The sequence below is a fragment of the Blautia luti genome (genome assembly GCF_013304735.1).
Classification (GTDB): domain Bacteria; phylum Bacillota; class Clostridia; order Lachnospirales; family Lachnospiraceae; genus Blautia_A.
Genome location: NZ_JAAITI010000012.1, coordinates 1 through 102,776 on the forward strand (window position 1 = coordinate 1; position 102,776 = coordinate 102,776).

Consider the following 102,776-nt stretch of genomic DNA (forward strand, 5'->3'; position numbering starts at 1 on the left):
TAGTTTCAGATTAAAATTCATAAAGTCACCTCTGCATTAGTCCTGATAAACATCCGTTAAAGATAGTGAAATCAAGAAATGAATAACTATTTGTCCATATTATAACACAAGCTGGCAGAAAATCAATGAAAAAGAGTACAAAAAAGAACCTAAAACACATGAAGTGCTATTGACATTAGCAGTAACTGGGGATATAATGGCATTAAATCGAAATAGGTACAAAAATGTATACCTACAAAACTTTTGATTGTTGAACCTTGAAAATTGAATGAGCTGTATGGGTGCCTTTCGGGGCTTAAAGGTAACACAGGATTCCATCGCTGTATCAGAGAGTAGTATGTGGAAACCGAAGATACTCCGGCAACGGCTGGTATGCTTGAGAAGAAGCTGCCAGTATTCAGAAAGATTTCTGATAGAGGTCAATTGTAACGTTGACACCGCCATATACAAATGGAAGCCAACACGCCGAACGGAATGGAAAATCATTGTAAGAAGTCTAAACAAAAAGTAGAGTGTACTGACAACGGGCATAACCGCTGTCTGGGAGGTGATGCAGAAGAATACGGAGGAAAGGAGGTATGTGCATCATGAGAAAAACAACAGAGTATAAGGCTGAAAACCGTCTGACGGTAGATATTGAAGGATTAATGGCAATGTTATCCTGCGGAGAAGTAACTGCAAAGAAAATTGCAGACTATGCAGAAGCAAGAGTGATTGTTGGAAGACGTGTTCTTTATAACGTGGATAAGATAAAAAAATATATTGATGCAATGGCAGTGTAATGAAAGATGAGAGGATAAAATACAACAACTTTCCTTCGGAATGAAAAGTGAAAAATATTCCTATAAAAAAGGCAAATAAAAATTAGCATTTTGCAGGAATTTACCCTTGGAAATTATAAAATATTATGTTAATCTGTGAGCAGATATCAGGCAGTAAATGACTGATACCGACAGGACAAAAATCATTCCGAATAACGAAAAATGAAGTGAAAGGAATGATTGATATGGCAAGAAAAGATAATAAAGGCAGAAATTTAAAAACAGGTGAATACCAGCGCCCGGATGGACGTTATGAGTATCGTTACAAGGATGAAATTACCGGAAAGCGTAATTCGGTTTATGCAGCTGATCTGGTGAGTCTGCGAGAAATGGAAAAGAAGATCAATAAGGATATGGATGATCTGCTTATTACAGACGCATCAGTCAAGAAGCTGACTGTAAATACGTTGTTTGAGCGATACATGGCAACAAAGAATATCAAGGAAAGAACGAAAAAGAATTATATCCGTATGTGGGACTACCGGATACGAAATACTTTAGGAAATATTCGTGTTGTAGATTTTAAGACATCTCACGTAAGGACGTTCTTTTCCTCATTGTCAGATGAAGGACTGGCACACAGTACGATCAAAGGTCTTTATGGTTTATTGAATCCCAGTTTTGAACTGGCAGTGGAAGACGGGATTATCCGTAAGAATCCGGTAACTGGAACACTTGGAGATTATGGGGCTCCGGCAAAGGAGAAAGAAGCACTGACACTGGAACAGCAGGAAAAACTCCTGAAGTTTGTTGAACAGAGTAATGTGTATAAGCCTCATCTTCCAATGATGCAGGTTATGTTTGGAGCTTGCCTGAGAGTGAGTGAGACTATCGGCTTAACCTGGTCAGATGTGGATATGAAGAACAGGGAGATTCATGTAGGTGGACAGCTTGTGTATTATGAAGGTGATGAAGGATATTGTTTCCATGATTCAGAAACCAAAACGGATGCAGGAATCAGAGACATTCCTATGACACAGATGGTATATGATGCGTTCCGTAAGCAGAGAGAACTGAATCTGATGCTTGGTTTGCAGAGTAATGTGGAGATCGGTGGACGTAGTGGATTCATCTTCAATACAAAGCATGGGCGTCCGATCATGCCGGCGGGAGTGAACAGCTTTCTGAAAAATATTGTCAATGCCTATAATAAGAAAGAAAGCAAACTGGCAGAAGAAGAGAAGAGAGAGCCGGAGCTGATGCCTCCTATTTCATCGCATACCCTTCGTCATACGGGATGTACCAGACTGGGTGAGAATAACGTCAATCCCAAAGTTATGCAGTATGTGATGGGCCATTCAGATGCACAGATTACAATGAATGTCTATAATCATATTGCAGAAAAGTCTCATGTGGAGAACGAGATGTCCAAAATGAACCTGCCAGAAACCGTACCTGCTGTGGTATAAACCATAAGTCGTTGTCGTAAAATGTGGTAAGAAAATCAGACGAATATATTTTTCCAAGAATTTGTCGTAAAAATGTGGTCAAATCAAGAAAATCGAGTGCGAAAGCAAGTGAAAAATCCCTGTGAAGCCCGTAAAATCAAGGCTACACAAAATCTTCACAAAATAATTAGCACTCACCTCTTGACAGTGCTAACAAATAGTGTTATATTTCTCCTAGAACAAGAAAAAACCACAGCATTTCCGATATGAGAGTATTGGAAGTGCTTTTCATAGAATAGGAGGAAAGCCTATGAATATCAGTAAATTTACACAGAAATCCATGCAGGCTGTCCAGGATCTTGAGAAGGTTGCTTATGAATATGGCAATCAGGAGATCGAGGAGGAACACCTTCTGTATGCTTTGCTGACACAGGAGGACAGCCTGATTCTCAAACTGATCGAGAAGATGGAGATCCAGAAGGAATATTTTATTGACACAGTGAAGAAAGCATTGGATGCTAAGGTTAAAGTTTCCGGTGGACAGCTTCACTTTGGTCAGTATCTGAACAAAGCGCTGGTCAGTGCTGAGGATGAAGCGAAGGCTATGGGAGATGAGTATGTCTCTGTTGAGCATCTGTTTCTTTCCATGCTGAGTAATCCAAGCCCGAGCATGAAGAAGATATTCAATGAGTTTGGAATCACCAGAGAGCGTTTTCTCCAGGCATTGTCTACAGTCAGAGGAAACCAGAGAGTTGTCAGTGACAACCCGGAGGCAACTTATGATACGCTGAATAAATACGGCGAGGATCTTGTGGAGAAAGCTAAGAATCAGAAGCTGGACCCGGTGATCGGCCGTGATGCGGAGATCCGGAATATTATCCGTATCCTTTCCCGTAAGACCAAGAACAATCCGGTTCTCATCGGTGAGCCTGGTGTTGGTAAAACAGCAGCCATCGAGGGACTGGCACAGCGTATTGTAGCCGGAGATGTACCGGAAGGCCTGAAGAACAAGAAGATTTTTGCTCTGGATATGGGCGCACTGGTTGCAGGTGCCAAGTACCGTGGTGAGTTTGAGGAACGTCTGAAAGCAGTACTTGAGGAAGTGAAGAAGAGCGAAGGACAGATCATTCTGTTCATCGATGAGCTTCATCTGATCGTCGGTGCCGGTAAGACAGATGGTGCCATGGATGCAGGAAATATGCTGAAGCCTATGCTTGCCAGAGGTGAGCTGCACTGTATCGGTGCCACAACTCTGGATGAGTACCGTCAGTATATTGAAAAAGATGCGGCACTTGCCCGTCGTTTCCAGCCGGTTATGGTAGATGAGCCGACCGTAGAAGATACCATTTCTATCCTTCGTGGATTGAAAGAGAGATATGAAGTATTCCACGGCGTTAAAATCACAGACAGCGCCCTGGTTGCAGCTGCCACACTTTCACACAGATACATTACAGACCGTTTTCTTCCGGATAAAGCCATCGACCTTGTTGATGAGGCATGTGCGCTGATCAAGACAGAACTGGATTCCATGCCGACAGAGCTGGATGAGCAGAGACGTAAGATCATGCAGCTGGAGATCGAGGAATCTGCCCTGAAAAAAGAGACAGATAACTTAAGCAAAGAGCGTCTGGCAGAACTGCAGAAGGAACTGGCAGAAATGAGAGATGCTTTTAATACCCAGAAAGCACAGTGGGACAATGAAAAACATTCCGTAGAGAAGCTTCAGAAATTACGTGAGCAGATCGAGGATATCAATAAACAGATCCAGAAGGCGAAACAGAACTACGATCTGGAGAAAGCAGCAGAGCTGCAGTACGGCGAGCTGCCGAAGCTTCAGCAGCAGCTGGAGATTGAGGAGAAACAGGTTAAAGAGAGTGACAGAAGCCTGGTACATGAGGCTGTTACAGATGATGAGATCGCCCGTATCATTTCCAGATGGACCGGTATTCCGGTAACCAAGCTGACGGAAGGTGAGAGAACCAAACTTCTCGGTCTTGAAGATGAGCTTCATAAACGTGTAGTAGGACAGGATGAAGGTGTACGACTTGTAACAGATGCGATCCTCCGTTCCAAAGCAGGAATCAAAGATCCGACCAAGCCCATCGGTTCCTTCCTGTTCCTTGGACCAACCGGTGTTGGTAAAACAGAGCTTGCCAAAACTCTGGCTGCCACACTGTTTGATGATGAGCAGAATATGGTACGTATCGATATGAGTGAGTACATGGAGAAATATTCCGTGTCCCGTCTGATCGGAGCGCCTCCAGGATATGTCGGATATGAGGAAGGCGGTCAGCTGACAGAGGCTGTTCGAAGAAAACCGTACAGTGTTGTTCTTTTCGATGAGATCGAGAAGGCTCACCCGGATGTATTCAATGTGCTTCTGCAGGTACTGGATGATGGACGTATCACAGATTCTCAGGGACGTACTGTTGACTTCAAGAATACCATTCTGATCATGACTTCCAACATTGGTTCTCCGTATCTTCTTGACGGTATCGACGAGAAAGGAGATATCAAACCGGAAGCACAGGAGCAGGTTATGGGAGATCTCCGTGGACATTTCCGTCCGGAGTTTCTGAACCGTCTGGATGAGATCATCATGTTCAAGCCACTGACCAAGAATAACATTGGCAAGATCGTTGATCTGATGGTAAAGGAACTCAGTGACCGTCTGGCTGACCAGGAACTTTCCCTGGAGCTTACAGATGCTGCCAAACAGATGGTAGTGGACAATGGTTATGATCCGGTTTACGGTGCGCGTCCGCTGAAACGTTATCTCCAGAATTATGTGGAGACACTGACAGCTAAGAAGATCCTTTCCGGTGATGTACATGCCGGAGATACCATTGTGCTGGATGTGAAAGACGGAGAGTTTACTGTCAGCACAAAATAAAAATAACTCCATAAAATTAAGATAGATTGACCGTGAAAAGAACTGTCGGTTCTGATGAAAAATCCGTTTCAGGATGAAGATCAGGATCGGGCAGTTCTTTTTTTATGTAAAAATGGATAGTAATGGATGTAAAATGCCTGAAAATTAGGATGTAGTCTGAATGAGTACGATTTCACAAAATCCTGAAAAACTCTGAAAAAGAGGCAGATTTTACATGAAAAATCCTGGAAAACAGTTCCGAACAGTCTGAAAACTGATAACGATTTCTGAATCCTTTATTGAGGAAAAATATATGGGAAACTATAATCGGAGACAGATCAGAGAAAAGGATGTGAAAAGCAATGAAGAAGAATTACATGAAAGTTTCAGTGTTTTCCGTAGCAGCAGTACTGGGAGTGTGGATTGTGGGAAGTGCGCTGAACTGTTTTAATCCTACTTTTATTCCATCGGTAAAAGATGTGCTGGATGCTTTCCGAAATCTGTGGGAAAACGGCTATAAAGGCTATCCCCTTATGTACCATATAGCTGCAAGCATGAGACGACTTGGAATTGCGATGCTGCTGGTGTTTATCGTAGGAACAGCTCTTGGGATCGCATGTGGAATGAACCGTAAGATCCTGGCAGCGGTAGATCCTTTTATCCAGTTTTACCGGGCACTGCCGCCGTTGGCTTATAATACGCTGATCGTACTTTGGATGGGAATCGGCGATGGGTCAAAGATCATGCTTCTGTTTCTCAGCGGATTTGCTCCATTATTTATTCAGATCGTGTTTGGAGTTCAGAAGGTGCCGCAGGACCGGATCAATGGAGCAAGATCCCTGGGAGCAGGAAATTTCGTGATCTTCCGGGATGTGATCCTTCCATCCGTTCTGCCGGATATCCTTACCGGACTTCGTACAGCTGTTGGTGTTTCCTATGCAACGCTGGTGGCAGCGGAAATGATCGCATCTGCATCTGGACTTGCGTGGATGGTGCTGGATGCCAGCAAATATATCCAGTACGCAACGGTCTATGCAGGGATTTTTATTATGGGAGGAATTGCACTGCTGATTGACGGCGGACTCAAGCTTCTGATTCGAAAAGCAATGCCGTGGCAGGAAACAATATAAAGACAAAGGAGAAAAAATATGAAAATAAAAAGAATTTTAACTGCGACGGCAGCTGCAGCACTGGTTATAACATCTGTGTTTGCGGGAGGAAATTTCAAAGAAGTACAGGCAAAAGATAATGATACACCGAAAAAGATTACATTAGGATACTGGGAATCACCAAATGGAGAGCTGCTTACAAAAGAATCAGGTGGAACACTATCTGGAAATTGTAGAACTTACAGAGGCAAAAGATAAGCTTCCTCACCAGCTCTCAGGTGGTATGCAGCAGAGAGCTGCCATTGCAAGAACGCTGGCAACAGAGCCGGAGTTTGTTTTGCTGGATGAGCCGTTCAGTGCCCTTGATGCGCTGACAAGGGAAAAAATGCAGGAGCATATACGGAAAATATGGGAGGAAACAGGAAGCACGTTTCTGTTTATCACCCATGATGTGGATGAGGCATTGCTGCTCGGAAAGCGCCTGGTCGTAATGCAGGGAAATCCGGGACGGATCGTTTCAGATTATAAAAATCCTTTGAACAAATATGAAAATATAGATTATGAGCAGTTGAGACAGACAAAGGAATACTGGAAGATTCGCCAGAAGCTGATCGGACAGATCCAGAATGACGAAGAGAAAAAAGCAGAAAAACTGATTCAATTCGGCTAGAAAGAAGGCATAAAAATGAGCAGGGATAAAAAGGTACTGGTGCTTGGAATCGACGGAATGGATTCCAGGATCACAAAGAAATTTCTGGATGAGGGAAAACTTCCAAATATAAAAAAATACCTTGAGAGGGGAGCTGCAAGAACAGGACTGGATATGCTGGGAGCAATCCCGACGATCACTCCGCCCTGCTGGACAACACTAGCAACCGGAGCTTATCCGGGAACCCACGGAATCACCTGTTACTGGAGACAGTCTCCGGATTCTCTGGATGCTGTAGTCTATAATATGGACTCCAGATTCTGCAAGGCAGAGCAACTGTGGAATGTAACTGCGAAAGAAGGAAAAAGACACTGGTATGGCACTGGCCGGGTTCTTCATGGCCGCCGTCCCTGAAAAGTGAAAATCTCCATGTGGTAGATGGAACCCAGCCAGGTTCCGTAAATATGGGAATTGCCCAGATGGACTGGGAGAAGGTGGTGATCGCATCTACAAGAATAAAAAAAGCGGAGTATCTTCCAAAGGTGGAGCGAAAACAGGGCGTTGGATGTGTGATCGATGATCTTTCCGCACTGCAGGCCGGTGATGAAGACGATGAGATGATGGAACTGTGGTGGGGCGATGAAGCACGGGAAGGAAAAGAAATCCGTACATATGTCCATGACCTGGATGATACGGAGATGATGATCGGGGCAAAGGTTGCCTATGATATGGTATCTTCGCCTGTTGTACCGGCAGAAGGGTGGAAGCAGGCACCTGAGAATGCGTTGGAATTTACAGTTCTTCTCTGCAAGGGAGAAATAAAAAGACCGGCGCTGATCCTGAAAGGAGAAGCCGGAATATATGACAGAGTGCAGATCTACGAGAGCAAAGCAACAGAAAGATTTCTTGTGGAACTGAAGGCCGGAGAAATGAAGAGTGGGATCGTGGACGATGCGGTAAAGAATGGAAGAACAAAAAAAGCCTGCCGTTCCTGGAAACTTCTTACACTTACTCCGGATGGAGCCAGGGTAAAACTGTGGGTCAGCAATGCACTGGATGTGGAAAATGATACGTTATGGCAGCCCAAAAGTCTGTACAAAAATGTGACAGAGAATGTTGGACCGGTACCGCCGGTCAGCCTGATCGGTGGCGAGGATGAAGAACTGGCGGAAGAAATCTTTCTGCCCTCCTGGGAAATTTATAATAAGTGGCAGGCAGACAGCTTAAAGTATCTGATCGACAGGGAGGATTATAAGATTATTTTTTCCCATCTTCATAATGTGGATTGTGCTGGACATCAGTTCTGGCATCTGGCAAAAACTCTGGAACCATGGAAACATACTGATGAAAAGTTCTATCAGAAACTGATCGAGAAAGTTTATGAACAGACAGATGAGTATCTGGGGGAATTTTATGAATATCTGGACAATGGCTGGGATATTTTTATTGTGTCGGATCATGGACTTCTGGTGGGCGAGAATGTTCCACCGATCCTGGGTGAATATGGAGGACTGAATCTGGGGGTAATGGAAGAGCTTGGATATACTGTGAGAAAGAAGGATGCGGACGGAAATCCGGTGGATGAGATCGACTGGGAGAAGACCAGAGCGATTCAGATACGAAGCAATTATATTTATATCAATCTGAAAGGAAGAGATAAATACGGAATTGTAGAGGAGAAGGACAAGTATGATCTGGAGGAACAGATCATTTCGGATCTCTATTCTTACAGGGATCAGGCAACTGGAAAGCGTGTGGTGGGAATTGCCATGCGAAATAAGGACAGTGTTGTGCTGGGACTTGGCGGTGCAGAGTGCGGCGATATTGTTTTTACGATCAATGAAGGTTTTAACCGGCTTCATGGAGATGGATTATCGACTGCCGAAGGATATGCACAGACGTCAGTTACTCCTGTTTTTCTGGCAGCAGGGGAGGATATTAAAGAAGGAACGATCACGGACAGAGTGATCCGGCAGGTAGATGTGGCGCCTACCATTGCGGAAATCCTCGGAGTGCGAAAGCCCGAACAGTGAGAGGGCGCGCCAGTTTATCAAATATTAAAGAAATAAAAGATCCTGAAGAGATTTTTCGTCCTGGCTCTTGACAAAAGGAAAATTTGGTAAGATAGTAAATCTGATACTTCATAAATGGCGGCTTTCAGGCTGTCAGAAAATAATAAAATGATTTATAAATATCAGATAAAAAGGATGGAAACAGATTATGATACCAAAGGACCCGGTAATGCTTTTAAGTTACGTAAATACACAGCTGAGGGATTTTTACAGATCCCTGGACGCTTTCTGCGAGGACAGAGGGCTTGACAGAAAAGAACTGGAAGATAAGCTCGATATGATCGATTATGCTTATGATCCGGCTGTGAATCAGTTTGTATAAAAAATCAGGAACAGGAAAAGGTGACGATGATATTAGAAGAAGTTTTTCAGAAGATAACAGAGATATGCAGGAGAAATGGAGCTTCAAGGGTAATTCTTTTCGGTTCCAGAGCTAAGGGGACTGCGAGGGATAGAAGTGATATAGATATTGCTGTATGCGGGGTTTCTGATATGGAAAAACTTCAGGAAGAGATCGAGGATATCCCGACTTTATATACGATAGATCTGGTAGATCTGGACACCTGTGAAAATCAGTTGCTGTTGGAGGATATAGAGCAGTATGGACGAAAAATTTACGAAGAGGTATGAATCCTTTAAAAATTCTCTTGCTTCATTAACTGAGGCGAGACAACGTGATATGGAAGATTCCTTTGTATTAAGTGGTACAAGTGCGAAATTCAGCATTACCTTTGATCTTGCCTGGAAAGTAATGAAAGATATTCTGGTTCAGTATTATGCGATCACCGGTTTTGTTGCAGGATCACCAAGAGAAGTTTTGAGAGAGTCGTTTAAGGCAGAGCTGATCCAGGGCGATGAATGGATGGATATGCTGAAAGTCCGTAATCAGCTGGCACATGATTATGACGGAGTTATTGTGAAAAAATACTGTCATATCATAGTTGACGAATACATTGGAAAATTTGAAGAATTTCAGAGAAAAGTGGATTCATTGTTTTACAATATATAGAGAACAGAAAGAAGCACCCGTTTCGGATAGTACAATTCCGAAGCGGGTATTTTTATGCGAAAAATAGGAAAAACAGAAGAAAATAAATTAGCTTGGCAAATCAATTGACAGATTTTAATTGGTGATAAAAGAAACTATAAATCTTAAAAAAGTGTAAAATTCACAAAAACCAGTTGCATTTTTTGTGCAGATATATATTATATATAGTTAGCCGACTAATCAAAAAAGATACTTCTGCCTGAAAGATAAGAAATAAAAAGCAGAAGTTCTGATGGAGGAAGGGAGTGACAGAGTGTTTTGTGAGGAGGACGATGAGAAAGAGAAGCAGAGCAGTTTTTTATCTCTGTTTATGAAGGTGGACCGTCACTTTATGACGAAATGTTTTGGACAGATGCAGGAACTTGGCATTTATCCGGGACAGATCCCGGTTCTGGGACTTGTTGCCAAGAAGGATGGCTTAAGTCAGAGGGAGCTGGCAAAGATCCTGCATATCAAGCCGCCTACGGTAAATGTATCGATACAGAGACTGGAGAAAGCAGGTTTTCTTTATAAGAAACCGGATGAAAAGGACCAGCGTGTGACCAGGATCTACATGACAGAAAAGGGAAAGGAAATCAAGGCAAAAGCACTGGAACGGATCCATAAAAATGAGGCTGTGATGATGGAAGGCTTCAGTGAGGCGGAACAGTGCCTGCTTCGGAGATTTCTGGAGCAGATCCTTGTAAATATCGAAAAGATCCAGCCGGAGGAAGCCATAGAAAAGCTTCAGCTGGAGGACATGACAGAAAGGAAGGAACAGAAACGTGATTAAACTGATGAAATATCTGAAACGATCTGCAGGTTACATCGTACTCATCATTGCGCTTCTTTTTCTTCAGGCATACTGTGATCTGTCTCTGCCGAATTACACATCAAATATCATTAATGTGGGAATTCAGCAGAACGGTATTGAAGACAGTGTTCCTGAGAAGATCAGAAAGACGTCCATGGACAGTCTGAAGCTGTTTATGGAAGAGGATGATGCGAAAACTGTGGATGGATTTTATGAGGAAGAGGGAGATGATCTGGTATTAAAGGATAAAATCTCCAAAGAAGACAGAGAAGAACTCAACGATATCTTCGGCAAACCGATGGTGATTGTTTCTACTCTGACGTCCGACAGTGAGGAATCAAAGGCAGCTCTTGCAAAAATGGGAATCCCGGAAGGGACTGATCCACTGGCGGCTCTTTCTCAGATGCCTGCAGAGGCTCTGGCTGCTGTGAAGGAGCAGGTCGGAGAAAAGATCGACAAGATGCAGGAATCCATCATCACACAGGCAGGTGTTTCCTATGTTCGTGCAGAATATGAAGCTATGGGTGAAGATGTGGATGCCATACAGATGGATTACATGAAAGCAACAGGTATCCGCATGGTGCTGATGGCACTGGTCACTATGATGGCTGCAGTATGTGTGGTATTTCTTTCGTCCAGAGTTGCTGCATCTATGGGACATGATCTCCGTGGACTGGTTTATAACAAAGTCATAGGTTTTTCCAGCAGAGAGTACCATAAGTTTTCAACAGCATCCCTGATCACACGATGCACGAACGATATCCAGCAGATCCAGCAGGTAATGGCTATGATGTTCCGTATCGTGCTTTACGCGCCGATCCTTGGAATCGGTGGTGTGATCCGCGTGCTTCAGAGAGATTCCTCCATGACATGGATCCTTGGGGTGGCCATTGTACTGATCATGGCATTTATGGCAATGCTGTTCAGGATCGCAATGCCGAAATTTACAGCCCTGCAGACCATGGTAGATAAGCTGAACCTGGTAACAAGAGAAATCCTTACCGGTATTCCGGTTATCCGTGCATTCAGCCGTGAAAAACATGAGGAGGAGCGTTTTGAGGATGCAAATATCACTCTGACGAAGACAAACCTCTTTGTAAACCGTTGTATGACATTTATGATGCCGGTGATGATGCTGATCATGAACGCAGTTTCCGTACTAACCATCTACAGCGGTTCTTATGCGGTAGACAGCGGAAGCATGCAGGTTGGTGATGTAATGGCGTTTATCCAGTATGCAATGCAGATCATCATGTCATTTTTGATGATCACAGCCATGTCCATTATGCTTCCAAGAGCAAATGTATCTGCACGTCGTATCAATGAGGTGCTGGAAACAGAAGTAAGTGTTCATGATCCGGAGAATCCGGTACAGCCTTCTGAGAATGTGAAAGGTACAGTGGAATTCGATCATGTAAGTTTTGCTTATCCGGAAGCAGGAGAGAATGTTATTACAGATATTTCCTTTAAGGCAGAACGTGGCGAGACCGTGGCAATCATCGGAAGCACCGGAAGCGGTAAGAGTACGCTGATCAACCTGATTCCACGTTTCTATGATGCAACAGAAGGATCTGTAAAAGTAGACGGTGTGGATGTCCGGGAAATGACACAGAAAGATGTCCGTGACAGGATCGGATATGTTCCGCAGAAGGGCGTGCTTTTCTCAGGAACCATTGATTCCAATATCCGCTACGGTAAGACAGAAATCTCAGAAGACGCGGTGAAAAAAGCAGCAGAGGTTGCACAGGCTACGGAGTTTATCGACACAAAACCGGAGGGCTATGGATCTCCGATCGCACAGGGCGGAAGCAATGTTTCCGGTGGTCAGAAGCAGAGACTTTCCATTGCCAGAGCTATCGCAAAAGATCCGGAGATCTTTATCTTTGATGACAGCTTTTCCGCACTGGATTTCAAAACAGACAGTACACTTCGGAAAGCGCTGAAAGAACATACAAAAGAAGCAACAACCATTATCGTGGCACAGCGTATCAGTACGATCTTAAATGCAGATAAGATCCTTGTACTGGACGATGGACATATGGCAGGGATCGGAAGCCATAAGGAGCTGATGAAATCCTGCGAGGTATATCGCCAGATTGCTATGAGTCAGTTATCAGAGGAGGAATTGGCATGAGTCAGCAGAGAAGAAGAGGCCCGATGGGCGGACACGGAATGCAGCCAACAGAGAAGGCCAAGGACTTCAAAGGCTCCATGAAAAAGCTCTTTGGCTATATGGGCAGATATAAATTCCGTTTTATCCTGATGTTTATCTTTGCAGTGGCAGGAACTGCTTTTAATATTGCAGGTCCGAAGATCCTTGGAAAAGCCACTACAGAGCTGTATAAAGGCCTGGTTGCCAAGGTAAATGGTACAGGCGGAATTGATTTTGACAAGATCGGAATGATCCTTCTGTGGACGTTGGGATTGTATGTGGCAAGTGCATGCTTTTCCCTGATCCAGGGTTTTGTCATGACGGGGATTTCCAATGATGTCACGTACAATCTCCGAAAAGATATCTCAAAGAAGATCAACCGTCTGCCAATGAATTATTTCGAGAGCCGGACAAACGGTGAGATCCTTTCCAGGGTGACAAACGATGTGGATACCCTGCAGATGAGTATCAACCAGAGTATGACCCAGCTGATCACATCCGTAACCACATTGATCGGTGTATTTATCATGATGCTTTCCATCAATGTGTGGATGACTCTGGCAGCACTTCTGATCCTGCCGATTTCCATGTTTATCATCAACAAGGTGATGAAACATTCACAGAAATATTTCCAGGCACAGCAGGAGTATCTTGGAAAAGTAAACGGCCAGGTAGAGGAGAACTTCGGTGGTCATGATGTAGTAAGAGTGTTCAATAAAGAACAGGACGTGCTCAAAGAATTTGAGCGTGATAATCAGAAGCTTTATGAGTCTGCATGGAAATCCCAGTTCTTTTCCGGAATGATGATGCCGATCATGCAGTTTGTAGGAAACCTTGGCTATGTGATGGTGGCACTTCTTGGAGGCGTTTTTGCCATCAGGGGAACCATTGAGGTTGGAGATATTCAGTCCTTTTTCCAGTACATCCGTAACTTTACACAGCCGATCCAGCAGATCGCACAGGTTACAAACCTTCTGCAGTCTTCCGCGGCAGCTTCTGAGCGGGTATTTGAATTTCTTGAGGAGCCGGAGGAAGAACTTCAGCCGGAGAATCCGGATTCTATTGAGGGACTGGAAGGAAATGTACAGTTTGAGCATGTAAAATTCGGCTACAACCCGGATAAGATCATTGTAAATGATTTTTCCGCGGATGTGCATGACGGTCAGAAGATCGCTATCGTAGGACCGACCGGTGCCGGAAAGACAACCATGGTCAAACTTCTGATGCGTTTCTATGATGTAAACGGCGGAAGTATCAAGGTTGACGGTCATGATGTCCGTAATTTCAACCGCAGTAATCTCCGTGAGATGTTTGGAATGGTGCTGCAGGATACCTGGCTGTTCTCCGGAACCATTATGGAAAATATCCGTTACGGAAGACTGGATGCAACCGATGAAGAGGTGATCGCAGCTGCAAAAGCGGCTCATATCCACAACTTTATCATGCAGCAGCCTGGCGGCTATCAGATGGTTCTGGATGAGGAGACCAGCAACGTTTCCCAGGGCCAGAAGCAGCTGCTCACCATTGCAAGGGCGATCCTGGCGGACAATAAGATCCTGATCCTGGATGAGGCCACATCTTCCGTAGATACCAGAACCGAGATGCAGATCCAGAAGGCCATGGATAACCTGATGAAGGGCAGAACCAGCTTTGTCATTGCCCACAGACTTTCCACCATTAAGGATGCTGATCTGATCCTGGTTATGAAAGACGGAGATATTATTGAACAGGGCAATCATGAAGAACTGCTGGCACGAAAAGGATTTTATGCGGATCTTTATAACAGTCAGTTCGAGAAAAAAGAGGCACAGGCATAAGCTGATAGAAAGACAAAGTGTTATTATATAAAAAAAGAGCGAAGCGGATTCCGAACGTCCGCTTCGCTTTTTTACTCTATACATCCGTTCCGCTTTCAGGTATAATTCTGTAGTAAGGACTCTGAAACAGGGCTTTCAAAAAAGGCTCCGGAGTATCTATAAAAAATGAAAGAAACGGGAGGATTTACCATGATCATAACAACAACACCATCGGTAGAGGGAAGAGCAATCCGTGAATATAAAGGAATCGCATTTGGAGAAGTGATCACAGGAGTGAATGTTATCAAGGACCTTGGCGCAGGTCTTCGGAATTTTTTCGGCGGAAGAAGTGCCGGATATGAGGAAGAGCTTCAGAAAGCCAGAGAAGAGGCACTGAAAGAGCTGGAGCAGCGCGCGGCAGCAATGGGAGCCAACGCAGTGATCGGTGTGGATATCGATTATGAGGTGCTTGGCGCAGACAATGGCATGCTGATGGTTACAGCAAGCGGAACAGCGGTAGTGGTGGATTAAGGCGTATGGCAGCAGTAAAAAACGGACGGGAATATCTTACACATGTGACAGAAACTCTGCGTCACCGGATCACTCAGCTGAATGATTCCATAGAAGCAGGTCAGAAAGAAATCGAAGGGATGCACGAGTACTACTGGGAAAACTACACAGAGATGGATCAGTACGGCTATGAGAACTTTGATAACCAGCAGGCACTTCTCCATGAGATCAATGCAAGCAATGAGAAGATCGAGCTGCGCCGCAGGTTCCGGAAAATGATGGATTCTCCATTTTTTGGAAGAGTAGATTTCTGTTATGAGGGCGACTATGAGCCCGAGATCTTTTATATCGGAATTGCAAACCTTGCGGAGGAAAACGGTGGCCTTCCACTGATCTATGACTGGAGAGCACCGGTGTCCGGACTGTTCTATGATTTTGACAAAGGGCCGGCATCCTATCAGGCACCTCTGGGGGAAATCCATGGAGACATTGCTGCCAAGTGGCAGTATAAGATCCGTGGTGGAAAAATGATCTATGAGTTTGAAAGTGATGTGAAGATCGATGATGAGATCCTGAAGGCAGAGCTTGGAAGTAACGGAGATGTACAGCTGAAAAACATTATCCGCACCATTCAGAAAGAGCAGAATGCCATTATCCGAAACACTTCGGACCGGATCATGGTGATCCAGGGAGCTGCAGGAAGCGGCAAGACATCCATCGCCCTGCACAGGATCGCCTATCTTCTCTATCATGACAGGAAAAATCTGAAATCTTCTTCTGTGCTGGTGCTTTCACCCAACGGAGTGTTCTCGGATTATATTTCCCATATTCTGCCGGAGCTTGGAGAAGAGAATATCCGGGAGATGAGCTTTGATCTTTTTGCCTATAAGAGACTGAAAAATACAGTGTCAGACTGCGAAGACCGCTATGATCTGATCGAGCGACAGATCGCAGGATCGTGCGATGAGAAACTTCTGAAGGAAAAACAGTCCCGGGATTTTCTGGACCGCATGGAAGGGTATCTGGTAGAACTGGAAGACAGCCTTATGAATTTCCGGGATGTGGAACATCGTGGTGTAGTCAAAAAAGAACAGGAGATCATCGAGCTCTTTTACTTTAAATTTATGGATATCCCGCTGCTTTCCAGAATGGATGCAGTGGCGGAGTATTTCATTGATGAGGTGGAAACGCTGAAGGGATTTGACCTTCCGGAGGAAGAGCGGGAGGCAGTGAAGAGCCGTTTTTACCGGATGTACGAGACGAGAGACCTTTATGTTCTGTACAACCGTTTCCTGAGACAGGAAGGATTTCCGGCGCTTCCACAGGTACAGTATGAAAAGAGAAAGCTTCGTTATGAGGATGTGTATCCGATCCTGTATCTGAAATACCGGTTGGAAACCCAGCAGGAGGACAGTGGTGTCCGTCACCTGATCGTAGATGAGATGCAGGATTATTCCAGGATCCAGTATCTGATCATCCAGAAGCTTTTTAAATGTAAGATGACGATCCTTGGAGACCGGGAGCAGACCATGGACGGGGATCAGCAGGATGTACTCACATTCCTTCCGAAGATCTTTGGAAAAGATATCCGCAGGATCGTGATGAACAAGAGCTACCGTAACACTATTGAGATCGCTTCTTATGCAAATCAGCTTGCCGGGATCACAGAAGTGGAACTGTTTGAGCGTCATGGAAAACCGGTGGAGGAAAAAGAATTTCCGGGGCTTATCGAGGCATTGGAGCGCGTGGTGAAGGAACTGAAACTGGAGAAGCAGGCAGTGACGGAAGCTGAAGCAGACAGAATGGAAATGGCAGATATGGAGACAGCCGGTGCGGAAGGCCAGGAAGAATTTTCTTACGAGACAGCAGCGGTGATAACGAGAACTGCAGATGAGGCAAGAGAAGCATACTATATCCTTCAGAAAAAACTGGAAGCAGAAGGATTTGATACAAAGGAGCGGCTGTCCCTGCTTCACAGAGACAGTACAAACTTCAAAAAAGGTCTTACGGTTACCACCTTTTATATGGCAAAAGGACTGGAATTTGACCAGGTATTTTCGGTATTTCCGGGGGCAGACCGAAGTCCCATCGTGCAGAGAGCAAGGTATATTGCGGCAACCAGAGCGCTTCATGAATTGTATATGTATGAAATAACAGAATAGAAAGTAACAGAAAACGCTGTAAAGGGAAATCGTGGTGCAAGAGTCCTTTTACAGCGTTTTTTTGATGATTTTTTTGATAAAGAATCAAAAGATATAATAGAGCTGTTTTATTTCATGTTTTCACAGAAGATCTCTTCCATAGATCCGGTAAGTGCAACACCCAGTTTTCGTAAGGTTCCGTCCAGAGCATGGAAAACTTCACGTACATTGTAGAAAGTTGCATTGTTTCCCATGTGGCCGATGCGGATGACCTTGCCTGCGAGAACGTCGAAAGAACCTGCAAGCATGATGTTGTAGTCTTTTTTGACTCCGTCCAGGATCGCAGCGGCTGTGGTGCATTCCGGAACTTCAAAAACAGTTACAGTGCTGGAATAGCCGCTGTGGAGATACAGCTTAAGTCCGGCTCCTGTAATGGCCTTTCGGGAGGCTGCGGCGATTTTGGCATGGCGTGTAAGGATCCCGGGATCATCGGCAATGTTGTCAATAGCAGCCCGCAGGCCATAGATATCGCTGATCGGCATGGTATATGGAAACCATTTTTCTTCATAATAATGTGCAAAGGTTGTGAGATTTGCGTAGAAAGAAGCAATGGGTGTCTTTCTTTCAGTCATTGCCTTCTTTGCATCGCTGCTGACTACAACAAAGGTAAGTCCCGGAGGTGCGGATACCACTTTCTGTGATCCGCCGCACATGATATCAATCTGACATGCATCAATGTTCAGTGGTTCGCCGAAAGAAGCAGAGACAGAATCTACAACGGTAAGGATTCCATATTTTTTAAGAAGGGGACAGATGGCAGCGACATCGTTGAGCATACCACTTGGAGTATCGCCGTGAACTACGGTTGCATATTTGTAGTCATGGTTATCTGCAAGAAAATCTTCCAGTTCCTTCACATCGAGGGTATTCCGGTAATCTCGGGTATAAAGTTCCGGTTTGCCTCCGTACATGGAAACAAAATCGGCAAAGCCTTTTCCATAGATACCATTGTCGAGAACGAGAACCTTATCTCCAGGCTCAGTCATGGAAGCGATGGCAGCCTCCAGACCAAGAATACCCTCACCACTTAAGATGAGGGTTTCATTGGAGGTGTGGAGAAGAGAACTGATCTTCTCGCAGGTTTCTTTATAAAATTCGACAAAATCTTCGTCCAGATCCGGGTTGGTGCATTCCAGGCTTCTTGCCAGACGGACGTTTTCTGCGACCTGTGTAGGTCCTGGTGTCATGATCTTATACATAAACTCACCTCTTGTTTTCTTTGGTTATTTATTTTTTTAATCCGGTTTTTTTTGCTGCAAGGTTTAATGGTGTGATCACTACGAGAACGATAACTGCTGCAACTCCGATCTGTACCAGGTTTCCAGGAATGGAAGATACCGGTGCCAGCGGGTTTCCATAGATGATAACTTCTGCGATGTAGTAGCCGACAACCTTGATCGCGCAGGCTGCGGCGATGGCGATCACATACCATTTCATGTTCTGATGTTTGTGGTCTTCTGTGATCTTACCTACGGTGAATCCCATAATGCCTACAATGATAAGAGTAAATGGTGCCCAAAGTGTCCAACCGGAGAGAAGGTCGAACAAGCCCATTCCGATTCCGCCTGCGATGGCTCCGGTTTTCTTTCCAAATAAAATGGCACCGATGAAGAGCGGTACATTTCCAAGGTGGATCAGTCCGCCGTTGGCTGCAATTGGAAGCTTGACATTAATAAATGCTGTGAAGATATAAGTCAGTGCAACAAATACGGCTGTGATGGTGAGAAACTGAACAGATGAAAGCTCCTGATCAGTTCCCTGAGATGTCTGAACTGCTTTTTCCATAGTTATGAATCCTTTCCCGAAAACATCTTTATATAGATGTCCTCTTTTCATATGTTTTTGGTTGGATATACTTTACAACATGAGTGTATACGAATAAAGATACAATTATCGAAAAAAAAAGAGGGACAGATTAAAAGAAAACAGAAATTCCGTATCGGAGACGTAAAACCGGAAATACAGAATCTGATATGGAATGGAATAAGATAGGCACATCTGGGGAGATTATAATATAGGAAAAAGTCTGTACGGAACAGGATATTTGTTTACGGGATATTCATAAAGTACAGGGAGAAATCAATTGACAAAGTTGTAATAAAATCGTAAAATGTAGCAAAGAGTGTGTTCAGGAGTGAATATTCCGGACACACTTTGTGACTGATGATGATTATGAGGAGGATACTATGAAGAATAAAAAATTTATCGCACTTTTAGCTATGACTGTTGCTCTCTCTGGTGTCATGACTGCATGTAGTTTCGGAGGTGGAAAAGAGGACAGCGTGGTTGTGGAGTCTACTCCTACTCCTACACCTGCGAAGAAAGCGACAGCTACACAAACTGTTGCGGCAGATGCACAGAACACAACCTACACATCCAAGGATAAATCCGTAGCGATTAAGCTTCCGGATGCAACCTGGGCTAATAAATCCGATGAGACAGATATGTTAAGCTTTGAGTCTCCGGATCAGGGTAAGATTCTGATCCTTCACGGTTCTGGTGCAGATCTGGAGTCTGCGGTAATCCCGAATTCACAGGATATGGCCGTTTCCATGACACAGGCAGAGAACATGGTCAATGGAACTGATTTTGAGATCCAGGATTATAAGTCAGACCAGAAAGATGGAATCAATATCTATTCCTACACCGTAAAATACAAAGATACAACCAAGAGTGATGGTTATGTATATGCCATCAATAAATATTTTGTAAATGACAGCGAGTACTACAGCATTGTGGCTTCTGTTAAAACAGAGGATGCTCTGAAGAAGGTACAGGAGTCTGTGGACAGCTTTGCAATCCTCGGAGATTCCACGCTGAAGAGTGCGGCAAGTGGTTCCGCAGCCAAGACTGCAGGTACAGGCGATGCAGCAGCTTCTTCTGACGGAAGTGCATCTTCTGATGGTACTGCAGCAGATGGAACTTCTTCTGACGGAACAGCAGCTTCCGATGCAAGCACCTCTTCTGATGGAAGTGCAGCAGCGGACGGATCATCCACAGATGGAAGCGGCACAGCAGATGGAACAACGTCTGACGGTTCTTCTGACGGAAGTACATCTTCCGATGGAAGTTCTTCAGGGGCTATCGTAAATGGTGGATTTACAGATGAGCAGCTCAGCAACACCGATGAGACAAGAACTATTTACAGAAACTCCGATGGTAAACCACGTGTTATCGTTCCGGACGGAAACGGTGCATGGATGGATAACGAAGGAAACCGTTTCACCTTCTCTTCTCAGTATGACTGTGATGTATATGAAGAGGATGGAACAAGTTTCTACTGGCATGGAGAGGCAGCAGATGTATACTATATGCCTGTACAGTAAAGCCTGAATCAGTCCCAATAGTATTCGGTTAAATAAGAGTTCCGGGATCACAGCTTATGTGGCTGCGGTCCCGGATTTTTTGTACCATATTATGTCAGAGGCGTATACTTATGCAGGAAGACATGATATAATGTGAACGCTGCGGGCGATGAAACGCCCGGAAAATATTTGGAGGTTTTTATGGAAGCATACAGCGATTTTGCCAGAGTTTATGATATCTTCATGGACAATGTGGAATATGAAAAATGGGCGGAATATCTGATCGGAAGCCTTAAGGAATACGGAATTGAAGAGGGGATCGTGCTGGAACTTGGCTGCGGGACCGGAGTGATGACGGAACTTCTGGCAGAGTCCGGTTATGATATGATCGGCGTGGATAATTCCGAGGAAATGCTGGGCGAGGCCATGGAAAAAAGGGCAGAGTCCGGCCATGAGATCCTTTACCTGGAGCAGGATATGCGGGAGTTTGAACTTTATGGAACAGTACGTGCTATCGTTAGCGTCTGTGACTGTATGAATTATATTACAGAGGAAGAAGATCTGCTTACCGTATTTAAGCTGGTGAATAATTATCTTGATCCGGATGGAATTTTTATATTTGATATGAACACCCCGTATAAATACCGGGAAATGCTTGGAAATACTACCATTGCGGAGAACCGGGAAGAGGGAAGCTTTATCTGGGAAAATGAATTTGACGAGGAGACAGGGATCAACGTTTATGACCTGACTCTGTTTCTTCCAAGAGAAGACGGTCTTTATGAGAGAGACGAGGAGATTCATTACCAGAAGGCCTACGAGCCGGAAAAAATCCGGGAACTGCTTGAAAAGGCGGGACTGATTCCGCTGGCAGTTTATGATGCATACACCAAGGATGCACCGAAGCCAGACAGTGGAAGGCTGACTTTTGTGGCAAGAGAACATGGCAAGGGAATTTCGGCAGAAGAGAAATAAAGGAGGAAATTTTTTTATATGAGTGATTATATTGTAAGAGCAACAGCGGCAAACAGCCAGATCCGTGCATTTGCGGCTGTGACAACAGATATGGTGGAGACAGCGAGACAGAATCATAATACCAGCCCGGTGGCAACAGCGGCACTGGGACGTCTCCTTACCGGCGGAGCCATGATGGGAGCGATGATGAAAGGGGAAAAAGATCTTCTTACACTTCGTATCCACGCAGGCGGACCGCTGCAGGGGATTACGGTAACTGCAGATTCTCACGGAAATGTAAAAGGTTATGTAGGAAATCCGGATGTATGTATTCCAGCAAACAGCAAAGGCAAACTGGATGTTGCGGGAGCTGTGGGTGTAGGTTTTATGGATGTGATCAAAGATATGGGACTGAAAGAGCCGTATGTGGGTCAGGTTGCACTTCAGACTAGTGAGATTGCGGAAGACCTTACCTATTATTTTGCCACCAGTGAGCAGGTTCCGTCTGCAGTAGGACTGGGTGTGCTGATGAATAAGGATAATACGGTCCGTCAGGCCGGCGGCTTTATTGTGCAGCTGATGCCGTTTGCAGAGGAAGAAGTGATCGCAAAGCTTGAGGAAAACGTATCAAAGATCGATTCTGTTACCAGCCTTTTGGAGCAGGGCCATACACCGGAAAGTCTTCTTGAGAAAGTACTGGAAGGTTTTGACATCGAGATCAATGATACACTGCCCACACAGTTCCACTGCAACTGTTGCAGAGAACGTGTGGAAAAGGCGCTGATCAGCATTGGAAGAAAAGAGCTCAACGAGATGATCCAGGAAGGCAAGGACATTGAGATGAACTGTCATTTCTGCAATAAAAATTATAATTTTACAGTGGAAGATCTTAAGAGAATCATAAGAGAGTGCAAGCGATAAGCCGCAGGAGGAAGAAAAAATGAAGCATGGTTTTATCAAGGTGGCAGCAGCAACGCCGAGAGTTACCGTTGCAGACTGCAAGGCAAACGGGGAGGAGATCCTGAAAGCCATTCACGAAATGGAAAAAGAGCATGTCAAGCTGATGGTATTTCCGGAATTCTGTATCACAGGATATACCTGCCACGATCTTTTTCTCCAGAGATGTCTTCTGGACAGCGCGTGGGATGAACTTCTGCATATTGCAGACGAGACAAAAGAGACGGATGCCCTGATCTTTGTGGGACTTCCGCTGCGTCACAGAGGCAAGCTTTATAATGTGGCAGCTGCCCTGAATCATGGCCGTATCGTGGGCTTTGTGCCGAAGACCCATATTCCTAATTATAACGAGTTTTATGAGCAGAGACAGTTTGCCGGTGCAGAGGAAGAAGATGTGGAATTTGTGGACTTCCTGAAGGGCGTGAAAAATGAGGAAGATGAATTCTGGGATGAGATTCCTTTTGGAACAGACCTGATCTTTGAGTGTGAGGAATTTCCGGAATTCACTGTTGCGGCAGAGCTTTGTGAGGATCTCTGGGTTCCGGCACCGCCAAGTATCCGTCATGCCATCAACGGCGCCCATATTATCGTCAATCTTTCTGCCAGCGATGAGATGGTAGGGAAAGATTCTTACCGGAGAACTCTGGTAAGCGGGCAGTCTGCACGGCTGATCTGCGGATATATTTATGCAAGCGCAGGAGAGGGCGAGTCCACCCAGGATCTTGTGTTTGGCGGACAGAATATGATCGCGGAAAATGGCTCCATGCTTGCGGAAAGCAGACGTTTTGAAAATGGTATCATCTACAGTGAGATCGATGTACAGAGACTGGCCGATGAGAGAAGAAGAATGTCCACGTATCCGGCGGTTTCCACCTGCAGCCATACAAGAGTTGGTTTTTCCGTAGAAGAGGAAGAAACCGAACTTACCAGAACGTATCCCCAGTATCCATTCGTTCCGTCTGTGAAGGAAGAACGTGATGAGCGTTGCGAGGAAATCCTGAATATTCAGGCCATGGGACTTAAGAAACGTATGGAACATATCCACAGCAAGAGTGCGGTGGTAGGGCTTTCCGGCGGACTGGATTCTACCCTGGCGCTTCTTGTAATGGCCCGTGCTTTTGACCGGATGGGAATGCCGAGAGAGCAGATCCACTGTGTGACCATGCCATGCTTTGGAACAACAGACAGAACCTATCAGAATGCATGTAAGTTAAGTTGCTGCCTTGGTGCAAAACTTACTGAGGTGAATATTAAAGAGGCGGTAAATGTACACTTCCGGGATATCGGACATGATCCGGACATCCACGATGTGACTTATGAGAACAGTCAGGCACGTGAGCGTACCCAGATCCTGATGGATACGGCAAACAAGGAAGGTGGAGTTCTTGTGGGAACGGGAGATCTTTCCGAGCTGGCTCTGGGGTGGGCAACCTACAATGGTGATCACATGTCCATGTATGGTGTGAATGCTTCTGTCCCGAAAACACTGGTACGTCATCTGGTACGTTATTATGCGGATACCTGCGGGGATGAGGAACTGAAAGAGGTTCTTCTGGATATCCTGGATACTCCGGTCAGCCCGGAGCTTCTGCCACCAAAAGATGGTAAAATCGCTCAGAAGACCGAGGATCTGGTAGGACCTTATGAGCTTCATGATTTTTATCTGTATTATATGCTGCGTGCAGGATTTACACCGGATAAAATTTATCGGCTTGCCTGCCTGACTTTTGAGGGAATTTATGATAAAGAGACGATACTGAAATGGCTGAAAACCTTCTACCGGAGATTTTTTGCCCAGCAGTTTAAGCGTTCCTGCCTGCCGGATGGTCCGAAGGTAGGTAGTGTGGCGCTTTCTCCAAGAGGAGACTTAAGAATGCCAAGTGATGCCAGTGCAAGAATCTGGCAGGATGTGTTGGAGAAGATTGAAATCTGAAAGTAAAAAGAAAAGCGGAGAGCTTAGGTGTTCTCCGCTTTTTTTACTGCGTCTGTGATGGCTGAAAGGAGTACCTGGGAGGTGTATTTCCGGTCTCCTGCATACTGAATGTCCTCCAGGGACTGGCTGGAATAGATCTGGCTTGCCAGAGAATCCAGAACCGGCTCCATGAGAGGGTAAGAAGCTTTTGTGGTTTCGCTTAAGTTTACCAGACGGATGGCTTTGATCTTGTCGGCGTTTACGGTGACTTCCACATCGAAGGTATTGTCATTAAGGGTGATGGAAGAGGTATATACGCCCGGTTTGTAGCGGGATTTTTCGCTGGCTGTATCACTGGCAGTTTTTCCGGGACCGAACATGAAGAAAAGGATAACAGCCAGAACAACAGCCAGAGCCAGAAAGACGGCTGTGTAGATGATCTCTTTCATATGTAGGACGATGATCCTGGTTTTGGAACTCATGGCGCACGCCTCCCGAAGCTTTTTATATAGTTTATTAAAGAGATGGAGAAATTATGCCAGAGCTCCCGTTCTATAGGAACAGGATTTGTGGTATGATAGGGGTACTTTAGACGGATCAGGAGGAAACAGATGTCTTTACAGTTTATTATAGGAAGTTCCGGAAGCGGAAAATCCTGTTATGCATATCAGAATATCATAGAACAGGCCGGACTGCATCCAGAGAAGCTTTTCTTTGTGATCGTGCCGGAACAGTTTACCATGCAGACCCAGAAGACGCTGGTGGAGATGAGTCCGGGAAAAGGAATCCTGAATATTGATATTTTAAGTTTTGAGCGTCTGGCATATCGCGTGCTGGAGGAAGTTGGTGGAGACAGCCGTACGCTTCTGGAAGAAACAGGTAAGAGTATGGTGCTCCAGAAGATGGTCCAGCAGCATGGAAAGGAGCTTTCCTACCTGGGAGGCCAGATGCGTAAGGCGGGATATCTGGATGAAGTGAAGTCCATTTTGTCGGAGTTTATGCAGTACGATATCCGGGACAGTGAGATCCAGGAGATGATCGAGGATTCCAGTGACAGAGCATTGCTTCAGATGAAACTGAAAGATGTATCTGTTCTTTATCAGGCTTTTATCGGGTATCTGAAAGATCATTATATGACAGGTGAAGAAGTGATGGACGCTCTGGAAAAAGCCCTTCCTTTTTCAAAAAAGATGAAAAACAGTGTTCTTCTTTTGGATGGATACACCGGTTTTACGCCCATTCAGATGCGGGTGGTGGGAGAGCTGCTTGCTGTCTGTGAAAAAGTGATGGTGACGGTGACTATGGATGCAACCGAGAATTTAAGCACCAGAGGGAAGCCCTATCAGCTTTTTTATATGAGCCGTCAGATGATCCACGGACTTTCGGAACTGACTAGGGATATTGAGGAATCGATCCTTTTGAAAGATGTGAGAAAATCCCGGTTTTCCCAGGCACCGGCTCTTCATTTTCTGGAAAAAAATATCTTCCGTTACCGGAAAAACGTATATAAAAAGAAGCAGGATGAGATCTGTATGTTTTCCGCAACGAGTCCTCTGAAAGAGATGGAAGAAACTGCCCGGCGGATTGCCAGACTTGTCCGTGAAAAAGACTGCCGTTACGGTGAGATCGCGGTGATCACCGGTAACCTGGAGGAGTACGGAAATCTTGCGAAGCAGGTGTTTACAGCAGCCGGGATCCCGTATTTCATTGATGAGAAACATACGGTTCTGATGAATCCTTTTGTGGAATATTTCCGTGCGGCACTTGAGATGGCAGTGCAGGATTTTTCCTATGAGAGTGTATTCCGTTATCTCCGGTGCGGGATGTCCTGCGTGACCAGGGAGGAAGCAGATCTTCTGGAGAATTATGTGCTGGCTCTTGGCATCCGTGGATTTAAGAAATGGGATGAAGTATGGGTGCGTATTTACCGGGGGATGCCGCCGGAGAGCATTCAGAGGCTTAATGAGATCCGGGAGCGGTTTGCGGATGAGACCAGGGAGCTGGCGTTAAGTTTTAAAGGCGGGAAGAAGACGGTACGGGAATACTGTACCATTCTCTATGAGTTTGCCCTGAAGAGCCAGGTGCAGCAGAAACTGAAACATCAGGAACTGAAATTTAAGGAACAGGGCGACAAGGCCATGGAGAAGGAGTATGCTCAGATATACGGGATCGTTATGGAACTTCTGGACAACATGGTGGAGATCCTGGGTGAGGAGACAGTGAGCCGCCAGGATTTCCGGCAGCTTCTGGAGACCGGTCTTAATCAGGCCAAAGTAGCATTGATTCCTCCAAGTATGGATCAGGTACTTGTGGGAGATATGGAGAGAACCAGGCTGAAAGATATCCGTGCACTGTTTTTTGTTGGAGTCAATGAGGGGAATATCCCCAAGAATACTTCCGGTGGGGGAATTTTGACTGAGCTTGACCGGGAATTTTTTCAGGATCAGGGGATACAGCTGGCACCTGGTCCGAAAGAGCTGATGAATACGCAGAGATTTTATCTCTATCTGAATATGACCAAGCCGAGAGAACTTCTCTGCCTTTCTTTCTGTCAGTCGGACAGTCAGGGAAAGGCTTTAAGCCCGGCATTTCTGATTAATAATATCCGGGAAATGTTTCCGGAAATGGAGATCCGGCAGTGTGGGGAAGCGCAGGACTCCATGGAGCTTCTGGAACTTCCGGGAATCAGTCTGGATTATCTGCTGAAAGGTCTTGCGGGAGAATCGTATCGGGATGATGCAGTGTTCCAGGAACTGTACAGCTGGTACCTTCAGAGTCCGGAATATAGGACACTTGTGAAACGGCTGACAGAAGTATCTTTTTCGGAACGTCCGTCGGATATGATCGGAAAAACGGTGGCAGGAATTCTTTACGGGGAAGTTTCTCCGTACAGTGCTACCAGGCTGGAGCGGTTTGCGGCCTGTGCCTTTGCACATTTCCTGCAGTATGGCTTGAAAGTGACAGAACGGGCGGAATATGAATTCCGTGCTATGGATATGGGAAATGTGATGCACATGGCACTGGAAAAATTTGCGGCGGAAGTCCGAAAAGAGGGACTGGACTGGGCGGATCTTACAGAGGAAGAAAGAAACCGTATCATAGATGACTGTCTGGATCAGGTTTCCGCAGATTACGGAAATACAGTTCTCAAAAGCAGTGCAAGGAATGAATATATGATCGAGCGGACCAGACGGATCTTAAGGCGTACGGTGTGGGCACTGCAGGAACAGCTGAAACATGGAGAATTCCGGCCGGAAGGTTTTGAGGTGAAATTTGAAGGTGGCCGGATCGATCGTGTGGATATTATGGAAGAACCGGAGAACAACCGGGTCTATGTAAAAGTTATTGATTACAAGACCGGAAATACTTCCTTTGATATGCTGGCGCTGTATCATGGCTTGCAGCTGCAGCTGATGATCTATCTGGATGGTGCACTGAAGGTGGAACAGAGAAAGTATCCGGACCGGGAAATTGTTCCTGCGGGAATTTTTTATTATAATGTGAAGGATCCCATGATCCAGGAGAAGATCCATGCGGACGTAGAGAGGGTCCAGGATCAGATGCTGAAAAAACTGAAAATGAACGGTCTGGTCCAGGCGGATGATGATGTAAGCATAAAGATTGATGAAACTCTTGCATCCATACCAGTGTCCAGAAATAAGGACGGAAGTTTCAGCAGGCGGTCTTCGGTGGCATCCAGGCAGCAGTTTGATGCGCTGGGAGAATATGTGCGCCGTAAGATCTGCGATATCCGGGAATCGATCTTGGACGGAAATGCGGCAGTGGCACCTTATGAGCTTGGAAAAAAGAATGCCTGCACTTACTGTCCGTACAGTACGGTCTGCGGATTTGACAGAAAGATACCGGGATATGAGTTTCACAGATTGCCGTCGTTCACAGAAAGTGACCTGTGGAAAAAAATCATGAAGGAGGACGAATAAATGGCTGTGAAATGGACGGAAGAACAGGAAAAAGTCATTACGCTCCGGGACAGGAATATTCTGGTCAGTGCGGCGGCCGGTTCCGGTAAAACCGCAGTGCTGGTACAGAGGATCTTAAGTAAGATCATGGATCCTGTGAAACCGGTGGATATTGACCGCCTTCTGATCATGACTTTTACAAGAGCGGCAGCAGGAGAGATGAGAGAACGTATTGAACGTGCCCTGGATCAGGCACTGGCCGAAGATCCGGATAATGAGCATCTACAGAGACAGATGACACTGATCCATACTGCACAGATCACGACCATTGACGGATTCTGCTCCTATGTGATCCGGAATTATTTTCATCTGATCGGACTGGACCCGGGTTACAGGACAGCAGATGAAGGAGAACTGAAGCTTTTGCAGGAAGACGTGCTCAAGGAGCTTTTTGAAGATTATTATGCAGAGGGCGATGAGGATTTTACCACTTTTGTGGAATGCTATGCGGCAGGGAAATCCGATGAAAGCCTGAAAGAGCATGTTCTGGATTTGTATGATGCGTCCATTAGTAATCCCTGGCCCGAAGAGTGGCTGGATGGCTGTGTGGAGAATTACTGCCTGGACCCGGAAAAAGGAATTGTGGAAACAAAGTGGTACCAGTCTCTGTGGGAAATTGTGGACAGTGCGCTGAAGGAAGCAGAAGAACTGAACCGGAGTGCCATGGAGATCTGTGGAGAAAGTGAGGGACCGGAACTGTATCTGGATGCCCTGCAGAAAGATCTTGTGCTGATCCGGCAGTTGCAGGAACTGTCCGATAAACAGGACTATGATCAGATGGTACAGACTCTGCAGAATCTTTCATTTGCAAGGCTTTCCACAAAAAAGATGGAAGGGGTATCCGGCCAGCTGAAAAGTCTGGTAAAAGATATCCGGGAAGATGCAAAGGATATCCTGAAAGATCTGGGAAGCCGGTATTTTCAGTGCAGTCTTGAGGAACTGACGGAGCTGACGCTGGCATCTGCAGGACCATTAAAGATGCTGGTAAAACTCACCAAAGATTTTGCACAGCGTTTCAGTGACAAGAAGAGGGAAAAAAATGTCCTGGATTTCTCAGACATGGAACATTTTGCCCTGGAGATCCTTCTGAAAAAAGAAGGAGATATCTGTACGCCAAGCCAGGCAGCAAGGGAACTTTCCGAGAAATACGATGAGGTTCTTCTGGATGAATATCAGGACAGCAACCTGGTTCAGGAAATTCTGATGCAGAATGTTTCCGGCTGGGTGAATGACCGTAAAAATATCTTTATGGTAGGAGATGTGAAGCAAAGTATTTACCGGTTCCGACTGGCTCGTCCGGAGCTGTTTATGGAGAAGTACAAAAGCTATTCTCTGACAGACAGCCTGGAGCAGAGGATCGATCTTCACAAAAATTTCCGAAGCAGACCGGAGGTTCTGGAAAGTGTCAACTTTATTTTCCGCCAGATCATGGGTGCGGATCTGGGTGGAATTGATTATGATGAGGCGGCAGCTCTGTATCCGGGAGCCACTTTTTCAGAGGGACAGGATAGCGAATTCGTAAAGACTGAGGTTCTTCTTGTGGAAAAAGACGGGGAGATCCTGGAGGATTCCGATGTGGACGCACCGGAAAATGAAAGGGAGCTGGAGGCTCTGGCCATTGCAGGAAAAATCCGTTCCATGGTGGGACATGACCTTGTGCTTGACAAGGAAACCGGGGAGTACCGTCCTGTACGGTATGGAGATATTGTGATCCTGCTCCGCTCTGCCACCGGATGGGCAGAGACTTTTGGGGAAGTGCTGGCTGCAAGAGGGATTCCGTCCTATACGGCGTCCCGAACCGGATATTTTTCCACAACAGAGGTTGTTACACTTCTGAATTATCTCCGGGTGCTGGATAATCCTCTTCAGGATATTCCTCTGACCGGTGTGCTTCGTTCTCCCATTGTGGGATGCACCACAGAGGAGCTGGCAGAGCTTCGGATCGCATATCCGGAGGGAATGATCTGTGAATGTGTGCGGGCATTTGTGGAGGATTATCGGGAACACCGGATTTTTGAGGAGAAGAAAAAAACTCTGGGAGAGAAACTATCCCGTTTTTGGGACACAATGAACGGACTCCGGGATATGGCTGCATATACGCCGGTTCACCAGCTGATCCTGGAAGTGTTGGAACGTACCGGATATGGAAACCATGCAAAGGCTATGCCAGATGGCGCACAGAGAAGTGCAAACCTGAACATGCTGGTGGAAAAAGCCATGGAATACGAGAAGACAAGTTATCGTGGTCTGTTTAATTTTGTACGGTATATCCAGAAGCTGCAGCAGTATCAGGTGGATTACGGAGAGGTGAACCTTTCCGGGGCAGGAGAAAGTGCTGTGCAGATCATGACCATTCATAAGAGCAAGGGTCTGGAGTTTCCTGTTGTGTTTGCGGCAGGAATGGGGAAAAGGTTTAATTTCCGGGATATGAATGCAAGTATTCTGATCCATCCGGATCTTGGCATCGGTGCGGACGCCATACTGCCGGAAAAGAGGATCATCGCATCATCCCTGTGCAAACAGATCATCCGCCGGGAACTTCTTAAAGAAAGTCTGGGGGAGGAACTCCGTGTGCTGTATGTAGCACTTACCAGAGCAAAAGAAAAACTGATTCTCTGTGGAACAGTGGGAGATCTGGAACAAAAATTGACATCACTGTCCGTATTAAGGGACAGTAAAGAAGAGCTGCTTTCTCTGGGACTGCGTATGCGTGGAAAAACTTACTGGGATTATGTACTTCCATCTCTTGCAAGGCACAGGTGTATGTCGTCACTTTTCCATGAATATGGAATATTTATGAACCGGATGAATCCACTGTATGGGGATCCTTCGGAATTTGTGGTGACGAAGATCACAGCACAGGATCTTACAGAAAATGAGATTGTGGAACAGGCAGAGCGGGAAATGAAGAAAGAAACTCTGGAAAACTGGAATCCGGGCAGAGTTTTTGACAGTGAGATCCGGGAAGAGATCGAGAGACGGTTTTCTTTCATATATCCATATCAATATCTGGAAGATCTTCCTGTGAAAGTCAGTGTATCAGAACTGAAAAAGAGAAGTTACCACAGTGAACAGGATCTTGAAGAGACGGTGGATTATGAGACGGAAGAAGAAATTCAGCCGATAGTTCCTCGGTTTATCGAGGAGAAAAAAGAGAAAGGTTATACAGGAGCACTTCGCGGAACGGCTTATCATCGGGTGATGGAGTGCCTGGATTACGGACATGCCGGAAGCCAGGAGGAAATCCGCAGTCAGCTGAGAGAATGGGGTGATAATAAGAAGATGGAAAGAAAAGAGGCTGAGTCTGTCCGGGTAAGAGACATCTGGAACTTTGGGGAATCATCTCTCGGCCAGAGGATGAAAGCGGCTTCAGAGAAGAAGCTGCTGTTTAGGGAGCAGCCCTTTGTGATCGCAAGAAAAGCTTCGGAGCTGGAACCGGAGTGGCAGTGTGAGGAAGATGTTCTGGTGCAGGGAATCATTGATGCGTATTTTATAGAGGCGGAAGAAATCGTTCTGGTGGACTATAAAACGGACTTTGTGAAACGTGGAGAAGAACAGAAACTGATCGACCGTTATCGTGTTCAGCTGGAAGATTATGCCCAGGCGCTAGAGCGGATGACAGGCCGGAAAGTGAAGGAACGGTATATTTATTCGTTTACGCTGGGAAAAGAAATTCTGTTGTGAGAAATATTGTTGTGAAAAATAAAAGTCAGAGACCGAATACTTACTTTGCAGAAAGGTTCGGTCTCTGACTGGCAAATGCGATATTATATTGATGTGGGGAAATATCCTGCGGCGGAGCGCTTATACTCTCCAGCCCGCAGGATATTTGTTTTTCAGGATTCCGTTTACAAGTTTTCCGAATCCGAGAGGATAACCGTCCACGCAGAGAAGATGCCAGCCTTTTTTGTGAGCGGCCTCTTCCGGCTCGATCATAAGAGTTTCGCCTTTCAGATAACGGGTAAGCCGCTCATCAGAAACTGGCAGAGAGATAACGGCTTCCACATCTCCTTTATGAAGAGCCAGCGCCAGTGGCTGAGACGGCTCAAATCGGTTTTTCTTCAGATCACCCAGATAGAGACCGTTTCGAAGGAAGGAGATCCCCCGGAGATCCAGCGGGAAAGGCAGCTGATAGTACACTTTATCTTTGCGGACTTCCACACGGTTCCAGTCAAATTCCTGGCCGCCAATGGTTTTCAGGCCGATCTCAGAGAAAAATTCCTCCAGCCATTTCCGGGTGTTTTTGTCCGGCCCTTTTGCGGAGAAACGGAAAACAGGTGGAAGAGAATCGCCTTTTTTGTGGAACAGGGCGAGAAAATGACCTTCGCCATCCATTTTGTGTGGAAAGATTCGGACGCATTTTTGAAGTTCTTCCGGATCAAATGTATTTAAGTTTAATGCGATTTCGGAATCGGAAGTGTCTGCTGTACTGGCATATTCCGGGCGACCCTGAGAGAATCCTTCGTATCCTGACATTTCCATAAGTTCCATATCCGGACGCTCACGGAGAAGATAGGCTACAACTTCTTCATCTTCGCAGGGAGAGAAGGTACAGGTGGAGTAAAGCATCATTCCACCTGGACGGAGCATATCGGCAGCTTTTAAGATCAGGTCTTTCTGGATATCGGAAAGTTCTGCGGATTTTCCCGGGGTCCAGTCACGGGCAAGTGCTTCCTCTTTTCGGAACATGCCTTCCCCGGAGCATGGGGCGTCCAGAAGGATCTTATTAAAGAAAGCCGGGAAACGCTGGGCAAGTTTTGCCGGTTTTTCGTCTGTGACGAGCATATTTTTCATGCCAAAAAGTTCCAGATTCCGAAGAAGGGCTCTGGCTCTGGAAGTGCTGATATCATTGGCAAGAAGAAAGCCGGTATCATTTAAGGCAGCCCCAAGGGCAGTTGCTTTTCCACCGGGAGCCGCACAGAGATCCAGGACAAAATCTCCCGGTTCGATGGCAAGTCTGGAAGCCGGTGCCATGGCACTTGGTTCCTGAAGATAATAAAGTCCTGCCTGGTAGTAAGGGCATCGGGCGGGGCGGCTTTCCTCATCGTAGAAGTATCCGGTATTGATCCACGGGATCGGACGGATTGGGAAAGGGGAAAGTTCCTGAAAGTCCTGGCAGGAGAGCTTTGCGGTGTTTACACGGAGACCGTAGGTGCGGGGATTTTCGTAGCTTTCAAGGAAAGCGTCATAATCATCTCCAAGCATTTCTTTCATACGCTCCAGAAAAGGAAGCGGTAATGTCTGTATTTTATCTGAATCTGTCATAATTTCCTCCATAATATCAATCTCAAACTGCTGAAAATATTATAAAGGATGAAAGGATTTTTCTAAATACTATTGACAAAACTATATTATACGATATATAGTATTATTCACAGAACAATATTACATGGCTTATCATGTGAATGAAAAACGCCATCGCGTTTCATGAGCATGTAGTAAGGTGGAAGTTGAATGTCCATTTTACAGGTCATAGAGAGGTGAGCAGATGGTATTTAATACAGGAGCAGCCCTCCTGGATGCGATTGTCCTGGCTGTTATTTCCAGAGAGAAGGACGGTACCTACGGGTATAAGATCACCCAGGATGTGCGAAGTGTTCTGGAAGTTTCAGAATCCACGCTGTATCCGGTTCTTCGAAGGCTTCAGAAGGATGAATGCCTGGAAGCCTACAATATGGAATATGCAGGCAGAAACCGGAAATATTACAAGCTGACAGATAAGGGCGCAGCGCAGCTGAATCTTTACAGAAGTGAATGGGAGATCTATTCATCCAAGATTACCAGGATGTTTGAGGAGGGAGTATAATTATGAACAGAAAGCAGTTTATGGAACAGCTTGAACGGCTGCTTTCCGATATTTCAGAGGCGGAGAGACAGGAGGCACTGGAATATTATGAAGGATATTTTGATGATGCAGGTCCGGAGAATGAAGGAGAAGTGATCCGGGAACTGGGAAATCCGGGGAAGGTTGCCGCGATCATCAAGGCAGATCTTCAGGAGAACAGTGAAGATTACGGGGAATACACAGAGAACGGATATCAGGACACCCGTGTGAAAGAGAACGGGGAGATGCCAGATCAGTACACAGAAATAACAGTACGCGGAGATGGACAGGAAGAAGAGCCTCATGATACAGGAAGTGCCGAAAACCGCAGGAAAAGTCGGGCCCAGCGTGGCTATCATGCAGAGAAGAAGCAGAATAAGGCAGGGATCATCCTTGCGCTGATCGTTCTTGTTTTTGCGGCTCCTTTGATTAAAGGATTGTTTGGCGGAGCACTGGGGATTCTGGTGACACTGGCGTTACTGCCCTTCCTGCTGACATTTTTTGCGGGAGCGGGATCGATCATTCTTGTAATCGGTGCAGTTGCGTGTATTGCTGTTGGAATTGCCATGGTGGTATCTCTTCCGTCGGCCGGGATCCTGACTATCGGTATCGGATTTCTGATGATGGCACTTGGACTTTTGTTACTGGCACTGACGGTGTGGTTCACAGGTAAGATACTGCCGGCGATCCTGCGGAAATTTACAGGATTCTGCAGTAATCTCCTGAATGGAAGAAAGGCGGAAAAAGTATGAAACGTTTTCTGAAAGTAATCCTGATCCTTGCGGCAGTATTCGGTGCGGCGGGTTTGGGACTTACTGCAGGCGGAGCTGCCATGGGAGCGACCATGGGGGATGTGAGTGTGCTGGATCATGGGATCACGCAGGTGCTTCGTGTGCTGGATCATGAAGACAGTTGGGAAGTGGAAGACTCTGAAGAAGATATGGATGAGCTGGAGGATGATTTTCAGGCAGCTGCAGAGAGCGCGGTAACTGAGAAGGGCGTCCTGGTAGGCAGTGCAGACAGTTCCGCATATACGAAGGTATATGAGGCTTCGGCTGTGTCAGACCTTTCCTGTGACCTGAGATACGAAAAACTGGTTTTGAAAACATGGAATGAGGACAAAGTTCAGGTGAAAGTTACAGGGAGGGACCACAATCGTGTTAAGATCAGCAATGACAACGGCAGTCTGAGAATTGCAAGCAATCAAAAAGTGAGAAACCGTTCCGTAGAAATTTTTTGCCCGGAAAACTTAAGCTTTCAGAAGATAAAACTTCAGATGGGAGCAGGAACCATCGAACTGGATGGTGATTTTAAAGCGGGTCAGATGGAAGTAAATGTGGGGGCCGGAACCATTGAAAATTCCGGCAGTCTGAATATAAAAGAAGCAGATTTTACAGTCGGAGTGGGAACTGCCGACATCAGTGAACTTCAGGTGGAGAATTTAAAAGGAAGCTGTGGTATGGGAGATATGGAGCTTACACTTACAGGAAAAGCTGCTGATTATAATTATGAACTGAAATGCGGTCTTGGAAATCTGGAACTGGATGATTCGATGGAAACGTCTATCACTTCCGGAAATAAACAGATCACAAATGAAGCTGCCGTAAAAAATATAAAACTGGATTGCGGAATGGGAAACGTTCAGGTTGAATTTGAAGAAGATTAAAGGAGGAAGCATTGTGAGCAACAAAAAACTTTATAAATCATCAGTAAACCGTATGTTATGTGGTGTCTGCGGCGGAATCGCGGAATACTTTGATATCGATCCGACTCTTGTCCGGCTGGTATGGGTGATCATCACGCTGATGGGTGGAGCCGGAATCCTGGCGTATATCATTGCGGCCATCATTATCCCGGATTAAAGCTGACAGCATCCGTAAAGGACGGACATATTTTTCAGAATGCATAATTTCTCCGGAAATTGTTCATACTCCATAAAAAAGATGAGGAGTGTGGAAGATGAACAGGGAGAAAGAAGTAAAGGCATACCTGGAGGGGAAACTTTCCCAGGCAGAAAAACTGAAATACGAGATTGCCGATGAGATGGGAGTCCTGGATAAAGTGATCAAAGACGGGTGGAAAAGCCTCTCTGCAAAAGAAACCGGACGGATCGGTGGTCTTATGACAAAAAAGAAGAAACATAAAAAGTAAAATGCAGCCTGAAGGAACGCGGTGAAATGCCGCCGGAAAAATCCTTCAGGCTGTATTGAATTATAAGAAAATTTTTTGAAAAAAGAATTTTTTTTTGACGGTTCAGGGTGGACTGACCAGTGGAAAAGAGCTATACTGTTGGAATAACAGAGGAGGTATAAAAATGGGTGAAAAAATCAATAACATTCTGAAGGGTGAGATCATCTCTTCCGTATTTTATATACTTCTGGGACTTTGCCTGATCCTGATCCCCACACAGACGGTGGATGTGATCTGTAAAGTGGTATTCGGGCTGATCCTCATCGGAGTTGGCATTTATCATATCTATATTTACATACGTGGAAAAGCAACTGCTACGATCATGGATCTTTTAAGCGGTGTAGTTGTTTTCGTGCTGGGCGTGTTCCTTTTTATGACACCTTCCATCGTGATCAAGCTGCTTCCATGGATGCTCAGTGCATTTGTACTGGTTGACAGTCTGTGGAAATTTAAAGGTGCTTTTCTTCTGAAAAAAGGTGGACGCGGTGCATGGAGTGTGCTTCTGATCGGCAGTCTTGTTTTTATTGCACTTGGAATTGTGATGTTGTTTGGAAGATTTCCAAAGATCATGACGCTGTTGATCTTTTCCGGTTGGGTGCTGGTGTGTGACGGAGCTGCGGATATCATATTTTTTATTATTATGAAGCTGGGACTTCGAAAAATCGCGAAAAAAGCGGAGGCAGAGAAGGAAGAGGCTGGTTCAGATGCTGTAAATGAAACAGCAGATATGGATATGCCAGATGATACAAAACCGCAGGATGAAAATGAGCTAAATGAGTTGCAGAGTGGGAGTGGAACAGAATATCCAACAGACAATGTGGCCGAGAGTACACCGGTTGAAGCAATGGAAACGGAACCGGAGAAAAAGTCCAGACGTGGAATCTTCCGAAAAAAAGAGAAGGATCAGGAGGAAGAGAGTAAACCTGTAACAGAAACTACAGAAGAAACTACAACGGCTATGACGGCACAGGATACAGACGGATATTCTACGGACAGAAAAGAGACAGAAGAGTCCGCAAAACCGGAAGAAGAACAGAAGCAGGAGAATTCCCGCTGGGAAAAAGAACCGGAGAATGTAGAAATGAAACTCTGGGATGTGGGCAAAGACCAGGCGGAGACCGGCAGCCTGAAGGATCTTCTGGACGGTTCCGATGAAGACCTGGAAGAGTGGAAGGACTGACACCTCTCTTGCATCATCTGCCATTCCGTGGTAAGATGTGCACATGAAAAATACAGATAAAAATATTAAGATACTGATGATGGATTTTTCCGGAATATATGAGGATCAGCAGTTCTGGAGGGGAAAAGAAGCAGCCCGGGTGGAGGCCAGGGACATTCCCGGAACTAACTGCTACTGCGATGAGGATGCGATGAATGCCATTCGCAGCCGCATTGCCCCTTATTCTTCCGGAGAGATCCATTTTATTGATTCCGGAAACTATCACTATATGACAAGGATCTGGCTGGAAAAGATCCCGGAGCCTTTTGAACTTCTTGTATTTGACAATCATACAGATATGCAGCCGCCTGCTTTTGGCGGCCTGCTTTCCTGCGGAGGATGGATTTATGATTCCATTATGGAACTTCCTCTGCTTAAAAAGGTGATCCTGATCGGCCCGGATGAGGAGGCTTTTTCCAGAGTGGAACCGGAGCTTAGGGAAAAGGTGGAGTTTTTGAGCAGGGAGAAACTTCTGGAAATGGAAGATGTGGAAGTGTGTGCATTTGTAAAAGAACAGGTGGGAGAATATCCGTTATATATTTCCATAGACAAAGATGTGCTCTGCGAGACGGATGCAGACACAAACTGGAGCCAGGGTGATATGCGGTTAAGTACCATGATGAAATGTCTGGGTGCTGTTAGAGAGAAATGTGTAGAAGAAAGTCTCAGGATCCTGGGCGTGGATATCTGTGGGGAATGTGATGCCAAAGAGCCAGGAAACAGTGCTTTGAATGACAGGGCCAATGCTGCGCTGCTGGAATTTTTTACATCCACAGATGTGGGTGAGGATATTGAGGAAAACAAAAACGGGACATCAGGAGGAAACCGATGAAAAATGAACTTCTTACCATCGGGCCATTTACGGTATACGGGTATGGCCTGATGATCGCCATTGGAATTGTGGCAGGTTGTCTGACTGCAGAGTACAGAGCCAGAAAACAGGGACTTGACAGTGAACAGATCTTTCCGATGGTCCTGTGGTGCCTGGTGGGTGGATTTCTTTGTGCAAAACTTCTCTTCTGGATTACAGAGTGGAAATCAATCATTCAGGATCCGGGATTTATGATGGAAACGTTAAGTTCCGGTTTTGTGGTGTTTGGAGGAATCATCGGCGGGATACTGACAGGATTTTTGTACTGCAGGATCAGAAAACTTGTATTTTTTAAATATGCGGATGTGATCCTGCCATCTGTGGCACTGGCCCAGGGATTTGGACGGATCGGATGTTTTCTGGCGGGCTGTTGTTATGGAAAAGAGACAGAGAGAGTTTTTTCTGTGATATTTCAGAATTCAGAATATGCGCCCAATCACGTGGCACTGATCCCGACGCAGCTGTATTCCAGCGGACTGGATTTTCTGCATTTTCTTTTGCTGTTGCTGATCGCGCGGAATAAAAAAGCAGATGGCCAGGTGACTGCCTGCTATCTGATCTTTTACAGCATTGGACGCTTTGTGATCGAGTTTTTTCGTGGAGATATTATCCGGGGAAGTGTGGGGATTTTGTCAACTTCCCAGTTTATCAGTATTTTTACCGGGATTGCTGGGATTGTGCTGTTGATACTGGTGATGAAAAGAAAGAATCAGACAGCGTAGGACAGTAGTGTCATAAGGACAGGTTTTCTTTGCATACATCTATGAAAAAGACGAAAGCAGGCCTGCCATGCTCAGAAAAGAAGATTTTGAACCAAATATGAAAACAGAGGATAAGATCCCCGGAGCGCAGTCGGAAAATCCGGCACAGAGTCAGCGCTTCGGGGATTTTATCGTGAAATATATGCAGAATGTAAAGGACACCATGGAACTTTTTTCGGGGACATCTTTTCAGGCAATCAATGAGATTTTCGGGGTTCTCTATGTTCCGCTGGAAAGTATGGGAGAACTTGAGGTCACGGGAACATCCTATAATTCGATCCCGAAATGTTACACGTATATGGACATGGAGGCAGCAGGGGCATCGGGGATCACCAGGCTGCATGACCATCCGTATCTCAAACTTCGGGGAAAGGGGACGGCGGTGGCAGTAATCGACTCGGGGATTGATTATCAGAATGCCGTGTTTCGAAATGCAGGCGGTTCCAGGATCGCTTATTTATGGGATCAGTCGCTGGAAGATGGGACTGATATAGCAGGTACAGAAGTTCCCTATGGCAGGTTATTCCGTAAAAATGATATCGACCAGGCACTGGCTTTTGAGGATCCGTTTTCTGTTGTGCCATCCCGTGATACCAATGGACATGGCACGGCACTTGCCGGCATTGCGGCAGGAAATATGGTCCCGGGAGAAAATTTTACCGGAGCGGCGCCGGAAGCGACATTGATCATCATCAAGGTAAAACCGGCAAAACAATACCTCCGGAATTTTTATCTCTACCCTCCGGATGCAGAAGTCTTTCAGGAAAATGACGTGATGATGGCCATCGCTTATGCGATTTCCTGGGCGAAAAAACTGGAGATGCCACTTTCTATCTGCCTGGGAATCGGAAGCAGCCAGGGTGCTCATCTGGGAACCAATGCGTTAAGCCAGTATGTGGACTATGTGGCAAATTTTTCCCAGGTATCCGTATCTGTGGCAGCAGGAAACGAAGGAAATACAAGAAACCACAGCACGGGGATTTTTTCTCAGGAAAGGGAGCAGATCGTGACAGAGCTCCGTGTGGCAGAAAGGGAGCAGGGATTTACCATGGAATTCTGGGGAGAGCCACCGGAGATCTACGGGCTTTCCATCCAGTCACCCACCGGTGAGATATTGGAAGTCAGCAGTTCCATCGGTTCCAGAACTCAGGAGCTTTCTTTTGTCTTTGTGGAAACAAAGGTGTATGTGAATTATATCCTGATTGAGCGGCAGACCGGATATTCGCTGGTGTATATCCGATTTTTCCATCCGGCGTCCGGCATCTGGAAAATTTTCACCCAGGCAAGAAACAGACAGAACGTACAGTTCCACATGTGGCTTCCTGTGGAAGGGCTGATCTCCCAGGATACCTATTTTCTGGAACCCTCTCCCTACACCACGGTGACAGCGCCGGGAGATGCCAGGAACAGCATCACGGCAACCGCCTACCAGCACCGTGACGGAAGCATCTATATTGCAGCAGGCAGAGGCTATACACCAGATGGTATGATAACCCCACATCTGGCAGCACCTGGCGTTAACGTAAAAGTACCACTGGTACGAGGAGATTTTGGAACCCGCTCCGGAACCAGTATCTCCGCCGCACAGACCGCTGGTATCGCGGCACTTCTGTTTGAATGGGCGATCATACGAGATAACCAGCCGTTTTTTACCGGGAGCAGCGTGAAATATTATCTGCAGAGAGGCGCAAGAAGAGAAGAAAACATGCAGTACCCAAACCCGGAGTGGGGGTATGGGAAGGTGGATCTGTATCATACCTTTGAACTGCTGACGTGAGATGATGCGAGCTGGAAAAAATATGAAAAGCAGAAACAGATCATTTCCTTTGGAAAGAGTAGATGCATAGATATTACATTTGGAAAAATAATAAAAGGATACGAAAGTACTAATTTTGGAAAAAATATTCATATAGATAATTCACTTTGTATCGTGTACTATAAATATATGGAAAAATCATATAATGACACAACAGGGAGGAATTTTACTTATGGAGCTTTCAACTTTGGTAAAAATGTCAAACACTTACGGAAGTAATCCGGCTTATGTTCTGGCAGGAGGCGGTAATACTTCTGTAAAAGACGATACAACATTGTATGTAAAGGGATCTGGTACACAGCTTGCTACCATTAAGGCAGAGGAATTTGTCAAAATGGACAGAGCCCGTCTGAATGAGATCATGAAAACGGAATATCCGGCAGATGATGTGAAGCGTGAATCTGCATATCTTGCAGATGTAATGGCGGCAGTGACCGATGAGGATAAAACCAAACGTCCCAGCGTGGAAGCGCTGCTCCACAATCTGTTTGCCTATACGTATGTCCTGCATGTTCATCCGACACTTATCAATGGACTGACCTGCGGAAAGGGCGCAAAGGCTCTCTGCAAAGAGCTTCTTGGAAAAGACGTACTCTGGATCGATATCTGCAAACCGGGATACACACTTGCCCGTATCTGCTTCGAGAAAATGAATGCCTATAAAGAAGAAACAGGAAAAGACGTGCAGGTCCTTCTGCTTCAAAATCACGGAATTTTTGTTGCGGCTGATACTGTAGAGGAAATCGGCGTTTTATTTGATGGTGTGATCGGAAAGCTGGAAAAGCAGGTAAAGAGAACTGCGGATGTAAGTGATGCAGTTACACCTGAAAAAGAGCAGGCAGCACAGAAGCTTTCCAGTCTGCTCGGACATGCGGTTGAGGTCGTACCGGCTGCGGAGGCTGATGATTTTGTAAAAGATAAAACTGCTGCGGCACCTCTTCTGAAGCCGTTTACTCCGGATCATATCGTATACTGCGGACCTTATCCGTTATTTGTGGAAAATATTGATGAGGCGAAAAATGCGCTGGATGCATTTATGACAGAGCATGATAAAGAGCCAAGACTGATCCTGGTACAGGGCGTTGGCGCATTTATCATGGAAGATGACAAAGGAAAGGCAGCAAAGGCACAGCTTCTGGTAAAGGATGCGATCAAGCTTGCGGTGTATGCGGAGAGCTTTGGCGGCCCGCTGCAGATGACCGATGAGATCACATATTTTATTACACACTGGGAAGCAGAAGCATACCGCAGTAAGAAATAAAAAAGAAAAATATATAGAGAAATAAAGAAAATGCATCGGGAACTATCAGGAAATTCCCGGTGCATTTTTTTGTCAAATGACGGATAAATAGTTACTCAGGACAGAGTTACGCAGCAAATGTGGATATTTTTATCCGCATTACTACAAATCTTATTTCCGATACACGAATGCCGGCAGTCCGTCCTCGCCAACCGGAACATTTACAGTTCCCTGGATCAGCGGGCGGGCATAGCGGATAAAGTCTTCGGTGACATCGGAGCCGTCTTCTGTGATCCATTCCACAGGGACAGTCTTTTCTTCGTTGCAGATAGCGTTGACATCCTCCAGTGTGCATTTCATGGAGTACGGGGAATCACTCTGACGTTTAAATGCAATCATCTTTCCGGTTTCACCGTTCAGGGCAGCCTGTACACCAAATTCACCGGCGAGAATTGCCTCCTGCTGGTCTGTCTCGGAGAGCATGGATGCAGAGCAGCGCTGGCTTACGTTGAGTTCTACAGAGCGGGCTTTGACACCAAGGCGGCTGCGTACAAGATTCTCAAGGTATTTACCGCAGCCTGCAAGCATCTTGTGGCCGAAAGCGTCGGTACCGGCAGCACTGTCGTATTCGCAGATGAAAGTGCCGTCTTTATCATGAATGCCCTCGGATACACAGACGACAACGTTGCAGTTTTTCTCAAAGGCAGCATTAACTTTCTGGAGAAATTCCTCTACATCGAAATCCGTTTCCGGAAGATAAATGAGAAGTGGATTGTCTCCGGTGTATTTCCGTGCAAGGGCAGCGGCTCCGGTGAGCCAGCCAGCGTGACGTCCCATGATCTCGATGATGGTGGCAGATTTTTTCTCATAGACACAGGCGTCCAGGGTGATCTCACGGACAGTGGAAGCCACGTAACGGGCAGCGCTTCCGAAGCCTGGGGTATGGTCCGTATTTACAAGGTCATTATCAATGGTCTTCGGCTCGCCGAGGATACGGATGTCGCTGCCGATCTTTTCGGCATAGCGGGAAAGCTTGCTGACGGTATCCATGGAATCATTTCCTCCGATATAAAAGAACCAGCCGATGTTCATCTCCTCGAATTTCCGGAACAGCTTCGGATAAACCGGATCTTCCAGAGATTCCGGAAGTTTGTAACGGCAGGAGCCAAGATAGGCGCCAGGTGTCCAGGTAAGAGCGCGAAGCTGTTCGCCCGGAAGTGCTTCCTGAAAATCAAGGACTGTTCCGTTTAAAAATCCCTCAATACCGTTGACCATGCCATAAACGTGGTCGATCTCTTCTGTATGTTTAAGTGCTTCAGATACCACACCGTAAAGACTGCTGTTGATCGCTGCGGTCGGTCCGCCGGACTGTCCTGCGATAAGGTTCTTTTTTGACATTCTGATACCTCCTGGGTGTTGTTTTTTTATATTGTAACAGAAATAGGAGAAGATAACATCTAAAAAAATCACCTTTTTTATAAAAAAATTACTCTATACAAATAGTTATATCATAGTAAAATAGTAGTATAGATAGAGAAAAGAGGTGAAAAAACGATGACAGTAAAAAAAGTACAGTTTGAGAGCATGGATGAAGTAAACCGTTTTCTTGATGTGACGGAGCATTTTCCGTTTGCAGTGGATCTGAAAAGGGGAAGCAGAACAGTAAATGGCAAATCCATTCTTGGAGTTGCATCCATTGGCCTTGGCAGAGAGACGGACTTTTGTGCACATGTGCCGGAGCTTGCGCCGGAGATCACATCCAGTCTTGGTTTTTGCATGAGGTAGGTTTAAGAGGGGAAAAAATAAATAATGGTTGATCGATGGTGAATGAGGATATCGTAAGGTCGCAGAGGCGATGATCGATATCCTCATTTTTTTATATATGACAAATGTAACTATTTAGAAAAAAATCTAAATACTTATTGACTGGGAAAAATGGAAATGATATATTCTATTTAGAAATATTTCTAAATACTATACGAAAGGGGGAAGATATACACGATGGCGTTTGCGGAAACCTTCAAGGCACTTTCGGATCCTGTGCGGAGAGAAATCCTGCAGCTTCTGAAAAACGGGAAAATGTCAGCCGGAGAGATCGGAGGACATTTTGACATGACAGGTGCAACTATATCCTATCATCTGAAAATTCTGAAGAAAGCAGATCTTGTGTGGGAGACGAAGGTGAAGAATTTCGTGTATTATGAACTGAATACCACAGTTGTGGAGGAACTGCTTCTGTGGCTTAGTGATCTGAAAGGGGGAAAGAATGATGAAAGGTGAAGAAAGAAAAGAATTTCTGAAGGAATATAAAATGTCTCTGATCTCCGGGAGTATCCTTACGATCTCGCCGTCACTGGCAGGGATCCTGCTGTGGAACCGTCTGCCGGAGAAGATCGCAACACATTTTGATCAGCACAATCTGGCCAACGGCTGGAGCAGCAAGCCGATGGCCGTTTTCGGAATTCCGTTTCTGCTTTTGCTGATCCATCTGTTTTGCGTGTTTTTTACAGCCAATGATCCAAAGAGAAAAAATATCAACAGGCGTATCTTTACCATGACCCTGTGGCTGGTTCCTGTGGTGTCTGTGATCACCTGCATGTCGATCTATGGTCTTGCTCTGGGTATGGACATTGATATCGGTGTGATCGTGAATATCATGGTGGGGATCATGTTTATCATCCTCGGAAATTACGTTCATAAGGTGAAACAGAATTATACAGTGGGAATGAAGCTTCCCTGGACCTTGAACAGCGAGGAGAACTGGAACCGTACCAACCGTATGACAGGCTGGATACTGATCCTGTCAGGGCTGCTTTTTCTTATGAATTCCCTGCTCCTGAAAACGGAAATTGTTTTTGCGGTAATTTTGCTGGTCATCCTTGTGCCAATGATCTATTCATTTATTCTTTATAAAAAGGGAATCTGAGAAAATAATTTCGGACCGTCACTGTCAGAAAAAAGGCAGTGGCGGCTTCTTTTTTATCAAAAAATAATGTTCAAACAAAGCGGTACGTGATATGATAATGTCATACAAAAGCATTTCCTCGAACACTATAAACAGACAGCAGACAGGAGGGATCATTATGACAGAATTAAGCCGTTTTCAAAAAGATGTGGAAGTTGCTGCCACTGCTCTTGAAATGCGGGCGGAGAACGAGGATGCCAAAGAAGAGGCCATTCATCTTTACCGGAAATTCGGAAGTACCAAACAGGAGCCGCTGCGGCTGGCAGTTGCCCTGCGGGGATATTTTCTGGAGGAAGGTGTGGAGGAAGAGGAACGCGCGCATTATGGAGCATATCTTAAGAAAAGGATCCGTCCGGCTGTGGAACGCCTGATTCTGGAAGATGACTGGGAAAAGATCGAGAAGCTTTATGAGAACGAATGGTTTGGGGAACAGGAGCTGGAGGTGTTCCTGAAACTGGCTGAAGAGTGGAGGAGACCTGCAGCGCTGATGGGACTTCTCCATTTGAAAAAAGCAAATTATGGATTTAAAGAGAAGAAATTCGAGCTGTGATTTTTTCAGGAAATCGGGAATGGAGGCGGATTCGGTGGAACGGAGGCAGGAAGAGCTTGGAATACATATCCTGGAAAATATAAGGAACGAACTGTACTACTATTTTCCATATCTGGACGGTGCTTTTGCCTGCATTTCCGGGAAGGGCTCAGAGCAGACCGGAACTATTGGAACAGATGGAGCTTTTTTTCTTTTTTCCCCGGAATATCTTCTGAAGCTTTATGTAAAAAAGCCGGAGGCAGTGCGAAGAGGTTATCTGCATATGCTGCTGCACTGTCTGTATCTGCACCTTTTTCGGGAGGATCAGGAGGACAGACGCTTATGGAACCTGGCCTGTGATATTGCGGTGGAACAGATCATTTCCAGGGAAAAGATCCCGATTCTGGAGACAGGCGGCGATGCGAAAAAAATCCGTGAAAAGGTTTTTCATATTCTGGGAGACAGGTCGGATTCCGCAGAAAAGATATGCCGGAAGCTGAAGGAACAGGCTTTTCCGTTTCACCTGGAAGAACTGGAGGAAGCCTTTCATTTTGATGACCACACCCTGTGGGACACCTGCACAGGAGAAAAAGGAAAAAGAACAAAGGAAAAATGGAACAAGCTTCTTTCCTATACTGCCGCAAACCGTCAGGATCACCGGAAACGGCGGGGAAGTCAGAAAGGGGACCAGAAGGAAGAGGCAGGAACGGTAAGATCCGGAAGGTACGATTACAAAAAGTTTCTCCGTCAGTTTTCTGTGCTGCGGGAAGAGGTGGAGCTGGATACGGAAAGCTTTGATTATATTTTTTATAATTACGGGATGGAGCATTATGGAAATCTTCCGCTGATCGAGCCGCTGGAATATAAGGAAGTGAACCGTCTGGAGGAGCTGGTGATCGCCATTGATACTTCCGGCTCCTGCGATGGAGAGACTGTGCGGAGATTTCTTGGAGAAACGTATTCCATTCTCAGTGAAAAAGAGAATTTTTTCCATAAAATGAAGGTGTACCTGATCCAGTGTGATTGCTGTATCCAGGATGTTAAGGTGATCCATTCCGAGGAAGAATGGAAGGAATACAGCAAAAATATCACCATACAGGGCCGGGGAGGAACGGATTTCCGGCCGGTGTTCCGGTATGTGAAGGAGCAGCAGGAGAAAAAAGAAATCCGCAGTCTTAAAGCTCTGATCTATTTTACAGACGGGGATGGGATATATCCCGGAAGCAAACCGGATTATGAAACGGCCTTTGTGTTTTTACATAAAACAGAAAAAATGGAGCTTGTTCCGCCCTGGGCGATCCGGCTTGTGGCAGAACAGGAAGGAGTGCGTTACAGAACATGAACATAAAAGAGGCAAAAGAAGAGATCAAACATACCTTACTGGCTTACAACCGGAAGGATGCAGCCGGGCGCTATACATTTCCCAAACTCCGGCAGCGTCCCATCCTGCTTATGGGGCCTCCCGGAATCGGGAAAACAGCGATCATGGAGCAGGTGGCAGAGGAATGTAATGTAGGTCTGGTAGCCTATACCATTACCCATCATACAAGACAGAGCGCGGTAGGACTGCCAAGGATCGTGACCCGGTGCTACAACGGAAAAGAGGTCAGCATCACAGAGTATACCTTAAGCGAGATCATTGCTTCTGTGTATGATTGTATGGAACGTACCGGAAAGAAGGAGGGAATCCTGTTTATCGATGAGATCAACTGTGTCTCCGAGACACTTGCGCCTACCATGCTGCAGTTCCTTCAGAACAAGACCTTCGGAAGCCACAGTGTGCCGGAAGGATGGCTGATTGCGGCAGCAGGAAATCCTCCGGAATATAATAAATCGGTCCGGGAGTTTGATATTGTAACACTGGACCGTGTGCGGAGGATGGATATCGAGGCAGATCTTGAGGTGTGGATGGAGTATGCCTGGAAAAAGGAGATCCACGGATCAATCCTGGCTTATCTCGGCATGAAAAAGGATCATTTTTATTCTGTGGAGAATACAGTGGACGGGAAATTCTTCGTGACAGCAAGAGGCTGGGAAGACCTGTCTGAGATCCTGAAGGCTTATGAGGAGCTGGGCGTGGAGATCACAGAGAATCTGGTCGGGGAGTATTTATGCAGAGAGGAGATCGCAAGAAGCTTTTTTGCCAGCTATCAGCTGTATCGGAAGTACGGAGAGGACTATGGCCTGGAACGTCTGCTTTCCGGAGAGATGCCGGAGGAGGAACAGCAGAAAAAGGTAAAAATGGCGAAGGAAGCTTCCTTTGAGGAACGCTTCCTTGTGACAGGGCTTCTGCTTGACGGTCTGAACGGAGGTTTTCTGACCTATGAGAAGATGGATGGTGAGACAGGTGCTGTTTATCAGGAACTTCTGCATCTGAAAGCTTTTCTTCAGGATAAAAAGGACATGACAGCGCTGGATGAATTTACAGATATGAAGAAGAAAAGTCTGGCTGTCCGTCTGGAGGCGGAGCTTCTTACCGCAGATCAGCAGACTACGGAAGAGCTTGTGATCCGCACTCTGGAGGAATTCAGCCTTACTATCCGAAAGGAGCATATTACAGAAACAGAGGCTGGCTTTGAACGGATCCGGCAGCTGTTTACGGAAATGGCGGAGAAGAGAAAGGCCTGTGCGAAAAAGATCAGCGGGGAGCTGGAACAGGCATTTACATTTATGAAGGAATGCTTCGGGGACGGACAGGAAACGGTGCTTTTTGTCACCGGATTGACCAGGAACAGCCATGCGGCGGCCTTTATCCGGGAGTATGGCTGTGATCCTTATTTTGCCTGTAGTGAGAAGCTTCTTTACTGGAAGCAGGAGAAAAAGCTTCAGGAGGAATGTGCATCGCTATTAGAAATATGAATGATCCCTTAACGAATACTTATGACTGAAAGGGGCCTGACATCTTGACAGGAGGGCTTGTGAGGTGATACGGTAACGGTGTCGAAAACAAAAATCAAATAACCGAATGATGAGGTGTGAGAACATGCAGGAATTAAAACCAATCAAAGAAGGTAAAGTACGTGAGATCTATGACAATGGAGACAGTCTGATCATGGTTGCAACAGACCGTATCAGCTGCTTTGACGTAATTCTGAATAACGAAGTTACAAAGAAAGGTGCTGTACTGACCCAGATGTCCAAATTCTGGTTTGACATGACTGAGGACATTCTTCCGAACCACATGATCTCTGTAGATACCAAGGATATGCCGGAGTTTTTCCAGCAGGAGAAATTCGAAGGAAAATCCATGATGTGCCGTAAACTGAACATGCTGCCGATCGAGTGTATCGTACGTGGATACATCACAGGAAGCGGCTGGGCAAGCTACAAGGAGAACGGCACTGTATGCGGCATCAAGCTTCCAGAGGGACTGAAGGAATCCGACAAGCTGCCTGAGCCGATCTACACACCATCTACCAAGGCTGAGATCGGTGATCACGATGAGAATATTTCCTTTGAGCAGAGTATCGATCATCTTGAGAAATACTTCCCGGGAAAAGGACGCGAGTATGCAGAAAAGCTTCGTGACAACACCATTGCTCTTTACAAAAAATGTGCAGAGTATGCACTCAGCAAGGGAATCATCATTGCAGATACAAAATTTGAGTTTGGTCTTGATGAGGACGGAAACATGGTCATCGGTGATGAGATGCTGACACCGGACAGCTCCCGTTTCTGGCCGGCAGAAGGCTATGAACCAGGACATGGTCAGCCATCCTTTGACAAACAGTTTGCACGTGACTGGCTGAAAGCCAATCCGGACAACGACTGGACACTTCCGCAGGAGATCGTTGACAAGACTATTGAGAAATATCTCCAGGCATACAAAATGCTTACAGGAAAAGAACTGGCCTGAAAAATAACAGCAGCTCTGAAATAGAATATATCTTACAAGCCGCTTCGGATGCCCATTCCGAGGCGGTTTTCTTTCTATATAAAATTATGATAAAAACAAAACGGTTGCAAGAAAACAGAGGGGTATTTATAATAAATACAGAAACCAGGCAATCCTGACAGATCAAAGGAGAGTGATTATGAGCAGGAAAGACAAGGAAAAGAAGAAGAAAAAAACAACAGGAGATTATATTCTCACTTTTGTACTGATCGTGGCAATCTGCGTATTCTGCTATGCAGCTTTTAACCTGTATCATATTTATACAGAATATAAAAAAGGCACAGATGAGTATAACAGTATCTCGGAAATGGCAGTAACAGAGCGTGATCCGGATGATACCGAAGATCTGGGACAGCCGGAGAACCAGCCGACAGCTCCCATAAGCATTGATTTTGCATCGCTTAAGAGTATTAATGATGATGTAATTGGCTGGATTTACATGGAAGCACTGCCGCAGATCAGTTATCCGGTGGTACAGGGAGAAGATAACAATACGTATCTGCATCAGACATATGAGAAAAATTATAATTTTGCAGGAACCATCTTTATTGATTATGAAAATAAAAGAGATTTCAGTGACTGCAATACGCTGGTGTATGGCCATAATATGAAAAATGGTTCCATGTTTGGAATGCTGAAGAAATACAGAGCTGATGAGACGCTTTACAATACCAGTAAATATTTCTGGATTCTCACTCCGGAGAAGAATTACCGATATGAGATTATTGCGGCATATACCACTTCTGTAAACAGTGAGACGTATACGTTGTTTAAAGGGCCTGGCAGCGAATTTCTGGAGTATGAGAAAAAGATGTTTCAGAATTCCGAGATCCAAACAGATGCCAGTGCAGAAGATGCAGATGTGAAGGACAAAATTGTTACATTGTCCACCTGTACCGGAAACCAGGCAACCCGTTTTGTAGTACAGGGGAAACGGGTGAACGCAGTGGATCCGCAGTAGATTTTTTTTGCACAACAAAAATAAACGGGAGGAAGAACGATATGGGAAATGAAATCGAAACATTACAGAAAATCATTGATGAGAGTGATAATATCGTGTTTTTTGGTGGAGCGGGAGTTTCCACAGAAAGCGGGATCCCGGATTTTCGAAGCCAGGACGGGCTGTATAACCAGAAATATGATTACCCGCCGGAGACGATCTTAAGCCATACGTTTTTTATGCACAGACCTGAAGAATTTTTTAAATTTTACAGAGATAAGATGCTTTGCGATACTGCAAAACCCAATGCGGCACATCTGAAACTGGCAGAGATGGAGCAGGCAGGAAAGCTGAAAGCGGTGATCACTCAGAATATTGACAATCTTCATCAGATGGCAGGAAGCAAAAAAGTTCTGGAACTTCACGGAAGTGTTTACCGCAATCATTGTATGAAGTGTGGGAAATTCTATGATTTTAAGTATATGAAGGAGTCAGAAGGAGTTCCGAAATGTACCTGTGGTGGTATGATCAAACCGGATGTGGTTCTCTATGAGGAAGGTCTGGATGACTATACGATCCAGGAATCTGTAAGAGCAATTTCAGAGGCGGAGGTTCTGATCATCGGAGGAACATCCCTGGCTGTGTATCCGGCAGCAGGTCTGATCGATTATTTCAGGGGAAATCATCTGGTGGTGATCAACAAGGCGCCGACACCGAGAGACAAATATGCGGATCTTCTTATTAAAGAACCGATCGGAAAGGTGTTCTCTCAGATACGGATCTGATAAACTGCATAGCAGTTATCCGGTGCAGGGCTACGTAGTGAATGCGGATATTTTTATCCGTTTGACTAAAATATCCGGAAAAAAGAAAAATGAGGAGTATCAAATGGGATTAAATTATGAAGTAGGAGATATTGTCACACTGAAGAAGGCGCACCCCTGTGGCAGCAAAGAATGGGAGATCCTTCGTGTAGGAGCGGATTTTCGTCTGAAATGCATGGGCTGCGGACATCAGATCATGGTGGCACGCAAGCTTGTGGAGAAAAATACACGAGATTTGAAAAAATTCGAAAAAAATTAAATTTATGCTTTACATCACGGGAAAGATATGCTAGAATCAACAATCGTGATATATTTCATATCCTTGCTCTTTGACAGGCAAAGGGCCAAAAGACCATAAGGAGGTTAAGACAAGCATGAACAAGTACGAGTTAGCATTAGTTGTGAGCGCTAAGCTTGAGGACGAAGCACGTGACGCTGTAGTTGAGAAAGCAAAAAGCTATATTACACGTTACAACGGCGTGATCACAGAAGTTGAAGAATGGGGTAAGAAGAAATTAGCTTACGAGATTCAGAAAATGCATGAAGGCTTCTACTATTTTATTCAGTTTGAAGCAGATTCTCAGTGCCCAGCGGAGATCGAGAGACATGTCCGCATCATGGACAATGTATTAAGATACCTGGTTGTCAAGAAAGAGGCATAATTTTTGCAGCGGATTTTCGAAAACACCATTAAGAACCTGTTCAGTTAAGTGAAATCTGAGATCATAAGAGAGGTAGAACGATGAACAAAGTAATATTAATGGGACGCTTGACAAGAGATCCTGAGGTAAGATATTCCGCAGGAGAAAATGCCCTGGCAATCGCCAGATATACACTGGCAGTTGACCGCAGATTCCGTCGTGACGGAGAGGCAAGTGCAGATTTTATCAACTGTGTTTCTTTCGGACGTACAGCAGAGTTTGCGGAAAAGTATTTCAGACAGGGACTGAAAATTGCAGTTACGGGACGTATCCAGACAGGAAGTTATACGAACCGTGAGGGACAGAAGGTTTATACGACAGAGGTTGTTGTTGAGGATCAGGAGTTTGCTGAGAGCAAAGCATCAAGCGACAGCTATGCAGCATCTCATCCGAGAACAGAAGCAGCACCTGCACCGTCTATGCCGAGTCCGAGCGCAGCAAGCGCCGACGGCTTCATGAATATTCCAGATGGAATTGATGAGGAGCTGCCGTTCAACTAGAACATCTGATCAAGACAGATGAGACGAATAAGATAGGAGGAAACAATCATGGCTTACAATAGAGGCGAGAGACCAGATTCTCCGATGAAGAGAAGAGGCGGACGCAGAAGAAAAAAAGTTTGTGTATTCTGCGGTAAAGAGAATAACGAGATCGATTACAAGGATGTAGCAAAGTTAAGAAAGTATGTTTCCGAGAGAGGTAAAATTCTCCCGAGAAGAATTACAGGTAACTGCGCGAAACATCAGAGAGCGCTGACAGTTGCTGTTAAGAGAGCACGTCATATGTCCCTGATGCCATACGTTCAGGACTAATTCCGATTATCCACAGGGTCGTTGTCAGACAGATGAGCAGTCATCTGAATGACAGCGGCCCTGTTTTTTGTTTTCGGTGATAATAAAAAATTATAAAAAAAAAGCTGTTGCTGGCTGCAGGAGGAGTAATGATGGTGGATCGTCAGATATAACAGATTTTATCATAACTATGGAATTATAATAAGAAATCTGGTATAATAATAGATAACTTGTGGTTTTTATTACGTTGAGAACAGGAAAAAGCAATGAACAACAAAGTCAAATTTAAAGGGCCTATGAAACACTTCATGCGCTGGCCACTGTATCTTTCGGTTCTGGTGGTGCTGCTGGATCTGCTGGTGTTTATTGTAAGTGTGAAGGCCGGAATTCTGGTGTCTGTAGGTACTGTTATTTATATTTTTATCGCAGTACAGCTTTTCCGATATCACAAACCGCTGATCATCAATGACATGATCGCATTTGCCAATCAATATGATGTGGTGGAAAAGAGGATGCTGGAAGAACTGGCGCTTCCCTATGCCATTATGGACATGGAAGGCCGAATGATCTGGTCCAACCGTATTTTTTCGGAGATCACGGGTAGAGATCAGTTCTATAAAAAAAATATCAGCACAGTTTTTCCGGACATTACTCCGGACAAGCTCCCGGTGGCCGATGAGCTGGAAATTTCCGAGATGAGTACACATTTCGGGGACCGGATCTACCGGGTATCCATGCAGAGGGTGACTATGGGAGAAGTGGTGAGTCATGCAGATATTCTGGAGGATATGTCCCAGAATGTCAGTCTGATTGCCATGTATCTTTATGATGAGACAGAGCTTAAGGAATACATTCAGAAGAATGAAGACAATAAGCTTGTGGTGGCGCTGGCTTATCTGGATAATTATGAGGAAGCTCTTGAGAGCGTGGAGGATGTGCGGAGATCTCTTCTGATTGCATTGATCGACCGTAAGATCACGAAGTATTTTTCCAACTTTGACGGCCTTGTGAAAAAGCTTGAGAAAGATAAATATCTTCTGATCATGCGCCAGAGTTCGCTGGAAACTTTGAAGGAACAGAGATTCCATATTCTGGATGAGGTGAAGACTGTTAACATCGGAAATGAGATGGCAGTAACCTTAAGTATTGGAATAGGTCTGAATGCTTCCACTTATATTCAGAATTATGAGTATGCCAGAATTGCCATTGAGATGGCACTGGGACGTGGCGGCGATCAGGTAGTAATCAAAAATGGCAATAATATCACCTACATTGGCGGCAAGGCTCAGCAGATGGAGAAGTCCACCCGTGTGAAGGCCCGTGTGAAAGCTCAGGCACTGAAGGAATTTATGAGCACCAAGGATCGTGTGGTCGTTATGGGCCATAAGATCACCGATGTGGATGCGCTGGGAGCAGGAATTGGTATTTATCGCGCAGGTAAGACTCTTGGCAAGCCGGTGCATATTGTAATTAACGATCCGACAACATCCATCCGTCCACTGATGAGTGGCTTTATGGAGAATCCGGATTATGAGCCGTCCATGTTTGTGGACAGCAACCAGGCCAAGGAACTGGTAGATAACAATACGGTAGTAATCGTGGTGGATACCAACAAACCAAGTTATACGGAGTGCCAGGATCTTCTCTATATGACAAAGACCATCGTGGTACTGGATCATCACCGCCGTGGCAGTGAGGTGATTCAGAATGCAGTTCTTTCCTATGTGGAGCCATATGCATCTTCAAGCTGCGAAATGATCGCGGAGATCCTGCAGTATTTTGCGGATGGACTGAAGCTTCGCAGCATTGAGGCGGACTGTATTTATGCGGGTATTATGATAGATACCAACAACTTTACAACAAGGGCAGGTGTACGTACCTTTGAGGCTGCGGCATTCCTGCGAAGATGCGGGGCGGATGTGACACGTGTACGTAAGATGCTCCGTGACAATATTGATTCCTATAAGGCAAGAGCGGAGGCTGTCCGTACTGCTGAGATCTACCGGGATTATTTTGCCATTGCAAGATGCCCAAGTGAAGGTCTGGAAAGCCCTACTGTTGTAGGTGCACAGGCGGCCAATGAGCTTCTTAACATTGCCGGAGTCAAGGCATCTTTTGTTCTTACCAGCTATAATAACGAGGTTTACATCAGTGCCAGAGCCATTGATGAAGTCAATGTCCAGGTTATGATGGAACGGATGGGCGGCGGCGGACATCTGAATATTGCCGGCGCACAGGTGAAGGACACCATGGATGAGACCGAGAGAATGCTGAAAGAAATTATAGACCAGTTATATCAGGAAGGGGACAAATAGAAATGAAAGTAATTCTTCTGGAAGATGTAAAATCCCTGGGAAAAAAGGGACAGATCGTAAATGTAAGTGACGGATATGCAAGAAACATGATCCTGCCGAAAAAACTTGGTGTTGAGGCTACCTCCAAGAACCTCAATGATCTGAAACTCCGTAAGGCAAATGAGGAAAAGGTTGCACAGGAGAACCTGGACGCTGCCAAGGCATTTGCAGAGGAGCTTTCCACAAAAGAGATCATCCTGACCCTGAAAGTGGGCGAGGGTGGAAGAACATTTGGTTCTGTATCCTCCAAGGAAATCTCAGAGGCAGCCAAGAAACAGCTGAATCTGGATATTGATAAGAAAAAACTTCAGCTGGAGAATCCGATCCGTAATCTGGGGGTTACCAACGTTCCGGTACGTCTCCATCCAAAGGTAACCGGAAGTCTCAAGGTCTGGGTAAAAGAGGCGTAATCAATGGAAGAGGCACTGATCAAGAGGATTCTTCCTCACAGTATTGAGGCAGAGCAGTCAGTGATCGGTTCCATGATTCTGGACCGTGATGCGATTCTTGTGGCTTCTGAGATTCTGACCAGTGATGATTTCTATCAGAAACAGTATGGTATTATCTTTGATGCCATGGTAGAACTCTGTAATGAAGGACAGCCGGTAGATCTGATCACGTTGCAGAACCGTCTCAAGGAGAAAGAACTCCCGCCGGACATCAGCAGTATGGAATATGTCCGTGATCTGATTGCTGCAGTTCCTACCTCTGCCAATGTAAAATATTATGCCAATATTGTCAGTGAAAAGGCAGTTCTCCGCCGGCTGATCCGGACTACGGAAGAAGTCGCCAATGCCTGCTATCTGGAAAAAGACAGCACGGAGACCATTCTTGAGGAATCCGAAAAAAAGCTGTTCAACATCCTGCAGAGAACAAACGGCAGTGATTATGTACCGATCCAGCAGGTTGTATTAAATGCAGTCAGCAACATTGAGAAGGCTTCCAAGCTGAAAGGTTCGGTAACCGGAATTCCAACCGGATTTGTAGATCTGGATTATAAGACCTCCGGTATGCATGCGTCCGATCTTGTACTGATTGCGGCGCGACCTTCCATGGGAAAAACGGCATTTGTACTGAATATTGCTCAGTATATGGCGTTTCGTAAAGATGTGACCGTGGCGATCTTCAGTCTGGAGATGTCCAAGGAGCAGCTGGTAAATCGTCTTCTTGCCATGGAATCTCATGTGGATTCCCAGAATCTTCGTACCGGAAATCTGAAAGATGAGGACTGGACGAAGCTGGTGGAAGGCGCGGATATTATCGGCGGTTCCAATCTTATCATTGACGATACACCTGGAATTTCCATTGCGGAACTTCGATCCAAATGCAGGAAATATAAGCTGGAGCACAATCTTGGAATCATCATGATTGATTACCTGCAGCTGATGAGCGGAAGCGGAAAATCCGACTCCAGGCAGCAGGAGATTTCCGATATTTCAAGATCTCTGAAAGCATTGGCAAGAGAGATCGATGTGCCGGTGATTGCGTTATCCCAGCTGAGCCGAGCCGTAGAGCAGAGACCGGATCACAGGCCGATGCTCTCCGACCTTCGAGAGTCCGGAGCCATTGAGCAGGATGCGGATGTGGTCATGTTCATTTATCGAGATGATTATTACCACAAAGATACCGAGAAGAAAGACATTGCGGAGATCATCATAGCCAAGCAAAGAAACGGCCCCATCGGAACCGTAGAACTGGTATGGCTGCCAAGATACACCCAGTTTGTAAATATGAAAAAGTAGAGCCGTGCAGACGGAAAAATGAAATGCTGTCAGGATGAACACTTGTATTTAGCCTGACAGCATTTTGTTTTTCAGGCTATAGGGCGAAGCCCCACATCGAGCGGCCTTTGGACGCGAGATGTGTAGCACGGCGGGGTTCCGTATGTCAGTAAATCTCTGCTGATAAGTCACATCCGGTAAAATTATGTCAACCGATTCTTCTTGCCATTTCCAGACCCCATGGGTTATACTGTAGACAGCAACAGTGAATCTCTATACAAGGGGGCGTTCACGATGGAGAAAAGATACACGGTGAGACAGGCTGTAACAATGACAGGCGTGAAATCTTATGTTCTGCGGTACTGGGAGGAAGAACTGGATCTTCGGATCGGGCGCAATGAACTGGGACACCGCTATTATACACCGTTTGATATCCAGCTTTTTCTTAAAATAAACGAGTTGAAAAATAGAGGCCTTCAGCTGAAAGCAATCCGCACACTGATTCCTCAGGAAGCGAGAAATACGCATACATCAGATCTTGCGGAAGCCGGTACCGAAATTCTGGACGGAGAAGCAGTTGAGATTGAAGATATTCCGATAAGAGCTCCGGAAGAGGCCGAAGAAATGTTTGAGGAGAAACAGGAGACGGAAACGGCAAAAGTAAAAGAGAACGGCGAGGATAATAAAAAGATCCTGGAATTTCAGGAAATTCTGGAACGTCTGATCCATGAGGAAATGCAGAGGAAAAAAGAAGGAGAATACCGGTGCCGTTCACTGGATGAAGCTATCCGAAAGAAGCAGCAGGCAAGAAGAGAAGCGGCAGCTTCCTGTGAGGGAAAAAAGAATAAAAGAAACAGAAAAGGCTGCCGGTAAACCGGCAGCCTCATTCATTACGGTAGCTTGTTAAGCTAATGGTGCATTACTCAGCAGAGATAGCACCAACTGGACAGGCCTCAGCGCATGTTCCACAGTCAACGCAAGCGTCTGCATCGATCATGTAATGCTCATCTCCCTGAGAAATAGCCTCGTTCGGGCACTCACCCTCGCATGTTCCACAGCTAACGCACTCGTCAGAAATTACATATGCCATAATTGATATCCTCCTTTAAAATGGTGTATTGTATGTATCCCCTACCAGGGATTCTATTCCCATTCTAATATATCTGTTTAAAGAATACAAGTACAAATTTATATACAAAATAAAAATAAGGAAACCAATGTAATACGATAAGGAAAGGGATGAGGAAAGCGTTGATTCCGGCCAGGTTTCGTATTATAATAACAGAACGGAATGGAAACATCAGAAACATTTCGATAAATCAGTAAAGGAGAATACAATCATGGCAAAGGTTACAAAGAGCATGCTGATCGGAGAACTTCTCACAGTAGATCCGAATATTGCACCAATCCTGATGAGAGCAGGAATGCATTGCCTTGGATGCCCGTCTTCTCAGATGGAGTCTCTGGAAGAGGCAGCTATGGTTCATGGACTGGACGCTGACGTTCTCGTAGCACAGATCAATGATTTTCTTGGTGAGTAAGCAGCATCTGCTGTTTTACTGAAAAAAAAGACCGCTGTTGGAAATATGGATCAATCAAAGCAAGGATGATCGTATTTCTGACAGCGGTTTATTTTTTTATTTAAAGTTCGAGAAGTTTCTGAAGTGCATTCTCCGCAATCAGGGTGCCATGTTCCCGAAGGTAGGCTTCCCCGGCAGGAGTAAATGCACGGCCAACTCCATACTCAGAAAGAATGTTGCATACTTTGTTGAATTCTTCCGGTGTGCAGTCAGACTGGTGAAGAACCAGCTGATATCCTCCGTCTTCCCCTTCACGGTAAAGAGTATTGTTTCCGGTAAAGAAACCGTTCATTCCATGAGAAGCGGCGATGACATCGTCAAGTCCTGGGAAGGAATACAGACGGATCAGCCGTATAGAATTCTCGGAAGCCTGTGAAGCGTCCGGGTTTTCCGGATTCTGTGCTGCTGGTTCGGATTTCTTTTCTTCCGGTTTCTGCGGGAGATTTTTGAGTTTGGATTCGCAGAGCTTCTGGAAAATATCAATGATATTATCGGCTCCATCGATCTCAACAGTATCTGCTGGTTTATTTCCTTTAAAAGGAGCAAATTTGGAAAAACGGGTATCCAGTTCTTCCGGATCTTCCACCTTGGTGATGATGAGGATGACGCTTTCTGCGCTTACGGGGATCGCTTCGATCATCAGCGGAATGTTATCAGCTTCAAAACCAAACTGTATCTGAGCCTGCTGCATCATGTCACGGAAGAGCCGTTTGGCTTTCTCGGTACCGTAAGCAAGTTCACTGATACGGATCTGATGGCTGTCCAGATCTTCCTTCGTCAGTGTGCAGCGGATCTGATTGTCGTTGATCTTTTCTATTTTCATATAATCACATCCTATGGTCAATAAATTTAATCTTTTACATACTGTATTATATAACAGCTATACACAAGATGTAAAGATGCATATCAATGGGAAAAAAGAAAATTCCGGGATAAAAATAAAAAAAATTTTATAATTGAACAAAAGGCTTGCATCTGAAAAGAAAAAAGGTATAATAAAAACAGAAAAGCTGCAAGATCTGTAAAAGCAGTAAGAGAACAAAGATAACTTAAAGTCATACTTTTTCTGAAGATAAATTTCTGTGTAAAACTCATCGGCGATTCTGCCATAACACAGAATAAGAAATTTCCCCCTTTTAATTTTTTATATATTACAACGGGATCTGTGCAGCTTTTCATGAACCATTGCTGGTGTTTTCTGAAAATCAAACCAGGAAAGGAGGTCGGGATACGGAAAATATATCACGGGTAAAAAAGAATCCTGCAAAGGCACTCCGTAAAGAACTTGAGATTTACCGGGAAAAAGGTGTTTCTCTTTATCTGAACGGAGAACCAAGCACTCCGAAAAAAATCGCAAAAGCCTGTCAGATTGCGGAAGATGGAGTCTATATGCGGGATTATACAGAAGATGAAGAAGGGCATATCGCCTGTGTAAGCTTTGATTTTATCCGAAAATGTTAAGGATCGACACGAAAGAGAAAGCGGTTCCCCGGAAAGAAAAAGTTCCCCTGAACTCATACATACCATGTGGGGAACCGAAATTATAAATAAAGTGTAAAAAAATATTAAATGTCGATTTTTGTAACGAAATCCAGAGGAAATATGTTATAATAAAAAAAATTGTGACATTCTATACCGAAAGGAAAAAAATAATGATAAAAAAACATATGCCGGTTTTTGTGGTATGTCTGCTGATTGTTCTGGTCTCTCTTATCGGAGGGGCTGTATACGGAATTAACAAGCTGATTCCAACCAGCAAACAGATGGATCTGACGGAATATTATGGTCATAATGCAGATGGAGAAGCTGCATTGATACTTGGAACACAGAAACTGGAGCAGAAAGCTTTGTTTTCGGGAAACGATGTATATCTTCCACTGGATGTAGTAAGTGGGTATCTGAATCAGAGATATTACTGGGACAGCGAAAATAAGAAGATTCTGTATGCAACACCAACTAGTCTTACGGAGGAAGCGGCATCAGAGCAGGCAGACGGAAATGTATGGCTGAAAGATGACACAGTTTATCTGAAACTGGATTATGTAAAAAAGTATACAGATATTGATTCCTATATATATGAAGACCCTGCAAGGGTGGCGATACAGTATAAATTTAGCAATATACAGACAGTAACTGTAAAGAAAGATACAGTAATCCGGTATCGCGGAGGGATTAAGTCGGAAATTCTTACAAAAATCCCTAAAGATACGGTCCTTAGGCTTCTGGATGAAGGAGAGGACTGGGATCAGGTAGCGACTGATGACGGTTATATCGGCTATATTCAGAAAAAAAAGGTAAGCAGTGCGGATACCACAAATTATGAGAGAGATTTTAAGGCGGAAGCATATTCTTATCTTACCATGGATGAACCGGTAAATATGGTATGGCATCAGGTTACCAGTACAGACGCCAACAGCTATTTTGCAGGTGCCGTGCAGAATATGACGGGAGTGAATGTGATTTCACCGACCTGGTTTTCTGTCTCTGATAATGACGGAAATGTATCAAGCCTTGCGTCCGGAGAATACGTTATGCAGGCGCATGAAAAAGGCCTGAAAGTCTGGGGATTGGTAGATAACTTCAGTGAAAATATGAGTACAACGACGGTACTTTCCAAAACCAGTTCCAGACAGAATCTTGAGAATCATCTGGTCACATATGCACTGAAATCCGGCCTGGATGGTATTAATATTGATTTTGAGTCCTTAAGTGAAGATGTGGGAATTCATTTCCTTCAGTTTCTGAGAGAACTTTCCATTCAGTGTCATGAGAACAATCTGGTACTTTCTGTGGACAATCCGGTACCTGAGGATTTCACAAGTCATTATGACAGAACCGAACAGGGTAAAGTTGTGGACTATGTGATTATTATGGGATATGACGAACACTATGTTGGTTCGGATGCCGGTTCCGTGGCATCACTTCCATGGGTGGAGCAGGGAGTTAAAGATACCCTTGCAGAAGTTCCGGCCAAGAGAACCATCCTTGCTATTCCATTCTATACAAGGCTCTGGAAAACGACAGATGGTGGTGCTCTTACCAGTGAGGCGATCGGAATGGATCAGGCACAGCAGGTAATCAGCGAGAATGGAGCAGAGACTTACTGGGACAAGACTACAAGTCAGAATTATGGAACCTACGAAGGTGATGGGGCTACATACCAGATCTGGCTGGAAGATGCACAGTCTGTTGCAGAAAAAGTAAAACTGATCAGCAAATATGAACTTGCTGGTGTGGCAGAATGGAAACTCGGATTTGAAAACAGTGGAATCTGGAGTGTAATAACAGAAAACCTGTCATAAACAGAAAAAAATATTATACGACACAATGATAAAAACATCCCCGGCAACATATATTAAAATAAATATGCCGGGGGTGCTTTGCGTTGAAAAAGCATTATGTAGAGCTTGGTATGGCAGTGCTCATGCTGGTCTGTTTTTATATTTTGTCCAGGGAGGCAGCAGAAACAGCAGGAAAACTTGCGGATGTATCCGGAAATATAAAAAACAGCCAGGTGATTCTGATTGATGCCGGGCACGGAGGTGTGGACTCCGGGATGGTTGGTGTCAATGATCTGAAAGAAAAGGGCATTAATCTGGTAATCTCCATGAAATTAAAAGCGATTCTGGAGAAAAAAGGATTTGCAGTAGTGATGACAAGAGAAGAAGACAGGGGCCTTTATGAAGAGAATACAAAGAATATGAAGGCACAGGATCTGCAAAATCGCATTGCAATGATTCAGAAATATTCTCCGGTACTTTCGGTAAGCATTCATCAGAACAGTTACAGCGATCCACAGGTAAAAGGTCCGCAGGTATTTTATTATGAAGATTCAAAAAAGGGGAAGGAACTTGCACTTTCCATTCAGGAGCAGATGAATGATCAGCTTTCTGTTGCACGGCCAAGAGCTGCCAAGGGAAACCGGACGTATTATCTGCTTAAAAGAAGCAGCGGGGTAATTAATATTGTAGAATGTGGTTTCCTTACCAATCCGGATGAAGCGGCACTTCTGCAAAGTGAAGAATATCAGGAAAAAGTTGCAAATGCAGTTGCAGATGGAATTGGTACATATTTAGAGAAGCAGGAGGTGCCTGAAAAAAATTGAAAAAAATGTGAATAGTCTTTTCATAAGAAGGCGATTCTGATATACTTTACGTGAATTGAGGAGAATCCTATGTTTGGAATTATCTATCTTATATTATGTATATTAACAGGAATGGAAATGGTGGGATGTCTGTTTCCGCACCAGACAACTGAAAAAGGAAATCGGATATGGGTGATCCTTCCGGCTGCTTTTGGAACAGGTACGCTGATGCTGACATGGGCAGTATATATTGTTTCCTGGATATTCAGTGTATGTGTGGGAACAGAACATCCTCTTTTTTATGGGAATTTATTGGTGATGCTGGTAACGGCACTGATTTTTCTGATGAATTTTCACCGGAAACGTAAGAACGGAAAAACAGTATTTTCAGCAGGAAATATGGTTACCAGAAGATGGATCCTGAAAAAAGAAATATGTCTGTTTGTGATACTGGCGTTTTTTGTAACCTGGATTATGTTTTATGTCTTTCATATGAAAGACGGAGTGCTGTATTCCGGTTTTTCTGTATATGGTGATTATGCACCTCATACTGCAATGATGCGCTCTTTTTCAAGAGGAAATAATTTTCCTACACAGTATCCTCATTACGGAGGACAGGATGTGAAGTACCATTTTATGTTTCAGTTTCTGGTAGGAAATCTGGAATATCTGGGACTTCGGCTGGATCTGGGATACAATCTGGTAAGTATTCTGTCGCTGGTAGGATTTCTTATGGTGCTTTATGCAATCAGTTACCGGATGTTTTTCAGTTTCTGGGCAGGTGCATTTTCTCTGCTGTTCTTTTTTTTTCGGAGCGGAACTGCGTTCTGGAGATATTTGTGGGAGAATATCAGAACTGGAAATCTTATACAGGCGCTGACAGAAAATACGGTATTTATTGGATATACAACCAATGAAAACTGGGGACTCTGGAATTTTAATGTATATCTGAATCAGAGGCATCTTGCTTTTGGTCTTCTGATAGTGGCTGTGGCCATATGGATTTTTATGGACTGGGTAGAAGCAGGAAGTGGCCGTAAAGAGAAAGGAATTCTGTGGATTCGAAATTGCTTTTTTACCAGAGAAGCATGGATTTGCAGAAATGTGGATACAGCAATTCTGATGGGCTTGTTTTTGGGGCTTACTGCTTTCTGGAATGGGGCTGCACTCATTGGAGGACTTTTAATTCTAGCCGGTTTTGCGGTATTTTCCGATGGAAAGCTGGATTATGCTATTTGTGCGGCGCTGGCTGTTTTTTTCTCGGAACTTCAGTCAAAGATTTTTGTATCCGGAAGTGTTATGAGCCCTTCTCTTTACTGGGGATTTCTGGCAGATCATGCCACGGTAACCGGTGTACTCTGGTATCTGGCTCAGATCAGTGGATTTTTCTTTATCGGATTGGTTGTTGTTGCTGTCTTTCTGAAGAGAAGTGAAAGGGTAATTCTTGGAGGTTTTCTTCTTCCGATGCTGTTTGCTTTTCTGATATCACTGACTCCGGATATCAATGTGAACCATAAATATGTGATGATATCTTATGCGTTTGTTACGGTGTTCTGGGGATGGGTAGTAAGGAATATTTTTCTGTCAGGGAAAACGAAATGGAAGAAGTGGAGCTGTAAAGTGGCCTGTGTAATCTTATGTATCTGCCTGATAGGAACGGGTGTTTATGATTTTGTGGTAATTTTGCTGGATAATGATTCCGCACATCGCATGACCGTAGATATGGAAAGCAGCCTTACAGACTGGCTTTCTTCAAACCTCAAGAAAAACGATCTTCTTCTGACACCGGAATATACCATGAATGAAGTTACCATGTCAGGTGCGATGCTTTACTGTGGATGGCCTTATTATGCCTGGTCAGCAGGATACGATACAAATTACAGAGCCGGGCAGGCGGTAATGATTTACACAACAGACGATCCGCAGGTTTTGAAAACAACAGTGAAAAAGGAAAAAATCACGTACATTCTGTTTGAGGAAGATATGGAATTTGAGCAGCAGGAATGTCGTGAAGATATTATAAAGAAGACGTATCCGTTGGTTTATAAGTCGGAGGATGGGAGAATAAGAGTTTATGAAACATGACAGTTTGTACATTATTATGCCTGCATATAATGAAGAAAAAAATATCGGAGCTGTGATTGAACAGTGGTATCCGGTTGTGGAAAAAATTGGAGGAGACAGCCGTCTGGTGATCCTAAATGATGGAAGTAAGGACGGAACATATGAGAAGATCCGGAAATATCAGGAGAAATATGACCGTCTTATCGGAATTGACAAGCCCAATGAAGGTCATGGAGGAACTATTCTTAGAGGGTATCATTATGCGGTTGACGCCGGAGCAGATTATGTTTTTCAGACAGATACTGACGGACAGACGCTTCCGGAGGAATTCTGGCAGTTCTGGGAAAAACGAAAAGAATGTGGTCTTCTTATCGGATACCGGAAAAAAAGAGAAGATGGAATTTCAAGACTTTTTGTGACAAGAGTTCTCCGCCTTGTGCTGTTTCTCATATTTAAAACGTGGGTAAAAGATGCGAATACTCCTTACCGGCTGATGAACGGAAAGCAGCTTAAAAAAGTACTGAAACGGATTCCGGACGGATTTTTCCTGTCCAATGTACTGATGACAGTGATCTATGAGAAACATCATCTGCATGTGGAATACATCCCGATCACCTTCCGTCCACGTCAGGCTGGAAAAAATTCTATTAATATGAAGCGAATTATACCAATAGGCAAACAGGCATTTCATGATTTCATGCGCCTGCGTCACAGAATCTGATACAGGAGGAACAGAAAGATGAAAGTAAAAATCAGGGAAATACTTCCGGAGTCAGTTGCGGCGGTGGTTCTGATCGCTCTTTCTGCCTATCTTCTTGGCGGAGATGTATGGACTTTCTGGACCTGGTGGCTTCTGGCCCTTTTTATGGGAATGATTGCAATGCCGCTGACCGGAAGACTTTTTGATGGATTTGAAGATAAAGGATGGCTTTTTTCGAAAGTTTTGGCAATTGCCATAACAGGATTTCTTACCTGGTTTCTTGTGGCGGTGGAAATTCTTCCATTTACTTTTGCATCCTGTGCGGGAGTGTCCGTATTTTGTGGGGTAATCTGTGTTATTTTGTTTCATGTACAGCAGAAACATGGAATTGAATGTATTCCAACGGGGAAAATGCACCTGATTTTCAGAGAGGAGCTTCTGTTTTTCGGTATTTTTCTTCTCTGGACATATCTGGCAGGATTTCGTCCTCAGGCATATGGAACAGAGAAATTTATGGATTACGGATTTATGGAAGCCATGATGCGGAGCAAAACACTGCCGGCAAGGGATCTCTGGTACTCTCAGGGAACCATTAATTATTATTACGGTGGTCAGTATTTTGCAGTCTTTCTTACGAAGCTTACAGGCAGCAGAGTGGAAGTAACCTATAATCTGATGCGTACGTTTGTGGCTGCTTTTGCGTTTGTGTATCCATTTTCTCTGGTACGCCAGATGACCAAGGACAGGCTCTACGGGCGTATGAGCGGAAAGAAAAAATATCTGCCGTCTCTTGCGGGAGTGACTGCAGGCATTTCCGTTTCCATTGCGGGAAATGTACATTATATTGTCTATCGCTGTGTTCTGCCACTGCTCCATAAAATACAGGGAGTGGAAGAAAGTGCCAGTTACTGGTTTCCGGATGCCACCCGTTATATAGGCTATAATCCGCTGAATGAAAGCGACAAAACCATTCATGAGTTCCCGAGCTATTCTTTTGTTCTGGGAGATCTTCACGCCCATGTGGTGAATGTGATGTTTGTGACATTTCTGGTGGGGCTTCTTTATGCGTGGTTTAAAAAAGTTCGAAACAGAGGACCGGAACCGGAAAAACAGGACCTGAGAGATTTCTGGCTCAGACAGCTTTTGATGCCGCATATTCTTCTGGCTGCAGTGCTTCTTGGAATGTTCCAGTGGACAAACTATTGGGATTTTGTAATTTATTTTGTGGTAACCGGCGGTGTTGTCCTGATTGCGAATATTATCCGTTTTGGCGGAAAAATCACCAGAATTCTTTCTGTGACTGTTTTGCAGGCTGCAGAGATTATTGTGATTTCCTATCTGGTTATTCTGCCGTTTACTCTGAAATTTGAAACGATGGTACAGGGAGTTGCACTGGCACAGCATCACTCTCTCTGGTATCAGCTTCTGATTCTCTGGGGCCTTCCGGTAGTACTGACTGTTCTGCTGATTGTTTCCATTCTTGTGGAAAAACTGAGAGGCATGAAGCATAAAAGCCTGTACAGACTTCTGGAAGCGGTTACAGTTCCGGATCTTTTTGCGGTAATTATGGGGCTTTGTGCCATCGGACTGATTATCATTCCGGAACTTGTGTATGTAAGAGATATCTATGAAAACGGAAATGCCAGAGCGAACACCATGTTCAAACTTACGTATCAGGCATATATTTTGTTTGGAATGACTATGGGCTATGGAATCTACAGAATGCTGGTAGTTTCAAGACAGAAGATCGTCAAAGTCCTTTCAGGCATAGGGCTTTTTGTGCTGATCTGGACAGTGGGATACTTTGGAAATGCAGTACATTCCTGGTTTGGGGAAGTATGGAATCCGTCAAAATATCAGGGACTGAATGCAACTACATTTCTGGAAACCGATTTTCCGCAGGATGCGGCAGCAATTCGCTGGCTGAAACAGAATATTGAGGGATCTCCGGTTGTGCTGGAAGCCAATGGTGACAGTTACAGCGGATATGAAAGAGTCTCTGCGTCGACAGGCCTTCCTACGGTACTTGGCTGGTATGTTCACGAGTGGCTGTGGAGAAACGACGTGCCGGATCTTAATCAGAAAAGTGCAGATATTCAGACTATTTATACATCCGGCGATGTGGAAACCGTGAAATCTCTTGTAAAGAAATATGACATTTCCTATATTTTTGTAGGTGGACAGGAAAAAGAAAAGTATGGTACCGATCTCAATGACAGCCTGCTTCAGAGCCTTGGAAGTATTGCCTATGTGGATGTGACATCAGGAACCTATATTGTAAAAGTAAGTGGACAGTAAAGGGATAAACAGAAATCTTCGGATGATTCGCAGGAAAGCCTGCAAAAGATTGACAATTTTTCTGTGATAACGCTATAATAGACATATTACAGGTAAATTTATGAGGAAGAATGTTGCTTCTGCGGCATTATAGCGGGAGGAGGAAGATTTATGAACAGAATTGACAGGCTTTATATGGAAATGATCCGCTATTACCAGGGTGATCCCAAACATATTCAGCATTTTGTGAAGGTACACAGTTTTTCCAGGCTGATTGGCCAGGGAGAGGGGCTGGATGAAAGCACAATGTATACATTGGAAGCTGCGGCGCTTGTCCATGATATTGGAATTAAGATCGGAATGGAAAAATATGGCCGTTCGGATGGAAAGACGCAGGAAGCAGAAGGTCCGGCAGCTGCAAGGGAAATGCTGGGGAGACTTGGCTTTCAGGAAAAGGTAATCCGAAGAGTAGAATATCTGGTAGGGCATCATCACACCTACAGGAATATTGATGGAATGGATTACCAGATTCTTGTGGAAGCAGATTTTCTTGTAAACTATTTTGAGGACGGACTTGACAGAGAACATATAAAAACAAGTGCGGAAAAGATATTTAAGACAGAAACCGGTAAAAAAATTGTAAAAGAAATGTTTTTCCCGGAAGCTTTTCAGAAGTCGGAAACCTGGGCGCAGGATGCACTGCAGGATCTGGAAGATTTTATTGAAGAGCAGGGAATTTATATCAGACAGTAATGGAGCGTAAAATGAAAGCAGAAATAGCAGTTATGACAGCGGAACATATCGATATGGATGCAATTGCCAGAGGCGGGGAAATCCTGAAAAACGGAGGCCTTGTAGCATTTCCTACAGAGACGGTATATGGTCTCGGAGGAAATGCACTGGACCCAAAAGCATCTATGAAAATATATGCGGCCAAGGGAAGGCCATCAGATAATCCGTTGATCATACATATTGCAGATATCCGTGATCTGGATAAGATTGTCACGGAGGTTCCGGAGAAAGCAAGGATTCTGGCAGAAAAATACTGGCCGGGACCGTTGACCATGATTCTTCCGAAGGCAGATATTGTACCAAAGGAAACAACCGGCGGGTTGGACAGCGTGGCAGTACGTTTTCCAAGTGACCGGATTGCACAGGAGTTGATTCTTGCGGCCGGGGGATATGTTGCAGCGCCAAGTGCCAATACTTCCGGAAGACCGAGCCCTACCACAGCAGGACATGTAGCGGAAGATCTGGGAGATGCCATTGATATGATTATTGATGGCGGACAGGTGAATATCGGACTGGAATCTACCATTGTGGATTTTACGGAAGAGGTACCGGTCGTACTACGGCCAGGATATATTTCCCTGGAAATGCTTCAGGAAACGCTGGGTGAGGTGCGGATGGATAAGGGACTGATCAAACCGGACAGCAAGGTACATCCGAAGGCACCGGGAATGAAATATCGTCACTATGCCCCGAAAGCGGATCTTGCAATTGTGGAAGGCCCAACGGAACGGGTTATTGCAGAAATTGAAAAGAGAGCACTGGCTGCACAGGAGAATGGACAGACAGTGGGAATTATTGCAACAGACGAAACAAAAAGCAGATATTCACATGGTATTATAAAGAGTATTGGAAGCAGAGAGCAGGAAGAAACCATTGCACATCATCTTTATGAAGTACTTCGTGAATTTGACAGCTGTAATGTAAGCGCCATTTATTCAGAGGCATTTTTTACACCAAGAATGGGACAGGCGATCATGAACCGCTTACTGAAAGCGGCTGGTCATAAAATTATCAACGTTGAGGAGGAAGAAAAATGATAGCACTGGGATGTGACCACGGCGGATATGAGCTGATGCAGGAGGTCAAAAAACATCTGGAAGAGAGAGATCTGGAGTATAAAGATTACGGATGCAATGGTCCTGAATCTGTAGATTATCCGGTTTACGGAAAAAAAGTTGCCGAGGCTATTGTAAACGGTGAGTGTGAGAAAGGTATTCTGATCTGTGGTACAGGAATCGGAATTTCCATCACAGCAAATAAATTCAAAGGAATCCGTGCCGCACTTTGTACGGACTGCTTTACTGCAGAAGCGACAAGACTTCATAACGATGCCAATATTCTGGCTATGGGAGGTCGTGTAGTAGGTCCGGGACTTGCTCTGAAGATTGTGGACATATTCCTGGATACACCGTTTTCCGGTGATGAGCGTCATATCAGAAGGATCAACATGATCGAGGATTAAGCTTATGGATAAAAAAGGACAGAAACGTAAGGATTATCTTTCCTGGGATGAGTATTTTATGGGAGTGGCCATGCTTTCCGGTATGCGTTCCAAGGACCCGCATTCACAGGTAGGTGCCTGTATTGTAAGTGAAGATAACAAGATCCTGTCAATGGGATATAATGGATTTCCAAAAGGCTGTTCCGACGATGTGTTTCCGTGGGGAAGAGAAGGGGAACCTCTGGATACCAAATATCTTTATGTGACGCACAGTGAGCTGAATGCCATTCTGAATTACAGAGGCGGAAGTTTGGAAGGAGCCAAGCTTTATGTGTCACTTTTTCCATGTAACGAATGTGCCAAGGCAATTATTCAGGCAGGAATCAAAACGGTAGTATATGACTGCGATAAATATGCAGATACCCCTTCCGTGATTGCATCCAAAAAAATGCTGGATGCAGCCGGAGTACGGTATTATAAATATAACCGGACAGACCGTGAGATTACGATCAGGGTATAAAAAATAAATAATAGAAATAAGAGAAAACAGCAGCTTCGGCCTGATGCATCATCAGGATCCAAGCTGCTGTTTCTTTTATAAATGTTCAGGAGTGTGATTCATCCGGTCCGGATAAAGCTGTGGGAGATATCTTCTGGGGAAAACTTAAGCATACTTTAAAAAGATCGCCATCCAGATAGAGGTTAAAAGTTCCACCCTGAAGCTGTGTCAGGCTCTGCGCAATGGATAATCCAAGACCGCTGCCCTCAGTGTTCCGGGCAACATCACCACGGATAAAACGTTCGGTCAGTTCTTCCACAGGAATGTTTAAAGGCTGTGCGGAAATATTTTTCAAAGTAAAGATGATCTGATTGTTTTTCAGAAGGACTTCTGCATAGACTCTTGTATTTTCCATGGCGTATTTCAGAACATTTCCGAAAAGATTTTCAAGGACACGCCACATTCGTCTGCCATCCGCAAAAATCATGGCAGGAGTATCCGGAAAATGTGTCATCAGTGTTAGATGCCGGTCTTCCAGGCGTTCTTCAAATTCTCCCATTACCTGATAAAGCATTTCCACAAAGTTCAGGTCTGACATTTCCAGAGACAGGTTTCCGGTACTTGCTTTGGACGCTTCCACAACATCTTCTGTCAGGCTTTTCAGACGGTGGGATTTGGAATCCAGAATGTCCAGATATTTCAGAACTTCCTGGTCCGTGAAATTTTTTCTTTTCAGAAGATCTACATAGTTGATGATGGAAGTCAGCGGAGTTTTCAGATCATGGGAAACGTTGGTGATGAGTTCCGTTTTCAAACGTTCGTCTTTCAGGCTTTTTTCTACAGCAGCATCAAGACCGTCGCCAATTCGGTTGATGTACTGCGCCATCTCTTTCTGATCCCCACGAAGCTTTTCTTCCGGGATCTTGTAAGTGAGTTCCCCGTCTGTGATCCGTTTCAGGCCATCAAGGAGAAGTTCCCGTCCAAGAGCAATTTTATAGACAAAGAAAAGGGCGCCCAGATCCAGAAGAAAAAGCAGTAAAAACATCAAAAACCAGCCACCGGATGCAGAAATCAGGGCACTGAAGAAAAACTCAAGGAACAGAAATACGCCAAGTACTATTACCATGCGAATTCTGCTGATGGTGTTTCTGGAGAAAAACTTGATCAGTTTCCCGACTTTGTGCAGGCACAGACGGAGGAATTTCAGGCATCTGCGAAGGAAGCTGTTTTTCCACAGAGTGTGCGCTTTGATCCTGCGGACCAGGCTTAAATAACCAATCCAGAACATGCAGGAGATCAGGAAAATCATGATCCCGATGATGATCATGGAAGCGATATGATTATTGGTAGCATATTGCAGATTCAGCCCTGTACTCAATATACCAAGTGTCGGGATACATACAAGCCCTGCCGCTATTTCAGTATCAATCCGGTCAAAAAAGTTCAGCTCTGGCTGTATATTGCCAGTACTGCCCTCATCAGAATTCCTTTTTCCTGTATGGATTGTAAGCCAGATAAAATCCATGAGAAAGAGCAGAAAACTGACCACAGCGACTATTGCAGCCGGGATAAATAAAGTACGGTAAGTCTGGAAATACTGTCTGGCAGTTTTTACGGAATCCGCTACAGGAAGGCTGGTGTCATCAATCCAGGCCAGAAAACTGCAGTTTTCATCGTATGTGGAGTTTCGAAGAAGATTGATCCAGCTTTCAATGGAAGAACTCGGCTCAGAGGAAAGATTTAGATTGGTAAGACCACTCTGGGCATCTTTCTCGGTTTTTGCAGTGTCATTAACATCCAGGAGCACATAAGGCTTTTTGTTCGAAAAGCCGGAAATGTGAGTCAGATCGGAAGTGTAGCCTGCATCTGTGTTTGTGAAGATATTGTTTGTGCTGTTATCTGTATAGGCGTAGCGGATATTGGAGCTGCCGCTGTTGTATTCATTCAGTGCCTGGGTAGCAGCTGTCCAGTTGGAAAAAAGCTCACGGGCATTATCCAGCTGTTCAAAAGCATCGGTCAGGGTTCCCTTGAAATTCCTGGTTTGGGATGAGGTGGAATTCATATAGTCCAGGAGGCTGTCATAGCCTTCCGGTGCACAGGGAATTTTGAAGACCGGAGTAAGCATATCTGCCACATCTGTGTAAACGATATTTCCATTTTTGTCGGTAATATTTTCAAGAGGTTCCATTTCCCGGATGCCGCTGGCTGCATATTCTGCTTTTAAAGAAGAAAGAACCCGATCTGTCCAGTCATTCTGGGAAATTCCTTCGGATTTCAGAGCGCCTTGCAATGCATTCAGCTGCAGGGTGCCATCTTCCAGAGCTTTGGAAAAATCGGAATAATACATATATTCGGTTTTGCCTTCCGGGGTGGTGAGGCCCAAGACGATCCAGTCATCATCGGAATTTATGCTCTGCAGGCCCCATTCTTTAAGATCGTTAAAGGAGTAGGCAAGACCGGAGGTGTTTTTGAAGGAAAGAGAATCTCCGTTGTAAAGTTCTCCAAGATCAATGTACGTGTTTTCATCTGCTTGATCCAGAATTTCTCTGGCCGAGATTCCGTTCAGGATAGTAGAAATTTTGGTGTAGAAATCATTGGAAAAGGCAGAAGTCTGGAAATAATCCTTTGTTCTGAGATCATTGACGGAATCCATCTGGATCCCTGCCTGGATCACCAGTGCCGCTGAAAATGCCATGACCAGCGGCAGGATAAGGCCAAGGACAAGAGCGGGAATCCTCATAAGAGACCGATTTGTTCCTTTATGTTTGTTTGTACGCATAATACCCCTTTCTGAAGTACGAAGACTTCAAGTGCCGGATGGATTACCGGCTAAGCTTTTCAATTTTGTAACCCAGGCCCCAGACAACTTTCAGATAGCGTGGTTCTCTGGGATTGATTTCGATCTTTTCACGGATGTGGCGGATATGTACAGCCACGGTGTTGTCTGCTGCCAGGGCATCTTCATTCCAGATACTTTCATAGATCTGTGTGGTGGAGAAAACGTGTCCCTGATTTTTCATGAGAAGAAGGAGAATGTTATATTCGATGGGTGTCATTCGTACCGGTTCCCCATCTACCAGAACTTCTTTTTTGTCGTCATTTACTGTAAGGCCACCGGTGGTATAGATATGCTCCGATGCCGCTGGTGCGACGGAACCAAGTTGTGTATAGCGGCGCAGCTGTGATTTCACTCTGGCAATCAGTTCCAGAGGATTAAAAGGTTTGGTGATGTAATCATCGGCACCGATATTAAGTCCGAGAATTTTATCTGTGTCCTCGGATTTTGCAGACAGGATGATGATCGGAAGCGGATTATTTTCCCGGATTTTGACGGTTGCCCGAATCCCGTCAAGATGGGGCATCATGATATCCATGATCAGCAGATCTACTGGTTCCCTGGTAAGAATATCCAGAGCCTCCTGTCCGTCGTAGGCTTTCAGGATGTGATAGCCTTCCTGTGTAAGATAGATTTCGATTGCTTCTACGATTGCTTTGTCGTCATCGCAGACAAGTATGTTATCCACTTTTTTGTACCTCCCTGATGTTAATTAGAATAGCAGCCGGAAATTAAGACGAAAGGGGTAAATTCTTAAGATTCCATGAAATTCATTGTACTATATTAACTGTATCGTGTAAACCGAGAAGGGCTTGTTGATAACTGGGTGGATGTGCTAAACTATGTAAATGGAAATGTCTTAATAACAGAAAAAGATCAGGAGAAAGTAACGTGGAGAACGAAAAAAGCATAGATAGCGTAGCCGGAAAAATGATGTCCGCCTGTACACTCTGTCCGAGAGAATGCCATGTGGACCGTAGTTCCGGGAAAAAAGGTTTCTGCGGGATGGATGGGACCATTTATCTGGCAAGAGCAGCACTGCATATGTGGGAGGAACCCTGCATTTCCGGAACAAAAGGTTCCGGAGCGGTGTTCTTTTCCGGATGCGGGCTGCGTTGTTGTTTCTGCCAGAATCATGATATTGCTATTGGAAGCAGAGGATTGGCAGTAAGTGTGGAAAGGCTTGGAGAAATTTTTCTGGAACTGAAAGAAAAAGGTGCTGCCAATATCAATCTGGTGACAGGTGCACATTATGTACCGCAGATTATAAAGGCACTGAATCTTGCAAGAATGCAGGGAATGGATCTTCCTGTAGTGTATAATTCCAGTGGTTATGAAAAACTGGAAACATTGAAACTGCTGGAAGGATATGTGGATATTTATCTTCCGGATTTCAAATATATGGAACCGGATCTGGCACAGAAATTTTCTCATGCACCGGACTATGTGGAAAGGGCAAAAGCTGCGATTAAAGAGATGGTACGTCAGAGTGGAAGCTGTCAGTTTGGAGAAGATGGATATATCAGGAAAGGAACCATTGTCCGCCATCTGATCCTGCCAGGACATACGAGAAATTCCAGGAAAGTTCTGCGCTATCTTCATGAAACCTACGGGGAAGAGATTTACATCAGTATTATGAATCAGTATACACCGGTGAGGGAATTTGGAGAATTTAAGGAATTAAACAGAAAAGTAACAAAACGGGAATATGAAAAAGTTCTGGATGCTGCTGTAGAGATGGGAATTCAGAATGGATTTATACAGGAAGGGGAAACTGCTTCAGAAAGCTTCATTCCGGAATTCGATTACGAAGGGGTGGAAAAAAATACCCCATAAATGGAAGGAGGCCGGTACTCTCGTACCGGCGCGTATGAAAAAGAAAAATATTATAGAAAGCTCATCACTTTCTATGGCTAATAATATACAGGAAAAATGTGAAGAAAGTGTGTCTAACATTTGAAATAAATGTGAAAAAATGCGATTTATGACGCAAACATGACAAAATATGCTTAAAATATAACGGTTATGCCTGTATGACAGGGAATAAAAACCGGAGAAACGGATAAAAAAGAAGTCCGTTTCTCCGGCTTTTTGTTTTTGTCAGAATTTTTTCCAGGTTTCCCGGAGGAAAAGAATTAGAATCGGGAACAACTCCAGTCGGCCGGCCAGCATATCGAAAGAAAGGACCAGCTTGGACAGCGGAGAAAAGATCCCGAAGTTTCCTGTAGGACCGATCAGGGAAAGACCGGGACCCACATTGTTTAAAGTGGTGACTACGGCTGTGAAATTTGTTACAAGATCAAATTCATCAAAACTGATGATAAAGATAGAGGCAGCCACGATCATCAGATAAACGATCATATAAATATTGGTGGCACGCATAACTTCGTGAGACACCGCTTTTCCGTCCATTTTGATCTTTTTTACTGCATTGGGATGCAGATAAAGATGCAGTTCCTTGCGAACAGATTTTGCAAGAAGCAGAAGACGGGAAATCTTGATTCCGCCGCCTGTACTGCCAGCACAGGCACCACAGAAGGTAAGCAGTACCAGAATCGTTCTGGATACCGCAGGCCACTGGTTAAAATCCGTAGTGGCATAACCGGTGGTGGTGATAATAGAACCAACCTGGAAAAATGCCTGTTGAAGTGCTTCCCACACATTGTCAAACAGATGTCGGACATTGAGTGTGATCATCAGGGCAGAAGCGATGATCACAAAGAAGTAGCAGCGGACCTCTTCAGATTTCAATGCCTGAGAAAACTTCCTGGTGAGAAGAAGAAAATAGACATTGAAGTTAACGCCAAACAGGATCATAAAGATAGTGATGACGATCTGAATATATAAGCTGTAACTTCCCATACTGTCGGATTTGATTCCGAACCCACCGGTTCCGGCAGTTCCAAATGCTGCACAGAGACTGTCGTAAAGAGGCATCCCCCCAAGAAGCAGGAGGATGATCAGTGCAACAGTGAGTGCAATGTAGATCTTGTACAGGATCTTGGCAGTTGACTGGACTTTTGGAAGAAGCTTTCCTACGGAAGGACCGGGGCTTTCTGCCTTCATAAGGTTCATATGATAGCCACCTGCAAGCGGAAGCAGTGTCAGGATAAATACCAGAACACCCATACCACCGATCCAGTGGGAAAAACATCTCCAGATATTGATGCTGTAAGGCATCTGTGATGGATCGGAGAGAATACTGGAACCGGTTGTAGTGAAACCGGAAACAATCTCAAAAAAAGCATCAATGGGATTCGGGATAGCTCCGCTGAGCACAAACGGCACAGCACCGACAATACTGAGGACGATCCAGCTTAAAGCAGTAGTCACAAGGCCTTCACGGGCGTAAAACGCTTTCTTGGACGGTTTGCGGCTGACCAGTGGAACACCGATCGCCAGGCATGCCAGAATTGTGATCACAAAGGCGATTCCGGCTTTTTCACGGTAGATAAGGGCTGTGATACTGGGAACCAACATGCAGACTGCTTCCACGTTCATGATCCATCCCAGGATATAAACAATAATTGAATAATTCATTTTTCAGTACCTCTATTTTGCAAGTATGTCTGTGATGTCACGGAGGCCTTTGTGAGTGGTTACAATGATGACCGTGTCGCCTACCTGAATGGTATCCTGACCACGGGGAATGCGGATGCGGCCGTTGCGGTTCAGGCATCCCACCAGAAGATTCTTGCGGAGATTCAGCTCTGCAAGAGGGATATAAGTTACGGCAGATTCCTCACGGATCGCAAATTCCAGTGCTTCTGCATTGCCATCCAGAATATGATAAAGGGTTTCTACGTTGCTGCCGATGCTGTTCTGAGTGGCACGGACATACTGCAGGATATAATCAGCAGTGATATTTTTCGGGTAGATGACACTTCCGATATCCAGGGAGTCGATGACATCATCAAATTCCAGACGGTTGACCTTGGCAACCAGCTTGGCATCGGAGATGCTTTTGGCAAAGAGGGCAAGAAATACATTTTCCTCATCCAGATTTGTCAGAGTGACAAAGGATTCGGACTCGGAAAGTCCTTCTTCTAGCAGAAGAGAACGGTTCGTTCCGTCACCATTGATAATAGTCGCATCTGGAAGCAGTTCGCTTAAGTGCTCACAGCGGTTTTTGTTCTGCTCGATGATCTTGACACTGATCTTCATATCCAGAAGTGCATGGGCAAGATAATAGGAAATGGTTCCGCCACCTACGATGATACAGTTTTTGACCTGATTGGTCTTGAGACCGATCTTACGGAAAAATGCCGCTGCATTAAGCGGAGAGGCCAGAATGGAAACCATATCTCCGTCGTGTATAATGTGATCACCACCAGGAATGGATACATTGTCACGGCTTTCAATCGCGCAGACCAGAATATCACTTCGGAAAGCATCTGAGATCTGGGAAACGCTCATTCCGTCCAGCTTGAATTCCGGGAGAACTTTAAACTTGAGAAGTTCTACACGACCACGTGCAAAGGTGTCAATCTTGATCGCAGATGGAAAACGGAGAAGCCGTGAAATTTCCTGGGCAGCGGCAAGCTCCGGGTTAATGATCATGGTAACACCAAGACGTTCTTTGATGAAGCCGATTTCTTTTTCATAAATGGGGTTACGGACGCGGGCGATAGTCTGGCAGTGGTTGGCCTTCTGCGCGATCAGACAGCAGAGAAGGTTCAGCTCGTCAGAAGCGGTAACTGCGATCAGGATATCTGCAGTATCAACACCTGCCTCCATTAAAGTATTGATGCTGGCACCATTACCGACGATTCCCATAGCGTCGATATTTTCGCAGAGATCATTGATCTTGTCGGCGATAACGTCGACGAGAGTGATATCAATATCCTCTGCCTGAAGCTGCTCTGCAAGATTTCTACCGACTTTTCCGCAGCCTACAATAATTACCTGCATAATTTCCTCCTTCAATAGCCTGTCAGGGCTACAAATCATAAGTAAAAGCGCCCATCCGTGTAAAGATAGGCAAGGATATTATAGCACTGTATATCTGATTTTTAAACAGTAATATTTTCCTGTATATATAGAAAAAAATGGCAGAAAGATAGATATATGTGAAGGAAAGTGAACATTCCTGTTTTCACAAGTTTAAAAAACTGTCATAAAATATAGCGTGATCATGAATGAAAGGATTTCGCTTATGGACCGATTTCAGATGAATCGTTCGGGATGCCGGCCATATCAGTATACCTGCGGGATGAATGGCGGGATGGCAGCCCGGAACGATTGTTCATCTTCAGATATGGCAAATCACGGCAGCCAGAACGGGAATCATTGCAACAGCATGAAGCAGAACATGCCGAAGGAAACCTGTAGCTGTAACATGCCGGGAACCGGAAACCGTGCTGACCAGGAGATGTATTCGCATCTTAAACATCTGGTTCCTGCAATGGCTTATGTGCCATGCCAGGAATTTGCACCTACGTTTGAACTGAAAAAGGCGCTTCAGGTTGGAACAATCTTTCCTGAGCTTTGCAAGCCGTTCTGTGGCAGGAGAGGAGGCCGTAGATGATGTCCGGAAACTGTACTTCAAAAAAAGAACTGTTACAGTCCATTGACCAGGTAAGCTTTGCCATTGATGACCTTCTTCTTTTCCTGGATACACATCCAAGGGAAAAAAGAGCTCTTGAGTATTACAGCGAACTGAGCACCAGAAGAAATGAACTTCTGAAAAAATATGCGAAATTTTATGGTCCGCTGACCATCGATACCGGAAACGACAGCAATCTTAGCTCCTGGCAGTGGATGGAGCAGCCGTTTCCGTGGGAACAGGAAGGAGGGTGCAGATAGTTATGTGGAATTATGAAAAAAGACTCCAGTATCCTGTAAATATCAAGACGCCCAATGCAAAACTGGCACAGTTCATCGCCAGTCAGTACGGCGGGCCCGATGGCGAGATTGGCGCTTCCATGCGGTATCTTTCTCAGAGATTTACCGCACCGAACCGGATGGTCGCAGCGGTGCTGAATGATGTGGGCACGGAAGAATTAGCCCATTTGGAAATTGTATCTACCATTGTTCATCAGCTGACAAAGGATCTTTCCATGGAAGAGATCGAGAACAGTGGACTTGGCCCGTATTATATTGACCATACAGTGGGAATCTGGCCACAGTCTGCAGGAGGAGTGCCGTTTAATGCCTGCGAATTCCAGAGTAAGGGTGATCCGATCACGGATCTGTTTGAAGATCTGGCAGCAGAACAGAAGGCACGCTCCACTTACGATAATATCCTCCGGGTGGTGAAAAATATCCCGGAGGTTGCAGATCCCATCCGTTTCCTTCGGGCAAGAGAGGTAGTCCATTTCCAGCGTTTCGGTGAAGCACTGAGATCCGTGCAGGAGCAGCTGGATGCCAAAAATTTCTATGCCTTTAACCCGAGCTTTGATGCTCCGTGCAAAGCCTCCTGTGAAGAGTGATGGATCAGAGAAAAAATCTGTCTGACAGGAATCATATTTGAAATAAAAAGAGCTGCACAGCCGGCAGGGATCCTGCGGCTGTGCAGCTTTGAATTTGTTTTTTGGGAAAAAGATGTTTGTAACCTGCATTTCTTGTTATGCGTCTTTTTTATCGCCTTTATGCAGATTCTTCTGTGCTGTGGAAAGCATAAGCTTGATCCTGTTCAGCTGGTTTACTTCGCTGGCACCTGGATCGTAGTCAATGGCAACAATGTTGGCTTCCGGATGTTCACGGCGAACTTCCTTGATGACACCTTTTCCTACGATGTGGTTCGGCAGGCAGCCAAAAGGCTGGATGCAGACGATGTTCGGGACACCGCCGTGGATGAGTTCCATCATCTCTCCGGTCAGGAACCATCCTTCACCGGTCTGATTTCCGGCAGAAACGATGGGCGCAGCCATTTTTGCAAGATCACGGATATCTGCGGCCGGTGTAAAGTGGCGGCTCTGCTCTAGAGCCTCATTTGCTGTTTTTCTCAGCCAGTCGATGGCTCTGAGACCAAGATTTGCGATGGTTGCCTTGGATTTCTTGAATCCAAGCTTTTCAACCTTGAAGTTCTGGTTGTAGAAGCAGTAGCAGATAAAGTCGATAAGATCCGGAACAACCGGTTCTGCCCCTTCTGCCTCCAGAAGATCTGCCAGGTGGTTGTTGGCAGCAGGCAGGAACTTGACAAGGATCTCACCTACGATACCAACGCGAGGCTTTTTCTCATCGGAGATCGGGATCGTATCAAAATCATGGACCATCTCACGGCACATTTTTTTGAAGGTACCATGGCTGACGCTGCTGCCTGTTACGAAGGCAATGACGCGCTGCTCCCAGATTTTGTGCTTGCGGTTTACGATACCCTTTTCCAGCTCGTAAGGACGCATGCGATATACGCATTTCATCAGGATATCACCGAATACGGCACCGTAAACGATGCGCCTGATCAGCGGCAGTGTCAGCTTAAAGCCAGGGTTGCTCTCCAGTCCGCTTAAGTTGAGGGAGATAACCGGAATCTGTTCCATGCCGGCTTTTTTCAGAGCACGGCGGATGAATGCGATATAGTTGGAGGCACGGCAGCCGCCGCCTGTCTGAGACATGATGACTGCAGTTTTGTTCAGGTCATATTTGCCGGAAAGAAGAGCATCCATGATCTGTCCCACAACCATCAGGGACGGATAGCAGGCATCGTTGTTTACATATTTAAGGCCCACATCAACAGCATGCTTGTTGTCGTTGGGGAGGACTTCCAGGTTATAGCCGGATGCTTTAAAAGCAGCCTCAAAGATTCCGAAGTGGAATGGAGACATCTGCGGGCAGAGAATGGTGTACTCCTTACGCATCTGCTTGGTAAAGGATATCTTCTCAATGGAAGCCGGCTTGATGTTCCTTTTTTTATTCTGTGCCTGTTTTGCACGGATAGCAGCGATCAGGGAACGGATACGGATCCTTGCCGCACCCAGGTTGTTGACCTCATCGATCTTCAGGCAGGTGTAGATCTTGTCACTTCCATCCAGGATCTCATAAACCTCATCGGTGGTAACGGCATCAAGTCCGCATCCGAAGGAATTCAGCTGGATCAGATCCAGATCCTCTCTTGTTTTTACAAAATTTGCGGCAGAGTAGAGACGGGAGTGATACATCCACTGGTCGTTGACACGGATGGGACGCTCCAGATGTCCAAGGTGTGCAACGGAGTCTTCGGTAAATACGGCGATTCCGTAGCTGTTGATCATATCCGGGATACCGTGGTGGATTTCCGGGTCAATATGGTATGGACGGCCTGCAAGAACGATTCCGCGGCGGCCGGTTTCTTTCAGGTACTGCAGGGTTTCTTCACCCTTTTTCTGGATATCCATATGTACGGCTGCAAGTTCTTCCCAGGCCTTATGGGCAGCAGCTTTGACCTCGGCAGCAGGAATATCCTGGAATTCTTCCACAAGGCGGTTTGTCAGGATATCCTCGGAAGTAAATGCCAGGAACGGGTTGCGGAAGGTGATGGATGGATCACTGAGCTCGTCCACATTGTTCTTGATATTTTCCGCATAGGAAGTAACGATCGGGCAGTTATAATGGTTGACCGCATCCGGGAACTCGTTGCGTTCGTAAGGGATGCATGGGTAGAAGATAAATTTCACACCGTTACGGATCAGCCATGTGACATGTCCGTGAGCAAGCTTGGCCGGGTAGCATTCGGATTCACTTGGGATGGATTCGATACCCAGCTCGTAGATCTTACGTGTGGAAGTAGGAGAAAGTACCACCTGGTATTTCAGCTCTGTAAAGAAGGTATACCAGAACGGGTAATTTTCAAACATGTTCAGAACACGTGGGATACCAACCTGTCCACGGGTAGCCTTATCTGCGGAAAGTGGTTCATAGGAAAAGAGCCTCTTATATTTGTAATCGAAAAGGTTCGGGATATGATCCTTGTTCTTTTCCTTTCCAAGTCCGCGCTCACAGCGGTTTCCGCTGATGTATTTACGGCCGCCGGAGAATTTGTTGATGGTCAGACGACAGTTGTTGGTACATCCGCGGCAGTTTGCCATGGAGGTGGTGTACTGGAGGCTGTTGATCTGATCGATGGAAAGCATGGAGGTTTTTTCACCCTCCTGATAGCGCTCCCTTGCGATCAGAGCAGCACCGAAGGCACCCATGATCCCGGCGATATCCGGGCGGATAGCCTGGCAGTTGGCAATCTTCTCAAAGCTGCGGAGAACTGCGTCATTATAGAAGGTACCACCCTGTACAACGATATGCTTGCCAAGCTCGGAAGCATCGGAAACCTTGATAACCTTGTAGAGGGCGTTTTTGATAACGGAGTAGGCAAGACCAGCGGAGATATCGGAAACCTCAGCGCCTTCCTTCTGGGCCTGCTTAACCTTGGAGTTCATAAATACAGTACAGCGTGTTCCAAGATCAATAGGATGTTTTGCAAAAAGAGCTGCTTTTGCAAAGTCCTGTACGGTGTAGTTCAGGGATTTTGCGAAAGTCTCGATAAAGGAACCACAACCGGAGGAACATGCCTCGTTAAGCTGTACACTGTCTACCGTCTGGTTACGGATCTTGATGCATTTCATATCCTGACCGCCGATATCCAGGATGCAGTCTACTTCCGGATCAAAGAAAGCAGCTGCATAGTAATGGGAAACAGTCTCAACCTCACCTTCATCAAGAAGAAGAGCCGCTTTGATCAGGGCCTCGCCGTAACCGGTGGAGCAGGAAAAGGCAATCTCGGCGTCTTCCGGAAGAAGTTCATAGATCTCCTGGATGGAACCGATGGTGGTCTTCAGCGGATTTCCGTTATTATTGCTGTAGAATGAGTACAGAAGTGTTCCGTCTTCGCCTACCAGTGCAGTTTTGGTAGTGGTGGAACCGGCGTCGATTCCCAGGAAACATTTTCCCTTATATGTAGAAAGGTTGCCGGTTTTTACCTTGTAGGCACTCTGGCGGTCGTGGAAAGCCTGATAGTCGTCCTCTGTGGCAAAAAGCGGCTCCATACGTTCTACCTCAAAGTCCAGTTTGATGGTGGTACGCATGCGTTCTTTCAGTTCAATAAGAGATACGGTTACGTCCTGCTTCGCGTTCAGGGCGGAACCGATAGCTGCGAACAGATGGGAATTGTCCGGCGCGATAATGTGTTCGTCATCCAGCTTCAGGGTGCGGATAAAAGCGGTCTTCAGTTCGGAAAGGAAGTGAAGCGGGCCGCCCAGGAATGCAACGTGTCCGCGGATCGGTTTACCGCAGGCAAGACCGGAGATGGTCTGGTTGACAACTGCCTGGAAAATGGAAGCGGAAAGGTCTTCCTTGGTTGCTCCGTCGTTGATCAGCGGCTGGATATCTGTCTTTGCGAAAACACCGCAGCGTGCCGCAATGGGATAAAGAGCCTTGTAATGTTTGGCGTATTCATTAAGACCTGGTGCATCGGTCTGGAGCAGAGATGCCATCTGGTCAATGAAGGAACCGGTACCGCCGGCACAGATGCCATTCATACGCTGCTCTACATTTCCGTTTTCGAAATAGATGATCTTGGCATCCTCGCCTCCAAGCTCGATAGCAACATCCGTCTTTGGTGCCAGCTTCTGCAGGGAAGTGGATACGGCGATAACCTCCTGTACAAAAGGTACTTCCAGATGATTGGCAAGTGTCAGTCCGCCGGAACCTGTGATAACCGGGCAGAGTGTAAGTTCACCGAGCTGATCCTCTGCTTTCTGAAGAAGATCCGCAAGTGTTTCCTGGATATTTGCAAAATGTCTCTCATAATCGGAGAAGACAAGGGTATCGTTTTCGTCTAAGATCGCGATCTTGACAGTGGTGGAACCAATGTCAATTCCAAGTGTGTGTTTCTTCATAAAAAATTGATTTCCTCCTTGCTGTATCTATACAGGGGTTGCCCGACTCTGGCATTACTGTCAGGCGGGAGTGATTTCTTCTTATTAAAAGGATTTTTAAGCGAATACTCTATATTATACGATATCGTTTAAAAAATGGCAATGTAAAAGTTTAACAATCAGTAGCAGGAAAGAAAAAAATGTGTTATGATATTGACTAAAAGTTCCGGATAGTGACTGTGCCAGGAGGCAGTTTGGGCTGCTTTTTAGGAAGAGAACCGGAACCAGATGACCCAAAATGTTTTTTAGAAGGGGAATGAAATGGCAGAATATAAACTGATTACAACAGAAGGAAGAGCGAAAAGAGGAGAGTTTAAGACGGTTCACGGAACGATCCAGACTCCTGTTTTCATGAATGTAGGAACAATTGCAGCAATTAAGGGTGCGGTTTCCACTGTGGATCTTCATGAGATCGGTACGCAGGTACAGTTATCCAATACCTATCATCTTCATGTGCGTCCTGGTGACAAGGTGGTAAAACAGCTTGGAGGTCTTCATGAATTTATGAACTGGGACAGACCGATTCTTACCGATTCCGGCGGATTTCAGGTGTTTTCCCTGGCAAAGCTGCGTAAGATCAAGGAAGAGGGTGTGTATTTTAACTCTCATATTGATGGCCACAAGATCTTTATGGGACCGGAAGAGAGTATGCAGATCCAGTCCAATCTGGCATCTACCATTGCCATGGCCTTTGATGAGTGCCCGAGCAGTGTGGCGGAGAGGGATTATGTGCAGCGGTCTGTAGCGCGTACAACCCGCTGGCTTCAGAGATGTAAAGATGAGATGGTCCGTCTGAACAGCCTGCCGGATACCATCAACAAGGATCAGCTTCTTTTTGGTATCAACCAGGGTGCGGTTTATGAAGATATCCGTATTGAACATGCACAGGCGATTGCAGAGATGGATCTGGACGGTTATGCGGTTGGTGGTCTTGCAGTTGGAGAGAGTCATGAGGAGATGTACCGGATTCTGGATGAGGTGGTTCCGCATCTTCCGCAGAACAAGCCGACGTATCTGATGGGCGTTGGTACTCCGGCCAATATCCTGGAGGGTGTTGAGCGAGGTATTGACTTTTTTGACTGTGTATATCCGAGCCGTAACGGTCGTCATGGTCACGTATATACAAACCATGGCAAGATGAATCTTTTTAATGCGAAGTATGAACTGGATTCCAAACCGATCGATGAGGAGTGCCAGTGCCCGACCTGCCGTCATTACAGCAGGGCGTATATCCGTCATCTTCTGAAGGCGAAAGAGATGCTTGGTATGAGGCTTTGTGTACTGCATAATCTTTATTTCTACAATCATATGATGGAAGAGATCCGGGATGCTCTGGATGCCGGAAATTTTGCGGCTTATAAGAAGATGCGTCTGGAAGGGTTCGAGGAAGGTAAGATTAACGGGAACCGGTAGTTTTTATTTATAAAATTTGCGTAAATTACTTTGATTTTATAAGAAAACTCTTGAAGGTTTTTTGGTTTTTGTGTATGATAGTACGAAGTGACATTTTTTATAGTGGCGGGAGCTGCTATAGGTCAGAAACGGCGGGTGACCGCATAAGAAGAATTGATTTTATCAGGAGGAATTTGGAATGATCGCATCATCTACAGCAGCAGCTGGCGGACTTAGCGCGGGTCTTGGTATTGTCTGGATCGTAGTTCTGTTTGGAATTATGTATTTTATGATGATCCGTCCGCAGAAGAAGGAGCAGAAGAGAACTCAGACTATGTTGAACAGCATGGAGGTTGGTGACAGTGTTGTTACTACCAGTGGTTTTTATGGTGTTGTTATTGATATGACTGAGGAAGATGTTATTGTTGAGTTTGGTAATAATAAGAATTGCCGTATTCCTATGAGGAAGCAGGCGATTGCTGAGGTTGAGAAGGCTGATCAGGCTTCTGCTTGATGCTTTTTTCGCAATAACTTGAATATGAGAGAGGCACTGCGTTTTTTGTGACGTGGTGTCTTTTTTTGTATTTGTATGTGGATGAACGGACGAACGAACGGATGAAGGGACGCCGGGGAAGGGGATGCTGGCTGGTCTGCGGCTTCGTCGGGGGCTGGCTTCTAGGACACTGAAAATCTGCTAAAAGCGTTTTTAAAAAGTCCGAACTCGCGGCCTGCTGCCGCTCAGACAGCGGACTTTTGAAAAACAACGCAGATTCCCGCCGTCCAAGAATCAGCTCCCCTCCTGCAGAAGCAGAGCCATCCAGCATCCCCTTCCCCGGCTGGTGCTTCCGGTGAGAAATAGTGTCGTTTGACGGTTGGTTGTGGGTCGTCAGCGCTGCGCTGGACGACTGCAATGGCTGAGTTTGTGTTTGGTTGGGGGGGACGGCTGAGGCGCTGCGCTGTCAGCCTGGGGTTGCGGATGTGCTAGAATTGCGGATGTGATGGGAGAATAGCCTTTGATGCCAGCGCAGACGGACTGTGTGGATGTGCTAGGATTGTGGGTGTGATGGGAATATGGCAATTGTAATATTGTATAGAAATAAGTGGATTTTTGGTAAAATTCGTGTAATAATGATGTTACTATCAGAAATGAGAGTGACGATGGCTTTGGAATATCGTAAAATTGTAAATAAGAATGAATTTTCAGAAAGGGGTTGGATTTATGGGTCTTATCAGAGCGGCTGTGGGTGCAGCGGGTGGTACGTTGGCGGATCAGTGGAAGGAGTTTTTTTACTGTGAGGCTATGGATAAAGAAGTGATGGTTGTGAAGGGGACGAAGAGGTCTTCTTCCAGGTCTTCCAATAAGCATGGGAGTGATAATATCATTTCCAGCGGCAGCGGGATCGCTGTGGCGGACGGTCAGTGTATGATGATTGTGGAGCAGGGAAAGGTTGTTGAGGTTTGTGCGGATCCGGGAGAGTATACGTATGATGCTTCTACGGAGCCGAGTATTTTTTCAGGTAGTCTGGGTGACGGAATCAGGAAGACCTTTGATACGATCGGGAAGAGGTTTGCTTTTGGCGGTGATACGGGTAAGGATCAGAGGGTGTATTATTTTAATACCAAGGAGCTTGTGGATAACAAGTTTGGTACTGCTAATCCGATCCCGTTCCGGGTTGTGGATTCCAGGATCGGGCTGGATGTGGATGTGGCTGTGAGGTGTCATGGTGTTTATTCCTACAGGATCGCGGATCCCCTTCTTTTTTATACGAATGTGTGTGGAAATGTGGAGCGGGAGTATACCAGAGAGGAGCTGGACGGACAGCTGAAGGCGGAGTTTATCAGTGCGCTGCAGCCTGCTTTCGGAAGGCTTTCGGAGCTGGAGATGCGTCCGAATCAGATCGTGACTCATAATACGGAGCTGGAGAATGCCATGAATGAGGTGCTTTCTGCCAAGTGGGAGGAGCTTCGTGGGCTTAAGGTAGTCAGTGTGGCACTTGGTTCTGTGACATTGCCGGATGAGGATGCCGAGATGATCAAGCAGGCTCAGCGTACGGCTATGATGCGTGATCCTGCTATGGCTGCGGCTACTCTGACCGGGGCCCAGGCGGATGCTATGAAGGCTGCGGCTTCTAATTCAGCAGGGGCTATGACTGGCTTTATGGGCATGGGTATGGCTGCTAATGCAGGTGGTATGAATGCGCAGCACTTGTTTGAGATGGGCCAGAAGCAGCAGGCGCAGCAGAGTGTACAGCAGCAGGCAGCGCAGCCGGTTTCGCCGGCAGGGAACGGAGCAGGGGCTGCGGCTGCGGCTGGTTCCTGGACCTGCAGTTGTGGTGCGGTTTCTTCGGGGAAATTCTGTCCGGAGTGTGGTGCATCGCGTCCGGTGGAGGACAGCTGGACCTGTTCCTGCGGTACGGTGAATAAAGGCAAGTTCTGTATGAACTGCGGAGCGAAGAAGCCGGAGAAGAAGATGCAGTATCGTTGCAGCAGGTGCGGATGGGAACCGGCAGATCCGGAGAATCCACCGAAATTCTGCCCGGAGTGCGGTGATCCGTTCGGACCGGAGGATGCAGTATAGATCAGAAAGAGAGATGGTCAGGAGCAAAATGCAGGGTAACTCCTGCCGGTTGTTGGATACAGAATGATGAAGTGAGGTGAATATATGGCGAAGATGCAGGAGTTTAAGTGTCCGTGCTGTGGTGGCTCCATAGAGTTTGACAGTTCTGTGCAGAAGATGAAGTGTCCGTTTTGTGATACGGAGTTTGATGTTGGTACGTTATCGGAATATGCCCAGACTGTGGAGGAAGAGCAGCCTGAGGATATGAGCTGGTCGGATGAGGCCGGCAGTGAGTGGCAGGACGGGGAGAGTGAGGGGCTGCGTACCTATGTGTGCAAGTCCTGTGGCGGTGAGATCGTGGGAGATGCCAATACGGCAGCAACGGCCTGCCCGTTTTGCGGAAGTCCGGTGGTAATGACCGGGCAGCTGTCCGGTGCACTGAAGCCGGATTATGTGATCCCGTTTAAGCTGGACAAGAAAGCGGCAAAGGAGAGGCTGAAAAAGCATCTTACCGGTAAGAGGCTTCTGCCGAAAGCATTTAAGTCAGAGAATCATATCAGCGAGGTTAAGGGCATCTACGTTCCGTTCTGGCTGTATGACACAGACGCAGACGCAGATATCCGTTACCGTGCAACAAAGACCCGGTTCTGGAGCGATAGTGATTATGATTATACGGAGACCAGCTATTATGCAGTACATAGAAGTGGTTCTCTTGGTTTTGATCATGTACCGGTGGATGGCTCTGCCAGCATGGAAAATGATCTGATGGAGTCTATAGAGCCTTTTGATTTCAAAGAAGCGGTGGATTTTCAGACTGCGTATCTGGCTGGATATTTTGCAGATAAATATGATGTGACAGCCAGCGAGTGTGAGGAACGTGCCAATGAGCGTATCCGCCGCAGCACAGAGGCTGCATTCCGGGATACGGTGAGAGGATACGCCAGTGTGGTACCGGAGAATACCAGTATCCGGCTTCATAACGGGACAACGAAATATGCGTTATATCCCGTATGGATCCTGCAGACGAAGTGGAAGGGTGATAATTACATATTTGCCATGAATGGTCAGACAGGGAAATTTGTGGGAAATCTGCCTACAGACAAGAACGCTTTTGCACGATGGTTCCTGGGAACAACGGGGGTCGTGGGTGTGATCACTTATATTATCCTGTATCTGATCTGGGCTTTGTAGGGAGGTGGATGCCATGAAAAAAAGAATATCCGCATTTTTGATATCGATCCTTTTGTGTCTGGCATGTGCTTTTCCGGTATGGGCAGGCACCGTAAGCCGTCTGGATGACCAGGCGGGCCTTCTGGATGCAGAGCAGCAGGAGAGCCTGAGCAGTACTCTGGATGAAATCAGTGAGCGGGATCAGGTAGATGTTGTGGTCGTTACCGTTAACAGTCTTGAGGGAAAAACAGCCCAGGCGTATGCGGAGGATTATTTTATTGACCATGGATATGGGCAGGGGGAAAATGATGACGGTATTTTATTCCTGTTGGATATGGGAGACCGTAACTGGGCCATTGCAACACACGGATATGCGATAGAAGTGTTTACGGATGCCGGACAGTCCTACATCATGGATCAGGTGAAGCCTTATTTAAGTGACGGTGATTATAACGAAGCGTTTCATAAGTTTGCCACGGAATGCGATGATTTTATCACGCAGGCAGATGAGGCAGAGCCATACGATGTGGAAAACCTTCCGGATGAGCCTTTTGCGGTTGGGATAAACCTGCTGATCGCTCTTGCTGTGGGGCTTGTGGCAGGATTACTGGTAACCGGAAATATGAGAAGAAAGCTGAAAACTGTGCGAAAACAGGATCGGGCGGCTTCTTATGTGCGGCAGGGCAGTATGAATGTGACCAGAAGTAATGATTTTTACCTCTACAGTACGGTATCAAAATCCGCAAAACCGAAAAATGAGGATAATAACGGTGGTTCCAGCACCCATACCTCATCTTCCGGTGATACCTTCGGTGGTTCCAGCGGGAAATTCTGAGAATATCATCAGGAAAAACAGAATATGATAAAAAAAGAAAGACTGCTGTACCGGAATGGTAGGGCAGTTTTTCTTTTTTCTGTGTGCGAAAGTATGTCTCTGGGGCGGCAGAAACAGGGAATTGCCGTTTATTTTTTGCATTCCGGAAATAACTTTATCTATTTAATAGGTTGAAATCCGTCGAAAAGTGCGTTATGATAATAACAATTATCCACACCAGTGCGTTAAAATTTTACAGCACAGGGGAAATCGGAGGAGTGAATAAAATGGAGTACAAGATTGCCCTGATTCCGGGAGACGGAATCGGTCCGGAGATTGTTGCCGAGGCCAAAAAAGTTTTAGACAGAGTATGTGAGAAATACAGTCATAAATTTTCATACACAGAGGTTCTTTTAGGAGGGGCATCCATTGATGCTCACGGAGTACCTCTTACAGAGGAAGCCATTGCCCAGGCAAAAGCTTCTGATGCAGTACTGATGGGTTCCATTGGCGGTGATGCCAAGACATCCCCGTGGTATAAGCTGGAGCCGTCCAAACGTCCGGAGGCAGGTCTTCTTGCGATCCGTAAGGCGCTGAACCTGTTTGCAAACCTTCGTCCGGCTTATCTTTACAATGAGCTTCGTGATGCATGCCCGCTCCGTGATGAGATCATCGGAGATGGTTTTGACATGATCATTGTAAGAGAGCTTACAGGAGGTCTTTACTTCGGAGCAAGAAAGACTACTGAGGAGAACGGAGTCCGCACAGCAGTAGATACTCTTTCTTATAATGAGAATGAGATCCGCCGTATTGCCATTAAGGCATTTGAGATCGCACGTAAGAGAAGAAATAAGGTTACAAGTGTAGATAAAGCCAATGTTCTTGATTCTTCCAGACTCTGGAGAAGTGTAGTGGAGGATGTGGCAAAGGACTATCCGGATGTAACACTGGAGCATATGCTGGTTGATAACTGTGCAATGCAGCTGGTACGTGATCCGAAGCAGTTTGATGTTATCCTTACAGAAAACATGTTCGGAGATATCCTCTCTGATGAGGCAAGTATGGTGACCGGTTCCATCGGAATGCTTTCCTCCGCAAGCTTAAATGAGACAAAGCTTGGTCTCTATGAGCCGAGCCATGGTTCTGCACCGGATATCGCAGGCCAGAACAAGGCAAACCCCATCGCAACCATTCTTTCCGCTGCTATGATGCTGAGATATTCTCTGGATCTTGATAAAGAAGCAGATGCTGTGGAAGCAGCAGTACAGAAGGTTCTTACAGATGGTTACAGAACAGGAGATATCATGTCTGACGGATGCAAGCTTGTCGGAACCAGAGAGATGGGCGATCTGATCGCAGATGCCATTGCATAAATAAAGCGGGACAGAGAGAAGAAAACGAAACAGAACAGAAAAAAACGGTACCTGGAAGAGGAAGTCTATAAACAGATACCGGATCCTATCGTAAAGAATAAAAAGGAGAGACCTTAAAAATGAAAAGTGATACCGTAAGAAAAGGCACACAGCAGGCACCACATCGTTCCCTGTTCAATGCCCTTGGAATGACAAAGGAAGAAATGGACAAACCACTGGTAGGAATCGTAAGCTCTTATAACGAGATCGTACCGGGACATATGAACCTTGACAAAATTGTAAATGCTGTAAAGCTCGGTGTTGCAATGGCTGGCGGCACACCGGTTGTATTTCCGGCGATCGCAGTATGTGACGGAATCGCAATGGGACACGTTGGAATGAAATATTCCCTTGTAACACGTGACCTGATCGCAGATTCCACAGAGGCCATGGCACTGGCTCATCAGTTCGATGCTCTGGTCATGGTTCCCAACTGTGACAAAAACGTACCTGGCCTTCTGATGGCAGCGGCAAGGATCAACGTTCCTACTGTATTCGTAAGCGGCGGTCCGATGCTTGCCGGCCATGTAAAAGGACACAAAACCAGTCTTTCCAGTATGTTTGAGGCAGTAGGATCCTATGCAGCAGGAACCATCACAGCAGATGATCTGGAAGAATTCGAGAACAAAACCTGCCCGACCTGCGGATCATGTTCCGGTATGTACACTGCGAACAGCATGAACTGCCTGACAGAGGTTCTCGGTATGGGACTGAAAGGAAACGGTACCATCCCGGCAGTATACTCTGAACGTATCCGTCTTGCAAAGCATGCAGGAATGCAGGTAATGGAAATGTACAGAAGGAACATCCGCCCAAGAGACATTATGACAAAAGAGGCAGTTTTAAATGCACTTACAGTAGATATGGCACTTGGATGCTCCACAAACAGTATGCTTCATCTTCCGGCTATCGCACATGAGATCGGAATGGATTTTGATATCAGCTTTGCAAATGAGATCAGTGAGAAGACCCCGAACCTTTGCCACCTTGCACCGGCAGGCCCGACCTACATGGAAGATCTTAATGAGGCCGGTGGTGTCTATGCGGTCATGAATGAGCTGAACAAGCTGGGACTTCTCCATACAGAGTGTATGACAGTAACCGGAAAAACAGTAGGTGAGAATATCAAAAACTGTGTAAACCTGAATCCGGATGTTATCCGCCCGATCGACAATCCGTATACAAAGACAGGCGGACTTGCCGTACTGAAAGGAAACCTTGCACCGGATGGTGGTGTTGTAAAACGTTCTGCAGTTGTACCGGAGATGCTGGTACATGAAGGTCCTGCACGTGTATTTGACAGCGAGGATGACGCAATTGTTGCCATCAAGGGCGGTAAGATCGTAGAGGGAGATGTTGTGGTTATCCGCTACGAGGGACCAAAGGGTGGTCCTGGAATGAGAGAGATGCTGAATCCTACATCTGCTATTGTGGGAATGGGACTTGGTTCTTCCGTAGCCCTGATCACCGACGGACGTTTCAGCGGTGCATCCAGAGGAGCCGCTATCGGACACGTATCACCGGAGGCAGCAGTAGGCGGCCCGATCGCACTGGTTGAGGAAGGCGATATCATCAGCATCAATATTCCGGAGCTGAAATTGGAGATCAAGGTTTCAGATGAAGAGATGCAGGCTAGAAGAGAAAAATGGCAGCCAAGAGAGCCGAAGGTGACAACCGGATATCTGGCAAGATACGCTTCCATGGTAACATCCGGAAACCGTGGTGCGATCCTGGAAGTACCGAAAGCAAAATAAGGAGGAACGAAAGATATGCAGCTTACAGGTGCAGAGATCATCGTAGAATGTCTGAAGGAACAGGGCGTTGACACCGTATTTGGATATCCGGGCGGCGCGATCCTGAATGTTTACGATGCCTTATATGAATACAAAGATGAGATCACACATGTACTGACCTCCCACGAGCAGGGTGCATCCCATGCTGCTGATGGTTATGCGAGAGCTACCGGAAAAGTGGGTGTCTGCCTGGCAACATCCGGTCCTGGAGCCACCAACCTGGTAACAGGAATCGCGACTGCATACATGGATTCCGTACCGATGGTAGCCATTACTGCAAACGTAGGAAGACCACTCCTGGGAAGAGATTCTTTCCAGGAGGTTGATATCGCAGGTATCGTAATGCCTGTGACAAAATACAGCTTTATTGTAAAGAATATCGAAGATCTTGCAGATACGTTAAGAAGAGCATTTTATATTGCAAAAAGCGGAAGACCTGGCCCGGTTCTTGTGGATGTTCCGAAGGATATCACAGGAATGAAATATGAATACGAGCCATGCCATCCGGCTACCGTTAACCGTGAGATCAAAAACATCCGCAAAGAAGATATGGACCAGGCGCTGGAAATGATCAGAGAGGCAAAGAAACCTTTTATTTTTGTAGGCGGCGGCTGTGTGATCTCCGGTGCTGACCAGGAAGTCCGCGAACTGGCTCACAGGATCCAGGCTCCGGTCTGCGATACACTGATGGGTAAAGGTACTTTCCCAGGTGAGGATCCGCTTTATACCGGTATGGTAGGTATGCACGGAACCAAGACTTCCGATCTTGGTGTTACGGAATGTGATCTTCTCATTGTTCTTGGAGCACGTTTCAGTGACCGTGTAACAGGAAATACCAAGACTTTTGCACACAATGCAAAAATCCTTCAGATCGATGTGGATGCTGCGGAGATCAACAAAAATATCAAAGTGGATGCAAGCGTGATCGGAGATGTGAAAGAAGTGCTGAAACGCCTTCTTGAGGAAGTTCCGGAGAAAGAACATCCGGAGTGGATCGCACATATCCAGGAACTGAAAGCAAAATATCCGCTGAATTATGATCACACACAGCTTACAGGTCCGTATATTATAGAGAAACTTTATGAGCTGACGAACGGTGATGCCATCATCTCCACAGAGGTTGGACAGCACCAGATGTGGGCGGCACAGTATTATAAATACAAAGAGCCAAGAACTCTTCTTACTTCCGGCGGCCTTGGAACCATGGGCTACGGTCTTGGCGCTGCAATTGGCGCAAAGATGGGCAGACCGGAAAAAACAGTTGTAAATATAGCAGGTGACGGATGCTTCCGTATGAATATGAATGAACTGGCAACTGCAGCGCGCTGTGGTAGACAGCTGATCCAGATTGTTATGAACAATCATGTACTTGGAATGGTGCGTCAGTGGCAGACGCTTTTCTATGGAAAGAGATACTCTTCCACAGTACTGGATGACGCCGTTGATTTTGTAAAATTATCGGAGGCGCTGGGTGCAAAAGCCATTCGTGTGACAAAGATGGAAGATGTGGAACCTGCACTTAAGATGGCACTGGCAGCAGAGGGACCTGTCGTTCTGGATTGCTGGATCGATCAGGATCTGAGTGTGTTCCCGATGGTACCGGCTGGTGCGAATCTTGATGATGTATTTGACGAGGAGGATATGAAGAAACATGAGTAGAGTGTACAATTTTTCTGCCGGACCGGCAGTGCTTCCGGAGGAAGTACTCAAAGAAGTAGCTGATGAGATGATGGATTATAACGGCACAGGAATGTCCGTTATGGAAATGAGTCACAGAAGTGCAGCTTTTCAGGAAATCATTGATACTGCAGAGAAAGATCTCCGCGAGCTTATGAACATCCCGGATAACTACAAGGTACTTTTCCTTCAGGGAGGAGCATCCCAGCAGTTTGCCATGATCCCGATGAACCTTATGAAAAACAGGGTTGCTGATTACATCGTAACAGGTCAGTGGGCAAAGAAAGCTTATCAGGAAGCTCAGAAATATGGAAAGGCAAACAAGATCGCATCTTCTGAGGACAAAACTTTCAGCTATATCCCGGACTGCAGTGATCTGCCGATCAGCCCGGATGCAGACTATGTATACATCTGTGAGAATAACACCATTTACGGCACAAAATTCAAAAAACTTCCAAACACAAAAGGCAAGACTCTGGTAGCAGATGTATCCTCCTGCTTCCTGTCTGAGCCAGTGGATGTAAGCAAATATGGTATTATCTATGGCGGTGTTCAGAAGAACATCGGACCGGCAGGTATGGTTATCGCGATCGTTCGTGAAGATCTGATCACAGAGGATGTTCTTCCGGGAACACCAACCATGCTTACCTATAAGACACATGCAGACGCAGGCTCTCTTTACAACACACCGAATGCTTACTGCATCTATGTATGCGGAAAAGTATTTAAATGGCTGAAGAAAATGGGCGGTCTGGAAGTGATGAAACAGCGCAATGAGGAAAAAGCAAAAATCCTTTATGATTATCTGGATTCCAGCAAACTCTTCAAAGGAACTGTAGTTCCAGAAGACAGATCCCTGATGAACGTACCGTTCGTAACCGGTGACAAGGAAATGGATGCCAAGTTTGTCAAAGAGGCAACTGAGGCAGGCCTTGTAAACCTGAAAGGACACCGTACTGTTGGCGGAATGCGTGCCAGCATCTACAATGCCATGCCAAAAGCTGGCGTAGAGGCCCTGGTTGCATTCATGAAAAAATTCGAGGAGGAGAATGCATAATGTTCCAGTATCATTGCCTGAATCCTATCGCTGAAAAAGGCTTGAGACTTTTTGGCGACAATTATAAAAAAACAGAGACTGTAGACCAGTGTGACGCGATCCTCGTAAGAAGTGCGAAGATGCATGACATGGAACTTCCGAAGAGCGTTTGCGCGGTTGCACGTGCTGGTGCAGGTGTCAATAACATTCCGGTTAAAGAGTACGCAGAGAAAGGTGTTGTTGTATTCAACACACCTGGAGCGAACGCAAACGGTGTAAAAGAGCTTGTACTTGCAGGTATGCTCCTTGCATCCAGAGATATCGTTGGCGGTATCGAGTGGGTTGCACAGGAGAAAGATAAAGAGCACATTGGCAAACTTGCCGAGAAGCAGAAAAAACAGTTCGCAGGATGCGAGATCAGCGGCAAAAAACTTGGTATCATCGGTCTTGGTGCCATTGGAGCCATGGTTGCAAACGCAGCATGCGGTCTTGGAATGGAAGTGTATGGTTATGACCCATATCTTTCCATCGATGCAGCATGGAACCTTTCTAGAACCATCAAACACAGCAAGAGCCTGGACGAGATCTACAGCCAGTGCGATTACATCACCATTCATGTGCCGCTTCTTGACAGCACAAAGAAGATGATCAACAAAGAAGCTTTTGATAAGATGAAAGACGGCGTAGTCCTTCTGAACTTTGCAAGAGATCTTCTTGTTGATGAGGAGGCGCTGATCGAGGCTGTTGAAAGTGGTAAGGTTAAGAAATATGTAACGGACTTTGCCAACGAGACAGTTGCAGGACGCGAGGGCATTCTGGTAACACCACATCTTGGAGCTTCCACAGAGGAATCTGAGGAGAACTGTGCGGAGATGGCTGTAAAAGAGATCCGTGATTACCTTGAGAATGGTAATATTAAGAATTCTGTGAATTATCCGAATTGTGATATGGGTACTTGTGTGGCTGTTGGAAGAATTTCTCTTGCACATAGTAATACACCGAATATGATCAGTCAGGTTACTAAGATCCTTGGATCTGAGGGACTGAACATTGCGGATATGACCAATAAGAGTAAAGGAGAGTTTGCTTATACTCTTATTGATCTTGAGAGTGCAGCTTCTGCTAAGGCACTGGATGAACTCAAGGAGATTGAGGGTATGTACAGAGTGCGTGTTGTTAAGTAAAGTAACAAGATCTTAGAAATACTTTTTTTGAAATACTGTGTGTCGTTTGCTTTTTTTGGCGAACGGGGCACAGTATTTTTTTGAGAAAAAGAAAATCGCAAAGGGGCCGCAAAGCCGCGGCCCCTCTGCACACCCCTCGGGCTTTTTTTTTAGGAGTGCTTGGTTGTGGAGGACGGGAGTTTTGATGACTTGTGTCTGTATGCGACGGTGATGAGGACGGAAGGTTGAGCCGATGAAGAAGAACGGCCTGAAGGGTTGTTGAGAGTGAAAAAGTCTTGAGGCCGTTATAGGTATGTGATGGTATTGGATGCGGAAGGTTGAGCCGAGAATGTGGGCGGGAGGGCGTTGGGAGGTCTCGATGTGCGGGGTACATCTGCGGATTTTTTGGAATAGTGTAGAAGTGAATTTGAGTGGTAAAGATATCAAGTGTAAAGATATTAAATGCAAAGATATCAAATGCAAATATAATATGCAAATATAATATGCATGATGATATTGGCTATAGATTTCTATATGATAAGATTATTAATAAAATATATGATATATGATATAATAGGGAAAATATGTAGAACACACAACAATTGGCGGACAGGCGTGAAGCGCCGCTTCCGCGGTACGTGCCCGGAAAGAGGGGGTGCAGGGGGAGAAAAACGGGCTTCGTAACTTCGAGTGCTTTCTCCCCCTGCGATTTTCTCAGCTTTTCAAAGCCAATAAACAAAAAAATAATTCAATAAAAGAAAAACATACACTACTTGCGGGATGCGATGAAGTCAAGAACTTCATCCCTTGCAGGCATCACGCGAAGTGCCCCCTTCTTTGTTGTGATAAGAGAAGCTGCCGCATTTGCAAAAGTAAGCAGCTCTGTAAGATTTTCGTCAGTGAGATCTTCAAGACCGTGTTCCAGCACATAATTCAGGGTGCTTGCACAGAAGGTGTCTCCTGCGCCAGTAGTTTCAATAGTATTTTCCTGAAGGAAAGGAGCAGCCTCAACTTTTCGTCCGCGGTAATAAGCGCGGCTTCCATCCTTACCAAGTGTGATCAGCACAAGGGGGATATGATATTTTTCTTCAATAAGGGCAGCACCCTTGTCATAATCGGTAGTATCAAAAAGAAATTCTACTTCATTATCAGAAATCTTCAGTACATCGCAGCGCTCCATACCGTATTCGATTTCTTTACGGGCATCGTTCAGATCTTTCCAGAGTGGAGGGCGTAAATTCGGGTCAAAGGTAATGATACATCCGGCTTCTTTTGCCACATCAAGGGCGTAGCGGGTTGCTTCACGGACACCTTCATGAGTGGAAGAAAGCGTGCCAAAATGGAAGATCCTGGAATTGCGGATCAGATCGGCATCTACCTCATCTTTTGTCAGCATCATATCTGCACCTGGATTACGGTAGAAAGAAAAATCACGGTCTCCGTCCGGGTAAGTATGTACAAAAGCAAGGGTAGTATGAACTTCATCGTCCATGACAAGATTCCTGGTATCGATGCCACATTCTTCTACGGCAGCTTTCAGCTGTTTGCCAAACATATCATTTCCGACTTTTCCGATAAATGCAGTTTTTTTGCCAAGGCGGTTCAGCATGGCAAGAACGTTACATGGAGCTCCGCCAGGGTTTGCCTCAAAAGTAGGATTGCCCTGGGAACTGTCACCGTTTTCTGTGAAGTCGATCAGAAGCTCGCCGAGAGCTGTTACATCATACAGTTTGTTTTCCATTGATGATTCCTCCTGATAGGGTATTTGTTTCATATTCTGTCTCATATTATAAGCGTTGAACCTGATTTTGGGAAGAACCAAATTGAATTATTTTCTGTTCTGTTACCGGTTACATGCATTACTTTTTGCGAAGATTAGAACAGTTATCTTTATTTTTCAGTAAAAAAGTGATAAACTGAGTCTATAAAACAACAAATATGACGGAGGAGACGATTATGGCTGATAAAGCGTATGAATATATGGACTGGCCCCGGATTGAGGCGATTGTTTATGGTGAGGAGGCGTCACCCCGTGATGTGATGCAGCCGATGGTAACAGAGGATGGTGTTCTGATTCAGGGATTTTTTCCGGGAACGGATGCTGCAGAAGTAGTTGTAGGGAAAACGAGTTATCCTATGATCCTGGAAGATGAGGCCGGTTATTATGCGGTAATGCTTCCGCTGAAAAGGATTCCGGAATATCGCTTCCGTGTGACCAGGGGAAGCATGAAAGAAACTTTCTATGATGCCTATGAATGTCCATGCCAGATCACGGAAGAGGAGGAAAAAGCTTTCTGTGCCGGTGTTTATTACAAGGCATACGAGAAGCTTGGAGCTCATCCAGGTATCTGTGGCGGTGTGAAGGGAACCTATTTTGCTGTTTGGGCGCCCAATGCGATCCGTGTCAGTGTAGTCGGTGATTTTGACCGGTGGGATGGAAGACGCCTTCCGATGCATCGCATGCCAATGTCCGGAATTTTTGAACTTTTTGTTCCAGGCGTGCAGGCGGGCGTTTCCTATCAGTATGAGATTAAGATCAAAGGAGGCAATGTACAGCGAAAATCAGATCCTTATGGAAATGGGACACAGGGAGCTCCGTCAGTGATTTCGGTAGTGACAGATCTGGGAGATTTTTCCTGGCAGGATGAAGCGTGGATGAAGGAACGTGAAAAGTTTGCCAGCCGTGAAGTTCCGGTTTCTATTTATGAAACAGATGTAACAGAGTGGAAAAACAGTAGTGAACTGGTGGCGTTTCTGAAAGAGACCGGTTATACCCATGTGGAATTTCATCCGGTGATGGAGTATCTTGACCAGAGCTCAGGCGGATATTCGACGTCTTCGTATTATGCGGTAACGACCCGTTTTGGAACAGCGGCAGATTTTCGTGCGCTGGTGGAGGATCTTCACCAGGCTGGGATTGGAGTGATTCTGGACTGGGCACCGGCACAGTTCCCACGGTTTGATGCCGGACTTGAGAAATTTGACGGAACCCCTCTTTATGAAGTGCAGGACCCGGCTATGGCGGTTCATCCAATGTGGGGAACTATGCTTTATAATTATGGAAGTCCTATGGTCAAGGATTTCCTTATTTCCAATGCCTTTTTCTGGCTGGATGAGTTCCATGTGGACGGATTCCGTATGGATGATGTAGATGCGATGCTGTATCTGGATTTCGGACGAGAAGCAGGACAGTGGACCCCGAATCTTTATGGTTCCAATGAGAATCTTCAGGCACTGGAGTTTCTGAAACATCTGAATTCGATTGTGAAAAAGCAGGATCCGGGCATTCTCCTGATCGCACAGGAGGATGGCTTATGGCCGCAGCTTACAGACAGTGTGGAAAATGATCATCTGGGATTTGACTATAAATGGAGTGGGGGCTGGACAAAAGATCTTCTTTCTTATCTGGAAGCGGAGCCCCTGGAAAGACGGAATTATTATGATCAGCTGACGCTTTCCATGATGTATGCGTACAGTGAACATTATGTACTGACTCTTGGAAAAAGAGATGTGGGTACGCTGAGGGAGTTTCTGGAAAAGCTTCCGGGATCTTCCAAGCAGAAGAATGCTCAGCTGCGTGCGGCATATGGTTATCTGATGCTGCATCCTGGTGTGAAGATGACTGCGCCGGATGGAGATATCATGCCAGAACTGAAAACGTATATCCATGATCTCAATGAACTTTATATGTCTTGTCCTGCTTTGTATGCGATGGATGGAAATTCAGATGGTTTTGAATGGATCCAGTTTACCAGCTATGATGAGAATGTGGTTGCATTTCTTCGTAAAACAGAGAAACCGGAGGAGACGGTTCTTGCGGTATGTAATTTTTCACCGGTGTCTTATGACAGTTACCAGGTTGGTGTGCCTTTTGCAGGAAAATATAAGGAAGTTTTTAACAGTGACAGTGGAAAGTATGGCGGACAGGGTGCTGTGAATGCCCGGGCGAAAGCGGCTGTTCATGTAGAGTGTGACAACAGGGAGTTTTCGCTGAAACTGAAACTTCCGGCTTATGGTGTGGCGGTATTTAGCTGCATGCCGGAGAAGAAGATTGTGAAGAAAGAAACTGTGAGAAAGACTACGGAGAAAAGTAAGGGGAAACGTATTGATAAGGCGAAAATGACGGTGGTGGAAAAATCTTCTGCTGTGAAGGATGCAGTGAAGGTTGTGAAGAAGGTGACTTCTCGTAGGAAAAGTTCTGCGGGGAAGAAATGATGGGGTGTGAACAGAGGGGGTGGAAGTTGTAGTAGGAATAATTTGAGTGGATTGTTGGAAAAGTGCTTGCATTTTTTGCAAAATACGGTATAATATCAGTTGTGTTTATCACAAGCTGGAATAGCTCAGTCGGTAGAGCACTTCACTCGTAATGAAGGGGTCGTGAGTTCGAGTCTCATTTCCAGCTTATAACTGATTGGAGTCCGGTATCTTTGGGGTGACTGAAGATGCCGGATTTTTTTTGTGTGAAGACGGAGAGCAAAGCGGACGCTAGAGGGAGAGGATATCGGTTCGGGCAAGGACTCCGTCGGGGATACAACTAGGGTTCCGTGAGGGTGGAGAGAAAGAGGTACGCCAGAGGGAGAGGATATCGGCTCGGGCAAGGACTCCGTCGGGGGATACAACTAAGATTCCGTGAGATGGCTAAAACCATTGCGGCAGGGCCAGAACTCGCCGTTGGCTCAAACAGCTGACCCTGCCGCAATAACGCCCTCTCCCGGAACCTAAGTTGTATCACCCCTCCTCCGCAACAGCCCGAACCGATATCCTCTCCCTCTGGCTGACATTTCCAACCGACAGGAAAAAAGATAAGACCCTTGCAGGGGACGGAAGCGGACGCGGGGCGTCCTGTCCTGGAATTGTTGAAGTGTAGCTGTATTGGCGTAGCGTTCTACTATAAATACAGAAGAATTTAGGAACTAGATCGGCACAGTGTACCACTATAAATACCGAAGAACCCAGGAACCAGATCGGCGTAGCGTCTCACTATAAATACCGAAGAACCCAGGAACCAGATCGGCACAGCGTCCCACTCTGAATACCGCAGAATACAGAAAAAAGTCAACCGTGTTACACATCGAAGATGTAACACTCCTTCCGTGCCCAACGGGGTGGGAGCGCGAGGGAGGGCGTTCGGGCTTCGGAACTCTGAGATCGCCTTCCCTCGCACTTACCGCATTGAAAATGCGACCGCCGTAGCGCACCCAGCGAATGGGGGAAGAAAAATTGCATCTTTAAGATAAACTTCCAAAAAAACCAAAAAAATTTGAATTTTATGGTTGACAAGCATAACTCCCAGTGGTATTATAACTGAGCTGTCGCAAATAATTGTTTTTGAAAAACAAACAATTGAAAAGAATTTCAGAAAAATGAAATTCACTGTTGACAAAAGACAGAAGATATGATAAAGTATCCAAGTCGTCGACAAAACGGCAACAAAATCTTAACTCAAAAATGTTTGAAAAAAACTTGAAAAAAGTACTTGACA

General features: G+C 45.6%; 88 protein-coding genes and 1 tRNA gene. 76 read left to right on the forward strand and 13 right to left on the reverse strand.

Annotated elements, in window-relative coordinates:
• Positions 1 to 587 precede the first annotated feature (587 nt).
• From G5B06_RS08320 to G5B06_RS08390, 16 genes are all read left to right on the forward strand, one after another.
• Positions 588 to 782, forward strand: coding sequence for a hypothetical protein (locus tag G5B06_RS08320; RefSeq protein WP_055303792.1), 195 nt, complete (start codon positions 588 to 590; stop codon positions 780 to 782).
• A 224-nt stretch (positions 783 to 1,006) separates the two neighbouring features.
• On the forward strand, positions 1,007 to 2,230 hold the full coding sequence (locus G5B06_RS08325) for a tyrosine-type recombinase/integrase (protein ID WP_055303816.1): 1,224 nt from the start codon (positions 1,007 to 1,009) through the stop codon (positions 2,228 to 2,230).
• Between the two features lie 289 nt (positions 2,231 to 2,519).
• A complete protein-coding gene (gene clpB / locus G5B06_RS08330) occupies positions 2,520 to 5,102 on the forward strand; it encodes an ATP-dependent chaperone ClpB (RefSeq protein WP_173762554.1) in 2,583 nt (860 codons plus the stop codon).
• A gap of 341 nt (positions 5,103 to 5,443) precedes the next feature.
• Positions 5,444 to 6,211, forward strand: a complete 768-nt coding sequence (locus G5B06_RS08335) for an ABC transporter permease (protein WP_173762553.1) — start codon at positions 5,444 to 5,446, stop codon at positions 6,209 to 6,211.
• 18 nt (positions 6,212 to 6,229) lie between these two features.
• The gene (locus G5B06_RS08340) at positions 6,230 to 6,448 is read left to right on the forward strand and encodes a hypothetical protein (RefSeq protein ID WP_173762552.1); all 219 of its coding nucleotides are present in this window, start codon (positions 6,230 to 6,232) and stop codon (positions 6,446 to 6,448) included.
• Positions 6,402 to 6,860: an ABC transporter ATP-binding protein gene (locus tag G5B06_RS08345; protein WP_294411640.1), complete on the forward strand. Its 459-nt coding sequence runs from the start codon at positions 6,402 to 6,404 to the stop codon at positions 6,858 to 6,860. The genes G5B06_RS08340 and G5B06_RS08345 overlap by 47 nt, the downstream gene beginning before the upstream one ends.
• Before the next feature lie 15 nt (positions 6,861 to 6,875).
• Entirely contained in the window at positions 6,876 to 7,253 is a 378-nt protein-coding gene (locus G5B06_RS19390) for an alkaline phosphatase family protein (protein WP_330596930.1), read from the forward strand.
• Complete coding sequence (locus tag G5B06_RS08350) at positions 7,178 to 8,872, forward strand: alkaline phosphatase family protein (protein WP_330606704.1); 1,695 nt, start codon at positions 7,178 to 7,180, stop codon at positions 8,870 to 8,872. The genes G5B06_RS19390 and G5B06_RS08350 overlap by 76 nt, the downstream gene beginning before the upstream one ends.
• Before the next feature lie 187 nt (positions 8,873 to 9,059).
• Complete coding sequence (locus G5B06_RS08355; protein ID WP_148444842.1) at positions 9,060 to 9,233, forward strand: DUF4250 domain-containing protein; 174 nt, start codon at positions 9,060 to 9,062, stop codon at positions 9,231 to 9,233.
• Between the two features lie 26 nt (positions 9,234 to 9,259).
• Entirely contained in the window at positions 9,260 to 9,541 is a 282-nt protein-coding gene (locus G5B06_RS08360; RefSeq protein ID WP_173762549.1) for a nucleotidyltransferase family protein, read from the forward strand.
• On the forward strand, positions 9,513 to 9,920 hold the full coding sequence (locus G5B06_RS08365; protein WP_148444840.1) for an HI0074 family nucleotidyltransferase substrate-binding subunit: 408 nt from the start codon (positions 9,513 to 9,515) through the stop codon (positions 9,918 to 9,920). The genes G5B06_RS08360 and G5B06_RS08365 overlap by 29 nt, the downstream gene beginning before the upstream one ends.
• A gap of 271 nt (positions 9,921 to 10,191) precedes the next feature.
• Positions 10,192 to 10,731: a MarR family winged helix-turn-helix transcriptional regulator gene (locus G5B06_RS08370; RefSeq protein WP_244092677.1), complete on the forward strand. Its 540-nt coding sequence runs from the start codon at positions 10,192 to 10,194 to the stop codon at positions 10,729 to 10,731.
• On the forward strand, positions 10,724 to 12,886 hold the full coding sequence (locus G5B06_RS08375; RefSeq protein ID WP_173762548.1) for an ABC transporter ATP-binding protein: 2,163 nt from the start codon (positions 10,724 to 10,726) through the stop codon (positions 12,884 to 12,886). The genes G5B06_RS08370 and G5B06_RS08375 overlap by 8 nt, the downstream gene beginning before the upstream one ends.
• A complete protein-coding gene (locus G5B06_RS08380) occupies positions 12,883 to 14,721 on the forward strand; it encodes an ABC transporter ATP-binding protein (protein WP_148444838.1) in 1,839 nt (612 codons plus the stop codon). Before G5B06_RS08375 ends, G5B06_RS08380 begins: the two co-directional genes overlap by 4 nt.
• 189 nt (positions 14,722 to 14,910) lie before the next feature.
• The gene (locus tag G5B06_RS08385; RefSeq protein ID WP_021977063.1) at positions 14,911 to 15,231 is read left to right on the forward strand and encodes a putative heavy metal-binding protein; all 321 of its coding nucleotides are present in this window, start codon (positions 14,911 to 14,913) and stop codon (positions 15,229 to 15,231) included.
• Positions 15,232 to 15,236: 5 nt separating this feature from the next.
• Entirely contained in the window at positions 15,237 to 17,372 is a 2,136-nt protein-coding gene (locus G5B06_RS08390) for a HelD family protein (RefSeq protein ID WP_173771742.1), read from the forward strand.
• Between the two features lie 107 nt (positions 17,373 to 17,479).
• On the opposite strand, the gene G5B06_RS08395 is transcribed toward G5B06_RS08390, so the two are convergent.
• Both G5B06_RS08395 and G5B06_RS08400 read right to left on the reverse strand, forming a co-directional pair.
• Positions 17,480 to 18,610, reverse strand: a complete 1,131-nt coding sequence (locus tag G5B06_RS08395; RefSeq protein ID WP_148444836.1) for a pyridoxal-phosphate-dependent aminotransferase family protein — start codon at positions 18,608 to 18,610, stop codon at positions 17,480 to 17,482.
• 28 nt (positions 18,611 to 18,638) lie between these two features.
• Positions 18,639 to 19,196 (reverse strand): ECF transporter S component, encoded by a 558-nt coding sequence (locus tag G5B06_RS08400; protein ID WP_148444835.1) that lies wholly within the window; start codon positions 19,194 to 19,196, stop codon positions 18,639 to 18,641.
• Between the two features lie 401 nt (positions 19,197 to 19,597).
• Here G5B06_RS08400 and G5B06_RS08405 point away from each other — a divergent pair, with 401 nt between their 5' ends.
• The 4 genes from G5B06_RS08405 to G5B06_RS08420 all read left to right on the forward strand — a co-directional run bounded on the left by G5B06_RS08405 (position 19,598) and on the right by G5B06_RS08420 (position 24,560).
• A complete protein-coding gene (locus tag G5B06_RS08405; RefSeq protein ID WP_173771744.1) occupies positions 19,598 to 20,737 on the forward strand; it encodes a hypothetical protein in 1,140 nt (379 codons plus the stop codon).
• Between the two features lie 180 nt (positions 20,738 to 20,917).
• Positions 20,918 to 21,691: a class I SAM-dependent DNA methyltransferase gene (locus G5B06_RS08410; protein ID WP_148444834.1), complete on the forward strand. Its 774-nt coding sequence runs from the start codon at positions 20,918 to 20,920 to the stop codon at positions 21,689 to 21,691.
• An 18-nt stretch (positions 21,692 to 21,709) separates the two neighbouring features.
• Entirely contained in the window at positions 21,710 to 22,591 is an 882-nt protein-coding gene (gene hslO / locus G5B06_RS08415) for an Hsp33 family molecular chaperone HslO (protein WP_148444833.1), read from the forward strand.
• 19 nt (positions 22,592 to 22,610) lie between these two features.
• A complete protein-coding gene (locus G5B06_RS08420) occupies positions 22,611 to 24,560 on the forward strand; it encodes an NAD(+) synthase (RefSeq protein WP_148444832.1) in 1,950 nt (649 codons plus the stop codon).
• Positions 24,561 to 24,583: 23 nt separating this feature from the next.
• Here the strand turns inward: G5B06_RS08420 and G5B06_RS08425 are convergent, their stop codons facing one another.
• Positions 24,584 to 25,021: a hypothetical protein gene (locus tag G5B06_RS08425; RefSeq protein ID WP_148444831.1), complete on the reverse strand. Its 438-nt coding sequence runs from the start codon at positions 25,019 to 25,021 to the stop codon at positions 24,584 to 24,586.
• A 129-nt stretch (positions 25,022 to 25,150) separates the two neighbouring features.
• Between G5B06_RS08425 and G5B06_RS08430 the strand changes: the two genes are divergently transcribed.
• Complete coding sequence (locus G5B06_RS08430; protein WP_173762535.1) at positions 25,151 to 28,480, forward strand: PD-(D/E)XK nuclease family protein; 3,330 nt, start codon at positions 25,151 to 25,153, stop codon at positions 28,478 to 28,480.
• A complete protein-coding gene (gene addA / locus G5B06_RS08435; protein WP_173771746.1) occupies positions 28,481 to 32,203 on the forward strand; it encodes a helicase-exonuclease AddAB subunit AddA in 3,723 nt (1,240 codons plus the stop codon).
• 120 nt (positions 32,204 to 32,323) lie between these two features.
• On the opposite strand, the gene G5B06_RS08440 is transcribed toward addA, so the two are convergent.
• Positions 32,324 to 33,784, reverse strand: coding sequence for an RsmF rRNA methyltransferase first C-terminal domain-containing protein (locus G5B06_RS08440; RefSeq protein WP_173762533.1), 1,461 nt, complete (start codon positions 33,782 to 33,784; stop codon positions 32,324 to 32,326).
• Positions 33,785 to 34,007: 223 nt separating this feature from the next.
• Here G5B06_RS08440 and G5B06_RS08445 point away from each other — a divergent pair, with 223 nt between their 5' ends.
• The 10 genes from G5B06_RS08445 to G5B06_RS08490 all read left to right on the forward strand — a co-directional run bounded on the left by G5B06_RS08445 (position 34,008) and on the right by G5B06_RS08490 (position 42,461).
• Positions 34,008 to 34,325 (forward strand): PadR family transcriptional regulator, encoded by a 318-nt coding sequence (locus G5B06_RS08445; protein WP_015527209.1) that lies wholly within the window; start codon positions 34,008 to 34,010, stop codon positions 34,323 to 34,325.
• 2 nt (positions 34,326 to 34,327) lie between these two features.
• Positions 34,328 to 35,095: a DUF1700 domain-containing protein gene (locus tag G5B06_RS08450; RefSeq protein WP_118062757.1), complete on the forward strand. Its 768-nt coding sequence runs from the start codon at positions 34,328 to 34,330 to the stop codon at positions 35,093 to 35,095.
• Positions 35,092 to 36,009: a DUF4097 family beta strand repeat-containing protein gene (locus G5B06_RS08455; protein WP_173762532.1), complete on the forward strand. Its 918-nt coding sequence runs from the start codon at positions 35,092 to 35,094 to the stop codon at positions 36,007 to 36,009. Before G5B06_RS08450 ends, G5B06_RS08455 begins: the two co-directional genes overlap by 4 nt.
• Before the next feature lie 13 nt (positions 36,010 to 36,022).
• Positions 36,023 to 36,205, forward strand: a complete 183-nt coding sequence (locus G5B06_RS08460) for a PspC domain-containing protein (RefSeq protein ID WP_021977077.1) — start codon at positions 36,023 to 36,025, stop codon at positions 36,203 to 36,205.
• Between the two features lie 97 nt (positions 36,206 to 36,302).
• Complete coding sequence (locus tag G5B06_RS08465; protein WP_015527205.1) at positions 36,303 to 36,494, forward strand: small, acid-soluble spore protein, alpha/beta type; 192 nt, start codon at positions 36,303 to 36,305, stop codon at positions 36,492 to 36,494.
• A 163-nt stretch (positions 36,495 to 36,657) separates the two neighbouring features.
• The gene (locus G5B06_RS08470; protein WP_173762531.1) at positions 36,658 to 37,713 is read left to right on the forward strand and encodes a DUF308 domain-containing protein; all 1,056 of its coding nucleotides are present in this window, start codon (positions 36,658 to 36,660) and stop codon (positions 37,711 to 37,713) included.
• 43 nt (positions 37,714 to 37,756) lie between these two features.
• Positions 37,757 to 38,584: an arginase family protein gene (locus G5B06_RS08475; RefSeq protein WP_173762530.1), complete on the forward strand. Its 828-nt coding sequence runs from the start codon at positions 37,757 to 37,759 to the stop codon at positions 38,582 to 38,584.
• Positions 38,581 to 39,345, forward strand: coding sequence for a prolipoprotein diacylglyceryl transferase (locus tag G5B06_RS08480; RefSeq protein ID WP_173762529.1), 765 nt, complete (start codon positions 38,581 to 38,583; stop codon positions 39,343 to 39,345). Before G5B06_RS08475 ends, G5B06_RS08480 begins: the two co-directional genes overlap by 4 nt.
• A 67-nt stretch (positions 39,346 to 39,412) precedes the next feature.
• Positions 39,413 to 41,161 (forward strand): S8 family peptidase, encoded by a 1,749-nt coding sequence (locus tag G5B06_RS08485; RefSeq protein ID WP_173771748.1) that lies wholly within the window; start codon positions 39,413 to 39,415, stop codon positions 41,159 to 41,161.
• A gap of 211 nt (positions 41,162 to 41,372) precedes the next feature.
• A complete protein-coding gene (locus G5B06_RS08490) occupies positions 41,373 to 42,461 on the forward strand; it encodes a class II aldolase/adducin family protein (RefSeq protein ID WP_022426599.1) in 1,089 nt (362 codons plus the stop codon).
• 150 nt (positions 42,462 to 42,611) lie between these two features.
• Here G5B06_RS08490 and G5B06_RS08495 read toward each other — a convergent pair whose 3' ends face one another.
• Positions 42,612 to 43,838, reverse strand: coding sequence for a 6-phosphofructokinase (locus G5B06_RS08495; protein WP_173762527.1), 1,227 nt, complete (start codon positions 43,836 to 43,838; stop codon positions 42,612 to 42,614).
• A 156-nt stretch (positions 43,839 to 43,994) separates the two neighbouring features.
• Between G5B06_RS08495 and G5B06_RS08500 the strand changes: the two genes are divergently transcribed.
• The 17 genes from G5B06_RS08500 (at position 43,995) to G5B06_RS08580 (ending at position 58,033) form a co-directional block, all read left to right on the forward strand.
• The gene (locus G5B06_RS08500; protein WP_173762526.1) at positions 43,995 to 44,225 is read left to right on the forward strand and encodes an HPr family phosphocarrier protein; all 231 of its coding nucleotides are present in this window, start codon (positions 43,995 to 43,997) and stop codon (positions 44,223 to 44,225) included.
• A 216-nt stretch (positions 44,226 to 44,441) separates the two neighbouring features.
• Positions 44,442 to 44,720: an autorepressor SdpR family transcription factor gene (locus G5B06_RS08505; RefSeq protein WP_015527197.1), complete on the forward strand. Its 279-nt coding sequence runs from the start codon at positions 44,442 to 44,444 to the stop codon at positions 44,718 to 44,720.
• Positions 44,707 to 45,366 (forward strand): SdpI family protein, encoded by a 660-nt coding sequence (locus tag G5B06_RS08510; RefSeq protein WP_330385206.1) that lies wholly within the window; start codon positions 44,707 to 44,709, stop codon positions 45,364 to 45,366. Before G5B06_RS08505 ends, G5B06_RS08510 begins: the two co-directional genes overlap by 14 nt.
• Before the next feature lie 157 nt (positions 45,367 to 45,523).
• Positions 45,524 to 45,955 carry a hypothetical protein gene (locus G5B06_RS08515; RefSeq protein WP_092068357.1) on the forward strand — a complete coding sequence of 144 codons (432 nt, stop codon included), beginning with the start codon at positions 45,524 to 45,526 and terminating at the stop codon, positions 45,953 to 45,955.
• 34 nt (positions 45,956 to 45,989) lie between these two features.
• Positions 45,990 to 47,276: a VWA-like domain-containing protein gene (locus G5B06_RS08520; RefSeq protein WP_278795532.1), complete on the forward strand. Its 1,287-nt coding sequence runs from the start codon at positions 45,990 to 45,992 to the stop codon at positions 47,274 to 47,276.
• A complete protein-coding gene (locus G5B06_RS08525; protein ID WP_173762524.1) occupies positions 47,273 to 48,793 on the forward strand; it encodes an ATP-binding protein in 1,521 nt (506 codons plus the stop codon). The genes G5B06_RS08520 and G5B06_RS08525 overlap by 4 nt, the downstream gene beginning before the upstream one ends.
• A gap of 124 nt (positions 48,794 to 48,917) precedes the next feature.
• Positions 48,918 to 49,790, forward strand: coding sequence for a phosphoribosylaminoimidazolesuccinocarboxamide synthase (locus G5B06_RS08530; RefSeq protein ID WP_015527192.1), 873 nt, complete (start codon positions 48,918 to 48,920; stop codon positions 49,788 to 49,790).
• Positions 49,791 to 49,968: 178 nt separating this feature from the next.
• Positions 49,969 to 50,790, forward strand: coding sequence for a class B sortase (gene srtB, locus G5B06_RS08535; RefSeq protein ID WP_173762523.1), 822 nt, complete (start codon positions 49,969 to 49,971; stop codon positions 50,788 to 50,790).
• Positions 50,791 to 50,831: 41 nt separating this feature from the next.
• On the forward strand, positions 50,832 to 51,554 hold the full coding sequence (locus tag G5B06_RS08540; RefSeq protein ID WP_173762522.1) for an NAD-dependent protein deacylase: 723 nt from the start codon (positions 50,832 to 50,834) through the stop codon (positions 51,552 to 51,554).
• Positions 51,555 to 51,657: 103 nt separating this feature from the next.
• Positions 51,658 to 51,852, forward strand: a complete 195-nt coding sequence (locus G5B06_RS08545) for a DUF951 domain-containing protein (protein ID WP_021977096.1) — start codon at positions 51,658 to 51,660, stop codon at positions 51,850 to 51,852.
• Between the two features lie 115 nt (positions 51,853 to 51,967).
• Positions 51,968 to 52,255, forward strand: a complete 288-nt coding sequence (gene rpsF, locus G5B06_RS08550) for a 30S ribosomal protein S6 (RefSeq protein WP_021977097.1) — start codon at positions 51,968 to 51,970, stop codon at positions 52,253 to 52,255.
• 80 nt (positions 52,256 to 52,335) lie between these two features.
• On the forward strand, positions 52,336 to 52,794 hold the full coding sequence (locus G5B06_RS08555) for a single-stranded DNA-binding protein (RefSeq protein WP_118169208.1): 459 nt from the start codon (positions 52,336 to 52,338) through the stop codon (positions 52,792 to 52,794).
• Between the two features lie 48 nt (positions 52,795 to 52,842).
• On the forward strand, positions 52,843 to 53,106 hold the full coding sequence (gene rpsR / locus G5B06_RS08560; RefSeq protein WP_021651398.1) for a 30S ribosomal protein S18: 264 nt from the start codon (positions 52,843 to 52,845) through the stop codon (positions 53,104 to 53,106).
• A 245-nt stretch (positions 53,107 to 53,351) separates the two neighbouring features.
• Complete coding sequence (locus tag G5B06_RS08565; RefSeq protein WP_148444819.1) at positions 53,352 to 55,400, forward strand: DHH family phosphoesterase; 2,049 nt, start codon at positions 53,352 to 53,354, stop codon at positions 55,398 to 55,400.
• A 2-nt stretch (positions 55,401 to 55,402) separates the two neighbouring features.
• A complete protein-coding gene (rplI, locus tag G5B06_RS08570) occupies positions 55,403 to 55,849 on the forward strand; it encodes a 50S ribosomal protein L9 (protein WP_021977100.1) in 447 nt (148 codons plus the stop codon).
• A gap of 3 nt (positions 55,850 to 55,852) precedes the next feature.
• On the forward strand, positions 55,853 to 57,181 hold the full coding sequence (gene dnaB, locus G5B06_RS08575) for a replicative DNA helicase (protein WP_015527183.1): 1,329 nt from the start codon (positions 55,853 to 55,855) through the stop codon (positions 57,179 to 57,181).
• Positions 57,182 to 57,454: 273 nt separating this feature from the next.
• Complete coding sequence (locus tag G5B06_RS08580; RefSeq protein WP_148444818.1) at positions 57,455 to 58,033, forward strand: MerR family transcriptional regulator; 579 nt, start codon at positions 57,455 to 57,457, stop codon at positions 58,031 to 58,033.
• Between the two features lie 46 nt (positions 58,034 to 58,079).
• On the opposite strand, the gene G5B06_RS08585 is transcribed toward G5B06_RS08580, so the two are convergent.
• Positions 58,080 to 58,250 (reverse strand): DUF362 domain-containing protein, encoded by a 171-nt coding sequence (locus G5B06_RS08585; protein WP_148444817.1) that lies wholly within the window; start codon positions 58,248 to 58,250, stop codon positions 58,080 to 58,082.
• A 250-nt stretch (positions 58,251 to 58,500) separates the two neighbouring features.
• On the opposite strand from G5B06_RS08585, the gene G5B06_RS08590 reads away from it, so the two are divergent.
• Positions 58,501 to 58,701, forward strand: a complete 201-nt coding sequence (locus tag G5B06_RS08590; protein WP_015527179.1) for a DUF1858 domain-containing protein — start codon at positions 58,501 to 58,503, stop codon at positions 58,699 to 58,701.
• Between the two features lie 100 nt (positions 58,702 to 58,801).
• Here the strand turns inward: G5B06_RS08590 and G5B06_RS08595 are convergent, their stop codons facing one another.
• Positions 58,802 to 59,563, reverse strand: coding sequence for an adaptor protein MecA (locus G5B06_RS08595; protein WP_148444816.1), 762 nt, complete (start codon positions 59,561 to 59,563; stop codon positions 58,802 to 58,804).
• Positions 59,564 to 59,931: 368 nt separating this feature from the next.
• Here G5B06_RS08595 and G5B06_RS08600 point away from each other — a divergent pair, with 368 nt between their 5' ends.
• From G5B06_RS08600 to G5B06_RS08645, 10 genes are all read left to right on the forward strand, one after another.
• Positions 59,932 to 60,201 (forward strand): hypothetical protein, encoded by a 270-nt coding sequence (locus tag G5B06_RS08600; protein WP_180215135.1) that lies wholly within the window; start codon positions 59,932 to 59,934, stop codon positions 60,199 to 60,201.
• A 191-nt stretch (positions 60,202 to 60,392) separates the two neighbouring features.
• Entirely contained in the window at positions 60,393 to 62,042 is a 1,650-nt protein-coding gene (locus G5B06_RS08605; protein WP_173762521.1) for a glycosyl hydrolase family 18 protein, read from the forward strand.
• 83 nt (positions 62,043 to 62,125) lie between these two features.
• Positions 62,126 to 62,845, forward strand: a complete 720-nt coding sequence (locus G5B06_RS08610) for an N-acetylmuramoyl-L-alanine amidase (protein ID WP_244094461.1) — start codon at positions 62,126 to 62,128, stop codon at positions 62,843 to 62,845.
• A 69-nt stretch (positions 62,846 to 62,914) separates the two neighbouring features.
• Positions 62,915 to 64,909 carry a hypothetical protein gene (locus G5B06_RS08615; RefSeq protein WP_173762520.1) on the forward strand — a complete coding sequence of 665 codons (1,995 nt, stop codon included), beginning with the start codon at positions 62,915 to 62,917 and terminating at the stop codon, positions 64,907 to 64,909.
• Positions 64,899 to 65,609, forward strand: coding sequence for a glycosyltransferase family 2 protein (locus G5B06_RS08620; protein ID WP_173771750.1), 711 nt, complete (start codon positions 64,899 to 64,901; stop codon positions 65,607 to 65,609). Before G5B06_RS08615 ends, G5B06_RS08620 begins: the two co-directional genes overlap by 11 nt.
• A gap of 18 nt (positions 65,610 to 65,627) precedes the next feature.
• On the forward strand, positions 65,628 to 67,886 hold the full coding sequence (locus tag G5B06_RS08625) for a DUF2298 domain-containing protein (RefSeq protein ID WP_173771752.1): 2,259 nt from the start codon (positions 65,628 to 65,630) through the stop codon (positions 67,884 to 67,886).
• 150 nt (positions 67,887 to 68,036) lie between these two features.
• Positions 68,037 to 68,618: an HD domain-containing protein gene (locus G5B06_RS08630; protein WP_173771754.1), complete on the forward strand. Its 582-nt coding sequence runs from the start codon at positions 68,037 to 68,039 to the stop codon at positions 68,616 to 68,618.
• A gap of 11 nt (positions 68,619 to 68,629) precedes the next feature.
• Positions 68,630 to 69,694 carry an L-threonylcarbamoyladenylate synthase gene (locus tag G5B06_RS08635; protein ID WP_173771756.1) on the forward strand — a complete coding sequence of 355 codons (1,065 nt, stop codon included), beginning with the start codon at positions 68,630 to 68,632 and terminating at the stop codon, positions 69,692 to 69,694.
• Complete coding sequence (gene rpiB, locus G5B06_RS08640; RefSeq protein WP_173771758.1) at positions 69,691 to 70,119, forward strand: ribose 5-phosphate isomerase B; 429 nt, start codon at positions 69,691 to 69,693, stop codon at positions 70,117 to 70,119. Before G5B06_RS08635 ends, rpiB begins: the two co-directional genes overlap by 4 nt.
• Before the next feature lie 4 nt (positions 70,120 to 70,123).
• Positions 70,124 to 70,618 carry a deoxycytidylate deaminase gene (locus G5B06_RS08645; RefSeq protein WP_173771760.1) on the forward strand — a complete coding sequence of 165 codons (495 nt, stop codon included), beginning with the start codon at positions 70,124 to 70,126 and terminating at the stop codon, positions 70,616 to 70,618.
• An 85-nt stretch (positions 70,619 to 70,703) separates the two neighbouring features.
• On the opposite strand, the gene G5B06_RS08650 is transcribed toward G5B06_RS08645, so the two are convergent.
• The gene (locus G5B06_RS08650) at positions 70,704 to 73,376 is read right to left on the reverse strand and encodes a sensor histidine kinase (RefSeq protein ID WP_173771762.1); all 2,673 of its coding nucleotides are present in this window, start codon (positions 73,374 to 73,376) and stop codon (positions 70,704 to 70,706) included.
• A gap of 43 nt (positions 73,377 to 73,419) precedes the next feature.
• Positions 73,420 to 74,121, reverse strand: a complete 702-nt coding sequence (locus G5B06_RS08655) for a response regulator transcription factor (protein ID WP_173771765.1) — start codon at positions 74,119 to 74,121, stop codon at positions 73,420 to 73,422.
• A gap of 245 nt (positions 74,122 to 74,366) precedes the next feature.
• On the opposite strand from G5B06_RS08655, the gene G5B06_RS08660 reads away from it, so the two are divergent.
• On the forward strand, positions 74,367 to 75,269 hold the full coding sequence (locus G5B06_RS08660; RefSeq protein ID WP_173771782.1) for a radical SAM protein: 903 nt from the start codon (positions 74,367 to 74,369) through the stop codon (positions 75,267 to 75,269).
• Between the two features lie 264 nt (positions 75,270 to 75,533).
• Here the strand turns inward: G5B06_RS08660 and G5B06_RS08665 are convergent, their stop codons facing one another.
• Entirely contained in the window at positions 75,534 to 76,973 is a 1,440-nt protein-coding gene (locus G5B06_RS08665; RefSeq protein WP_118608323.1) for a TrkH family potassium uptake protein, read from the reverse strand.
• Between the two features lie 12 nt (positions 76,974 to 76,985).
• Positions 76,986 to 78,344, reverse strand: a complete 1,359-nt coding sequence (gene trkA, locus G5B06_RS08670; protein WP_148444805.1) for a Trk system potassium transporter TrkA — start codon at positions 78,342 to 78,344, stop codon at positions 76,986 to 76,988.
• A gap of 244 nt (positions 78,345 to 78,588) precedes the next feature.
• On the opposite strand from trkA, the gene G5B06_RS19015 reads away from it, so the two are divergent.
• The 3 genes from G5B06_RS19015 to G5B06_RS08685 are packed head-to-tail and all read left to right on the forward strand — an operon-like array spanning position 78,589 to position 79,864.
• Positions 78,589 to 78,960 carry a spore coat associated protein CotJA gene (locus tag G5B06_RS19015; protein ID WP_243279023.1) on the forward strand — a complete coding sequence of 124 codons (372 nt, stop codon included), beginning with the start codon at positions 78,589 to 78,591 and terminating at the stop codon, positions 78,958 to 78,960.
• Positions 78,960 to 79,238 carry a spore coat protein CotJB gene (locus tag G5B06_RS08680; protein ID WP_148445145.1) on the forward strand — a complete coding sequence of 93 codons (279 nt, stop codon included), beginning with the start codon at positions 78,960 to 78,962 and terminating at the stop codon, positions 79,236 to 79,238. Before G5B06_RS19015 ends, G5B06_RS08680 begins: the two co-directional genes overlap by 1 nt.
• Before the next feature lie 2 nt (positions 79,239 to 79,240).
• Positions 79,241 to 79,864, forward strand: a complete 624-nt coding sequence (locus G5B06_RS08685) for a manganese catalase family protein (protein WP_173771767.1) — start codon at positions 79,241 to 79,243, stop codon at positions 79,862 to 79,864.
• Between the two features lie 135 nt (positions 79,865 to 79,999).
• Here the strand turns inward: G5B06_RS08685 and G5B06_RS08690 are convergent, their stop codons facing one another.
• Positions 80,000 to 84,241 carry a 2-hydroxyacyl-CoA dehydratase gene (locus G5B06_RS08690; protein WP_173771769.1) on the reverse strand — a complete coding sequence of 1,414 codons (4,242 nt, stop codon included), beginning with the start codon at positions 84,239 to 84,241 and terminating at the stop codon, positions 80,000 to 80,002.
• Between the two features lie 300 nt (positions 84,242 to 84,541).
• Between G5B06_RS08690 and tgt the strand changes: the two genes are divergently transcribed.
• The 10 genes from tgt to G5B06_RS08740 all read left to right on the forward strand — a co-directional run bounded on the left by tgt (position 84,542) and on the right by G5B06_RS08740 (position 97,315).
• Positions 84,542 to 85,693: a tRNA guanosine(34) transglycosylase Tgt gene (gene tgt, locus G5B06_RS08695; protein ID WP_173771771.1), complete on the forward strand. Its 1,152-nt coding sequence runs from the start codon at positions 84,542 to 84,544 to the stop codon at positions 85,691 to 85,693.
• A gap of 178 nt (positions 85,694 to 85,871) precedes the next feature.
• The gene (gene yajC, locus G5B06_RS08700) at positions 85,872 to 86,186 is read left to right on the forward strand and encodes a preprotein translocase subunit YajC (RefSeq protein ID WP_015527154.1); all 315 of its coding nucleotides are present in this window, start codon (positions 85,872 to 85,874) and stop codon (positions 86,184 to 86,186) included.
• 705 nt (positions 86,187 to 86,891) lie between these two features.
• The gene (locus G5B06_RS08705; RefSeq protein ID WP_173771773.1) at positions 86,892 to 88,250 is read left to right on the forward strand and encodes an SPFH domain-containing protein; all 1,359 of its coding nucleotides are present in this window, start codon (positions 86,892 to 86,894) and stop codon (positions 88,248 to 88,250) included.
• Between the two features lie 84 nt (positions 88,251 to 88,334).
• Complete coding sequence (locus G5B06_RS08710; protein WP_022426084.1) at positions 88,335 to 89,420, forward strand: hypothetical protein; 1,086 nt, start codon at positions 88,335 to 88,337, stop codon at positions 89,418 to 89,420.
• Between the two features lie 13 nt (positions 89,421 to 89,433).
• Positions 89,434 to 90,234: a TPM domain-containing protein gene (locus G5B06_RS08715; protein WP_173771775.1), complete on the forward strand. Its 801-nt coding sequence runs from the start codon at positions 89,434 to 89,436 to the stop codon at positions 90,232 to 90,234.
• A 266-nt stretch (positions 90,235 to 90,500) separates the two neighbouring features.
• The gene (gene leuB, locus G5B06_RS08720) at positions 90,501 to 91,586 is read left to right on the forward strand and encodes a 3-isopropylmalate dehydrogenase (protein ID WP_173739278.1); all 1,086 of its coding nucleotides are present in this window, start codon (positions 90,501 to 90,503) and stop codon (positions 91,584 to 91,586) included.
• A gap of 119 nt (positions 91,587 to 91,705) precedes the next feature.
• Entirely contained in the window at positions 91,706 to 93,379 is a 1,674-nt protein-coding gene (gene ilvD, locus G5B06_RS08725; RefSeq protein WP_015527149.1) for a dihydroxy-acid dehydratase, read from the forward strand.
• Between the two features lie 15 nt (positions 93,380 to 93,394).
• Positions 93,395 to 95,077: a biosynthetic-type acetolactate synthase large subunit gene (gene ilvB / locus G5B06_RS08730; RefSeq protein WP_148444798.1), complete on the forward strand. Its 1,683-nt coding sequence runs from the start codon at positions 93,395 to 93,397 to the stop codon at positions 95,075 to 95,077.
• Entirely contained in the window at positions 95,070 to 96,152 is a 1,083-nt protein-coding gene (serC, locus tag G5B06_RS08735; protein WP_148444797.1) for a 3-phosphoserine/phosphohydroxythreonine transaminase, read from the forward strand. Before ilvB ends, serC begins: the two co-directional genes overlap by 8 nt.
• Entirely contained in the window at positions 96,152 to 97,315 is a 1,164-nt protein-coding gene (locus tag G5B06_RS08740) for a phosphoglycerate dehydrogenase (RefSeq protein WP_173763117.1), read from the forward strand. Before serC ends, G5B06_RS08740 begins: the two co-directional genes overlap by 1 nt.
• Positions 97,316 to 98,063: 748 nt before the next feature.
• Here G5B06_RS08740 and G5B06_RS08745 read toward each other — a convergent pair.
• Complete coding sequence (locus tag G5B06_RS08745) at positions 98,064 to 99,035, reverse strand: carbohydrate kinase family protein (RefSeq protein WP_173771776.1); 972 nt, start codon at positions 99,033 to 99,035, stop codon at positions 98,064 to 98,066.
• Between the two features lie 215 nt (positions 99,036 to 99,250).
• Between G5B06_RS08745 and glgB the strand changes: the two genes are divergently transcribed.
• The gene (gene glgB, locus G5B06_RS08750; RefSeq protein ID WP_173771778.1) at positions 99,251 to 101,509 is read left to right on the forward strand and encodes a 1,4-alpha-glucan branching enzyme; all 2,259 of its coding nucleotides are present in this window, start codon (positions 99,251 to 99,253) and stop codon (positions 101,507 to 101,509) included.
• 114 nt (positions 101,510 to 101,623) lie between these two features.
• Positions 101,624 to 101,696: transfer RNA gene (locus G5B06_RS08755), tRNA-Thr, on the forward strand.
• The last annotated feature ends 1,080 nt before the right edge of the window (positions 101,697 to 102,776 follow it).

Excerpts from the sequence above, each read along its gene's own strand:
- G5B06_RS08320 (WP_055303792.1), top strand. The coding sequence starts at position 588 with ATGAGAAAAACAACAGAGTATAAGGCTGAAAACCGTCTGACGGTAGAT.
- G5B06_RS08325 (WP_055303816.1), top strand. The coding sequence starts at position 1,007 with ATGGCAAGAAAAGATAATAAAGGCAGAAATTTAAAAACAGGTGAATAC.
- clpB (WP_173762554.1), top strand. The coding sequence starts at position 2,520 with ATGAATATCAGTAAATTTACACAGAAATCCATGCAGGCTGTCCAGGAT.
- G5B06_RS08335 (WP_173762553.1), top strand. The coding sequence starts at position 5,444 with ATGAAGAAGAATTACATGAAAGTTTCAGTGTTTTCCGTAGCAGCAGTA.
- G5B06_RS08340 (WP_173762552.1), top strand. The coding sequence starts at position 6,230 with ATGAAAATAAAAAGAATTTTAACTGCGACGGCAGCTGCAGCACTGGTT.
- G5B06_RS19390 (WP_330596930.1), top strand. The coding sequence starts at position 6,876 with ATGAGCAGGGATAAAAAGGTACTGGTGCTTGGAATCGACGGAATGGAT.
- G5B06_RS08355 (WP_148444842.1), top strand. The coding sequence starts at position 9,060 with ATGATACCAAAGGACCCGGTAATGCTTTTAAGTTACGTAAATACACAG.
- G5B06_RS08360 (WP_173762549.1), top strand. The coding sequence starts at position 9,260 with ATGATATTAGAAGAAGTTTTTCAGAAGATAACAGAGATATGCAGGAGA.
- G5B06_RS08365 (WP_148444840.1), top strand. The coding sequence starts at position 9,513 with ATGGACGAAAAATTTACGAAGAGGTATGAATCCTTTAAAAATTCTCTT.
- G5B06_RS08370 (WP_244092677.1), top strand. The coding sequence starts at position 10,192 with ATGGAGGAAGGGAGTGACAGAGTGTTTTGTGAGGAGGACGATGAGAAA.
- G5B06_RS08380 (WP_148444838.1), top strand. The coding sequence starts at position 12,883 with ATGAGTCAGCAGAGAAGAAGAGGCCCGATGGGCGGACACGGAATGCAG.
- G5B06_RS08385 (WP_021977063.1), top strand. The coding sequence starts at position 14,911 with ATGATCATAACAACAACACCATCGGTAGAGGGAAGAGCAATCCGTGAA.
- G5B06_RS08390 (WP_173771742.1), top strand. The coding sequence starts at position 15,237 with ATGGCAGCAGTAAAAAACGGACGGGAATATCTTACACATGTGACAGAA.
- G5B06_RS08395 (WP_148444836.1), bottom strand. The coding sequence starts at position 18,610 with ATGTATAAGATCATGACACCAGGACCTACACAGGTCGCAGAAAACGTC.
- G5B06_RS08400 (WP_148444835.1), bottom strand. The coding sequence starts at position 19,196 with ATGGAAAAAGCAGTTCAGACATCTCAGGGAACTGATCAGGAGCTTTCA.
- G5B06_RS08405 (WP_173771744.1), top strand. The coding sequence starts at position 19,598 with ATGAAGAATAAAAAATTTATCGCACTTTTAGCTATGACTGTTGCTCTC.
- G5B06_RS08410 (WP_148444834.1), top strand. The coding sequence starts at position 20,918 with ATGGAAGCATACAGCGATTTTGCCAGAGTTTATGATATCTTCATGGAC.
- hslO (WP_148444833.1), top strand. The coding sequence starts at position 21,710 with ATGAGTGATTATATTGTAAGAGCAACAGCGGCAAACAGCCAGATCCGT.
- G5B06_RS08420 (WP_148444832.1), top strand. The coding sequence starts at position 22,611 with ATGAAGCATGGTTTTATCAAGGTGGCAGCAGCAACGCCGAGAGTTACC.
- G5B06_RS08425 (WP_148444831.1), bottom strand. The coding sequence starts at position 25,021 with ATGAGTTCCAAAACCAGGATCATCGTCCTACATATGAAAGAGATCATC.
- G5B06_RS08430 (WP_173762535.1), top strand. The coding sequence starts at position 25,151 with ATGTCTTTACAGTTTATTATAGGAAGTTCCGGAAGCGGAAAATCCTGT.
- addA (WP_173771746.1), top strand. The coding sequence starts at position 28,481 with ATGGCTGTGAAATGGACGGAAGAACAGGAAAAAGTCATTACGCTCCGG.
- G5B06_RS08440 (WP_173762533.1), bottom strand. The coding sequence starts at position 33,784 with ATGACAGATTCAGATAAAATACAGACATTACCGCTTCCTTTTCTGGAG.
- G5B06_RS08445 (WP_015527209.1), top strand. The coding sequence starts at position 34,008 with ATGGTATTTAATACAGGAGCAGCCCTCCTGGATGCGATTGTCCTGGCT.
- G5B06_RS08450 (WP_118062757.1), top strand. The coding sequence starts at position 34,328 with ATGAACAGAAAGCAGTTTATGGAACAGCTTGAACGGCTGCTTTCCGAT.
- G5B06_RS08455 (WP_173762532.1), top strand. The coding sequence starts at position 35,092 with ATGAAACGTTTTCTGAAAGTAATCCTGATCCTTGCGGCAGTATTCGGT.
- G5B06_RS08465 (WP_015527205.1), top strand. The coding sequence starts at position 36,303 with ATGAACAGGGAGAAAGAAGTAAAGGCATACCTGGAGGGGAAACTTTCC.
- G5B06_RS08470 (WP_173762531.1), top strand. The coding sequence starts at position 36,658 with ATGGGTGAAAAAATCAATAACATTCTGAAGGGTGAGATCATCTCTTCC.
- G5B06_RS08475 (WP_173762530.1), top strand. The coding sequence starts at position 37,757 with ATGAAAAATACAGATAAAAATATTAAGATACTGATGATGGATTTTTCC.
- G5B06_RS08480 (WP_173762529.1), top strand. The coding sequence starts at position 38,581 with ATGAAAAATGAACTTCTTACCATCGGGCCATTTACGGTATACGGGTAT.
- G5B06_RS08485 (WP_173771748.1), top strand. The coding sequence starts at position 39,413 with ATGCTCAGAAAAGAAGATTTTGAACCAAATATGAAAACAGAGGATAAG.
- G5B06_RS08490 (WP_022426599.1), top strand. The coding sequence starts at position 41,373 with ATGGAGCTTTCAACTTTGGTAAAAATGTCAAACACTTACGGAAGTAAT.
- G5B06_RS08495 (WP_173762527.1), bottom strand. The coding sequence starts at position 43,838 with ATGTCAAAAAAGAACCTTATCGCAGGACAGTCCGGCGGACCGACCGCA.
- G5B06_RS08500 (WP_173762526.1), top strand. The coding sequence starts at position 43,995 with ATGACAGTAAAAAAAGTACAGTTTGAGAGCATGGATGAAGTAAACCGT.
- G5B06_RS08505 (WP_015527197.1), top strand. The coding sequence starts at position 44,442 with ATGGCGTTTGCGGAAACCTTCAAGGCACTTTCGGATCCTGTGCGGAGA.
- G5B06_RS08510 (WP_330385206.1), top strand. The coding sequence starts at position 44,707 with ATGATGAAAGGTGAAGAAAGAAAAGAATTTCTGAAGGAATATAAAATG.
- G5B06_RS08515 (WP_092068357.1), top strand. The coding sequence starts at position 45,524 with ATGACAGAATTAAGCCGTTTTCAAAAAGATGTGGAAGTTGCTGCCACT.
- G5B06_RS08525 (WP_173762524.1), top strand. The coding sequence starts at position 47,273 with ATGAACATAAAAGAGGCAAAAGAAGAGATCAAACATACCTTACTGGCT.
- G5B06_RS08530 (WP_015527192.1), top strand. The coding sequence starts at position 48,918 with ATGCAGGAATTAAAACCAATCAAAGAAGGTAAAGTACGTGAGATCTAT.
- srtB (WP_173762523.1), top strand. The coding sequence starts at position 49,969 with ATGAGCAGGAAAGACAAGGAAAAGAAGAAGAAAAAAACAACAGGAGAT.
- G5B06_RS08540 (WP_173762522.1), top strand. The coding sequence starts at position 50,832 with ATGGGAAATGAAATCGAAACATTACAGAAAATCATTGATGAGAGTGAT.
- G5B06_RS08545 (WP_021977096.1), top strand. The coding sequence starts at position 51,658 with ATGGGATTAAATTATGAAGTAGGAGATATTGTCACACTGAAGAAGGCG.
- rpsF (WP_021977097.1), top strand. The coding sequence starts at position 51,968 with ATGAACAAGTACGAGTTAGCATTAGTTGTGAGCGCTAAGCTTGAGGAC.
- G5B06_RS08555 (WP_118169208.1), top strand. The coding sequence starts at position 52,336 with ATGAACAAAGTAATATTAATGGGACGCTTGACAAGAGATCCTGAGGTA.
- rpsR (WP_021651398.1), top strand. The coding sequence starts at position 52,843 with ATGGCTTACAATAGAGGCGAGAGACCAGATTCTCCGATGAAGAGAAGA.
- G5B06_RS08565 (WP_148444819.1), top strand. The coding sequence starts at position 53,352 with ATGAACAACAAAGTCAAATTTAAAGGGCCTATGAAACACTTCATGCGC.
- rplI (WP_021977100.1), top strand. The coding sequence starts at position 55,403 with ATGAAAGTAATTCTTCTGGAAGATGTAAAATCCCTGGGAAAAAAGGGA.
- dnaB (WP_015527183.1), top strand. The coding sequence starts at position 55,853 with ATGGAAGAGGCACTGATCAAGAGGATTCTTCCTCACAGTATTGAGGCA.
- G5B06_RS08580 (WP_148444818.1), top strand. The coding sequence starts at position 57,455 with ATGGAGAAAAGATACACGGTGAGACAGGCTGTAACAATGACAGGCGTG.
- G5B06_RS08585 (WP_148444817.1), bottom strand. The coding sequence starts at position 58,250 with ATGGCATATGTAATTTCTGACGAGTGCGTTAGCTGTGGAACATGCGAG.
- G5B06_RS08590 (WP_015527179.1), top strand. The coding sequence starts at position 58,501 with ATGGCAAAGGTTACAAAGAGCATGCTGATCGGAGAACTTCTCACAGTA.
- G5B06_RS08595 (WP_148444816.1), bottom strand. The coding sequence starts at position 59,563 with ATGAAAATAGAAAAGATCAACGACAATCAGATCCGCTGCACACTGACG.
- G5B06_RS08605 (WP_173762521.1), top strand. The coding sequence starts at position 60,393 with ATGATAAAAAAACATATGCCGGTTTTTGTGGTATGTCTGCTGATTGTT.
- G5B06_RS08615 (WP_173762520.1), top strand. The coding sequence starts at position 62,915 with ATGTTTGGAATTATCTATCTTATATTATGTATATTAACAGGAATGGAA.
- G5B06_RS08620 (WP_173771750.1), top strand. The coding sequence starts at position 64,899 with ATGAAACATGACAGTTTGTACATTATTATGCCTGCATATAATGAAGAA.
- G5B06_RS08625 (WP_173771752.1), top strand. The coding sequence starts at position 65,628 with ATGAAAGTAAAAATCAGGGAAATACTTCCGGAGTCAGTTGCGGCGGTG.
- G5B06_RS08630 (WP_173771754.1), top strand. The coding sequence starts at position 68,037 with ATGAACAGAATTGACAGGCTTTATATGGAAATGATCCGCTATTACCAG.
- G5B06_RS08635 (WP_173771756.1), top strand. The coding sequence starts at position 68,630 with ATGAAAGCAGAAATAGCAGTTATGACAGCGGAACATATCGATATGGAT.
- rpiB (WP_173771758.1), top strand. The coding sequence starts at position 69,691 with ATGATAGCACTGGGATGTGACCACGGCGGATATGAGCTGATGCAGGAG.
- G5B06_RS08645 (WP_173771760.1), top strand. The coding sequence starts at position 70,124 with ATGGATAAAAAAGGACAGAAACGTAAGGATTATCTTTCCTGGGATGAG.
- G5B06_RS08650 (WP_173771762.1), bottom strand. The coding sequence starts at position 73,376 with ATGCGTACAAACAAACATAAAGGAACAAATCGGTCTCTTATGAGGATT.
- G5B06_RS08660 (WP_173771782.1), top strand. The coding sequence starts at position 74,367 with ATGTCCGCCTGTACACTCTGTCCGAGAGAATGCCATGTGGACCGTAGT.
- G5B06_RS08665 (WP_118608323.1), bottom strand. The coding sequence starts at position 76,973 with ATGAATTATTCAATTATTGTTTATATCCTGGGATGGATCATGAACGTG.
- trkA (WP_148444805.1), bottom strand. The coding sequence starts at position 78,344 with ATGCAGGTAATTATTGTAGGCTGCGGAAAAGTCGGTAGAAATCTTGCA.
- G5B06_RS19015 (WP_243279023.1), top strand. The coding sequence starts at position 78,589 with ATGGACCGATTTCAGATGAATCGTTCGGGATGCCGGCCATATCAGTAT.
- G5B06_RS08680 (WP_148445145.1), top strand. The coding sequence starts at position 78,960 with ATGTCCGGAAACTGTACTTCAAAAAAAGAACTGTTACAGTCCATTGAC.
- G5B06_RS08685 (WP_173771767.1), top strand. The coding sequence starts at position 79,241 with ATGTGGAATTATGAAAAAAGACTCCAGTATCCTGTAAATATCAAGACG.
- G5B06_RS08690 (WP_173771769.1), bottom strand. The coding sequence starts at position 84,241 with ATGAAGAAACACACACTTGGAATTGACATTGGTTCCACCACTGTCAAG.
- tgt (WP_173771771.1), top strand. The coding sequence starts at position 84,542 with ATGGCAGAATATAAACTGATTACAACAGAAGGAAGAGCGAAAAGAGGA.
- yajC (WP_015527154.1), top strand. The coding sequence starts at position 85,872 with ATGATCGCATCATCTACAGCAGCAGCTGGCGGACTTAGCGCGGGTCTT.
- G5B06_RS08705 (WP_173771773.1), top strand. The coding sequence starts at position 86,892 with ATGGGTCTTATCAGAGCGGCTGTGGGTGCAGCGGGTGGTACGTTGGCG.
- G5B06_RS08710 (WP_022426084.1), top strand. The coding sequence starts at position 88,335 with ATGGCGAAGATGCAGGAGTTTAAGTGTCCGTGCTGTGGTGGCTCCATA.
- G5B06_RS08715 (WP_173771775.1), top strand. The coding sequence starts at position 89,434 with ATGAAAAAAAGAATATCCGCATTTTTGATATCGATCCTTTTGTGTCTG.
- leuB (WP_173739278.1), top strand. The coding sequence starts at position 90,501 with ATGGAGTACAAGATTGCCCTGATTCCGGGAGACGGAATCGGTCCGGAG.
- ilvD (WP_015527149.1), top strand. The coding sequence starts at position 91,706 with ATGAAAAGTGATACCGTAAGAAAAGGCACACAGCAGGCACCACATCGT.
- ilvB (WP_148444798.1), top strand. The coding sequence starts at position 93,395 with ATGCAGCTTACAGGTGCAGAGATCATCGTAGAATGTCTGAAGGAACAG.
- serC (WP_148444797.1), top strand. The coding sequence starts at position 95,070 with ATGAGTAGAGTGTACAATTTTTCTGCCGGACCGGCAGTGCTTCCGGAG.
- G5B06_RS08740 (WP_173763117.1), top strand. The coding sequence starts at position 96,152 with ATGTTCCAGTATCATTGCCTGAATCCTATCGCTGAAAAAGGCTTGAGA.
- G5B06_RS08745 (WP_173771776.1), bottom strand. The coding sequence starts at position 99,035 with ATGGAAAACAAACTGTATGATGTAACAGCTCTCGGCGAGCTTCTGATC.
- glgB (WP_173771778.1), top strand. The coding sequence starts at position 99,251 with ATGGCTGATAAAGCGTATGAATATATGGACTGGCCCCGGATTGAGGCG.